Here is a 113,943-nt window from a genome sequence, read left to right as displayed (position 1 = left end):
CGCGTCGATGCCTTCGCGGGTGGCCGAGACGGTGCCGTTGATACCTTCGTTGGCCAGCAGCAGGGTGCCTTTGACGCCGTTGTCGAGCATGGCCTTGAGCAGCGGCTCGCGCAGTTCGACGTAGTCTTCGAGGGTGACGAACTTGTACAGCGCCGCCACGACGATCGGTTGGGTCATTGCGTTGAATCTCCAGGTGGTTGCCCTCGTAAGGGGCGGACCGGGTTTGGCAAAAGCATGGGGCCGCTGCGCAGCCCATCGTCGGCAAGCCGGCTCCCACACGCTCAGCGCAAGACTCGAAATTTGCGCAGGACCTGTGGGAGCCGGCTTGCCGGCGATGGGCCGCAAAGCGGCCCCGAGGGAATAACGCGAATTGTACCAGAACGACGGAAAGGATTCAGTGCTTGCCGCCGCCGGCGCACACCGGCGAGGCCGGCGCCACACCGACCACAGCCCATTCCTCGGGCGTGTAGGTGTGAATCGCCAGGGCGTGGATCTGGCCCATCAGCTCACCCATGGTGGCGTAGACCCTCTGGTGGCGCTTAACGCTGTTCAGCCCGGCGAACTGCTCGCTGACCAACACCGCCTTGTAGTGCGTTTCCTGGCCACGGCTGTGCATGTGGCTTTCGTTGTGCACTTCGAGGTGTTGCGTGCCCAGCGGCGCCAGCTGCTGTTCGATGCGTTGCTGCATGCTCATCGCGTCACGCTCACTTCTTCGCCGGGGCCTTGCCGGCGCTTGGGTCGAGTTCCTTGGTCATGTCGTCGAGCAGCTTGTTGACCACCGGTACCGCCGGCTCCAGGCTCTGCTGGGTCAGCTGGGCGGACTGCTGGGTGACCTTGGGCATTTCACGCAGGACTTTCTTGCCCAGGGGCGATTCGTAGAACTTGACCAGGTCGTTCAGCTCGGCCTCGGTGAAGGTCGCGGTGTAGAGGTCGACCATCTTCGGCTTGAGCTTCTTCCAGCCGATGGCGTTGTCCAGGGCGGCGTTGGCCTTGGCCTGGTAGCTGTCGAGCACGGTTTTCTTGGAGGCCGGCGCCTTGGTTTGCTCGAAGCGCTGGGCGAACATCTGCTGGACCTGCATGTACACCGGGGTGCCCAGCTTGTCGGCATTGGCCAGGGTCAGGAATTTCTCGGCGGCAGCGTTGTGCGCTGGAGTGGCAGCGAGTACCTGGCCGCTGGCGCAAACCAGGGCAACGGCGGCACAGAGGACACGGAGACGGGTCATTGCATTTCCTTCAAGAAAGGGAGGCGGGTACCTCAGAGTAGAGCATTCTGCGCTGTGATGGCGAAGTGCTCAAGTGGCACGACGAGCGACGGAACCGCTCTATCGAATCAGGGCCTAAACTGCGATTTCGAACTACAAAGGAGTGAGCGCAGCATGAGCCGTATCGAGACAGACAGCCTGGGCCCGGTCGAAGTTCCGGAGGACGCCTACTGGGGTGCGCAGACCCAGCGTTCGCTGATCAACTTCGCCATCGGCAAGGAGCGCATGCCGCTCGCGGTACTGCATGCCCTGGCGCTGGTCAAGAAAGCCGCTGCCCGGGTCAACGACCGCAACGGCGACCTGCCCGCCGATATCGCCCGCCTGATCGAGCAGGCCGCCGACGAAGTGCTCGACGGCGAGCACGACGACCAATTTCCGCTGGTGGTGTGGCAGACCGGCAGCGGCACCCAGAGCAACATGAACGTCAACGAGGTGATCGCCGGGCGCGCCAACGAACTGGCCGGCAAGGGCCGTGGCGGCAAGGTGCCAGTGCACCCCAACGATCACGTCAACCGCTCGCAGAGCTCCAACGACTGTTTCCCCACCGCCATGCACATCGCCGCGGCTCAGGCGGTGCATGACAAACTGCTGCCGGCGATCGCCGAACTGTCGGCCGGGCTGGCCGAGCTGTCGGCGCGCCACACCCACCTGGTCAAGACCGGGCGCACGCACATGATGGACGCAACGCCCATCACCTTCGGCCAGGAGGTCTCGGCCTTCGTCGCCCAACTCGACTACGCCCAGCGCGCCATTCGCGCGACCTTGCCGGCGGTTTGCGAGCTGGCCCAGGGCGGCACCGCCGTGGGCACCGGGCTCAATGCCCCGCACGGTTTCGCCGAAGCCATCGCCGCTGAGCTGGCGGCCTTGTCCGGCCTGCCGTTCGTCACCGCGCCGAACAAGTTCGCCGCCCTGGCCGGCCATGAGCCGCTGACCAGCCTGGCCGGCGCGCTGAAGACCCTGGCCGTGGCCCTGATGAAGATCGCTAACGACCTGCGCCTGCTGGGTTCCGGCCCGCGCGCGGGGATTGCCGAGGTACGCCTGCCAGCCAACGAGCCAGGGAGCTCGATCATGCCCGGCAAGGTCAACCCGACACAGTGCGAGGCCTTGTCGATGCTGGCCTGCCAGGTGCTGGGCAATGATGCGGCGATCGGTTTTGCCGCCAGCCAAGGGCATCTGCAATTGAACGTGTTCAAGCCAGTGATCATTCACAACCTGCTGCAGTCGATCGAACTGCTGGCCGATGGTTGCAGCAACTTCCAGCAGCACTGCGTGGCCGGCATCGAGCCGGATGCCGAACAGATGGCGGCGCACCTGGAGCGTGGGTTGATGCTGGTAACCGCGCTGAACCCGCACATTGGCTACGACAAGGCGGCGGAAATCGCCAAGAAAGCCTACGCCGAGGGCAAGACCCTGCGCGAGGCGGCGCTGGAGCTCAAGTACCTGACCAACGAGCAGTTCGACCAGTGGGTGCGGCCAGAGAACATGCTGGCGCCCGGCGGCAAGGGCTGATCCGGCGGCCTCATCGCAATGCGACTTGCACCGCGATGAGGCCATCAATCAACCTGCACCCGACGCGCTTTCCAGCCAGCCATCAGCGATGGCCCCAGCGCCACCAGCGCCGAGCCCAGTACCACGGTCACCGCCCCGACATACCCCAGGCCATTGATCTGCTCGGCATGCACGTAGTCCGGCCAAAGCCAGGCAGCCAGCGCTACCGCGACGAACGTCACCAGCGGCGTCAGCGCCAGGGTCGCGCTCACCCGCGAGGCCTCCCAATGCGCCAATGCCTCGGCGAACGCGCCATAGGCCACCAGTGTGTTCAGGCAGCAGGCCAGCAACAGCCAGCCCTGCAACGGGCTGAGCTGCAACGCCTCCAGCGGATGCACCCAAGGCGTCAGCAGCAGCGCGCAGCAGACGTAGATCACCATCATCACCTGCTGCGAGTTCCACACCGTCAGCAATTGCTTCTGGCTCAGGGCATAGAACACCCAGATACTGGTCGCCAGGATGATGGTCAGCACACCGGTGGTGTAGGTGCCGAGTGACGTGAGCAGTTCTTCCAGGCGCTGGTTGAAGAACAACGCGAAGCCCAACAGCAGCACCAACAGGCCCAGGCCCTGCCCCAGGCTGAAGCGCTCCTTGAAGACGAAGACACTGGCCACCAGCAACAGCACCGGCCCCAGCTGTACGACCAGTTGCGCGGTGCCAGGGCTGAGCAGGTTGAGCCCGACCAGGTACAGCACGTAGTTGCCGACCAGCCCCGCCACCGCGACGGCTACCAGGCCCTTGCCCTTGACACCGAGACCGCTGAAAGACGGCAGCCGCCGATTGGCCGCCAGCCAGGCGAACAGCAGGCCGCCGGAAACGCTCAGGCGGTACCAGGTGACGGTCACCGGATCCATCACCTGCAGCACCTGCTTGAGCTTGATCGGCAGGATGCCCCAGAGAAACGCGGTCAGCAGCGCCAGCAGCAGGCCCTGGACCCAGCGTCCGGAAGAAATGTGCATGGTGTCCTCGAATCAGGCCTTGGCGGGGGAAGCTGCAGTCTAAAGGCTTGCCGGGAAGGATGTGGTGGGAAAAGATTTCATCAGGTCATTCCCTGGATGCATGCTCAATGCATGGGCGGGCTTTCGTGGGAACGGCGGTGCGCCGATGCGACTTGCCCCGGCATAGGGCCAAGCCAACACCCATGCACGATCCGCCTACTTCTTGTCCTTGGCGAACGCCGCCTCCAGCGCCTGGTTGATTGTGCGCAGTACCTTCACCCGCGCCCAGCGCTTGTCGTTGGCCTCCACCAGGGTCCACGGCGCGATCTCGGTGCTGGTGCGGTCGACCATGTCGCCCACCGCTTCGGAATAGACATCCCACTTGTCGCGGTTGCGCCAGTCTTCCTCGGTGATCTTGTAGCGCTTGAACGGGATCTGCTCACGCTCCTCGAAACGCTCCAGCTGGGTCTGTTGGTCGATTGCCAGCCAGAACTTGACCACCACCACCCCGGCGTTGCTCAGTTGCTCCTCGAAGTCGTTGATCTCGCCGTAGGCGCGCATCCAGTCCGCCGGGCTGCAGAAGCCCTCGACCCGCTCCACCAGCACGCGGCCATACCAGGAGCGGTCGAAAATGGTGAACTTGCCACGGGCCGGGATATGGCGCCAGAAGCGCCACAGGTACGGCTGGGCACGTTCTTCCTCGGTGGGTGCGGCAATCGGTACGATGCGGTACTGGCGCGGGTCCAGCGCCGCCGCCACCCGACGGATGGCCCCGCCCTTGCCGGCCGCGTCATTGCCTTCGAACACCGCCACCAGGGCGTGCCGGCGCATGCGCTTGTCGCGCAAAAGGCCGGCCAGGCGTGCCTGTTCGGTGACCAGTTGTTCCTGGTAGTCGTGCTTGTCCAGGCGCAGGGTCATGTCCAGGGCGCCGAGCAGGCTCTTCTGGTCGATGCTGCGCCCCAGGGGCGCGACATTGCCCTGGTGCTTGCCCTTGGGATTATTGGCCAGCGCGGCCTGCAGGCTTTCGAGCAGGATGCGCCCGACCGCCAGGCTGCGGTAGTGCGGATCGACGCCTTCGACTACATGCCAGGGCGCATAGTCGCGACTGGTACGGCGCAGCACCCGCTCGCCGAAGCGCACGAAGCGGTCGTAGGTTTGCGACTGCTGCCAGTCCAGCGGGCTGATGCGCCAGTTGTGCAACGGGTCGTCCTTCAGCGCCTTGAGCCGCGCCTTCATCTGCTTCTTGGACAGGTGGAACCAGAACTTGATGATCAGCGCGCCCTCGTCGCACAGCATCTGCTCCAGGCGCTCGGCCCCGGCGATGGCCTGGTCGAGCACGGCGTCCTTGAACTGGCCGTGCACCCGCCCTTCGAGCATCTGGCTGTACCAATTGCCGAAGAACACGCCCATGCGTCCCTTCGGTGGCAGCGCCCGCCAGTAGCGCCAGGCCGGCGGGCGGGCCAGCTCTTCGTCGGTCTGCTGGTCGAAGGTGCGGACCTCGATCAGCCGTGGGTCCATCCACTCGTTGAGCAGCTTGACCGTCTCGCCTTTACCGGCGCCCTCGATGCCGTTGATCAGCACGATCACCGGAAAACGCGCCTGCTGCTTGAGTTCGTACTGGGCTTCGAGCAAGGCCTCGCGCAGGGCGGGCACTTCGGCTTCGTAGGTGTCCTTGTCGATGCTGTGACCGATTTCGGCGGATTCGAACATGGCGGGCTCCTTCAATGGATAAGCAAGATTAGCGGATCGAGCAGGATTTTTGCGCCCTCTGCGCTCACCATCGCGACACCAGGCCGCTGCCACGAACGACGCAAGCGTCTGCAGATAGCTTAAGATCCCCCCTTTGCTGCAACCGAGCCGACCATGTCCGACACCCTCCTCCCCACACAGGCCCAGATCGACTGGGATGACCAGGGCCGCCCCCACTCCCGGCAATACGACGATGTCTACTTCGCCATCAACGAAGGCATCGACGAGACCCTGCATGTGTTCATCGAGCAGAATCACCTGCGCCAGCGCCTCGCCGAGCTGCAGCCGCATGCCTGCCTGGTGATCGGTGAGACGGGCTTTGGCACCGGCATGAACTTCTTCTGTGCCTGGCAACTGTTCGCGGAGCTTGCGCCCGCCGACGCGCGCCTGCATTTCGTCAGCGTCGAGAAGTACCCGCTGGCCCGCGAAGACCTGGCCCGCGCCATGCAACTGTGGCCGGAACTGGCCGCCTTCACCCAGCCGTTGCTGGAGCAGTACGTGGCGGTCCATCCGGGCTTCCAGCAATTCAGCCTCGACGGTGGCCGCGTCACCCTGACCCTGATGATCGGCGACGCGCTGGAACAGTTGCCTCAGCTCGACGCCCGCATCGACGCCTGGTTCCTCGATGGCTTCGCCCCGGCGAAGAACCCCGACATGTGGACGCCGGAACTGTTCGCCCAGCTGGCGCGGCTGTCTCACCCCGGCACCACCCTGGGTACCTTCACCACCACCGGCTGGGTGCGTCGCTCGCTGATCGAGGCCGGCTTCGCCATGAAGAAAGTGCCGGGCATCGGCAAGAAGTGGGAAGTGATGCACGGGGTCTACAGCGGTGCGCCCGTCGCTCGCGCAGCGCCCTGGTACGCCCACCCGGCACCCGCATCGGGGCCACGCGAAGCGCTGGTGATCGGCGCCGGCCTGGCCGGCAGCGCCACGGCCCAGAGCCTGGCAGCACGGGGCTGGCAGGTCAGCGTGCTGGAACGCCACGACGGCCCGGCCCGGGAGGCCTCGGGCAATCCACAAGGCGTGCTGTACCTCAAGCTTTCCGCCCACGGCACCGCCCTTTCGCAGATGATCCTGGCCGGCTTCGGCTACACCCGCCGCTGGCTCGAGCACCTGCAGCGTGGCCAGGACTGGGATGCCTGCGGCGTGTTGCAACTGGCTTTTGATGATCAGGAAAATGCACGCCAGGCCAAGCTGGCAGCAGCCTTCGACAACAGCCTGCTGCAGCGCCTGGAACGCGCCCAGGCCGAAGCCATCGCCGGGGTCGCGTTGCCCAGCGGCGGCCTGTACTACCCCGAAGGTGGCTGGGTGCACCCGCCTGCGCTGTGCCGGGCCCAACTGGACCACCCACGCATCCGCCTGCTTACCCACGCCGATGTGCTCGAGCTGCGCCGTACCGATGGCTTGTGGCAGGCCTGGGAGGGTGAGCGGCTGCTGGCCAGCGCACCGCTGGTAGTGCTGGCCGGCGCCGCCGATATCCGCCGTTTCCCGGCGTGCGCCGGGCTGCCGCTCAAGCGCATTCGTGGGCAGATCACCCGCCTGCCCGTGACCGAAAGCAGCCGTGCGCTGCGCACCGTGGTCTGTGCCGACGGCTACGTGGCGCCCCCGCGCGGGGACGAGCACACCCTTGGCGCCAGCTTCGACTTCAACAGCGAAGACCTGACGCCAACCGTGGCCGAGCATCAGGGTAACCTGGCACTGCTCGATGACATCTCCACAGACCTCGCCGCCCGCCTGCGCACCGCCGAGCTGGACCCGGCGCAGTTGCAGGGCCGGGCGGCGTTTCGCTGCACCAGCCCGGATTACCTGCCCATCGTCGGGCCGATGGCCGATGTCGAAGCGTTCAACGAGGCCTACGCCATGTTGGGCAAGGATGCGCGGCAGGTACCGGATGTGGCCTGCCCGTGGCTGGAGGGGCTGTATGTGAACAGTGGGCACGGCTCACGAGGCCTGATCACAGCGCCGCTGTCTGGCGAACTGATTGCGGCGTGGGTCAGTGGTGAGCCGCTGCCGGTGCCCAGGGCGGTGGCCGAGGCGTGCCATCCCAACCGCTTCGCGCTGCGTCGGCTTATCCGCGGCAAGTAGCACCGGGATTGGGCGCTGCGCTCCCGAAAGCGCGCCCTTTTGCCTTGTGGTCAGCGCCGACGCGGCTGGCGCTTGCGCTGTTCTTCGTCGGTCGGGATCGGCACCGGCTGCAACGGTGGCGGGAGCAGGCCCAGGGCGACGGCGAGGTCATGGAGCCAGTTGTACATGCGTTCGTTCATATTGCCCCCTTGACGGGTCAGCCTCACGGTCAATCAATCTTGCGATGCGTCATACAGATCATAGTCCGATGTCTTGTATTGCGCATGCCTCTGTTCTTACAGATATGGGCGATTCTGACCCGGATCAAGCGCAGATGGCAGCTTCCGACGGTCGGTCAATCGTTTCGCTTTGTTGCAAATCGATCCAGGCCTGCAGATTGGCCCCGCGTTTGCCCTGGCGCCACATCAACCAGGTCATCGCATGATCGAACGGTGACTGCAAGCGGTGGGCACGCACCTGGTCGCGCCCCGGCAGGCTGTCGAGCATCGACTGCGCCATGAGTGCCACACCTGCCCCGGCGATCACGCAGGCCAGCATGCTCTGGTAGGACTCGATCTCCATCACCCGGCCCATGGGCGTGTGGGCATGGGCATACCAAGCTTCCAGGCGCATGCGGTACGAGCAGCCCTGGCGGAAGGTGAACACCGCCTTGCCGGCAACGTCACTGGCGCTGTGCACCACCGGGTGTTCAGGGCTCGTGATCAGTACCAGCGTTTCCTCGCACAGTGGCACGCCATCCAGCCCGGCCAGGTTGAGCGGGCCGTCGACCAACGCCGCATCCAGCCGATGGCTGAGCACGCCTTCGAGCAGTTCCGCACTAGGCGCCGCCTGGACCTGCAGGTTCACGGCTGGATAAGCCTGGTGATAACGCGCCAGTAGCGCTGGCAAATGAATGGCCGCAGTGCTGTACATGGTGCCCAGCACGAAATCCCCCGCTGGCTGGCCGCCCTGCACCGCCGCGAGCGCTTCGTCGCGCAGGCTGGCAAGGCGGTTGGCGTAATCGAGCAGCACCTTGCCGGCCGGCGACAGCTGCAAGCGCTGGCGCTCGCGCAGGAACAGCTCCACCCCCAGTTGCTCCTCGAGCTGACGCAGGCGCGTCGACAGGTTCGACGGCACCCGGTGCAAGCGCTCGGCGGCGCGGGTAACCGAGCCCTCCTCGGCCACGGCCTGGAAGATGCGCAGTTGGCTGAACTCCATGAGATTCTCCAAAACAGAACAACTTCATCATCATTATTCAATTTTATTGAAAGTCAATGCGCCCTACCCTGCCATCCATCGCATCCCTTCGTGCAGGAGACTTACCATGTCGCCCTTCGTGCAACTGCTGGCCAGCGCCGTGGCGCTAATGATGGCCATGGGTATCGGCCGCTTCGCCCTGACCCCGCAACTGCCCCGGCTGATCGCCGAGGGCCAGTTCGACCTGACTGCTGGCGGCCTGGTCGCCGCCGCCAACTACCTGGGCTACTTCCTTGGAGCGGTGGACGCCATGTTCGCCCGCCAGCCACGCCAGGTACGCCTGCGCCTGCATGGCGGGCTGTGGCTGTGCGTATTGCTGACCCTGGCGTCGTGGGCGGCCGACGGGTTCTGGAGCCATCTGCTGCTGCGCTTCGGCACCGGCGTGGCCAGCGCCTGGGTACTGGTGATGATCGCCAGCCTCAGCCAGCAACTGGCCAGTGCCCATGGCCGCCAGCGTCTCGGCGCACTGGTGTTCGCCGGACCCGGTGTCGGGATCGCGGTGACAGGCTTGCTGGCCTTGGCTGCGCACCTGCTGGGGCTGGATTCGGCGGCCCTGTGGCTGGTTTATGGGGTCGCCGCACTGATCATGCTGCTTGCGGTGCTGCCGTGGCTACCGCGAGCGCTCGAACCCGTCACCTTGCCCCTGGGCAACGACCGCGGCCCCAACAATGGCATCGGCCGCCTGGGCCTGGTCTACGCGCTCTACGGGATCGGCTACATTCTGCCGGCCACCTTCCTGTCGCAGATGGCCAGCCAGCAGTTCCATGGGCAATGGCTGGCCGACCTGTTCTGGCCGGCGTTCGGCCTGGCCTCGGCGCTGGGTGTGATGATCGTCAGCCTGCGCCGCCCGGGCCGCACCTCGACCTGGCTGAGCATCACCCTGTGGTTGCAAGGGCTGGGTGTACTGGCCTGCCTGCTGGGCGGCGGGGTTGGCCTGGCATTGGGCGTGCTGCTGTGCGGCGGGCCGTTCCTGGCCTGCATGCAACTGGTGATGCAGCGCTCGCGGGAACTGGCGCCCCATGCCACGCAGCGTAATGCCGGATTGTTGACCGCTTGTTTCGCCCTTGGGCAATTGAGTGGGCCGCTGCTGGCGGCGTTGAGCAGCCATTTCAGTGGGGGACTACAGCCCGCACTGGTACTGGCTGCGATAGGGATGGGATTGGCCGGGATGTTGGCCGGGGGCTTCTCGGGTCCACCAACCTGTGCCAGCCTGAGACAGGCAGGCTGACCCTGTGATGAGGCAAGCCCTTATGGGAGCTGACTTGCCTCGCGATAGGGCCGCAACTGCAGACCGCTTACCCCACCAGTTTGCGCAACTGCTGCCGCACCCACGCCTCGGCGCTGACCATGATCACCCCGAGCAGCACCATCACCGCGCCGATCACGAAGTTCAGGCTCAGCGGCTCGTCCAGCAGCAGCACGCCAAAGGTCACCCCGAACAGCGGCGTGATGAAGGAAAACACCGCCAGGTTCGACGCCAGGTACTTACGCAGCAACCAGAACCAGGTCAGGTAACTCACGAACGACACCACGATCCCCTGAAACAGCACGCTGCCCACCGCCAGCGGGGTCAGCGAAAAGTCGGCGATCTGTCCGCTCACCAAGGCGATCAGCACCAGCCCGACAAACCCCACGGCCAGCTGGTAGAACAGGGTCAGGGTCGCCGGCGCCTCGGACAACCGCGAGCCGCGCACCACTACCGTGGTAGCGCCCCAGGCCAGGCCCGCCAGGATCGCCATGGCGTCGCCCAGCAACATGCGCCCATCGAGGTGCTCCAGGGAAACACCGCCCGCGAAGGCCAGGGCAATCCCTGCAAATGCCAGCAGTATGCCCAGCCACTGCAACAGCCGCAGCCGCTCGCTGGGCATCATGAAATGCAGCCCCAGGGCGGTGAAGATCGGCGCGGTGTAGAGGAACACCGACATGTGTGCCGCCGAGGTCAGCTTCAGACCCTCGGCGATGAACAGGAACTCCAGCCCGAACAACGCGCCGGCCAGCAGCCCGGCACGCCAAGTGCTGCCCACCAGGCTCCAGCCCCCGCGGAAGCAGACCAGCAGCCCCACCAGCACCGCGGCGATACCATTGCGAAACGCCGCCTGCATCACTGGCGCGATATCCACCGCGGCGGATTTGATCAGCACCTGCTGGCAGCCCCAGATCAGGCACAGCCCCAGCATGACCTGGAAAGCAAAAGCGTCGGGGTTCTTGCGGACCGCGGTCATGGGCGGCCCCTCTGCGGGTTGAACGACATGGCAAGGCTCGGCGGTGAGAATGGATCCCGATTATCGGGGGACCGGCCTTGCCGATGCCAGTCTAAATTGACCCGCCAGCGATCTGCGCCTTGGCCGAGACGTTCTCGAAGGTGGCTTCGTCCAGGGCATCGGCCTGTTCATCGAGCACCTGGCGCGGATGTTCGAAGCCCGGAATGCTGCTGTCGATCAGGCTGAGCAGGCGCGAGCCGCGCGGGCTGAGGACGAAATTCTCGCCGTTGCCGCCTTCCGCTTCAGGCCGGCTCTCGATGAACCCCCGTTCGAAGAGGATCTTTTCGTACTTGCAAGCCTGGGCCTTGAGCCGGTTCAGATCGCCCGCCGCCTCGCCATCGGCGGCCAACGCGGCGGCATGCTGCTCGGCATACGGACGCGGCGTAAAACTGTGACCGGCGCCGTTCTGCACTTCGTGCAGCAAGCGTTCGATCAGGTCCCAGTCGTATGTGCTCATGGGTAAGCCTCCTGCTGTGGACAAGTAGGTACACAGCGTGGGACTGACAGAGGTTGCCAGGTGTTCAATCAGAAGCCGAAGGGCCACCCCATTGCTCCTCGACGGCTACAAGTCGTTCAGCATTTCACGTATGTACTCGGAAAAACTGTCCGCCACTTGATGCGCCTCACGGCTTACCGGGTCGATATCGACAACCACCCAGCCATTGTTCGTATCGAACCCCGAGCAGTACCCCTGCATGTCATCTCCGAACAGGAGGATGCCGTCCAGGGGGCGTTCATCATCTTCGTCGTAGACCTGGTCTGGGGTCAGCAGGCCCTCATACAACATGTAGGCAGCCTCACCCACTTCACCCCAGCCAAGCTCCTTCATAAAGGCAACATAATCGGCTGGCACTTGCGAATGATCGGCAATCAGTGCCGCGAGCACCTGCGCATTGACTGCCTCCAGCTTTGCAAGCAGGCCGGATGCCTTGTCCGGCTGCAGATCGTCATACCTGTCCACGACTGCTCCTTCCCTGTCACGAATCAGCCGAAACTCGATCACGACAACGCCGGGGTGGCGAACATACTTTTTGCCCCAAGCTTAGCGCCTATACAAATCGCAAAAATACTCGTTGATACATTTCCCACTCAACACTTGTTTCGAATTGAAATCCAAGGTTTGAGAGACGACAACTCCTGGTCTCAGGCTCTCTGGAAAATCTTCAATCGATGCATACTCCCCTGGCACCAGAAACCTGAAGTAGTCGCCCATACTCGTAGGCCCATCAAACCCAACGGGGAAATCCTCTCCCTCTCGAGAACCTTCGACAGCGTGATAGACAAAGAATCCTTTGTTGAAGGCAAGGCTGGCTTCACTGTAGATTCCTCGCACTTCGAGATCGCGCAACAGCTCATCCACCACGAAAGCCTTGTCTCTTCCTTGCCAGCGCCATGCCGAATACAAGTCCACCGTAAAGCCACATTTCTTCAAAGGTGGGTACGACCGAAAGACCTGAGACTCCTCCCACATAAATTCACTGAGGGTGTCCAGCATTTCCTCCGCTCCGTTCAGTGCCAGGAGCACTTTCGGAATATCACCAAAACAATTGTTCACCATGACCGCAATTCGACCAACTCTATCCATGGCTAACCATGTGTATATGGTACCGAAGCCAGGTTCCCATTGTTCATCAAGGCTCATTACCGGCTCCCCTTAGGCCATGTCACCGCGCAATTTTCGCAAGTTTTTATGATGGCGCCGGGAGGAACATCGTCTCGCCGCCAGACATCACGGGGCCTGACAGCTTCAGTAAACTTGATGTTCCCAGGCACAGCACCCTGCCTTACCAGTTGATCCGCCGCCGAAATTTCGGCGCAGGCACCCACCTTATTCTTGCAGAAGTCCGTAAACTCACCAACCTTCACTCCCAACTGCGTTTCTATATAAGCAACCGTGGCAGGATGCAGTGAATCGGCAGTAATCGACGCGTTACTGCTTCCCACCGCAACTTTTCCTGTCAGCGGATCGAAAGCACCTACCATCGTGGCACTTTTCGTCGCCTGGGTCTTGGATGGAATACTATTGATTGCCGTCAGGAGATCATGGGCGGCCTGGTTTTCAAGAGGGTTCTCGGAAAATACAAGCCCGATATCCTGCTGGTGGCTCGGGGTCACATAGACATCTCGCCCGTGCTGCCCATCAAGCTGACTTCCGCCGGTATGCGGCGTCGTGACGACCTGCCCGCCCTCGCCATACCCACCACTGCTAGGGTTCTGCGTCCCGCTCTCAACCAGCAATCCTTCGTACTTCTTCAGCCTCGGATCAAGTATGTGAATAGGCAGCCCTTCATTCTGCAGGGACACCTCGACGATCAGCTTGATCATCTGCGCGCGCTTGTTGAGATCGCTGACATTAGCCTCGATCTCGTCAATCGCCCTCGACACCGCAGCCTGCATTTCCGCCTGACGCTCTGGTGGAAGCTGGCTGGCAGCCAAAGTGGCTGCGAGCGCGCTGATCACTGCATACCCAGCATACGCGACCGGGACAAAATTCATCTGGCCAGGCGCTCGATCATCTAGCGCCGCCATACTGGTCAGTACATCACGCGCCTTGACAGGATCCTGGCCTGCCAGATCAGTCAAGTACCGAGCAACAACATCAAAGTCCTTGGTAACTTTCCCCCCAAAAATCTGGACAAGGACTGTACTGACGAGCGCCGCACGGGTCTCTTCATTGCGGCTTCCCAGTTGCCGCATAAACTGACGCATCGCTTCACGCTTATACTGAACGAAGCCTACTGCCTTGCTGACTTCATCCCAATTTTCCCCTTTGCCCACTGCCCGTGCGGTCAGGAAGAGATCACCCAGTTTCTGCAAGGCCTCTTCACTGTTCTCGCCATATTCAGCTGCACTTTGCTGCCACTGCTCCAACGTCTTCTTCGGGCTCAGAACCGCCTTGACAGAGGTATCCGACACATACAAATCAGTCCGCGATTCTCGGTCCCGAGTGATCTCGTAAGCCTTGTCCAGATCCCGATTCAGCCCGGCTACCGAGTCCTTGCCAGTCTCTGCATCCTGGCGCACGGTAACCTCACCAGCACCCACCGTGGCACGGACGATCTGCTCGCGGTCCTTTTCATACTCCCAGCCACTGAGGTTGCCGTGGGTTTCGGACTTGCCGCCGCTTGGCTGCGACCAACTGCCGCCGACGTTGAGGTAATAACCGTGCTCCTTGTCCTTGCCGGCGATATCGCTGTAACCCAGCGTACCCGTGTCGAGCTTGAGGTTGCCGTTGTCGGCGGCGATCAACGCGCCATCGAGCTGGGTGTGGTGTTCGGTGCGAATGTCGACCTTGTTCCCCCCGGTGATGCGTGTCTGCTCCTGGACCCAGTTGGTCTTGCCAGTCGTCTGTCCGTAGCCCACCGAACCGCTGACACTGGCGCCGACACCTACGGAGACCGTTGCACTCAGGTCGAACTCCTTGCCCTCGACCTTGCCGGTATCCGCTACGGAAGCAACCTTGAGATCGCCTCCCACACGGCCGATCACCTCATCGCCACGCAATTGCGCTCCGGCGATGGTGGTGTCCTTGCCACTGCTGAACTTCAGCTGGTCCCCGGCATACAGGAACGCCTGTTGCTGCTGCTCGGCTTCACGCTTCAGGTCGCCCTTGCCGATATCGACACTGGCGTAGAAACCGACCTTGCCTTCGCCAAACGCCAACCCTGCCTCGCCACCACCGTTATGACGAGTGTTTTGGCTGTTGCTGTCGTTCTGCGCCGAGCGGATGTTGACGTCGTTGGCAGCAGCGACGTCAATGTCGCGTCCGGCACGGACCTGCCCGCCGATGATGTTCACGTCATGGCTGGCATCGAGCTTGACGTCACGACCAGCGTTGAGTTGGCTCGCTGACGAAGTACCCTGCATGCTGTCCTGATCAGCGACGCCATAACTGCCACCCGCTCCCAGCTTGATCCCGCCAGTGGTCCCGCCATGGATCCCACCCCAGCTCTTGGTCTGCTGGTTTTCCTGGCTGAAGCTGCCCTTGGCTACATCAAGGTTGATGTCTCGACCGCTGATGCTGATGTCCCGCCCCGCCTGCAACTGCCCGCCCTTGATGGTGACATCGTTGCCGGCCTTGACGTTGACGTCGTGCCCGGCATCCAGGGTGGAACCACGCTGACTTTCCTCGACCACCCGCTCGCGGCTGCCTTGCTTGGTGGTACCCAGTTTCACATCGGCGGTAGGCCCGGCGAAGAACTGACTGACAGCGTCGACCGCGCGCAAGGTGCTGGAAGTCTGGCTGACACCGTTCTCACCTTTACCCGCGCCCTCGATCGCGTCCTTGGTGTTGCCCAGGTTATGGTTGATCGTGACCCCGATGCCCTGGCTCTTCTGCTCGCGCTCGTGCTCCACCAGCAGACGCTCGCGGGCGGCATCGATGTTGATGTCGCGACCGGCTTCGAGATTGATGTCGTGCTTGGCCTTGAAGTCGGAACCGGTCTGGTTGATGTCACGCCCGGCGCGAACATCCAGGTCCTGGCCTGCCTGGATCTGACTGGCGGCGGCCAGTTGCTGCTCCAGGCGATCCTTGGCCTTCTGCTGCTCGCTGCCGAGGAACAGGCTGACGCCATTGTCATCGCCGGAGACGCCGAAACCTGTGCGTTTCTCGCTCGACCACTGGTGCTCGCTGTGCTCGTTCTGCGCAGCTGCCACGTTCACGTCGCGCCCGGCATTAAGGCTGACATTGCGCCCTGCCGCAATGCCACTGCCGGTCACATTGATATCGCGTTCGGCGGTCAGGCTGGCATCCTGCACGGCGGTCAACTGGCTGCCCACACTGGTACTGCTCTGCGCCTCTTGGCCGGCCTTCTTCGCCGAGCCCACGGAGATGAAGCCACCTGACACCGAGAGCCCGGTCTTTTTCTTGTACTGTTCCGAGTGGCTGTAGGCGGTATCGTTGGCCGACACCAGGTTGATGTCACCCTCCTTGTCCACCAACCCCGCACGCAGCTCGACGTCCTTGCCGGCATTCGCTTCGCTGGCGCGCAGGCGCACATCGCTGCCTGCGGCGATAACGATGTCGTTTCCGGCATCGAGCTCGCTGCCCACCTGCGTGGCGCGGGTCTGCAGCTGGCTCTTGCCGCTCTTCGACAGGCCCAGGAAGCCGGACTTGGTCTTCTTGCTGTACTCGCCGTGCTCCTCGACGCCGGACAGCACCGCCACATCGCCAGTGGCACCGAGCATGACATCACCGCCGGCCTTGAGTTGGCTGCCGATCACCGAGACATCGCGGCCACCGTCGATGGCGATGCCACCATCGGCCTGCTTGCTGACGTTGACCGTGAGATCGCCACCGGCCTCGATCACCGAGGCGACGTTGGTGCTGTGGTAGCTCTCTTTCTGCGTCGAGCTGCTGCGACCGAACGAACCCTTGCTCTTCTTCAGGTAGTAGGACGCGCTTTCGTTCTGGTCGGAGGCGATGGTCAGGTCGCGCTCGGCGTCAATGTCGACATCGCCCTTGCCCTTGACCTGGCTGGCAATGATGGCCATGTCCTGGCCGGCAGACAGCGATACGTCGCCGCCAGCCTTGAGCGTGGTCGAGACCTGGGTGACCTGGTCCTTGGACTGGGTGACCTTCTTGCTGCGGCTGAAACTGTGCGCTTCGTTGGCGGCGGAGCTCAAGTTCAAGTCTTCGCCCGCAGCCAGGGTGAGGTTGCGGCCCGCGTCGATCTGGCTGGCCACGGCAGTGAGGTCGCGGCCGGCGCCGATGCTCAGGTCGCGACCAGCGGTGACCGTGGCGCCGTGCTGCTGCACCGTGTTGTTGCGGTGCCGGTCGCTGTAGAAGCCTTCGCGCTCCTCGACCGACAGCATGCTGACATCGCGCCCGGCGTTAAGGGACAGGTCGCCGCCGCTCTGGATCACGCTGGCGACGTTCTGGATGTCCTGACCCGCATTGAGGCTGAGGCTGTTACCGGCTTCGATGCGTGCGGCGCTGTCCAGATAGTCCTGGTGCTGGCTGGTGCCGCCGAAATTGGTGACGGCGCGCACCTGGTCGCGCTGGTTGAGGATATCGCCATTGACCGCCGTCAGGCTCACATCGCGCCCGCTGATGATGCCGCCAGCACTGTTGCTCAGGTTGTTGCCGGCCAGCAGCTCCAGCCGCTCTCCGGCCTGGACCAGGCCGGTGTTGACCAGGTTGTTGCCAGCGGTGGCGGACAGGTTGCGGCTGGCCTGCAGGGTCCCGACGTTGGTCAGGTTCTCGCCAGCGATCAGTTGTACGTCCTGGCCGGCAATCAACGCACCGTTGGGGGCCAGGCGGTTGTTGGCCTGGGCCAGGTAAAGCACCGGGACCAGGACCTCCTCGCCGTTGACCTGGTGTTTTTCCATCCACACGATGTCATGGGTCAGCGCCGCCACCTGGGAGGCCGTCAGGCCCACACCCAGGCTCAGCTGGAGCTGGTCCTTGCTGCGGATGGCGTTGTCCATCAGGTACTTGAACAGCTGATCGCCAGAGGTCTGGCCATCGATGAACTGCTGGCCGGTACGCGCCACCACCGCTTGCTGGATCAGGCGCTGCTCGTAGAGTCCATCACCCAGGCGCTTCCAACTCTGGTCCGGGTCGTAGCCAAGGTTGCCGAGCAGATAGTCCGAGCTCATGAACTGCTTGAGGTCGGTGAGGACCGGGTTGGTCTCGATCAGGTACTTGTGGGGCTTGCTGTTGTACTGGCTGTCCGGCATCCGAGTGACCCCAGGGATGTCAGGACGAGCACTGATTCCCAAGTTGCCACCGGCAGCCAGCTCGCGAACATCGGCACCGGGATGTCGCTGCGGGAGGGCTACATCAACCGGCGCGCCATTCGGCGCGTTGACACCGATGGCACTGGCATTGCCACCGACGGCGCCACTCTGATGGGCGATTCGGTCGATTTGTTGATGATTCTGTTCTAATGCTCTGGCATCCATGGCCTGCAGCGCCCCAGGCTGGGTGCCGGACACCATCGCCTGACGCTCCTGGATCGTGACGTCTGCGCCGCCTAGCTTCCAGCTTTGGGCCGGGCTACCCGAAGCGCTCCCACCCTGTCCACTCAGACGGAACAGGCCATTCTGGCCGGTGGGTAACGTGAAGCCGCCCAAGGCAAGCGGATTGACCTGCTGTTGTGCAAGGTCAGGGGGAAGTTGGGCATGGATATTGATAAGCGTACTGCCCGACGCCCCTGGCAATTTCGGATCGAACGCCTTGCCTGCTGGGGCATTAATCGTCACCCCCTCCTGGATGACGCTGTTGCTCAGATCCTTGGTCGCGTTGATGCTGACCCGACCGCCAGCCTGGACCACGGCATTCGCCGAACCAACCTGGGTGTCATGCACGATAGTGCGCTTGTCGAAGAATGTGACACCTTGGATCTGCGAGGGCAGCGGCGCCCTCACATCAGGGTTGTATGCCGGCGCAATATTAAGCGCACTGATCGCGAAATCGTCGGACCAACTCTTCCAACCGATGGTGACGACTGTGTTGTAGTTTGCGGTACCGCCGAGACGAGTCGTAGGCCTGCTCCGGGACTCGTTCCAGTTGGCATCCCACAGACGGATCGTACCTACCAGATTTCTAGGATTGTTACTGGCGACCCTTGTATACCCTGGGTCGTTGGCTGCGTTGTAGCGCATCACTGCTGCAAAGTACGGAATAGCGTATTTGACCCTGTCGACACCCGAAAGCGCGAACGACTTCAACTCCGTATAGGTACCAAGAGCCTCGCCTTTGTTGAGGAAGTCCTGGACATTGACCGCGATGTCACGTTGAGCGGTGATTACCGAAGCCGAGTTTTCCAACCGGCCACCAAGCACGAACATATCGCGACCAGCTCGGATGGCCCCGGCAGGCGAATCAATCTCTACCTTTCTCTCGAAATACTCCTCAAGCACCATGTGGCCAGCGCCAGAACCCGTCTGGCGCATGCCAATCGAGCTCCACGTCGGTGTCCCCGTGGTCTTGAAAATTTCTTTTCGGTTCTCGATGGCCTGCGCATTCAGGCGCATGTCCCCGGCACTCTCGAGGCTGCCGGAAATGTTCTCCACCTTGTTCGCCAGCCCGCCCGCGGCATTGCCGGCCACCGTCAAGCCACCCAGGCTGTAGACGTCGCCATAGAAGTTGGTCAAGGCGCCGGTATACAGCTGCATGTCCCCGCCGCTAAACAGCAGCCCACGGTCATTGCGCAGGCTGCCGCTGGTCACCCGCACCAACTGGTTGCCACCCAAAGTCCCCAGGTTGTTCACGCTACCGGCGTTGACCAGCAGATCCCCCGCCGAACTCAGCCGCCCCTGGTTGGTCAGCAGGCCCACCACATTGACCGTGGTGTTGCCTACGCCCGTGATGCTGCCATTAGCGCCAAGGGTCATCTGCGCCGCGCTCAACCCCAGTGTGCCCTGGCTGCTGGCCCGGCCATTGCCGTCGTAGCTGCCGCCCAGGTTCAGGCTAAGATCGCCGTCACTGGCGATCAGGCCATCGTTGCTCCAGTTGCCACCATTGCCCACCAGGCTGTCGAATGCCAGCAACTGGCCGCCGGCGGTCTGGGTGAGGTTGTTGACATTGACCGTCAGGCGCCCGGCCTGGATGGCGCTGCCGTTGGTCCAGCTGTCTGCGGTCAGGGTCAGGCCGCCGCGGGTGCTGAGGCTGCCGCCGGCACGGGTAAGGTTGGCGGTGTCGATGTCGAACACGCCCTTGCCGGCGTGCAGCACCTTGCCACCGACGTTCTGCAGCAGGCCGGCGCCGAGGGTCAGGTCACTGTTGCCGATCTCCACCTGGCCATTGCGGTTGTCGAACAACCCGCCAATGGCGAACTGGCTCTTGCCGCTGGTACCCACGGCACGCAGTTGCCCGCCCTGGTTGTCCAGAGTGGCGGCCGTGATGGCGAGGGTACTGGCGCTTTCGATGATGCCGGAGTGGTTGTCCAGGGCGCCGCTCAGCCCAAGTTCGATACGCTGGCCGACCATCTCGCCGCGCGCGTCGCCGCCGTTGAGCAGGCTGGCGCCGGTGACCTTGAGCAGGCCGCCGGCGGAGATGCCGCCATCGCGGTTGTCCAGCTGCCCGGTGCGGATCACGGTATCACCGCCGAGCGCGGCGATGCGCCCGCCGTGGTTGTCGAGGCTGGCGCTCTGCACGTCCAGGCTCAGCGCCTGGAGGATGCCGCGCTGGCCAGTGGCGTCGCTGCCGTTGCGCAGCACGCCGGTGGTGTGCACGCCCAGCGCCTGCTTGAGGCTGGCGAGGATGCCGCCGCGGTTGTCGAGGGTGTCGGCGGTCACGGTCAACGCGCCATCCTGGGCGTTCAGCTTGCCACCCTGGTTGTCGAGCACGCCGGTGGTCTGCGCGGTGATCGCGCCCTTGGCCTGCACGGTGCCCTTGGCGTTGTTCAGGCTGGCCGCCTGCAGGCCTACGTCGCCCTGCTGGCTGTAGATCAGGCCATCGCCCGAGTTGTTGAGCGCCCCGCGGCTGTCGAGCGTGAGCGGGCCATTGGCGGCCAGCGTGCCGCGCTGGCTGTTGTCGACGCTGGCGGCCAGCACCTTGAGCAGGCCCTGGCTGGCGATCTGGCCAGCCTGGTTGTCGACCAGGCCGGCGCGCTGGATCAGCAGGTCCTTGCCGGCGAACAGCGTGCCCTGGCGGTTGAGCAGCTCGCCGAGCAGGTCGAGGGTCAGCGCGCCCTGGGCGGCGAGGTTGCCGTCGTTGTTGTTCAGGCTTGCGGCGGTCAGGCCCAGGTCCTGGCGGGTGGCCACGCGGCCGCCGTGGTTGTCGAGGGCACCGGCGCTGATGACCAGTTTTTCCCCGGCATCGATCAGGCCGCCGTCATGGTTGTCCAGTGCCGCCGTGATGGTCAGTTGCTGGCCGCTGCCGCTGGAGAGGATGCCCTTGGCGCTGTTGTCCAGGCTGGCGGCCTTGACGTCCAGGCGTTGCTGGGCAACCAGCGCGCCGCCGTCGCTGTTGCGCAGCGCGCCGGTCACGGTCGCCTTCACGGCGCCGGAGCGGCTCGACAGGGTGCCCTGCTGGCGGTTGTCCAGGCCCTGGCCGGTCACGCTCAGGCCCTGCCAGCCCGAGACCAGGCCGTTGCGGTTGTCGATGGCGCCGCTGGTGATGGCCAGCGTCTGTTCGCTGATCAGCTTGCCGTCACGGTTGTCCAGCTCGCTGACGTCCAGTTGCAGGGCCTGGGCGGTGGAAATCTCGCCACCCTGGTTGTGCAGTTTGGCCAGGTTGACCAGGGTCAGCGGCCCGGCGGTGGTGATCAGGCCCGCGCCGTTGTCCAGGTCGGCGCCGCCCAGGTCCAGCGCGAGGCTGCTGCCGAGCAGCTTGCCGGCGTGGTTGTCCAGGCCTTTGCTGGTGAGGGCGAGCGCGTCCTTGGCTTCGATGCGGCCGCCGTCGCGGTTGCTCAGCGCGCCGGCATGAATCTCCAGCGACTGGGCGCCGATCAGGCCCTTGAGGTTGTCCAGGCGCTGGCTGACCCGCAGCAGCAGGCGCTGGTCGCTGAGCAGGCGGCCGTTGCCGTTGTCCAGTTGCTCGGCAGCGACGGTGAGGGCCTGGGCACTGGAAATCTCGCCGCCCTGGTTGGCCACGGTCTTGAGGTTGTCCAGCTGCAGCGACGGCGCATTGATCAGGCCGCCACGGTTGTCCAGGTGGCCGTGGCCCAGGTCGAGGTGGACCGAGGTGTCGCTGAACAGCTTGCCGCCCTGCTGGTCGAGGCCGGTGACCGTGGCGGTGAGTGCTTCGCGGCTGCCCACGCGGCCGCCGTCGCGGTTATCGAGCTGGCCCGCGTGCAGGTCGAGGGTGCGGTTGCTGCTGATGCTGCCCTGGCGGCTGTTGTCCAGGTGGCCGGTGCTGAGGGTCAGCGCGCCCTTGCTGGAAATAACGCCCTTGTCGGTGTTGTCCAGGCTGGCGCTGGCCAGGGTGATGTCGCTGTCGCTGAGCAGCTCGCCGCCCTGGTTGAGCAGCGCGCCGCCCGTGGTCAGTTTCAGGCTGCCGGCGCTGTCCAGTTTGCCGGTGCTGTTGTCCAGGCTGTGCGCGGCCAGTACCAGTTGGCCCTCGGCGCTGAGCAGACCGAGGCGGTTGAGGGCCGCGCCGGTCAAGGTCAGGGTCATGTCCCGCTGGCTGGTCAGGCGGCCGCCGTCGTTGTCCAGGCTCAGGCCGGTCAGGGTCAGGCCGGTCTGGGCCTCGAGGCGCGCCTTGTTGCGGTTGAGCAGCGATTGCAACGCCAGGGTCATGCCGGTGCCAGCGACCAGCAGGCCGCCGTCGCTGTTGTCCAGCGAGGTGCCGGTGACCGCGACAGCGGCCTTGCCGGTGATCTCGCCGCCACGGTTGTCGATGCGGTCGACCTCCAGGGTCAGCGCGCCATTGCTGCCGAGCAGCCCCGCCTCACGGTTGTCCAGCTCACCACCCTGTATCCGCAGTTGCTCGAGGCTGACCAGCGAACCGGCGTGGTTGAGCAAGGTGCCGGCCTGGACCTCGCCCCGGCCTTTGCCGGAGACCTTGCCCTTGCTGTTGTCCAGCGTCGCGGCCACAAGGTTGAGGGCGGTGTCGCCCACCAGGGTGCCCTGGCGGTTGTCCAGGCGACCGTCGACGGTGAGCACCAGGCCGGCGCGGCTGCTGACGGTGCCCTCGCGGTTGTCGAGGCTGGCGGCGTGCAGGTCCAGGCCCTTGGCCGAGACCAGGCCTTTGGTGTTGTCCAGCGCCTGGGCGATACGCACCGTCAGCGCCTGCTCGCTGAGCAGCTTGCCCTGGCGGTTGTCCAGGGAGTCGGCCACAAAGGTGAAGCCTTGCGGGCTGGTGATTTCGCCGTTGTGGTTGTCGACGCGGCCGAGGTTGTTCAGTACCAGCACCGGGGCCTTGATCAGGCCGTGGTTGACCAGCGCGCCCTGGCCCAGGTCGAGGGTGATCGAGGCCTTGCTCAGCATCCGTCCGGCCTGCTGGTCGAAACCGCTGGCGGTCAGGTGCATGGCGCCATCGCTGTCGATGCGGCTGTCGCTGCCCGCGTTGTTGACCTGGCCGGCCTTGAGCGTCATCCGGTCGTTGCCGACCACATGGCCGCTGTCACGGTTGTCGAGGGTGCCGGTGACGATGTCGATGGCCCCCTGGGCGCCGACCTCGCCGGCGCGGTTGTCGAGGCTGGCACTGCGCAGGTCGAGGGCGCCGTCGGCGGTGATCGAGCCGCGCTGGTTGTCGACCTTGCCGGTGGTGGCCAGGGTCAGCTTGCCGGCGCTGCTCAGCTCGGCGTCGCTGTTGTCGAGGCTGGCGGCGCCGATGTCGAGGTCACCCTCGCTGGTCAGCAGCCCCTTGCTGTTGTCGAGCGCCTGGCTCAGGCGCAGGCGTGCGCCCTGCTCGGCGGAAACACGCCCGTCGCGGTTGTCCAGGGTCTGGCCGTCGAGGGTCAGTTGGCCCTTGCCGCGCAACAGGCCCTGGGCCTGGTTGATGACCTCGGCCACCGTCAGCGCCAGGTCGGTATCGGCCAGGACCTGGCCGCCGGTGTTGTCCAGGCGCTGCCCGGTGAGGCTGAGCGCCTTGGCCGCGGACAGTTCGCCGCCGCGGTTGTCGACGCTGTCCACGGTCAGGTGCATGCCCTGCCCGGCGCCGATCACGGCGCCCTGGCGGTTGACCAATGTACTGCCCTTGAGGGTCAGCTTGCCGTCGGCGGACAGCTTGCCGCCCAGCTGCTCCAGGCGCGTGACCTGGCCATCGAGATCGCCGCCGCTGGTCAGGCTGCCGCCACTGTTGTCCAGGTGCGCGGCGACCAGGTCGAGGTTGCCCTTGGCGCCAAGGATGCCGAGCTGGTTGAGCAGCTCGCTGCCGCTGTAGCGGGCCCCGGCCTGGCCGCTGACCAGGCCCTGGTCGCGGTTGTCGAGGTGGTCGATGGTCAGTGTCAGTGCGCCGTCGGCCTCGATCTTGCCGCCGCGGTTGTCCCAGCGCTGGCCCTGCAGGGTCAGCAGGTCCTTGCCCACCAGGCGGCCACCGCGGTTGTCGAACTGCCCCGCGTCGATATGGGTGGCGCGCACGCCGTTCACCAGGCCCTTGGCCTGGTTGTCCAGGAGCCCGCTGACCGTGGCGGTGAGCGTGCCGTCGCTGAGCAGCTTGCCTTGCTCGCGGTTGTCGAGGCTGGCGGCGTTCAACGTCAGCGCCTTGTCGGCAGCCAGCACGCCTTGGCGATTGTCCACCGCCTGGGCGATGGCCAACGCCAGCGCCCCGCCAGTGACCGTACCCTCACGGTTGTCGAGGCTGTCTGCCGTTACCTGGCCGAGGCCGGTGCTGGAAATCTCGCCGTGGCGGTTGTCGATGGCTGCGCCCGTGACCAATGCCAGGCCCGACTTGCTGGTGACCACGCCGCCCTGGTTGTTCAGGGTCAGGGCGCGGATATCCAGGCCGTCGGCCGACACCAGGCCATCGAGGTTGTCGAGCAACTGGTCGAGGCGCACGGTCAGGGCCTGTTCGCTGTAGAACTTGCCGCCCGTGTTGTCGAGGCTGCGGCCCGCCAGGGTGAAGGCGCCCTTGCCGAAGATCTCGCCACGCTGGTTGTCGATATCGGCGATCTGGCGCAGGTGCAGCTGGTTGGCGGCGATCTTGCCGTCGCGGTTGTCCAGCTGGCCATGGTTCAGGTCCAGGGTCAGCGCAGTGACGCTGCTCAGGTGACCGCCCTGCTGGTCGAGCCGGCCGACATTGACGTTGACTGCCTGGTTGCCGCTGATATGGCCGCCCTGGCCGTTGTTGAGGGCCTGGGCGGTCAGGTCGAGGGTGGCCTGGCTGGCGATCCGGCCGCTGCGGTTGTCGACCAGCCCCTGGCTGGTGACGGTGATGCCGCGGTTGGCCAGGACCTTGCCAGTGCGGTTGTCCAGGCTGCCGAGGTTCAGGGCCAGGGTGTCGAGGCTGGACAGTTCGCCGGCCTGGTTATCCAGATGGGCCCAGGTGGCGTTCAGCGCGCCCTGGCTGGTGATCTGGCCACGGTCGCCGTTGAGCAGCTGGCCCCCGGTGAGGGTCATGCGCCCGTCGGCGAAGACCTTGCCCTGCTGGCGGTTGTCCAGGGTCGCGGCATTGACGCTGAGGTCGCGCCCGGCGCTGAGGCTACCGCCCTGGTTGTCCAGGTGGGTGCCGGTGGAGAGGGTCAGGTCGCCGCTGGCGATCAGGCGCTGGTTGCGGTTGTCCACCGCACCGGCGCTGATCTTCAGGTCGGCGCCGGCCACGCGCTGACCATCGATGTTGATACCCGCCTGGATACCGCCAAGGTTGCTCAGTTGGCCGCCAGCGTTCAACTGTACCTGGCCCCCGGCGGTCAGCCCCTGGCGGTTGACCAGCTCGCCGCGGCTGTCCAGCTGCAGTTGCTGGCCGGCATGCACCGGGCCCTGCGCATCGATAGCCGCCGCCTGCAGGCGTACGTCGCCGCTGGCGCTGGCCTGGGCCATGTGCAACTGGCCGTTGGCCTCGAGCTGGATATCGCCGCCGCTGGCGATCATCCGCCCGTCCAGGCGCACGCCCACCCCGGCCTCGGTGCCCACCAGCCTGACCGCGCCGGCATACATGCCGCCCAAGGCGCTGGAGTCGATGGCCAGGCTCGGCTTGGCACTGCCGTCATCCTGGCGTGCCGTGGCCGCCAGGGTGCTGGCATCGACATCGTTGCGCCCGGCGACGATGGCCAGGTTGCGCGCCTGGATCTCGGCGTTGATTTTCGTGCTGCGGGCAATCAGCTCGAAGCTGTCGACATTGCTGGCGTTGAGCCCCGCCCCTTCGATGGCGATATGGCCCTGGTCGACCTGATAACGGCTCAGCTGGCCGTTCTCGAGCACCGGCTTGCCGGTGCTGAGCGTGGCCTGTGGCGTGTTGATGAAGCCGCAGCCATCGCAGGTGATGCCGTGGGGGTTGGCGACGATGACATGCGCCCCGCGTCCGGCCACTTCGGTGTAGCCGCGCAGCTGGCTGGCGTTGGCGCCGTTGACCTCGTTGAGGATGACGCTGGCCGCCGTCCCCCGCAGGTTCGGGTTGCCGAGGATGATGCCGCCCAGCTGGGTGGCCTGGGTCCGCTCGGTGGCGTTGTTGAGGATCAGCCCTTGCTGGCCGACGTTGTAGTCGCTGAACTGGTTGTGCGACAGGCCGCTGCCGTTGGGCGCGGCGATATTGACGATGGGCACGCCGTTGCCCGTCTGCCCCAGGCTGGTGCCCGGCCCGCTGACCATCACGCCTTCGGCGGCCTGTGCCCAAAGCGGCTGCCAGAACATGGCGTTGGCCAGCAGCAGCGCCAGACCGCGCTTGGGCAATCCGCAGAACTGCTCGCGCGGCTGAATTTTGGCCGAGCGTTGGCGGGCCAGGAAGGCAAACAGGCGGACGTCCATGTCAGGTCTCGTGAATCAGGCGGTCAGGTACTCATGCTTGCCAGCGCTACGGCAAGCATGGGCGAAAAAGAGCGTGAGATACTATTTAGCCATCACTGAAGCGTCAAATTAATATCGTCAAAAAATAGTATCTGGATGACGGCACCTGTCCCGCCAGTCGCCCGCGCTGAACTTCCGGCCAGCCAGCGACCTCCACCGCAGGAATCGACTGACAAGGGAACCAAAGGATGAAACCTCTACCCTGCATCCTCTGCGCGACAGCCCTGCTCTGCGCGCAGCCCATCTGGGCCTGCACACCGGAAGAGGCCACGCAGAAAAGAGAGCAATTGGCAGGCTTGGTGAGCCAGCTGACCGAGCAGAACGCTCAAAAGGCCAAGGAGATCAACGACGAGCTCCAACACATGGATCTCGGCACCGCCAGCAAGGACCTGCCGGACAAGTGCCAGTTGATCGACAAGCGCATCCAGGAGCTGAAGGAGGCGGAAAGGAAAACCTGACCGCGCCCGGATCAACGCCGCTGCTGGGCCTGCATGTACTGACGAAGCAACTGGTTGATGCGGGTCTGGTAGCCGGCGCCCTGCTCCTTGAACCAGGTCAGTACATCGGCATCCAGGCGGATGGTCACTGTCTGCTTGGCCGGCACCCGCAGTTCGGCGCGGCGGAAGAAGTCATCGTCGAGTTCGGGGATGTCCGAGGTATCGACCGGGGCTTGGTCTTGCTCACAGCTTCTGGACGGTTTCGACATAGCGCGTTACCTCACGTCGAGTGGCTCTTCTGGCGGAAATGATGCGGATCACATCACCCTGCCGTTCGGTGTAGGCGACCACGCTGACCCAGGCATTGATCCAGCCCATGCCGATCCAGCGTGCCTCCGGGTACTCGAATCGCTCATCCCGCAGCGCCAGCATCGGCTGACGGAGCATCTCGGGCACATCGTTGAAGTCGATACCGTGCTTGCGGATGTTGAGCTGGTTCTTTTCCTCGTCCCATTCAAATCGCACGGGACAATCGTATTTACAGCTGTACATACGCTACTCCTCCTTGACTGCACATGCCAGAGGAGTGTGGCGCTCGGGCGACAAAATGCCCGGGCTGGAAGAGGGTTTGGGAAATGGGCTACGCGCCCTGGGGAAGGAGGTGAAGCAACCCGCCACCGTTGCAGTGGCGGGCTCATTGCAGGAAGTGCTTACTCAGCTGCCGGCTTGCGCTTTTTCAGCGGTGCCAGGCCATCGGCGCTGGCCAGCGGCGCATTGGCCTTCGGCTTGGCGGACGGCTTGCGCTTGGCGGCGCCCTTCTTGTCGGCGCCCGCCTTCTTCTCAGTCTTTTTCTTCTTGGTGCCGGCAGCCTTGCCCGACGCCTTGACCTTTTTCGGACCGTTGTAGGTACCCTTGACCTCCTTGATGACGCGGCGCTCGAACTGCTGCTTGAGGTAGCGTTCGATGCTCGACATCAGGTTCCAGTCGTTGTGGGTGATCAGCGAGATCGCCAGACCTTCGCCGCCGGCACGGCCGGTGCGACCGATACGGTGCACGTACTCGTCGCCGCTGCGTGGCATGTCGAAGTTGATCACCAGGTCGAGGCCGTCGATATCCAGGCCGCGGGCCGCGACGTCAGTGGCCACCAGCACCTTGGAGCCGCCGTCCTTGAAGCGGTCGATGGCCAGCTTGCGGTCTTTCTGGTCCTTCTCGCCGTGCAGGACGAACGCCTTGACCTCCTTGGCCACCAGGTGGCCGTAGATGCGGTCGGCCAGGGCGCGGGTGTTGGTGAAGATGATTGCCTTCTTGTAGGTCTCGTTGGCCAGCAGCCACTGCACGATCTGCTCTTTGTGCTGGTCGTGGTCAGCGGTGATGATCTGCTGGCGGGTGCCTTCGGCGAGCTGCGAGACGCTGTTGAGCATCAGGTGCTCAGGGTCTTTGAGTACCTTGCCGATGATGTCGCGCAATGCCGCGCCACCGGTGGTGGCCGAGAACAGCAGGGTCTGCTTGCGGTTTTCGCACTCTTTGCACAAGCGTTCCATGTCTTCGGCGAAGCCCATGTCGAGCATGCGGTCGGCTTCGTCGAGGATCAGCACGTCAACGTGGGACAGGTCGAGGTTGCCGGCATTGAGCTGCTCGAGCAGTCGGCCTGGGGTGCCGATCAGCACGTCCGGCACCTTGCGCAGCATTGCCGCCTGTTCCTTGAAGTCTTCACCGCCGGTGACCAGCCCCGACTTGATGTAGGTGAACTGCGAGAACAGCTGCACCTGCTTGAGGGTCTGCTGGGCCAGCTCGCGGGTCGGTAGCAGGATCAGCGCACGGATTTCCACGCTCGGGCCGCTGCGGTCGACCAGGCGGTTGAGCAGTGGCAGCACGAAGGCGGCAGTCTTGCCGCTGCCGGTCTGCGCCGTCACCCGCAGGTCACGCCCTTGCAGGGCCAGGGGAATGGCCGCCGCCTGCACCGGGGTCGGCTCGACAAATTTCAGCTCGGCCACGGCTTTGAGCAGGCGTTCGTGCAGGGCGAATTGGGAAAACACGGGGTAACCTCGGGCAAGTGCGAAAAATTCAGTTGCATAGGGTAACGTTTTCCGTGGCCAGAACCGAATTTCTTTTGGCAACTTTGCGCCGATCCACGCTCTAATAACGCTTCGTACCGCAACACAGACCGTTTCCAAGCCCATGGATATCCAACGCTTCTGGCGTGACGCCCTCGACCTCTGGGGCACGCTCGACCAACACCCGCTGCTGCACGCCGCCCTCGGCCTGGCCGTGCTGCTGCTCGTCTCGCTGCTGATCGGCCGCCTGGCCCGCTTCCTGGTGCTGCACTCCAGCCGCCTGCTGGGGCGCCAACAGGCGCTCAGGTGGCTCGACGACCTGCGTCACAACAAGGTGCTCCATCGTCTGGCCCAGACCACTCCATCGCTGGTGGTGCAGTTCGGCCTGAAGCTGGTGCCGGAGCTGTCGGCCGCCGCCCAGCATTTCCTCGGCAATGTCGCCCTGGCCGTGACGCTGCTGTTCATGACCCGCGCCCTGTCCTGCCTGCTCGACGCGCTGCTGGACATCTACGCCCGCACCGAACACGCCCGCACCCGCTCGATCAAGGGCTACATGCAGCTGGCCAAGATGATGCTGTGGATCTTTGCCGCCATTGTCATCGTCGCTACCCTGATCGACCGCTCGCCATTGCTGCTGCTGTCCGGTCTGGGCGCCATGTCGGCGGTGCTGCTGTTGGTGTACAAGGACACCCTGCTGTCGTTCGTCGCCAGCGTGCAACTGACCAGCAACGACATGCTGCATGTCGGCGACTGGATCGAGATGCCCCAGGCCGGCGCCGACGGCGACGTGGTCGACATCACCCTGCACACGGTCAAGGTGCAGAACTTCGACAAGACCATTGTCTCCATCCCTACCTGGCGCCTGATGAGCGAGTCTTTCCGCAATTACCGTGGCATGCAGCAGTCCGGCGGGCGGCGGATCAAGCGCAGCTTGTTCATCGATGCCGCGGGCGTACGTTTCCTGACCCAGGAAGAAGAGCAGCGCCTGGGCCAGGTGCGTCTGCTCGGCGACTACCTGGCCGGCAAGCGCCAGGAGCTGCGTGAATGGAACGAAGCCCAGGGCCACAACGCCGGGCTGTCGGCCAACCGCCGACAGTTGACCAATATCGGTACCTTCCGCGCCTTCGCCCTGGCGTACCTGAAGAGCCACCCCAACGTGCACCCGAACATGACCTGCATGGTCCGCCAGATGCAGACCACCGCCGAAGGCGTGCCGCTGGAGATCTACTGCTTCACCACCACCACGGTGTGGGCCGAATACGAGCGCATCCAGGGCGATATCTTCGACTACCTGTTGGCCGTGCTACCGGAGTTCGGGCTGAGCCTTTATCAGCAGCCCAGTGGTAATGACATGCGTGCGGGGCTAGCGGCCAGGCCGCCTTTGGTGACCTCGATGCGGGCATTCGACGAGGCCTGATCTTGGGCGGGCGTAGGATCGGGCTTGTCCCGCGAAAAGGCTGATACGGCCATCGCGGGGGCAAGCCCGCCCCACGAATCGCTGACGAACGGAAAGTTTTTCAGCTGTGCACAATGAACTTGTGTTATCACAAATCATAAAGAAACAATTAGTTACAAGTATTTCAGAATTATTAAACGCCAACCTTCGAGAAATACGAATACCCGCCTCTCCCCGCTTCTCCTAACCTGCAGCGAACAGGTCGCCCCAATGACAGGCGGCACGGTATCGGACAAAGGACTGCGAGCAAGCGATGCGTCAGGACATCTCCCTGGAAAAACCACTCGACGAACCGGACCGCAGCGACCCGGCCGACCGCCGCAAGGCATTGGCCGCTGGCAGCCTGGCCCATGGCGTGCACGATGGCCTGACCGACGTAATCTATGTGCTGCTGCCTATCTGGCAGGCGGCCTTCGGCCTGAGCTATGCCCAGGTCGGCCTGCTGCGCGGCGCCTACGCCGGGATGATGGCCGGCTTCCAGTTGCTGGCCAGCCGCGGCGCGCGCAAATGGGGCCGCGAAACCCTGCTTGTCAGGGGCACTGCCCTAGCGGGCTTCGCCTACCTGCTGGCGGCCCAGGCCACGGACATCAATCTACTGCTGCTGGCGCTCATGATCGGTGGCCTTGGCGCCAGCACCCAGCACCCGCTGGCTTCGGCGCTGGTCTCCGACGCCTACGAGGGCAGCGGGCGGGTCAAGCAGGCACTGGCCCAGTACAACTTCGCCGGGGATATCGGCAAGGCGGTCATCCCCGGCCTGACCGGGGTGGTGCTGGTCTACATCTCCTGGCAGACCAATGCCACCCTGCTCGGCATGCTCGGCATCGCCGCCGCCTTCGCCTTGTGGTGGCTGATGCCGAAGAGCCAGGCGCACGAAGCCGCCAGCAAGAAGACCAAGGTCGCCGACGCGACCGGCACCCCAGCCGGCCTGATGGCGCTGATCGCCACCGGCAGCATCGACAGCGGCGTACGCATGGGCTTTCTGACTTTCCTGCCGTTCCTGCTGCAGAGCAAGGGCGCCAGCACCGAGCACATTGGTCTGGCCCTGGCCCTGCTGTTCATCGGCGGCGCCTTCGGCAAGCTGTTTTGCGGCTACCTGGGCGCGCGCCTGGGGCCGGTGCGCACGGTGATCTGCACGGAAGTGCTGACCGCGCTGCTGATCCTGCTGGCATTGGTATTGCCCTATGGCCCCCTGATGCTGGTGATGCCGCTGATCGGCGTGGCGCTCAACGGCACCTCATCGGTGCTTGGCGGCCTGGTTCCGGATTTCGCCCCACGGGAGCGGCGCGACCGGGTATTCGCCTGGTTCTACACCGGCACCGTTGGGGGTGGCGCCCTCGCCCCGGTGCTGATCGGCGCGATATCCGACCAGGCCGGCGTCACCGAAGGCCTGGTGGTGCTGGCCTGCGTGCTGCTGCTGACCTTGCCGCTGTGCCTGGTGATCTACAACGGCATGAAGGGACTGCCGCGCCGCTGATCCGCAACATCGGTCCAGATCGAGAACAACAAGGACGTGAACCATGAGCAACGGACTGTCGCAACGATCCGCGCGTATCAGCGCGCCCGGCACCTCGAGCATGCGCAGCAAGGCCAACGCCCTGCGTGACGCCGGCATCAAGGTGATCAACTTCGCCGCCGGCGAGCTGTCCAGCGACGCCGCCCCGGACATGCGCCAAGGCGCCATCGCGGCGGTCCACGAACAGTGGAACCGCTACACCCCGCCACTGGGCAATCCGCGGCTGCGTCAGGCCCTGGCCAGCAGCGTCAGCCAGCGCCTGGGCGTCGACTACGACGCCGATGAGATCGCGGTGTCCAGTGGTGCCAAGCAAGCCCTGTTCAACAGCGCCATGGTACTGCTCGATCCGGGTGATGAAGTGATCATCCCGCGGCCCTACTGGGAGACCTTCCCCACCCAGGTCGAACTGACCGGCGCCCGTCCGGTGTTCGTCAACACCAAAGGCGACAACCACAGCCTGCGCGGCGCGGCGGTCAAGGCCGCCGTGTCGCCGCGCAGCAAAGCGATCATCATCAACACCCCCAACAACCCCACCGGGGTGGTCTATGACCCGCGGGAACTGGTCGCCATCGGTGAGCTGGCCCTGAAACACAAGCTCTGGGTGATCTTCGACGAGTGCTACCGCAGCCTGCTGCGCGATGGCCAGCAACATCACAACCTGGTCGCACTGCTGCCCGAGCTCAAGGCCTCGACCATCATCATCGACTCGTTCTCCAAGAGCCAGGCGGTCACCGGCTGGCGCCTGGGCTATGCCTGTGCGCCGAAGGCGGTGATCACGGCCATGCACAACCTGCAGGCCCACACCACCTCCAATCCCAGCAGCCTGGCCCAGTACGCGGCGCTCAACGCACTGCATGGCGACGGTGCGCGGCAGTTCGGTGCGGAGGTCAATGCCCAGCTTGATCGGCAGCTGGCTATCGCCACGGCGCTGCTTGGGAAGCTCGAGTCCATCCGCTTTTCGCCACCGCAGGGCGCGTTCTACCTCTACCTGGATATCACCCGCCTGCTCGGCAAACGCTACCAGGGCGAGGCGATCCGCGACGCCAGCCACCTCTGCGAGCTGTTGCTGACCGAGGCGCGCATCGCCCTGGTGCCTGGCTGCAGCAATGGCGACCCGTGCGCCGTGCGACTGTCCTACTCGGTAAGCCCGCAGGACCTCGAGGAGGGCCTAAGCCGCTTCACCGACTTTATAGCAACGCTTGCCTGACCCCGGACTTTCCACCACCCGCGAGAACATGACATGAAGAAAACGGATTTCATGCTGTCATTCGTCGACCAGGCCCTGACCGATGTGCAGGACAAACGGCTGGCCAGCGCCCTGAAAAAAGGCTTCGAGGTGCACGCCGACCTGCTGGAGGGTTACCTCGACACCTACCAGCGCATCACCGCCAGGCCTTGGTCACGGGAAAGCCTGTGCACCTTCTTCTGTGGCTGGCGCAGCCCGGACGGTGCCGCCCATGCAGTTTCAAGCATCATCGTGCGCTTGCTGCAGGAGTCCGAGGCCATCGACGATCCCCAGGCCCGGCTGCTGTTGCTGGACGCCGCCCGTCACTGCGGCGAGATCATCGTCGAGGACATCGGCCTGGGCGAGATGCACGGCCACCCGCACCACTCCAAGCTGTATGCGCGCATGGCCACCGCCATCTGCGGTTCGGAGGACTGGCGTCTGCAGGACCGCTACCTGAACCCGGTGACCAAGGAATTCTCCACCTGGGTAGGCAGCAAGCGGCCGCTCGCCCCGCAACTGGTCGAGGCCATCGAGATGATGGCGATGACCGAGTTGTTCAATACCGGGGAGTACAACGTGATGACGCCCCTGTGGAAGGACTGGCTCAAGGAGGCGCAAGGCAAGACGGCGGGCGAAGCGCATCGCATCGCCTCGTTCCTCAGCGTGCATTGCGGCGCGGTCGAGGCGCAGCATTTCTTCCATGCCACCAGCGCCCTCGAACTCTATTGCCGCGCCACCCACCAGGCACTGGACCACACCCGCATCGAGGCACTGTCCTGCGAATACGTGAAAAGAGCCTGCGAACACCTGAACAAGATGGAGTCGGTGCTCGCCGCCTGAAGAACACCTCACAACAGGGATGAGGCATATGAACGTGATCAAGCGTGACGCACGCATCGACCTGCGGCAGTTGCTCAGTGAAAAAGCCTGCCTGCGGGTACTCGAGGCACACAGCCCGATCTCGGCCATGCTGGCCAAGAGCGTGCGCCTCGGCGCCGGCGACACCAGCCTGGGCTACGATGCCATCTGGTCCAGCTCGCTGACCGACTCGACCCAGCGCTGCCTGCCGGACATCGAGATTCTCTCGCCCAGCGACCGCCTGGAACGGCTGAACGAAATCCTCGCGGTCTGCGACCTGCCGCTGATCTACGACGCCGACACCGGCGGCAAGATCGAGCATTTCGCCATCCATGTGCAATGGCTGGCCCGCGCCGGGGTGTCGGCGATAGTCATCGAAGACAAATGCGGGCTGAAAAAGAACTCGCTGTTGGGCCTGAGCGTGCATCAGGAGCAGGAAACCGTCGAACACTTCTGCGACAAGATCAGGGTCGGCACCCATCATCGCCAGGGAGGCTCGATGATGATCTTCGCCCGCTGCGAGAGCCTGATCCTGGAAAAAGGCCTGGACGACGCCCTCGCGCGCTGTCGGGCCTACACCCAGGCCGGCGCCGACGGCATCATGATCCACAGCCGCAAGAGCACAGGCGAGGAGATCCTCGAATTCGCCCGCCGCTTCAAGCAGACCCACCCGCACACACCCCTGGTCTGCGTGCCGACCAGCTATCCGCAACTGACCTTCTCGTGCCTGGCCGATGCCGGTTTCAATGCGGTGATCTACGCCAACCACATGCTGCGCGGCGCCTACTCGGCCATGCGCCAGGTCGCCACCAGCATCCTCGAGCACGACCGGGCCTATGAAATCGAGCCGGCCTGCATGCCCATCGATGAAATCCTCAGCCTGGTGCCCGGTACACGATGACCACGCCATCGGGGCCGCTGCACGGCCCCTTTGCCGGTTTTGTTCAGGCGGCGCTCAGGTAGGAAACCAGGTCGGTGACATGCCGAGGCATGCGTTCGAAATGCCTGACCAGCATCATGTGCTGCTGGCGCGCCCAGGTTTCATCGAGGCGTCGGGCCACCAGGCCACAGACATCGAGATAGGGCTGCACCGCCGCATCCGATGCGATACCGATACCGACTCCTTCGGCGATCATCCGGCATAGCGACTCGGCCCCGGACACCTTGATCCTGAACTGGGCCACGATGCCATCGATATCGGCCTGCTGCTCGATCAGACGGCACAATGTGCTGTCGGTCGCCAACCCGACCTGCGGGTGGCGCAGCACGTCGCCCAGGCGCAATGAAGCGCTGGCAACCAATGCGTGATGCCTGGGCAGCACCGCGACATAGTTGAGCACCGGCAGGGTGATCGAGGCGCACCCCTCGACAGGGTCGCTGCCGACCACCACGCCCATGTCAACGGCGCCCTCGCGAATGCCGCGCACGATATCCCCGGCCGTGCGTTGCTGCAGGTCGATGGCGACATTGGCGTGATCGGCGAGATAGCGCACCAACCGGCGCTGGGTCGACTCGAATGCGCTGAAGCCTGCGACATACATGCGCATGCTTGCCCCGTCAGCCTCGTCGCGGTGGTCGAATTCGGCCTTGAGCACTTCGAGCTGGCGCAGGATCTTGCGGGCATGGATCAACAACCGCTGACCTGCCAGGGTCAGCACCAGCCCTTTGTGCTGGCGATGAAAAAGCCCCTCCCCAAGCTCGTTTTCCATCGACTTGATGCGCATGCTGGCGGCCCCTGGCGAGAGGCATGCACGCTTGGCGCCCTGGGTCAGGCTGGGGGACTCGGCGATCTTGATGAACAGTTTCAGGTCGGTCAGGTCAAGGTTCACGGTCTCTTCCTTGTAGTGTCAGGCAAATCCATTGTCGGTACGGGCGATCTTGAGCCGCCTGCGTCCATCTTGCCTGTCGCCGCCGGCCGGGCAAAGCCTGCCTTGGTATTGCCCGCGTGAATGACCAAGGCGCCCATGCGGGCGCCTCTTGCGCAGATATCTCAGCGCGACGAGGCGGTCCCCGGCAGCCCTGCACGCGGACCGCCCAAGCGGCTCAACCAGACCGACGCCAGGATCACCGTACCGCCAATGGCCAGGCGCCCCAGCGGCTCGTCCTGGTTCCAGATGAGCAGATTGAGCAGCAAGCCCACCGGCACATGCAGGTTGTTCATTACCGCAAGAGTGCCGCCGGAAACCAGGCAGGCACCCTTGTTCCACCAGTACAACCCCAATGCAGTCGGACACAGGCCGAGAAACAGCAGCACCAGCCACTGTGTGTCGGTGCTCGGCAGGTGCTGGGCATTGCCAAACAGCAGGAAGGCCGGCAATACCACCAGCAACGCGCCCAGGTAGAAATAGCCGAACCGGCGGTAGTGCGGCAGGTCGCTGGGGTGGCGGGCCACCAGATGGCGGTACAGCACCTGCCCGGCGGCATAGGTGAAGTTGGCCAGCTGCAGCAGCAGGAAACCGATGAAGAACTCGCCGGTAACCGTGTCGAAACGGATCACCGCCGCGCCGGCCACTGCCACCAGGGCGGCAAGCAGCGCCCAGGGATTGAACCGGCGGTTCAGGGCATCCTCGATCAAGGTCACATGCAACGGGGTCAGGATGGTGAACAGCAGTACCTCCGGCACCGTCAGCACGCGGAAGCTGAGGTACAGGCAGACATAGGTGATGCCGTACTGCAGCGCGCCGATCAGCAGCATCGAGCGCATGAAGCGTGGTTCGACCTGGCGCCAGCGGGTCAGTGGCAGGAACACCAACCCGGCCAGCAACACCCGCACCAGCACGGCGAAGTAGCTGTCGACATGGCCGGCCAGGTATTCGCCGATCAGGTTGAAAGAGTACGCCTGGATCAGCGCGACGATTATCAGGTAGCCCATGGTTGGCCCTCGTGGATCAAGGCGGGGACCTTAGCGGGTTGGGCCTGGGCAGTTCAACCATGGGGATTGTGGGGCTGCTGCGCAGCCCATCGCCGGCAAGCCTGCTCCCACACCGACCGCACAATTTTCAAGGACTGCGCTGTATCCATGAGCTGGCTTGTCGGCGATCAGGCCAGCACAGGATGCGCACTTTCTGCGAGCAAAAAAAGCCCGGCCATCTCTATGGCCGGGCAGGCACACCCAAAGGAGCAACAAGGTGTCAGGGTTGGGAATTCGTCGCGGCTCAGGCCACCGCGGCCAGTCTGGCCTTGGCCTGGTTCAGGCCCTTCTCGTGGAACTCGCCGCTCATGTTCAGGCCTTCGGCATGGATGAAGTCCACATCGTGGATACCGATGAAGGCCATCACCTGGCGCAGGTAGGGTTCCTGATGATCGCTGCTGGCACCGGCATGGATACCGCCGCGGGCGGTCAGCACGATGGCGCGCTTGCCATTGAGCAAGCCCTGTGGGCCGGTCGGGGTGTACTTGAAGGTGATGCCAGCGCGCAGCACGTGGTCCAGCCAGGCCTTCAGGGTGCTGGGGATGGTGAAGTTGTACATCGGCGCGGCCATCACCAGCACGTCGGCGGCCAGCAACTCGTCGGTCAGCGCGTTGGAGCGCTCCAGTGCCTCACGCTCTGTGGCGCTGCGCTGCTCCTCGGGTTTCATCCAGCCGCCGAGCAAGTTGGCGTCCAGGTGCGGCACGGGGTTCACCGCCAGGTCGCGCACCGTGATCTCGTCGGCCGGATGCGCCGCTTGCCATTGCTGGATGAAATCCAGGGTCAGTTGGCGAGAAACGGAATCCTGCTGGCGGGCGCTGCTTTCGATGATCAGTACGCGGGACATGTGTGCCTCCATCGGCGGTAAGGGTGGCGATTCGATGGAGGTGAGATTAGAGGTTGACCTATCGATAAAAAAGCGTAAAAAGTGGGATCAACCTATCGATTAACCTGTTTTATTCCGCTTTGCAGTCGAGCACGATGCGCAATTTGATGATCTGCCGGTTGAACTTCGCGGTGACATCCACGCTTCTGCCCGCAGGCACGTTGACCCGGCGCACCCTCGGTGCCTCAGGGCCGTTGCGGAAGGTGACCTTGCACGCCGCCGGCACCTGCCCATAGTTGTTGAGGCTGATCGAGCCGATGTCATAGGCCGTGTCGTAGGCGGTGTAGTCGACCTTGACCCCGGTCAGCTCCTTCTCCACGTCGATCGGGTAAGCCATTGCCCCGAGGGGCAGGCACAACAGCAAAGCCGCACAACATTTCTTCATACGGGCGCTCTCCTTGGGAAGAGCGCAGCTTAGGACAACAGGAGCCCTGGATGAAAGCACCGCGCGTTACCCTGGATCAGTGGCGGACCCTGCAGGCGGTGGTCGACCACGGCGGGTTCGCCCAGGCCGCAGAGGCCCTGCACCGCTCGCAATCGTCGGTGAGCTACACCGTGGCGCGCATGCAGGAGCAACTGGGCGTGCCGCTGCTGCGCATCGATGGGCGCAAGGCGGTGCTGACCGAGGCCGGCAGCGTGCTGCTGCGCCGTTCGCGGCAACTGGTCAAGCAGGCCAGCCAGCTGGAAGACCTGGCCCATCACATGGAGCAGGGTTGGGAAGCCGAAGTGCGCCTGGTGGTCGACGCCGCCTACCCCAGCGCCCGCCTGGTGCGCGCCCTGGCAGCGTTCATGCCGCAGAGTCGCGGGTGCCGGGTGCGCCTGCGCGAAGAGGTGCTGTCCGGCGTCGAGGAAGTGCTGCACGAAGGCATCGCCGACCTTGCCATCAGCAGCTTCAACATCGGTGGCTACCTGGGTACCGAGCTCAGCCCGGTGGAGTTCATCGCCGTCGCCCACCCTGAACACGCCCTGCACCGCATGGGCCGCGAAATCACCTTCCAGGACCTGGAAAGCCAGTTGCAGGTGGTGATCCGCGACTCCGGTCGGGCCCAGCCACGTGATGTCGGCTGGCTAGGCGCCGAGCAGCGCTGGACGGTAGGCAGCCTGGGCACCGCGGCGACCTTCGTCGGCAGCGGCCTGGGCTTTGCCTGGCTGCCCCGGCACATGATCGAGCGCGAGCTGCGCGAAGGCGTGCTCAAGCCCCTGCCGCTGGATCAGGGGGGCAGCCGCCATCCACTGTTCTACCTTTACTCCAGCAAGGAAAAGACCTTGGGCCCGGCCACGCAGATCCTTATCGAACTGCTGCGCAACTTCGACACCGCGCCGCTGGACGTGCCCTTCGCAGCCCCCCCGCAAGCCTGAGAGGACCGCGCCCATGGCCGTTTTCGAACACCAAGGATGCCAGTTGCATTACGAGGAACACGGTCAGGGCGAGCCCCTGGTGCTACTGCACGGGCTGGGTTCGAGCAGCCAGGACTGGGAACTGCAGGTGCCCGAGCTCGCCCGCCAGTACCGGGTGATCCTCATGGACATCCGCGGCCACGGGCAATCGTCCAAGCCTCGCTCGGGCTACCAGATAAAGACCTTCAGCGAGGATCTCCTGGCTCTGCTCCGTCACCTGGACACCGGCCCGGTGCACTTCGTCGGTCTGTCCATGGGCGGCATGCTCGGCTTCCAGTTCGCCGTCGACCACCCCGAGTGGCTGCGCAGCCTGTGCATCGTCAACAGCGCCCCGGAGGTCAAGCGCCGCACCCGCAGCGACTGGATCTGGTGGCTCAAGCGCTGGAGCCTGGCGCGCCTGCTCAGCGTCGAGACCGTCGGCAAGGGCCTGGCCGAACGGCTGTTTCCCAAGCCGGAGCAGGCCGAACTGCGGCGCAAGATGGCCGAACGCTGGGCGCGCAACGACAAGCGTGCGTACCTGAAAAGCTTCGACGCCATCGTCGACTGGGGCGTACAGGAACGCATCGGCCAGATCCGCTGTCCCACCCTGGTGATCGCCGCCGACCACGATTACACACCGATACAACTCAAGGAGCGTTACGTCGCCCTGATGCCCAACGCCAGACTGGCGGTCATCGACGATTCGCGGCACGCTACGCCCCTGGACCAACCTGAGGTCTTCAACCAGACCCTGCTGCAGTTCCTCGCAGCCGCTTCCACCCCTCAAGGATCATTGAGCCCATGCTGAAAAAACTTCTGCTCACCGCCTGCTCGGTCGCCTTCGCCACCAGCGTCATGGCCTCGGACAAAACCCCGCATGTGCTGCTGGACACCAGCTTCGGCCAGGTCGAAATCGAGCTGAACGCAGAAAAAGCGCCGATCAGTACCAAGAACTTCCTCCAGTACGTCGACAGCGGCTTCTACAACAACACCATCTTCCACCGTGTGATCCCGGGCTTCATGGTCCAGGGCGGTGGCTTCACCGACCAGATGGTGCAGAAGAGCACCCAGGACCCAATCCGCAACGAGGCCAGCAACGGCCTGCAGAACACCCGTGGCACCCTGTCCATGGCGCGTACCTCCGACCCGAACTCGGCCACCAGCCAGTTCTTCATCAACGTCGCCGACAACGACTTCCTCAATCCGGGCCGCGACCGTGGCTACGCGGTGTTCGGCAAGGTCACCAAGGGCATGGAGGTGGTCGACCAGATCGTCAACTCGCCGACCACCGTCAAGAAAGGCATGCGCGATGTGCCGGCGGATCCGGTCTACATCAAGTCGGCCAAACGCATCGATTGATCCCGCGCCGCACAGGGACGTGAGTCGGGTCGAACAGGAGTGTCGTCACCCATGCTGTACCGTCGTTTCGAGCAGTTGATCGACATCTTCCGCGAGGCGCCGAGCGAGGCGCCTCCCGGCAAGGTCTGGCCCTTCTATCTCTATTATTTGCGCCAGGTCTGGCCGAGCTTCGTTGCCTTGCTGATCGTCGGGCTGATCGCCTCACTGATCGAGGTGGCGCTGTTCAGCTACCTGAGCCGGATCATCGACCTGGCCCAGGGCACGCCCAACGCCAACTTCTTCAGCGAGCACAGTGGCGAGCTGATCTGGATGCTGGTGGTGGTGCTGGTGCTACGGCCGGTGTTCTTTGGCCTGCACGACCTGCTGGTGCACCAGACCATCAGCCCGGGCATGACCAGCCTGATCCGCTGGCAGAACCACACCTATGTGCTCAAGCAGAGCCTGAACTTCTTCCAGAGCGACTTCGCCGGGCGCATCGCCCAGCGCATCATGCAGACCGGCAACTCCCTGCGCGATTCGGCGGTGCAGGCGGTGGACGCGCTGTGGCATGTGCTGATCTATGCCATCAGCGCACTGGTGCTGTTCGCCGAGGCCGACTGGCGGCTGATGCTGCCGCTGCTGGTGTGGATCGCCTGCTATATCGGCGCGCTGTACTACTTCGTGCCGCGGGTGAAGGAACGCTCGGTGATCTCCTCCGACGCCCGTTCCAAGCTGATGGGGCGCATCGTCGATGGCTACACCAACATCGCCACGCTCAAGCTGTTCGCCCACACCGACTACGAGCAGCAGTACGCCCGCGAGGCGATCAGCGAACAGACCGAGAAGACCCAGCTGGCCTCGCGGGTGATCACCAGCATGGACGTGGTCATCACCTCGCTGAACGGCCTGCTGGTGGTCGCAACCACAGGCCTTGCCCTGTGGCTATGGAGCCAGTCGCTGATCAGCGTCGGTGCCATCGCCCTGGCCACCGGCCTGGTGATCCGCATCGTCAACATGTCCGGCTGGATCATGTGGGTGGTCAACGGCATCTTCGAGAACATCGGCATGGTCCAGGACGGCCTGCAGACCATCGCCCAGCCGGTCACCGTCAGCGACAAGCCCCACGCGCCGGCACTCAAGGTCAGTCGCGGCGCAGTGCGCTTCGACCATGTCGACTTCCACTACGGCAAGGGCGGCAAGGTGATCGATGCCTTGAACCTGGATATCCGCCCCGGCGAGAAGATCGGCCTGATCGGCCCGTCCGGCGCCGGCAAATCGACCCTGGTCAACCTGCTGCTGCGCCTGTACGACATCGACAGCGGGCGCATCCTCATCGACGGCCAGGATATCGCCGAGGTCAACCAGGCCAGCCTGCGCGCGCAAATCGGCATGATCACCCAGGACACTTCGCTGCTGCACCGCTCGATTCGCGACAACCTGCTGTACGGCCGACCGGATGCCAGTGACGAGGAAGTCTGGGAGGCTGTACGCCGGGCGCGGGCCGACGAATTCATCCCGCAGTTGTCCGACGCCCAGGGCCGTACAGGCTTCGACGCCCATGTCGGCGAGCGCGGCGTGAAGCTCTCCGGCGGCCAGCGCCAGCGCATCGCCATCGCCCGGGTGCTGCTGAAGAACGCGCCGATCCTGATCATGGACGAGGCCACCTCGGCGCTGGACTCAGAGGTGGAGGCGGCGATCCAGGAGAGCCTGGAGACGCTGATGCAGGGCAAGACGGTCATAGCCATCGCACACCGCCTGTCGACCATCGCCCGCATGGACCGGCTGATCGTGCTGGACAAGGGACATATCGTCGAGAGTGGCAGCCACACCGAGCTATTGGCGCAGCGTGGCCTGTATGCGCGACTGTGGCATCACCAGACGGGTGGGTTCGTCGGGGTGGATTGAAGCCGGCCTGATTGGGGGACGTGGGGCTTGCCCCGCGATGGCGGTGGCCAGGGTGGACGCCATCGCGGGGCAAGCCCGCTCCCACGCCCCGATTTCTTGTGGAAGGGGAATCAGTCCTGGCGGTACGGCAACATCTGCCGCGCCTCTTCGGCATACGCCCTCACCCCCGCCCGCTCCTGCAGCAGAAAATCCTCCACCGCCCGGCGCAATCCCGGATGCAGCAGGTAATGCCACGACCGCGTGATCACCGGCTCGAAGCCACGAATCAACTTGTGCTCACCCTGGGCCCCGGCATCGAACCGCTGCAGCCCTTCGCCGATGGCGAAATCCATGCCCTGATAGAAACAGGTCTCGAAATGCAGACGGTCGAATTCATCAAGGCACCCCCAATACCGTCCATACAAGCTGTCACCCCCGATCAGGCTGAGCGCCATGGCCACCTCGCGCCCCTGCTGGCGGGCGATGACCACCCGGATTGCCTCGGGCATGCGCTCGGCGATCAGGCTGAAGAATTCACGGGTAAGGTAGGGCGCGCGTCGGCGCACGGCGTAGGTGTTGGCGTAACACAGGTAGACAAAATCCCACTGTGCCTCGCTCAGCTCGTCGCCCCGATACCAGGCGAAGTCGATCCCCTGCCCCGCCACCTGTTCGCGCTCCTTGCGCATCTGCTTGCGCTTGCGTGAGCTGAGGGTGTCGAGAAAGTCCTGGTAGTCGCGATAACCCCGATTGCGCCAATGGAACTGGCAACCCAAGCGTTCCATCCAGCCTGGCAGACCAGCGAGGGCCTCATCCAGCGCAGTGTCGGTGAAGTTGATATGCGCACCCGACAGCCCACCCTTGCCCAGGTACTCGGGGATGGCCTGCAACAGCAACAGGCCATCGCTCGGGTCGGCGGCCAACAGGCGTGGGCCGCTCACCGGGCTGAACGGCACGGCACCCAGCAGCTTGGGGTAGTAGGCAATACCTGCGCGCTCGCAGGCATCGGCCCAGCCGTGGTCGAACACGTACTCGCCGAACGAATGCCATTTGCGGTACGCAGGCAGCACCGCTCGCACCTCACCGTCGCGTTCCAGCACCAGGTGTTCGGCGGCCCAGCCAGTGTCAGTCGCCACGCTGCCACTGTCCTCCATGGCCGTGAGGAAGGCATGGCGCAGGAACGGCTGGGCGTCAGGCACCAGCGCGTCCCAGGTGGTCGCCGGCAGGTCGCGCAGATGGGCAAGGCTGTGGAGGCTGATCACGTTTGCAACTCGCTGAAAAGAGAGTGCCAGTATTGCCAAGTCGACCGTGACACTCAAATGACGGCCGCTTTACTTAACAACAGTGCCACTGTTTAGACATTATTCTGTCATTCGCCCCCGCAATACTTGCGCCTGTTTTCCGGAACCCCAGAACCTGTCTAGTCAGGCCCTTTCCGAAGACATGCCAACTTGGGGGCGGGCGCTTGAGCCTCCCCACTTTTTCCAACAGGGAGAACCTTATGCGTCTTGTTTCTACACTTACCGGAGTGAGCCTCACCGGCATGATGCTGGCTCTGAGTGCTCCGGCCAGTGCTGCTGTCGACGCCAAGCTGCTCGAAATGCTCCGCGCCAATGGCTCGATCAACCAGGCGCAGTACAACGAACTGCAGGGCGACCTGGCAAAGGAAACCAAGGAAAAGGCCGACCAGAAAGCCCAGTCCGAGCGCATGAGTTCGTTCGAACAGAAAGTGGCGTGGGCCGCCAAGACCCAGATCAAGGGTGATGTGCGCCTGCGTTACGAAGACGTCAACGTCGACAACCCGATCTCGCGCAGTGGCAATCAGGACCGTGAGCGCGTCCGCGCCCGTGTCGGCTTCTACAGCGAGATCAACCCGCAAGTGGATGCCGGCGTGCGCGTGGCCACCGGCAGCAGTGCCGATGCCCGCTCGACCAACCAGAGCCTGGACAACTACTTCGAGAAGAAATCGCTGTGGGTCGACCTGGCCTACCTCGACTGGCACCCGACCGCCATCCCCAACCTGCACCTGATCGGCGGCAAGATGGCCCAGCCATGGGTGAGCATGGGCGACATCATCTGGGACAGCGACATCAACCCCGAAGGCGTGGCGGTCACCTACAAGACCAACCTGGGCGCCACCGAACTGTTCGGCAGTGCCGGCCACTACACCCTCAAGGACAACGTCGACGGCGACGGCGTGCAGTTCAAGCACGACGCACAACTGTACCACGGCCAGCTGGGTGCCAAGTTCAACGCGGCCGACACCCTCAAGTTCACCGTGGGCGGCAGCATCTACGGCTACGACAACGACAAGGAGTCGACCGTCCTGCGTGCCTTGGGCAACACCACCAACGAGTTCAACCTGGTGGAAGGCTTCGGCCAGGTGGACTTCACCGGCTTTGCCATCCCGCTCTCGGCCTATGGCCAGTTCGTCAAGAACACCGAAAGCACCGACGGCAAGGACAAGGCCTGGCTGGCGGGCCTGAAAACCAAGGTCGGCGCCTGGAGCCTGGACTACAACTACCGCGACGTGCAGCGTAACGCGGTGGTCAGCGCCTTCACCGATTCCGACTTCGGCAACGGCTTCACCGGTTCGCGTGGCCACAAGTTCAAGGTCGGCTACGAGATCGACAAGAACTTCTCCCTGGGCGCGGCCTACCTGATGGCCAAGACCGACTTCTCCAACCTGCCGAACAGCGATGCTGACGTAGATACCCTGCAGGTGGACCTGGAAGCGAAGTTCTAAGCGCCAGGCTCCTTTGCTCCACCCTGAAGCGGGAAATGCTGACCCCATCCAGCATTTCCTGCTTTTTTTTGCCTGCAATGAACGTGGGAGCGGGCTTGCCCCGCGATGGCGTCATCAACCCTACCGCTGTGCAAGGGCTGATGACGCCATCGCGGGGCAAGCCCGCTCCCACGAGTCAGACAAGCATCAATGCTTGCGCAGGATCACGCTGCCAATCGAATAACCCGCGCCGAACGAGCTCAGCACACCCAGCGCCCCCTTGGCCAGGTCATCCTGGTACAGGTGGAAGGCAATCACCGACCCTGCCGAACTGGTGTTGGCATAACGGTCGAGGATCACCGGCGCCTCTTGCTCGTCCACTTCCCGGCCCAGGAGTTTCTTGACGATCAGGTGGTTCATGCTCAGGTTGGCCTGGTGCAGCCAGAAACGCTGGACGTCGCTCGGCTGCTGGCCGTTCTCTTCCAGATGCTGGCCGATCAGCTCGGCGACCTTGGGGCAGACTTCCTTGAACACCTTGCGGCCTTCCTGCACGAACAGCTTGTCGCGCGTGCCGATGCCCTCTTCCGCGGCGCGGTTGAGGAAGCCGAAGTTGTTGCGGATGTTGTTGGAGAACGCGGTCCACAGCTTGGTGCTGACGATATCGAACTGGTGCGCCGAGGTGGCCAGGTCGGCACGTTCGATCAGTACCGCGGTGGCGGCGTCACCGAAAATGAAGTGGCTGTCGCGGTCACGGAAGTTCAAGTGGCCGGTGCAGATTTCCGGGCTGACCACCAGCACCGCGCGGGCCTGGCCCAACTGCACGCTGTTGGCGGCCGTCTGGATGCCGAAGGTGGCCGACGAACAGGCGACGTTCATGTCGAAGGCAAAACCCTCGATACCGAGCGCCTGCTGCACTTCGATGGCGATGGCCGGGTACGGGCGCTGCAGGTTGGAGCAGGCGACGATCACCCCGTCGACATCGGCGGCAGTGCGCCCGGCGCGCTCCAGCGCCTGACGCGCAGCGGCAACGCCCATTTCGCAGAGGATCGACTGTTCGTCGTTGGAACGCTCCGGCAGGCGCGGTTTCATGCGCTGCGGATCGAGGATGCCGGCCTTGTCCATGACGAAGCGGCTCTTGATGCCCGAGGCCTTTTCGATGAAGGCGGCATCGGACAGCGGCGCCGCCTCGACTTCGCCACGCTCGATGGCGGCGGCATTGTCACGGTTGAAACGCTGTGCCCAGGTGTTGAAGGACTCCACCAGTTCTTCGTTGGAAATGCTCTGGGCCGGGGTATACAGGCCGGTGCCGCTGATGACGACGTTGTGCACGGTCGTTCCTCTGGTCAAAGGCCATCGCCATGCGGCGCAGGCCGGGAAAAGGGCAACATAATGGCACCTTGGTACCAATTCAAAGACGAGGGTTGGGCCCTCGATCACTGGCAAGCCAGCTCCCTCAGTTCAATGCGTACCCTGTGGGAGCTGGCTTGCCAGCGATGGGCCGCAAAGCAGCCCCAAATTCCGTCAAGTTTGCCACAAGTTGCAACGGTTAGGCTTCCACCTGACTCCACTGCTTGCTCAGTCGCTTGTCGGAAACCGGCACCTTGGTCCCCAACTGCTGGGCGAACAACGAAACCCGGTATTCCTCCAGCAGCCAGCGGTACAGGGTCAGTTGCTCATCGCGCTTGCCTTCCTGGGCATGCTTGTCGGCACGGGCCTGGTATTGCGCCCAGCAATTGGCCAGCTCGCCACTCCACACCCGGTCCTTCTGTACCTGCGAGCCCAGCTTCTCCAGGCGCAGTTCCACTGCCTTAAGATACCGCGGCAATTCCTTGAACCAGGCCCCCGGCGTCTCGCGCACGAAGCCCGGATACACCAGGTTGGCCAGTTGCTGCTTGATATCGTTGAGTGCCACCGCCTGGCTCAGGTCGATCTTGCCCTTGAAGCGCTTCTGCAAGCCATGCCATAGCTTGAGCACCTCCAAGGTCAGGCGCGCCAGGCGTTCGGCATGCTCGCTCCAATTGCCGCGCTTACGTTCGGCCAGCGAGGCCAGGGCGGCGCCATCACGGGGCAACGGGTCTTCGCCTTCGAGCACGCAACTGTCGAGACTGGCCAACAAGATATCCTCCACCAGTGCCTCGACCCGGCCCAGTTCGCGATACAGCAAGCCCAGCTCGGTCAAGCCCGGGAGCTTGCCGCGCAGGAACTTGGCCGGCTCGGCCAACTGTTGCAACAACAGCCGCTGCAGGGCACGTCGGTGCTGGAACTCGGCCTCGGCCTGGGTCGAGAACCGCCCCTCGCGCACCGTGCCATTGTCCTCGACCAGTGCCGGATACACGGTCATCGACAGCCCGGCGATCTTCTGCTGGGCGGTCTGCGCCACTTGCTCGAATACCTTGGCCTGCACCGGCTGCTCGGCCTTGTTGTTGCGCGGCAAGGCCAGGGCGGCCTGGCTGGCGGCAGCAAAACGGGCAGTCAGTTCGACCAGGTCGCGGCCCTCGCCGAGGAACTTGCCCTGGGCATCGACCACTTCGATGTTCATGCGCAGATGGCCCTCCACCAGCGCGGTCGCTTCCGCCCAGGCCTCGTCGGACACCCGCGCCCCGGTCATGCGCAGCAGCTCATGGCCCAGTGCCTGGGGCAACGCGCCCTGGCCGAAGACCATGCGCGACAGTGCCGCCTTGACGAAGTCCGGCACCGGCACGAAGTTCTTGCGCAGGGCCTTGGGCAGGTTGCGCACCAGGGCGATGCACTTGGCCTCGAGCAGGCCCGGCACCAGCCATTCCAGGCGTTCGCCCGGCAGGTTGGGCAGCAACGGCGCCGGCACCCGCACGGTCACGCCGTCACGTGGATGGTTCGGTTCGAAGTGGTAGCTCAGCGACAGGCGCAGTTCGCCCACCTGCAAGTGATCCGGGTACTGCGCTGCGGTGACCTCGCTGGCCTCGCGGGCCAGTACGTCCTCCTCGCGCATGATCAGCAGGTTGGCGTCCTTCTGGCTGGTCATCCGGTACCAGGCATCGAAGGTCGCGGTCTGGTGGATCTCCGCGGGCAGGCGCGCTTCATAGAAGGCGTACAGGGTTTCTTCGTCAGCCAGAATGTCGCGCCGACGGGCCTTGGCCTCCAGTTCGTCGAGCTGCTCCAGCAGGCGCTTGTTGGCCGTCAGGCACTTGGCCCGGGATTGTATCTCGCCGCCGACCAGGCCATCGCGGATGAAAAGCTCACGAGAGGTGACCGGGTCGATGGGACCGAAATGCACCGGGCGGCGTCCGACCAGGATCAGCCCGTACAAGGTGATCTGTTCGTAGGCCACCACCTGGCCGCGCTTCTTCTCCCAGTGCGGTTCGAAGTGGTTCTTCTTGATCAGGTGGGTGGCCAGCGGCTCGATCCAGTCCGGCTCGATCTTGGCCACCATGCGCGCATACAGCTTGGTGGTTTCCACCAGTTCGGCGGCCATCACCCATTGCGGCCGCTTGCGACCAATGCCCGACGACGGGTGAATCCAGAACCGCCGCTGGCGTGCGCCCTGGTAATCGCCCTCCTCGGTCTTCTGGCCGATCTGGCTGAGCAGGCCGCTGAGAATCGCCTTGTGCATGCGCTGGTAGTCGCAGGCATCCTTGTTCACCGTCAGTTGCAGGTCGCGGCAGATCAGCGCCAGCTGGCGGTGGGCGTCGCGCCACTCGCGCAGGCGCAAATAGTTGAGGAAGTTCTTCCGGCACCAGTTGCGCAGCGGGTTTGCGGTCAACGCCTGGCGCTGCTCCTCGAAACCGCGCCACAGGTTGACCAGCGCGGCGAAGTCGGAGTCGACATCCTTCCACTGGGCATGGGCCTGGTCGGCGGCCTGCTGGCGCTCCGGTGGGCGTTCGCGCGGGTCCTGCACCGACAGTGCGCTGGCGACGATCAGCACTTCCTGCAGGCTGCCCTGGCGGGCACCTTCGAGCAGCATGCGACCCATACGAGGGTCGATCGGCAGACGCGCCAGCTGGCGGCCCAGCGGTGTCAGCTGGTTCTCGCGGTTGACCGCCGACAGTTCCTGCAGCAGGTTGAAGCCGTCGCTGATGGCCTTGCCATCCGGCGGCTCGATGAACGGGAAGGCGTCGATGGCGCCCAGGCGCAGGTGCAGCATCTGCAGGATCACCGCCGCCAGGTTGGTGCGCAGGATCTCGGGATCGGTGAATGCCGGCCGGCCGTTGAAGTCATCCTCGCTGTACAGGCGGATGCAGATGCCCGGCTCGACCCGGCCGCAGCGGCCTTTACGCTGGTTGGCGCTGGCCTGCGAAACGGCTTCGATCGGCAGGCGCTGGACCTTGGCGCGGTAGCTGTAGCGGCTGATGCGGGCGGTGCCGCTGTCGATCACATAGCGGATGCCCGGTACGGTCAGCGAAGTCTCGGCGACGTTGGTCGCCAGCACCACGCGCCGGCCGCTGTGGGACTGGAAGATCCGCTGCTGCTCGGCCGGCGACAGCCGCGCATACAGCGGCAGTATCTCGGTGTGGCGCAACTGCGCCTTGCGCAGGATCTCGGCGGCGTCGCGGATCTCGCGCTCGCCGGGCAGGAACACCAGCACATCGCCTGGGCCCTTGCCCTGGCTGCGCTCGTACTGGGCAATCTCGTCGAGGCTGGCGAGGATCGCCTGGTCGACCGAGAGGTCTTCCTCGACCTGGTTGCCCTCCTCGTCCTGCTCGCTGGTCAGCGGGCGGTACCAGGTTTCCACCGGGTAGGTACGGCCGGACACTTCGATGATCGGCGCGCCGTCGAAGTGCTTGGAGAAACGCTCCAGATCGATGGTCGCCGAGGTGATGATCAGCTTCAGTTCCGGACGGCGATGCAGCAGGGTCTTGAGGTAGCCGAGCAGGAAGTCGATGTTCAGGCTGCGCTCGTGAGCCTCGTCGACGATGATCGTGTCGTAGCGTTCGAGGAAACGGTCGTGCTGGGTCTCGGCCAGCAGGATACCGTCGGTCATCAGCTTGACCAGGGTGTTCGAATCGCTCTGGTCCTCGAAGCGCACCTGGTAGCCCACCAGCGCCCCCAACGGCGTGCCCAGCTCCTCGGCGACCCGCGCCGCCACGCTGCGCGCGGCAATCCGCCGAGGCTGGGTGTGGGCGATCAGGCCATGGCTGCCGCGACCCAGCTCCAGGCAGATCTTCGGCAACTGGGTGGTCTTGCCCGAGCCGGTCTCGCCAGCGATCACCAGCACCTGGTGCTCGGCCAAGGCCTTTTTGATCTCGTCGCGCTTGGCGGCGATGGGCAGATTGTCGTCGTAGCGAATGCTCGGCACGCTCTGCTGGCGCGCGGTGACCTGGGCGCAAGAGGCCTGGACCTTTTCCACCCACTGCGCGAGCTTGCCCTCATCGGGACGCTTGCGCAGCTCGTGCAATTGCCGGCGCAACCGATGGCGGTCGGCGATCATGGCGTGGTCGAGGTTCTTCAGCAGTTGGTCGATGGCGTGGTCTGTCATGGGACTTTTTTAATGATGCAGGCGAGTGCTGCTCTTTCATGATCGGCAGGCGTAAGGGGCACGATTGTCGCAGATTTGCCAGCGGGATGCTGCCTGTTGCGGCTGTGACACAGGCCAGGTCCGCCCTGGGCACTGCAACTCGAATGTTTAACAATCAATGGAATGAACGTCGCCATTCACTGATTTAATCAACCTTACCGGCCATGTGAGTATCGAGCGATGCTTCCCGACCCGACGATCGCCCGCCCGCTGCCCCAACCTTCGCTGCCGAAGGCCAGGGTCCGTGCCGGCGAAAATCCGCTGGTGCACATCATCCTCGCCTTCTGGGCCCTGTGGCACTGCCGCCACGCGCGCCCACCGGACACTTCGCTCACGCATCCCTGACCCTACCCGGCCACCACTGGCCGATTGACTCAGCCTGACCGCCCACCTGCGCGGCGGTCCTGCGTGCCTCAGAGCGAATCCACCATGCACTTTGCCCCTGCCGAGCAAGCCAGGCGTTTCCTGGCCGACAACCCCGATATCGACCTGATCGAACTGTTCATCCTCGACGCCAACGGCGTACCCCGTGGCAAGCTGCTGCATCGCGAGGAACTGCTGGCGGTGTTCGACAGCGGCCGCCCGCTGCCCAGCACCATCCTCGGCCTGACCCTCAATGGCGACGACGTGGAAAACTCCGGTCTGGTCTGGGACGTCGGCGACATCGACTGCCGCGCCTACCCGCTGGAGGGCAGCCTGGTGCGCCTGCCCTGGCGCCGGGTGCCGACCGCCGCCGTGCAGGTCAGCATGCACCCCAGCGAAGGCCTGCCGGCCAGCGTGGCGGATCCGCGTCATGTGCTGCTGCGGGTGATCGACGCCCTCAAGGCCGAGGGTTATCACCCGGTGATGGCCTGCGAGCTGGAGTTCTACCTGCTCGACCAGCAGCGCGACGCCCAGGGCCGCCCGCAGCCGGCGCTGGACAGCGACGGCGGCCGTCCGCGCGAGACCCAGGTCTACGGCCTGCGCGAACTCGAGCAGATCGAACCGTTTCTTGCCGACCTCTATGCCGCCTGCAAGGCACAGGGTATCCCGGCCCGCACGGCGATCTCCGAGTACGCCCCCGGCCAGGTCGAAATCACACTGGAGCACGGCGATGCGCTCCAGGCGATGGATCAGGCCGTGCGCTATAAACGCCTGGTCAAAGGCATCGCCAACGCCCACGGCATGCAGGCCTGCTTCATGGCCAAGCCGTTCACCCAACTGGCCGGCACCGGCATGCACATGCACCTGAGCCTGGCGGACGCCGCTGGCAACAACCTGTTCGCCAGCGAAGACAAGGCTGGCACCCCACTGTTGCGCCAAGCGGTGGCTGGCATGCTGCGTCACCTGCATGAGTCGTTGCTGCTGTTCTGCCCCAACGCCAACTCATTCCGCCGCTTCCAGGCCAACAGCTATGCCCCGCTGGCACCGACCTGGGGTGTGGACAACCGCACCGTCAGCCTGCGCGTGCCCGGCGGCCCGGCCAACAGCCGACATGTGGAACACCGCATCTGCGGCGCTGACGCCAACCCCTACCTGGCCGCCGCCGCGATACTTGCTGCCGCGCACCAGGGCATCCGCGAACAGCTCGATCCCGGCGCGCCGGTCGAAGGCAACGGCTATGCCCAGGCCAGCGAGTACCTGCCCACCGACTGGCTGACTGCCCTGGAAGCTCTGGAACAGTCGGCCTGGGCCAGGGAGGCGCTGGGCGAGGCCTTCCTCGGCGTGTACCTGAAGGTCAAGCGTGCCGAGTACCGCCAGTTCATGGCCGAAGTCGGCGAACAGGACTGGCGCTGGTACCTGCATCAGGCCTGACAGACGAACTACAACAAGGAACACCCATGAACGCAGCACTGAACAACAGGCCGGCCCAGCGCGCGCCGTCCTACTACAGCGCCACCCTCAATGATGCAACCGAATACCCCACGCTCAAAGGCACGGTGCAGGTCGACGTGGCGATCATCGGCGGCGGCTTCACCGGCGTGGCCACTGCGGTGGAGCTGGCCGAGCGTGGCCTGAAGGTAGCCATCGTCGAGACCAACCGCATCGGCTGGGGCGCCAGCGGGCGCAACGGTGGCCAGGTCACCGGCAGCCTGTCGGGCGACGAGGCCATGCGCACGCAGATGCGCGACCGCCTGGGCGCCGAGGTGGACGACTTCATCTGGCACCTGCGCTGGCGCGGCCACCAGATCATCGAACAGCGGGTCGAGCGCTACGGCATCCAGTGCGACCTCAAGCACGGCCACCTGCACGCGGCGATGAAACCGTCGCACATGACCGAACTGCGCGCCTTCGACGCCGAAGCCCAACGCCGCGGCATGGGCGACCTGGTGCAATTGCTCGACCGCGAGGCCATGCAGCAGCACCTGCAAAGCCCGCTGTACCTCGGCGCGTTGAAGAACCGCCGCAACCTGCACCTGCATCCGCTCAACCTGTGCCTGGGCGAGGCCCGCGCCGCCCATGGCCTCGGCGCGCTGGTGTTCGAGAATTCCGAAGTTCTGGAGATCATCCACGGCCCCCGCCCGGCCGTGGTTACCGCCAGCGGGCGCATCGAGGCACGACAGGTGATGCTGGCCGGCGACGTCTACCACAAACTGGAAAAACGCCAGCTGAAGGGCAAGATCTTCCCGGCCATGGGCGGCATCGTCACCACCGCGTCACTGGGTGACCTGGCCGACCAGATCAACCCGCAGGATCTGGCCGTGTACGACTGCCGCTTCGTCCTCGACTACTACCGTCTGACCGCCGACAAACGCCTGCTGTTCGGCGGCGGCGCCAACTACTCCGGGCGCGATTCGCGAGACATCGAGGGCGAGCTGCGCCCGTGCATCGAGCGCACCTTCCCGGCGCTCAAGGGCGTGCCGATCGAGTTCCAGTGGAGCTGCGCCATGGGCATCGTGGTCAACCGTATCCCGCAACTGGGCAAGCTGTCGGACAACGTCTGGTACTGCCAGGGGTACTCCGGGCACGGCATCGCCACCAGCCACATCATGGGCGAGATCATGGCCGAGGCCTTGACCGGGACGCTGGAGAAGTTCGATACCTTCGCGGCATGCAGGCACATCAAGGTGCCGATGGGTGACTTGCTGGGCAATCCGCTGCTGGCGGCAGGAATGTGGTACTACCAGATGCTGGAAAAACTGCGCTGAGCTTCATAACGCAAAACGGGAGCGGCGGTGCGCCGCTCCCACATTCCAATCCCAAAGCAGGCTGCAGATCAGGCGATCTTTTTCAGGCCCTGCTTTTTCAGCTCTTCGTCACGCAGCTCGCGGCGCAGGATCTTGCCGACGTTGGTGGTCGGCAGCGCATCGCGGAACTCGATGGCCTTGGGCACCTTGTAGCCGGTGACGTTGGCGCGCATATGCTCCATGACCTGTTCCTTGGTCAGCATCATGCCAGGTTTGACCACGATGAATACCTTGATCACCTCGCCGGACTTCTCGTCCGGCACACCGATGGCCGCGCACTGCAACACACCCGGCAGCATGGCGAGCACGTCTTCGAGTTCGTTGGGATACACGTTGAAGCCGGATACCAGGATCATGTCCTTCTTGCGATCGACGATGCGCATGTAGCCATCTGGCTGGATCAAGGCAATGTCACCGGTTTTAAGCCAACCATTGCCGTCGATGATCTCGGCGGTGGCATCTTCACGCTGCCAGTACCCCTTCATCACCTGTGGCCCCTTGATGCACAGCTCGCCCACCTCACCCAAGGGCAGTTCCTGGCCGTTGTCGTCGATGATCTTGCATAGGGTCGACGGCACCGGGATACCGATGGTGCCCACCTGGTTGGCCGAGATCGGATTGACCGCCGCCACCGGGCTTGTCTCGGTCATACCGTAACCTTCGCAGATGGCACAACCCGTCACCGCCTTCCAGCGTTCGGCCACGCTCATCTGCAGCGCCATGCCACCGGACAGTGTGATCTTCAGCGCCGAGAAATCGAGGTTGCGGAAAGCCTCGTTGTTACACAGGGCGACAAACAGCGTGTTAAGGCCGATAAAGCCGCTGAACTTCCACTTGCCCAGCTCCTTGACCATTGCCGGCAGGTCACGCGGGTTGCTGATCAGCACGTTGTGGTTGCCGATCAGCATCATGGCCATGCAATGGAAGGTGAAGGCATAGATGTGGTAAAGCGGCAGCGGAGTGATGAGGATCTCGCAACCTTCGTGCAGGTTCGAGCCCATCAGCGCACGGCACTGCAGCATGTTGGCCACCAGATTGCGATGGGTGAGCATCGCGCCTTTGGCCACGCCAGTGGTACCGCCGGTGTACTGCAGCACAGCAACGTCGCCGGGCTGCGGGTTGGCCTCGGTGACAGCGCCGCCCTTGCCTAGCGCCAGCGCGTCATTGAAGCGCACCGCGCCCGGCAGGTGGTAGGCCGGCACCATTTTCTTCACGTACTTGATCGCGCTGTTGATCAACAGGCGCTTGAGCGGTGGCAACAGGTCGGCCACTTCGGTGACAATGACGTGTTTGACTTGGGTCTTGGGCACCACCTTTTCAGCCAGATGCGCCATGTTGGCCAGACACACCAGTGCCTTGGCGCCGGAGTCGTTGAATTGGTGCTCCAGCTCACGCGCGGTGTACAGCGGGTTGGTATTGACCACGATCAGCCCGGCACGCATGGCGCCGAAGACAGCGACAGGGTACTGCAGGACGTTGGGCAACTGGACCGCGATGCGGTCACCCGGCTTCAGGTCGGTGTGCTGCTGCAGCCAGGCGGCAAAGGCGCCGGACAAGGTATACAGCTCGCCGTAGGTGATGGTCTTGCCCAAGTTGCTAAAGGCAGGTTTGTCGGCAAAGCGTTGGCAGGATTGCTTGAGTACCGCCTGGATATTGGGGAACTCGTCAGGATTGATGTCCGCCGTGACCCCGGCTGGGTACTTATCCTTCCAAAAATGTTCGATCATGGAAGCCCGCTCCTTCAGCAACAGCGAATTCGGTACGCGACGATGCGCTTATTATTGATATGAGAGGCCGGCTCATTGCAAACCGGATCCTCTGAAAGCGCGCCGAGAGTAACAGCTTTGAAAGGGGTCGCCTAGAGGCCGAAATGGGCCGACAGGTCACAAAAATGACTCAATGAAAACTTCAGGTCATTTTTAGAGTAATTATACGAAATGTCGCAAATCCGCCTGAAAGCCCTGGCCTAGAGGGTCTGTGAAAGTGAACCTGACCTGCGATGGCGTCGACTCTGGGGAAACTGTCGTCCAGGCTGACACAATCGCGGGACAAGTCACACGGCACACCGCCGCTCTTACTTTCAGGCGATGTCCCGCAATTCCCGACGCAGGATCTTGCCCACCGGGGTCATCGGCAGCGACTCGCGCAATACAATGTGCTTGGGCACCTTGTAGCCGGTGAAGTTGGCTTTGCAGAATGCCTTCAGCTCGTCCACGCTCACCCCGCCCGCGCGCGATACCACAAACAACTTCACCGCTTCGCCAGTACGCTCATCCGGCACGCCGATCACCGCGCAGCTGGCCACTTGCGGATGCCCCATCACCACATCCTCGATCTCGTTGGGATACACGTTGAAGCCCGAGACGATGATCATGTCCTTCTTGCGGTCGACGATCCGGGTATAACCATCTGGGTCAATGACCGCGATGTCGCCGGTCTTCAGCCAGCCCTCCTCATCCAGCACCTCATCGGTGGCCCCAGGCTGCCGCCAATAGCCCTTCATCACTTGCGGGCCTTTGATACACAGTTCGCCGCGCTCACCCAAAGGCTGCTCAAGGCCGTCGTCGTCGATCACCTTGAACGCGGTGCCAGGCACCGGAATCCCCACCGTTCCAAGGCGCGCCAGTTGGCCATAGGGGTTGGTGCTGGCTGCCGGCGAGGTCTCGGTCAGCCCATAGCCTTCAACGATGCGGCACCCCGTGAGCGCCTCCCAGCGCTCGGCGGTGGCCTTGACCAGGGCGGTGCCGCCAGAATTGGTGATTTTCAGTGCAGAGAAATCCAGCGTTTTGAACCCCGGGTTATCCATAAGGGCGACGAACAGCGTATTCAGGCCTACCAACGCCGAGAACCGCCACTTGCCCAGTTCCTTGATGAACCCCGGAATGTCGCGGGGGTTGGTGATCAGCACATTGTGGTTGCCGGTCACCATCATGCACATGCAGTTCGCGGTAAACGCGTAGATGTGGTAAAGCGGCAGCGGCGCGATCATCACCTCCTGCCCTTGCTTGATCAGCGGCTGGCCATCTGGCCCGTGCTGGCCGAAACAGGCCAGTACCTGAAGCATGTTGGCCACCAGATTGCCATGAGTGAGCATGGCCCCCTTGGCCAGGCCCGTGGTCCCGCCGGTGTACTGCAGCACCGCGACATCGTCGAGTGTCTGCGCCACCGCCTGGTGACCGAGACGTTGCCCCTGGCGCAGGACGTGCTTGAACGACACCGCCTGGGGCAAATGGTAGGCCGGCACCATTTTCTTCAGCTTGTCGACCACGGTGTTGATCAGCCAGCCCTTGGCCGTCGGCAGCAAGTCGCCCATCTTCGCTTCGATCAGGTACTCGATGCCGGTGTCGGGCAGCACCTCCTGCACGCGCTTGCCGAACATGTTCAGGTACACCAGCGCGCGGGCGCCGGAGTCCTTGAACTGATGGCGCATCTCGCGCTCGGTGTACAGCGGGTTGGTGTTGACCACGATCAAGCCTGCACGCATGGCGCCGAACACCGCGATGGGGTATTGCAGGACATTGGGCATCTGCACCGCGATGCGATCGCCCGGCACCAGGTCGGTGTGCTGCTGCAACCAGCCGGCGAAGGCCGCCGAGTAACGGTCGAGGTCCGCGTAGCTCAGGGTGACGCCGAGGTTGCTGTATGCCGGCCGGTCGGCGAAGCGCTTGCAGGAGCGCTCGAAAACGTCGACGACTGACGTATAGGCATTCATGTCAATGGTGGAAGGCACGCCCGCCGGGCGCTTGTCGTTCCAGAAATCGGCTTGCATTTATTGTTGTTCCTCTACCGGGACGTCCCTGACCTGATCGCCTGATGGCAAAAAGGTGTTCAGCCGACGTTAGCAGCTCTGTCGAGGGTGGCAAATACGCCAAGTGCCGCCATTAACATTGTGAATCTCTTTTCTGCCCTTCCTGCAATCGGGCGCTTTGCGCATACACTGTTGGCGAACCTCCGCGCGCAAGGATCCGCCATGCCCCATGACGCCTTCTGGCTCCCCGCCAGCGAGCATTGCAGCCTCCATGTTCATCAATGGCTGCCCTCCACACCGCTCAAGGCCGTGGTGTTGCTGGCCCACGGCATGGCAGAACATGCCGGGCGCTACCAGCGCCTGGGGCATGCGCTCAACGCTGCCGGCTACGGACTCCTCGCCCCCGACCTGCGCGGACATGGACGTACCGCCGAGCTGGGGAGCCTGGGCCTGTTCGCCCGCCATAATGGCTGGAATGCCGTGGTCAACGATCTGGGCCTGCTGGCCCAGCACGTCGGCCAGCAGTTCCCGGGCACCCCGCTGTTCCTGCTCGGCCACAGCATGGGCAGCTACATCGCCCAGGCCTACCTGCTGCACCACAGCGCCAGCCTGCAAGGCGCGATCCTCAGCGGCTCGAACTTCCAGCCGGTGGCACTGTACCGGGCCGCGCGCCTGATCGCCCGCTTCGAAGCCTGGCGCCAAGGCCCCCTGGGCAAGAGCGCGCTGATCGACTGGCTGTCGTTCGGCTCGTTCAACAAGGCTTTCAAACCCAACCGCACGGCATTTGACTGGCTCAGCCGCGATGCCGAGGAAGTGGACAAGTACATCGCCGACCCCTTGTGCGGCTTTCGTTGCAGCAACCAGCTGTGGCTCGACCTGCTGCAGGGGCTGGCGCAGATCAGCCAGCCCAGGCATCTCGGGCAGATCGACCCGAACCTGCCCATCCTGGTGATCGGCGGCGAATGTGATCCGGTGAGTGCCGGCAAGCGTCTCACCCATCTGGCCGACGCCCTGCGCGCGACCGGCAACCGTCATGTACAGTTGCGCATCTACCCCGGCGCACGCCACGAAGTGCTCAACGAAACCCATCGCGACGAGGTCACCGCCGAGATCATCGGCTGGCTGGAGCAGGCGCTGGCCCTTGGCCGCCCTGCCCGCAGTGAATGATCGGCCACCTCGCCCGCCCCACAAGGAAGCCTCGATGACCCAGGTCACCAACACCCCTTACGAAGCCCTCGAAGTCGGCCAGAAAGCTGAGTACAAGAAGTCTGTCGAAGAGCGCGACATCCAGCTGTTCGCCGCCATGTCCGGTGACCACAACCCGGTGCACCTGGACGCCGAATTCGCCGCCAAGAGCATGTTCCGCGAGCGCATCGCCCATGGCATGTTCAGTGGCGCGTTGATCAGCGCAGCTGTCGCCTGCACCCTGCCTGGCCCGGGCACCATCTACCTGGGCCAGCAGATGAGCTTCCAGAAGCCGGTGAAGATCGGCGATGAGCTGACCGTGCGCCTGGAAATTCTCGAGAAGCTGCCCAAGTTCAAGGTGCGCATCGCCACCAATGTGTACAACCAGAACGATGAGCTTGTCGTCAGTGGCGAGGCCGAGATCCTCGCGCCGCGCAAGCAGCAGACGGTCGAGCTGGTCAGCCCGCCGAACTTTGTCGCCAGCTGATTCACCTAGCTGGCCATCGCGGGCACGCTGGCGATAGCTCAGCCCAGTTCGCGTAACCGCCGTTCGATATGCCGCCGTTCCGGCCCCTGGCGGGTGAGCGTCAGCGCTTGCTGCCAGGCATCCCGGGCCTGATCGAGGTTGCCCAGCTGCCGGTGCAGTTCGGCGCGCGCGGCATGGGCCAGGTGATAATCACCCAGCTCGCCGCGCTGCAGGATTGCCTCCACCGCCTGCAACCCCACCTGCGCACCGTCCCGCCTGGCCAGCGCCGCCGCCCGATTCAGCTCCACCACCGCTGATGGCCAGTGGCGCTGCAGCACATCGTACAGGCCGATGATCTCGTCCCAATCCGTGGCCTCGGCGCAAGGCGCTTCGGCATGCACCGCGGCTATGGCCGCCTGCACGGTATACGGCCCGAAGTCGCGACTGCGCAATGCCTGCTGGACCAGCTGGCTGCCCTCATCGATCTGCCCGCGATCCCACAGGCTGCGATCCTGCTCATCCAGCAGCACCAGCTCGCCATCGGCGGTGCTGCGCGCCCTCTGCCGCGATGCCTGCAGCAGCATCAGCGCCAGCAGGCCATGCACTTCGGCATCGGGCAGCAACTGGGCCACAAGGCGCCCCAGGCGGATCGCCTCATCGGTCAGCTCGCGGGTGGTGACATCTTCGCCCGCCGAGGCCGAATAGCCTTCGTTGAACACCAGGTAGATGACCCGCAGCACGCTTTCCAGGCGCTCGGGCAGCTCGCTCAGCTCCGGCACCTGATAGGGAATCTTCGCATCGCGGATCTTGGCCTTGGCACGCACGATGCGCTGGGCGATGGTGGCCGGGCTTTGCAGGAAGGCACGGGCGATCTGCTCGGTGGTCAGGTCACACACCTCGCGCAGGGTCAGCGGTACCTGGGCGTCAGAGGCCAGTGCCGGGTGGCAGCAGGTAAAGATCAGCCGCAGACGGTCATCGGCCAGCAACGTCTGCTCGCCCGGATCGTCGGCTTCGCGTTCGAGCAACATGATCAGGTCGGCCTGGGAGCGGTCGAAACGGGCACTTCGGCGCAGCGCATCGATGGCCTTGAAGCGGCCGACAGACACCAGCCAGGCCCGCGGATTGTCGGGGATACCATCGCGCTGCCAGCGCTGCACGGCAATGAAGAAGGCATCGTGCATGGCCTCCTCGGCCAGGTCGAAGTCCCCCAGCAGGCGGATGAGGGTCGCCAGGATCCGCCGCGAATCACGGCGGTAGACAGCCTCCACCTCCTGGCGGACTTGCGCTTCCCCCACCATCAATCGGGCTTTCCCTGGTGACTCATGCGGCTTTTCTCCCGTTGCGTCAGGGCTGCAGTTCACGCACCGGCCGAACCTCGACGCTGCCCACCCGGGCTGCCGGGATGCCCTTGGCGATGTTCAGCGCCTCGTTGAGGTCACGGGCGTCGACCAGGTAGAAACCGGCCAGTTGCTCCTTGGTCTCGGCGAACGGCCCATCGGTCAGGCTCATGCGACCGGCGCGTACACGTACCGTGGTGGCCGTTTGCACAGGCTTGAGCGCCTCGGCGGCGAGCATGCGCCCGCTGCCCTGGATGGATTCGGCGTAGGCCATGCATTCGGCGTCTTCGGGGCTGTCGGGCAGGCTGTGCAACAGCGCTTCATCACAATAGACCAGGCACAGGTATTTCATGATCGTCTCCAGCAGGTCGGCTCGGTGCGGTGGGCGATGAGCGGTATCAGGGCTTGAGGTCGAACAAGGCTTTTTGCGTTTCCATGTCGAACGGCGCCGACCAATGCTCGTGGATCACTTGCCATTGACCGCCGCTGCGCCGATAGCCGACCGTGGCGCGCATGAAACCGCACTGGCTTTCGTCGTCGCCCGGGCCACAGCGGTTGAGCCAATGGGCCAGGGCCAGGTCGCCGTCGGCGTATACCTTCAGCTCTGCCAGTTCGAAGACCATCGGCCCCGTGCACATGCCCATGCACATTTCCCAGTGTGCACGGTAGGCGGCCTTGCCCTTGAATTGCAGGGCCTGGATGGCATCGAAGGCGAGAATGTCGTCGGCATAGGGTGCCACGATACGGTCCACGTCGCGCTCGCGCACGGCCTGCATCCACTGTTCGATCAATTGACGAAGTTCAGTTTCGGCTGCGCTGTTCATCGGTGCTTCCTCCCAGCGTTCAACAATGATTGGCGCCGGTGCATTCCGGCGCCTTCACCCATGGTCGAACGGGAAAATGGAGAATCGACAACCCGATGAGAAAAAAGTCAGCAGCACAGAATCTCCAGAATAATCAGACCGGTACTGCCAGGATGAATTCGCGGTAACCGGAAAGCACCACGTAACCGGCGAAATAGCAGAAGATCGCCGCCGACAACAGGTACGACCAAGTCAGCAGGCGATCGCCAAGCAGTCGCCCGCCATGACTGGCGATACCGCACAACGAGACACACCAGAGCAGCCCGGCGGCAAAGAAGCCACCGAGGAACAGGCCCGCATCCAGCGCGCTGCCGGCGCCGGAGCGGGAGATCAGCACGCCGCCGACTGCGGCAAACCAGAGAATCGCGCTGGGCGATGACATGGCCAGGAAGATCCCGCGCAGGAACTCACGCCAGCCTGATTCGACCACTACCTGGCCACGCGACTCCAGGTGCCCGCCGCGCCACGCCGCCAGCAGCATCTTCACCGCGAACCACGCCAATAACGCGGAGCCCCCCAGCCACAACGTCCAACGCACGCTTTCGAACTGCAGCAAAACGGTCATGCCGGCCAGGGCCGCAATGGCGTAGATGAGATCGCCGACGCAGGTCCCCAGCCCAAGCCAGAAGCCCTGAAGAAACCCCCGCTGCATGGCCAGGGTAATCATGGCGATGTTGGCCACGCCGATGTCCAGGCACAGGGACAGGCTGAGGAGGAAACCATTGGAAAAGGGCATGGCAGGCTCGACTGCGGACGAAAGTCAGCGATTGAACCTGAATGCCCCCTGGCGGTACAGGAGGAATTTGCAGGTCAGGCCATCGCCGCCTGCTCGAAGACCTCGTCGGCCCATTGGTTCAGGCTCTTGCCGGCTACCCTGGCGGCAAGGCTGGCGGCAGCGTGCACTTCTGGGCGGATGCGCAACATGACCTTGCCCGAGGCCGGTTTTTCGGGACTGACGCCCTGTTCGGCGCAATCGGCCAGGTAGTCGTCGAGTGCCTCACGGAACGCCTCGTGCAACGCAGGCACGGCGCTGGCGTGGAAGCTGATGATGTCCCGCAGGCCGAGCACGCGGCCGACGAAAATATCGTCACGCGCGTCGTACTCGATGCGGGCGGCATACCCTTTGTATCGCATGCAGCTCATGGTCGGACTCCCGCCCGCAGCAGGAACTCGCGGGCCTCTTCTATCTGATATCGCCTGGCGTCCTTGCCAGGATGGGGGCGGTGGCAGCGCCAGCACTGCTCGCCCAACAGCATCTTGACCCTGGAACCCTGCCGTTCCAGCACCTGGCCGCCAAGATGCAGCACCAGAGCCTCGATTTCGGCGAACGGCAATGTGGGTGTGGTCGGGGCTCTGAAGATGCTGTCCAGAATCTTGCGATATCGAGTGTTCATCGGAAAATGCTATCAAATCAAGATAGCACTTCCTTTCGACACTTTCATACAGGATCTTTCGTCCCCATCAACACCTGCGCATAGCGCCCGCGATCCACGTTCGCGCCACTGAGAACCACCGCCACCCGCTTGCCCGCCTGACGCCCACGCTCCTGCATCAGTGCAGCCAGGGCGGCGGCGCCGGCACCTTCGGCGGTGTTGTGGGTGGTTTCGTGGTAGAGGCGCATGGCTTCGGCGATCGCCTCGTCGCTCACCCGCACGATGCGTGCAGCATGCTCGCGTACCAGAGCAAAGGCGTCGGGATGCGGCACGCGGCAGGCCATGCCGTCGGCGAAGGTATCGGCGCTGGCGGTGGTGACGATGCGCCCCAGCTCGAAGCTCTGGGCATAAGCGTCTGCCGCAGTGGATACCACGCCGACGATTTCAGTGGACAACCCAAGCAGGTTGCGCGCCTGGATCAGCCCACAGATGCCCGACCCCATGCCGATCGGCACGTACACGCAATCCAGGTCGGTCACCGCCTCGAACAGCTCCAGGGCGTAGGTGGCCACGCCACGCACGAGCTCCGGATGGAACGAGGGAACCATGGCAAAGCCCCGCGCATCGGCCAGGCGCGCCGCCTCTTCCCGGGCCACGTCGAAGTCCACGCCATGCTCCACCAGCTCCGCGCCCAGGGCGCGCATGGCTGCGTTCTTCTCCCGTGAATTGCCCTCCGGCACCACGATCACCAGCGGCAAACCAGCCTGGCGCGCCGCCAGGGCCATGCTCTGGCCGTGATTGCCGCGCGTGGCGGTAACCAGGCCACGGGGGACTGCGCCACTGGCCAACAGCGAGCGGACATAGACCAGCCCGCCGCGCACCTTGAAGGCCCCCGTGGGCGCATGGTTCTCGTGCTTGACCCACAGCTGGCAACCCAGCCGCTCGGCCAGCAGCGGCCAGGCGTGCTGTGGGGTCGGCGGCACGTGCTGGTGAACGAAAGCGGCGGCTTCGCGCAGGGCGGGCAAGTCGAACATGGCGAACGTCCTTCATCGGTATGGGGTTGAACCGATCCTAAGCGCCGGGCATTGTATGGGTCCAAATAAATATTGCATGGGTAGCAATTTCGTGTGGATTCCGAGCCTCCCGGCCAACGACCAGCCGCGCTACCAGGCACTGGTCGAGGCCATCGCCAACGCCATCGAACAGGGTGAACTGAAGGTCGGTGAACGCCTGCCCCCGCAACGCCGCCTCGCCTGGGCGCTGGGCCTGAACCCGAGCACCACGCAGCAGGCCTACCGAGAAGCAGCCGCGCGGCACCTGGTGTCCGGGGAGGTGGGACGCGGTACCTATGTGCTGGCCAGCAGCAAGGAAGCGACGCTGTTTCGCCTCAAGCAACCCAGCCGCCAGCACCCAGTGATCGATCTGTCGACCAATGTGCCGGTGGCCGATCCCTGCAATCTCGACCTCGAGCACAGCCTGCGCAGGCTGCTCGAACAGGGCGATACCGCCTTGCTCGACCATTACCTGGGGCCCGAGCAGTTGCTGCTGGGGCGGATCGAGGGGGCGCGCTGGCTGGGCAACCGCGGTCTGGACCTGGCGCCAGAGGACGTGCTGCTTTGCGGGGGCGCCCAGCAGGCGCTGACCCTGGTGTTGCAGTCGTTGTGCCAGGCGGGCGAGCCAGTGATGGTCGAGGCGTTGACCGCCCCGGGCATCAAGGCGGCCTGTCGCCAGTTGCGCCTGCCCGTGCACGGCGTGGCCCTGGATGAGCAAGGCCTGCTTCCGGAAGAACTGGACCGTGTGGTCCGCGCGAGCGGCGCGCGGGTATTGGTCACCACCCCTACCCTGCACAACCCGACCGCCGCGTGCATGGGCGAGGCCCGGCGCCTGGCGCTGGCGCAAGTCGCCAGGCGCCACCAACTGCTGGTCATCGAGGATGACGTGTATGGCGCCTTGACCGACCGGCCACCCCTCTACCCCTTGTTCGAAGGCCGTGGCGTGCTGATCAGCAGCCTGTCCAAGACCGTCGCCGCCGGCTTGCGCCTGGGCTGGATCGTGGCCCGGCCAGCATTGCTGGAGCAGATCGACCCCTATGCCCAGGCCACCCACTGGTCGGTGTCGCCGCTGAACCTGCGCATCGCCTGCCAATGGATCGCGGATGGCACCGCCGCACGGCGGCTGGCCTGGCAACGGGAGGAACTGGGCGAACGCTGGCGCCTGGCGCGGGCGGTGCTGGGCGAGGCGCTGCCCGCCGAGGGCGTGCCGTCGCCGCACATCTGGCTGGCCACGCCTGGAGACGCCCAGGCGCTGGTTGCGCGGTGTCGGGAACACGGGGTGGAGATCGTGCCGGCCAGCGTCTTCGCGGTAGGCACCGACAGCGTCAGGGCCGTGCGGATCAGCCTGTCGGCGGCGCACAGCCGGGCACAGTTGAAGCAAGGACTGGAACTGGTGGGAGCGGGCTTGAGCCGCGATTGCACGTGATACTCAGCTGAACGCCATCGCGGGGCAAGCCCGTTCCCACGAACCTTGTCTCGGCCACGCGGCTCAATTCAGCCGGCAACCCTCACCCAATGCACGGTACTGGAGGGTATGGACCTGCCCTTGATGATCCTCGTAGGTCATGGTGGCGGGCACCACTTCGCAGACGTTGGGGATCGTCGACAGGCTGATCACGCGCTTGATGTCGAGGTTGGTGGAATAGTCGTACTGCTCGACCACGGGCTGGGTGTCTGCGGTCTTGGCCTGGTCCGCAAAGGCGAACGGGGACATACCGACCAATGCAAGAATCAGTAAGGCTTTCATGGGTGTCGACCTTGATGGCTATCAAGCTGATCGCGTGACTTCTGACGCCGTCAATGGCCCGGAGAAGTTGTCATCGACTGCGAAGATGACACGAAGTACCGATCCCGCTTTATCGTACTGCCGGGGGGGATGAGTGAAAGTCTACTCCCCGCCTGAAATAGTTGAACCCCGGAGTCGGACATTCACCCTTGCCGCATTTGCAACAATCTGCGACAAAGCACCGATGAATTCCTGCCTGAGATTGCCACACCGCGTGAACCAAGCATGCTCCCTCTGACCTGCACTCGCCTTCCCCCAACCCAGCGCCGCCTGCTGGACCATTTCTACCGCCAGCACGGCTCGCGCATGCGCGCCGCCGGTGAAGGCGAGCAATGGGTGGCGCGTACCGCAGAAATAATCGGTGGGATGAACCTGACGCCCATCGGTGGCGATCACTGGCTGACCGGCCTGTTCGTTGCCCCGCAGTGGCGCGGCCAGCAGATCGCATCCCGGCTGATTGACGCGGCGCTGGCCGAAAGCAACGCTGCGACCTGGCTGTTCTGCCACCCGGATTTGGCGCCCTTCTACCAACGCTTGGCCTTCACACCGACAACCACCCTGCCCCAGGCCCTGGCCTCACGCCTGGCCCGCTACCAGCGCAGCAAGGCGCTGCTGGCGATGAGGCGGGGTTAGTCGTCGGCCACGTCGAGCCCGGGGAACAGCACCTCGGTATAGCCGAACTTGCTGAAGTCCTGGATGCGCGAAGGATACAAACGGCCAATCAGGTGGTCGCACTCATGCTGCACCACCCGGGCATGGAAGCCGTCGGCAAAGCGGTTGATCGGGTTGCCCTGCGGATCGATGCCCGAATAGCTGATGTGCTTGTAGCGCGGCACCACGCCACGTAGGCCGGGCACCGACAGGCAACCCTCCCAGCCGTCCTCGACCTCCGTGGCCAGCGGCGTGATCACTGGGTTGAGCAGAATGGTCCGTGGCACCGGCTCGGCGTCCGGGTAACGCTCGCTGCGCTCGAAGCCGAAGATCACCAGTTGCAGGTCGATGCCGATCTGCGGCGCGGCCAGGCCGACACCGCCGACATGGGCCATGGTCTCGAACATGTCGTCGATCAATTGCGCAAGCTCCGGGCTGCCGATCATGTGCTCGGGAACCGGCGGGGCGATGCGCAGCAGGCGTTCATCGCCCATCTTGAGAATGTCGCGGATCATCAGGTATTCGGCTCGCGGGTCTGGGGTTCGGATGTCACCGGGTGCTCATGGCCGAGCACGGTGATGCTCTGTTGCGGGTTGTCCTCCTCGAATTCCTTTTCGCCGGGGTTCTTGCCCTCGGCCGACATGTGCTCGATCACCGCGTTCATCTCGGCGCCCAGCAGCAGCACTGCAGCGGAGATGTAGAAGTACAGCAACAGCACGATGATCGCCCCGATACTGCCATACATGGCGTTGTAGTCGGCAAAGGTCTTCACGTAGTAGGCAAAGCCCAGCGAGGCGACGATCCACACCACCACCGCCAGCACCGAACCTGGGGTGATGAAACGGAATTTCTGCTTCACGTCGGGCATCACGTAGTAGATCAGCGCCACCGCCACCATCATCAGAATGATGATCGCCGGCCAGCGCAGGATGGTCCAGACGATGACGACCGCCTCCTCCAGCCCGACCTGGGAAGCGATCCACTCCATTACCTGCGGCCCCAGCACCATCAGCGCCGCCGCGGCCAGAAGCATGCCGGCGATGCCGACGGTATAGATGACCGACAGCGGAATGCGCTTCCACACCGGCCGCCCCTCGGGCACGTCGTAGGCCGCGTTCATCGCGCTCATCATCAGGCGCACGCCCGCCGAGGCAGTCCACAAGGCAATCACGATACCCACCGACAGCAGCCCGCCCTTGGACTGCTGCAACTGGTCGATCACCGGGTTGACCTGCTCCAGGGCCTGGGGCGGCAGCACCAGTTCCGACTGCAGGCGCAGCCAGGAGAAGAAGTCCGGGAGATGCAGGAAACCGATCAGGGCGATCAGGAACAGCAGGAAGGGGAACAGCGAAAACAGCATCTGGTAGGCCAGCGCGGAGGCATAGGTAGACATCTCGTCATCGAGGAACTCCTTGACGGTGCGCACCAACACGCGGTGCAGGGGCAGGCCGCGCAGGTCGGGGAAAATCATAGCGTCTCCTTTCGCCGCTTGATCGGAATGGCAATGCTGCAAGTCTAATAGACCAGGCGGCGGGCGTGCTGTTCGCTTGTACCTTGCGCACAGTCCAAAGCAAGCGCGGGGCAAGCCCGCCCCCAACTTGCGGGAGCGGGCTTGCCCCGCGGCCAGGCTGCGGCGATCAAGGTTTCTTCACGGCATCCTTGACCTTGCCCACGGCCTGTTGCGCCTCGCCTTTCAGTTCCTGGGCCTTGCCCTCGGCGCGCAGCTTGTCATTGTCGGTCACCTTGCCGACGCCCTGCTTGATATTGCCCACGGCCTCGTTGGCCAGGCCCTTCGCTTTGTCCTTGGTGCCACTCATGGGATGTCTCCTCGGGGGAAAGACACGGGAAATCGTGTCGACATCTGATCGACCCAAGGCCATTGGCCAGAGTTTCAATTCATTTGCACCCTGTCAGCCAAACGGCAATTGGCTGTGCTCGATACGCTTGCACGGTCCGGGTTCGGTGATTTCGGGGAAGCGGGCTTGCCCCGCGATAAGCCCCACCCCACAATGGCAGGCCTTACTCGCGTCAACCCGCAGGAACCTGCATGAAACTCGACAAACCCACCGCCATCGCTCGCCGTAACGAGGCGCTGGCCAAACCGGTACTCACCAGTGCCAACACCCTGTTCGCCATTCTCGACACCAAGCGCAACCTGTGGTGGTTCGAAGTGCCGGTTGCACTGCTGCGCAAGGGCCAGCCCGACTGGGTCAACCTGCTGCTGCACACCCCCGAGAACGACGGGCTGCAGCACCTCAAGGTGCCCACCAACTTCCTCAAGGCTCATCAGGAGCAGATGGAAGTGCGCAATCCCGGCAAACGCCGTTCGACCATCAGCCTGGCCCTGAGCGCCGACCGCGACTCACTGCTGCGCGACACCCGCCCGGGTGGCGAGCAGCTGGACTTCAACACCTTCGTGCAGGGCTGATCAAGCCCGCTCGATGCGATCGTCATGGATGACGATGCGGCCCTGCTTGAACAACGCGCCGATGGCTTTCTTGAAGTTGCCCTTGCTCACATTGAACATCTGGCTGATCAGCGCCGGGTCGCTCTTGTCGCACACCGGCAGCACACCACCGTTGGCCTCGAGGCGCTGCATGATCTGTTCGTGCAGGCTGTCGGCCAAGGCCTGGCCTACCGGCTGCAGGCTCAGGGCGATCTTGCCGTCGGCGCGCACTTCCTTGATGAAGCCCTTCTCGTGCATGCCCGAACGCAGGAACTTGAACACCTCGTTCTTGTGGATCAGGCCCCAATGGCGGTTGTTGATGATCGCCTTGAAGCCCATCGGCGTCTCGCCGGCCACCAGCAGCTCGACCGGCTGGCCGACGCTGTAGTCCACCGGGGTGCGGTCCAGGTAACGGTCCAGCTTGGCGGTGGCGGTAATACGCCGGGTGCGCTTGTCCAGGTAGGCATGGACCACGCAGTAGTCGCCGATCTTCAGTTGCCGCGACTCTTCCGAGTAGGGCATCAGCAGGTCCTTGGACAGGCCCCAGTCGAGGAAGATGCCAGCGCCGTTGATGTCCTTGACCTTGAGGCTGGCAAACTCGCCCACCTGCATTTTCGGCTTTTCGGTGGTGGCGATCAGCTGGTCTTCGCTGTCCAGGTAGATGAACACGTTGAGCCAATCGTCCAGCTCCAGCTCGGCATCCTTGGGGAAGTAGCGCCGCGGCAGGAGGATTTCGCCATCGGCGCCGCCGTCAAGGTACAGGCCGAACTCCACGTGTTTCACGATTTGCAAACTGTTGTAACGCCCAAGCAGAGCCATTTCCGAAGATCCTCAAGACAAGGCGACTATTCTAACACCTGACCCGCCCGGCCGCCCGAGCGCACATTCGCCGGAACCGTCGAGCTAACCGTGCGTCTACCGCCTGGCCAGCCCAGCAAGGATTCGCTCATGCCCCTTCGCCTGCCCAAAGCCCTGCTCATGCTAATCGGCTTCGCCCTGGCACTGACGGCCTGCAGCCGCATCGACCTGGCCTACCGCAACCTTGATCGCCTGGTGCCGTGGTCGCTGGGCGACTACCTGGACATGAACCGCGAGCAGAAGCAGTTGCTCGACGAACGGCTCAAGGCGCACCTGGCCTGGCACTGCAAGACCCAACTGCCCGGCTACCTCGACTGGCTCGACCGGGTGCAACTGATGGTCGCCAACGACGCGGTCACCGATGAAAACCTGCGCCAACGCACGGTCGAGGCACGCCAGGCCATCGGCCGGGTCACCGAAGCGATAACCCCCTCTGCCGCGGAACTGCTCAAGGGCATGAATGACAGCCAAGTAGCGGAAATGCGCGAGGCTTTTCGCAAGGACATCGACAAACGCCAGAAGGAGTACGTCGACACACCATTGGCCAAGCAGGTCGAAAACCGTGCCGCACGCATGCGCAAGCGCCTCGAGCCCTGGCTGGGCGAGCTAGATGCCGAGCAACGGCTGCGGGTGATGAGCTGGTCACAGGCCTTGGGTGACCAGAATCGCCAGTGGATCGCCAACCGCGCCCAATGGCAGCAGCAACTGGTGCTGGCGATGGACCAGCGCGCCAGCCCAAGCTTCGAGCCCAGGTTGGCGCAGTTGCTGCAGCGCAAGGAAAGCCTGTGGACACCGGAGTACCGCCAGGCATTCCAGAACACCGAGCGCCAGGCACGCAGCCTGCTGGTGGATCTGCTGAAACAGAGCAGCCCGGCCCAGCGGCAATTCCTGCAGCAGCGGCTGAGCAAGGTGCGTTCGGACTTCAGCGAACTCAAGTGCCTCAGAGGCTGAAAACCTGAGGCCTAACGCCCTTTGCGCCGATAAGGGAACACATCGATCACCTTCCCCGCCCGGATCGCCTCCTGCAGGCCTTTCCAGTAATCGGCGTCGTACAGCTCGCCATGCAGGCGGCTGAACAAGCGGCGCTGGCCGATATCGGCGAAAAGGAATGGCGGAAACTCCTCGGGGAACACGTCATGCGGCCCGATCGAGTACCACGGCTCGCCGGACATCTCATCCTCCGGATAACGCGGCGGCGGGATATGGCGGAAGTTGACCTCGGTGAGGTAGCTGATCTCGTCGTAGTCGTAGAACACCACCCGGCCATGGCGGGTGACGCCGAAGTTCTTCAGCAGCATGTCGCCGGGGAATATGTTCGCCGCCGCCAATTGCTTGATCGCCAGCCCATAGTCTTCCAGCGCCTCCAGCACCTGGGCTTCGCTGGCCTGTTCGAGGTACAGGTTGAGCGGGGTCATGCGCCGTTCGGTCCAGCAGTGGCGGATCAGCACCGTGTCGCCCTCAAGCGCCACGGTGGAGGGCGCCACCTCAAGCAGTTCCGCCAGGCAATCGGGGTCGAACTTGCCCTGGGGAAAGCGAAAATCGGCGAACTCCTGGGTATCGGCCATGCGCCCGACTCGGTCGACGCTTTTTACCAGGCGGTATTTCTCGATCACCGTGGCCCGGTCGACAGTCTTCGACGGCGAGAAGCGGTCCTTGATGATCTTGAACACAGTGTTGAAGCCCGGCAGGGTGAACACGCTCATGACCATGCCGCGCACGCCCGGGGCCATGACAAAGCGGTCGTCGCTGTTGGCCAGGTGGTTGATCAGCGCCCGATAGAATTCCGACTTGCCATGCTTGTAGAACCCGATCGAGGTGTACAGCTCGGCGATGTGCTTGCCCGGCAGGATGCGCTTGAGGAAGTTGACGAACTCCGCCGGCACCGGCACATCGACCATGAAATACGAACGGGTGAAGGAGAAGATGATCGACACCTCCGCCTCGTCGGTGATCAGCGCATCGGCCTCGATGCCATGTCCCTCGCGGTGCAGCAGCGGGATCACCAGTGGCCACTGCTCGTCGGGGGTGTACAGGCGGCCGACCAGATAGGCGCCCTTGTTGCGGTAAAGCACGGGGGTGAACAGCTCCACGGCCAAGGCCGGATCCTTGCAGACCCAATCGGGCAGGCATTCGCGCAACTGATCCTCAAGCCGCGCGATATCGCCCTCCCGGTCGCCATAAGGCACGTCGAACGCATAATCGGCGAAAATCGCTCGCAACAAGCCTTTGAGCCCATCCTGCAGCGCATAGGTACGCGTCTGCGCCGCCCGTTCATGGCCTCGCATCGATGGCCGCGTGGTATGGATGAACATGCAGCCGTCGCTGATCAGGTCGTGGCTGAACAGGCTGCAGAACAACGAGTTGTACCAGGTCTCGGCCAGCTCGTCGTCCAACCGGGGGTCGATCAGGCGGATGTAGGCGTTCTTGACCAGCGGCCATTGCTCGACGTCCAGCAGCACCTTGGTATCGAAGCGCTGGCGCAACCAGCCGTTGACCTCGGCGACCTTCTCTTCATACAGGTTGATGCGCGCCGCGGCGGCGTGCTGGATGTCCTGCCAGCGCGCCTGTTCGAAGCGCTCGCGGGCGCCGAGGGTGATACGGCGAAAGTGCTCGCGGTAGTCGTCGAAGCCATCGAGGATCATCCGGGCGATATCGACGGCGGGCCAGGCTGGGGTCATGCGCGTGCCTCTATGCAATGGTCACCGAGAGAGCTTAGTCGGATACGAGCCCTGTGGGAGCCGGCTTGCCGGCGATGAAGCCCGTGAGGCGACCCCGGATTCACACAGCAAGAAAGCACAAGAATCCCCAACTCGCCCTGACGTACACTCGCGCCCTGCCCTACCGCCGGAGACCCCCGTGAGCCCCATCGCCCTCGCCCGCCTGCTGACCCTTGCCGCTGTCTGGGGCGCCAGCTTCCTGTTCATGCGCATCATTGCCCCCGAGCTGGGCACCGTGCCGACCGCCTTCTTCCGCGTGTCGATTGCCTGCCTGGGACTGATCGCCATCCTCGCCGCCGCCCGCGTGCGCTGGAACTTCGAGGGCAAGCTGGGCGCCTGCCTGGTGCTGGGCATGATCAACTCGGGCATTCCGGCCACGTTCTATTCCGTGGCGGCGCAGGTGCTGCCGGCCGGCTATTCGGCGATCTTCAACGCCACCACGCCGCTGATGGGCGTGCTGATCGGCGCCTTGTTCTTCCGCGAAGCCATGACCCTGCCCAAGCTCTGCGGGATCTTCCTCGGGCTGTTCGGTGTCGGCATCCTCAGCGGTGCCGGCCCAGTGGCGCTGGACATGGCCCTGGTGCAAGGCGCACTGGCCTGCCTGGCCGCCACCACCTGCTACGGCTTCGCGGGCTTCCTGGCAAGGCGCTGGGTCGGCACGCTGGACAGCCGTCTGTCGGCGCTGGGCAGCATGCTCGGCGCCACCTTGCTGCTCAGCCCGCTGTTCGCCTGGAGCGCGCTGACCCAGCCACCGGCCAGCTGGGGCGACTGGCAGGTATGGCTGTCGCTCCTGGGCCTGGGGCTACTGTGCACGGCGTTCGCCTACATCCTGTACTTCCGCCTGCTGAACGAAATCGGGCCGGTCAAGGCCAGTACCGTGACCTTCCTGATCCCGGTATTCGGCGTGCTATGGGGCGCATGGCTGCTGGATGAGCCGCTGTCGATGGCGCACTTGTATGGCGGTCTGCTGATCGGTGCGGCGCTGTGGTTGGTGCTGCGCCCGGCACGGCACTGAAAAAGGGGAGCGGGATTGCCCCGCTCCCACCGCTCGTTGACTCAGGCCTCGGCTGTGCGCAACGCAGGCTTACGGAACACGAACAGCAAGCCGATCACGATCAGTCCCATCCCCAGCAGGCTGAGGGGCGCCAGGCGGTTGCCGAAGATGATGAAATCCATCACCGCCGTGACCGCCGGCACCAGGTAGAACAGGCTGGTGACATTGACCAGGTTGCCCCTTGCGATCAGCCGGTACAGCAGCAGCGTGGCCAGCAACGAGACCACCAGCCCCATCCATAGCAGCGCACCGAGGAAACTGGCGTTCCACTGGACATGCAGCGGCTGCAACGGCGCGAACACTGCGCACATTGCGAAGCCCGCCAAGTATTGCAAGGGCAAAGTGCCCATGGGGTTGTCAGTAATGCGTTTCTGCAGGATCGAGCCCAAGGTCATGCTGCCAAGCGCCAGCAGGGCAAACAGCATCCCGGCGAGGGACACCCCACCCAGGTTGATGCCCTGGTAGACCACCATCACCAGACCGCCAAGACCAAGCCCCAGGCCGAACAATCGGCTCCAGGACCGCTGACGCTCCATCAGCACCACGGTCAGGATCGGTTGCACGCCCATGACCGTGGCCATGACGCCAGGCGTGACATGGGTGTTCAGCGCCAGCAGGTAGAAGATCTGGTAGGCGCCGAGCAACACGCAGCCGGTCCCCAGGGCGCGAACAATGCCGCCCCGGGTACGTGGCCAACGCAATCCGAGCAACGGACCGATCAACAGCAGACCGAACAGCGCCAAGGCCGAACGCAGCAGCAGGAAGGCGAAGGGGCTGGCCTCGGCCAGGCCAAGCTTGGAGACGATCGCCCCGCTGCTCCACAGCAGGACGAACAGGCTGGTCGTGGCCGCCGAGGCCACGGAAGCTTTGTTGAGAACAAACATGTATTGCCACCTGTATACGGGCAAATGAGCCGTACGGAGGGCCTATCGCGACTTGCGGGGATAGCCGACCGTGTTCAGTAGGTTGCGAGTGCGGTGGGGAGCGGCCAGCGGCCGGTCAGCCCAGCACCACGACTGCGCAAGGAGGCGGAGCTACGCCGCCTACCACGCCACTGACAGGTGGTGGAGAGAGACTGATCATGGCCGGCTGCTGGCTGCCACGCACGACCACGCCCGCGACAGGCGCGAGAACGTCAGTTGTGGTGGAAGGGATGGCTGGCATGATCGGGTCTTCAGAGAAGAATGTGTTTCGGAATATAGCGGGGGAATCATCGCGGGGCAAGCCCGCTCCCACGAGGAGCGAGCCCGGCCCACGCGAATCAGAACAGCCAGCGATACAGGGCGTAGGCGACGACAACCGCCAGCACCGGTCGCAGCACGCGGTAGGCCTTGGGGTTGGCACGCTTGAACTGCTTGACCCGGGTGCTGATGACATTGCTGAAGCGCTTGCTCCAGGCATAGGCCTGGTTGATCCCGCCGACACGCTCGTCATCGGTGTTCTGCGGCGCGGTGGCACGGCCGAGGAAGGCACTGACCTTGCGGTTGATGCGGGTCATCAGCGGGCTGTTGAGCGGACGCTCGACGTCGCAGAACAGGATCACGCGGGTGACCTCGGTCTCGTTCTTGACCCAGTGCACGAAGGTCTCGTCAAACATTACGTCCTCGCCGTCGCGCCAGGCGTAGGGCTGGCCATCAACGTAGATGCGGCAGTTGTCGGAGTTCGGCGTGGACAGCCCGAGGTGATAGCGCAGGGAGCCGGCGAACGGGTCGCGGTGCGGGTTCAGGTGGCTGCCACCGGGCAACAGGGCGAACATCGCGCCCTTGACGTTGGGGATGCCGCTGACCAGCTCGACGGTCTTCGGGCACAGCGCTTCGGCCGAAGGCAGCGGTTTGTCGTACCACTTCAGGTAAAAGCGCTTCCAGCCCTTCTTGAAGAACGAACCGAAGCCGGCGTCATTGTCTTTTTCCGCCGCGCGGATGTAACCCTCGTCGAACAGGCGCATGGCCTCTTCGCGGATTACCTCCCAGTTGTCCTTGAGCACATCCAGCTCGGGGAAGCGCTGGCGGTCCAGGTACGGCTTGGAAGGTACGCCGGAAAACAGGTACATCAGGCTGTTGTAGGGGGCGAACAGCGCCGAATGGTTGACGAACTGGCGCAGCACCGGCAGGCGTGCCTTGCCGCGCAGGTGCACAAACAGCACACTGCCGAAGAACACCAGCAGGACACCGGCCTTGGCGACGAAGGAAAAGGTCATGCAACACTCCTTGGAGGGGAAATCAGGCCATCCCCAGATAGCCGGACATCATAAACCCATCAGGAGCAGCTGCAAGCCAGAAGCTGCAAGCGGCAAGCTCAAGCTGATCCGCGTCAATGCGGCCATGCCTTCGACTTGCGGCTTGCAGCGTGTCGCTTACTGCTGGTTCTCCTGCTCGGTGAACAGATCGCTGAACAGCATGCTCGACAGGTAACGCTCGCCCGAGTCCGGCAGGATCACCACGATGGTCTTGCCCTGCATCTCCGGCTTTTCGGCCAGACGCACCGCCGCTGCCATCGCCGCGCCGCACGAGATGCCGCAGAGGATGCCCTCCTCCTGCATCAGGCGGATGGCCATGGCCTTGGACTCTTCCTCGGTCACCGTCTCGACCTGGTCGACGATCGACAGGTCGAGGTTCTTCGGCACGAAGCCGGCACCGATGCCCTGGATCTTGTGCGGGGTGGGCTTGAGCTCCTCACCGGCCAGGGTCTGGCTGATCAGCGGCGAGTTCACCGGTTCCACCGCCACTGACAGGATCGGCTTGCCCTGAGTGTGCTTGATGTAGCGCGATACCCCGGTGATGGTGCCACCGGTGCCGACGCCGGCAACCAGCACGTCGACCGCGCCATCGGTGTCGTTCCAGATTTCCGGGCCGGTGGTCTTCTCGTGAATGGCCGGGTTGGCCGGGTTGTCGAACTGGCCCGGCAGGTAGTGCTGGGCAGGGTCGGAAGCGACGATCTCATTGGCCTTCTCAATGGCACCCTTCATGCCTTTGGCCTTGTCCGTCAGCACCAGCTCGGCGCCCAGCGCTTTGAGTACTTTGCGCCGCTCCAGGCTCATCGAGTCGGGCATGGTCAGCACCAGCTTATAGCCACGGGCGGCCGCCACGAAGGCCAGGCCGATGCCGGTATTGCCCGAGGTGGGCTCGACGATGGTCATGCCCGGCTTGAGCTTGCCGCTGTCCTCGGCGTCCCAGATCATGCTCGCGCCGATCCGGCACTTCACCGAGTAGCCTGGGTTGCGTCCTTCGGTCTTGGCCAGGATGGTCACGCCGCGCGGGGCAATACGGTTGATCTGCACCAGCGGCGTGTTGCCGATGGAATGGGCGTTGTCGGCGTAGATACGGCTCATGGCGGCGGTCCTTGAACAGGAAAAAAGTGCAGGGAAAACCCTGAGGGTAAGCCTGCAATCGGTGAGCGTAAAGCCCGTTCGAACTCGACGAAACGGCCTGCGGTCAACCGCACATGCTCCCGTGGAGAAACCTGATGAAAGCGCGCTACCGCTGGCCACTGGTCGGCTTCGTCAGCCTGGTCGCACTGCTGGCGGCCCTGCACCTGGCCTTGCCTTACCTGGTGCGTGACTACCTCAACGACAAGCTGGCAGACATGGGCGACTACCGCGGTCAGGTCCGCGACGTCGACCTGGCGTGGTGGCGTGGCGCCTACCAGATCAATGGCCTGAAGATCGTCAAGGTCAGCGGCAAGGTGCCGGTGCCGCTGCTCGAAGCGCCGCTGATCGACCTGTCGGTGAGCTGGCACTCGCTGTGGTACGACCGCGCAGTGGTCGCCGAAGTGACCTTCGTACGCCCCGAACTCAATTTCGTCGACGGCGGCAACGAACAGAACTCTCAGACCGGCCAAGGCACCGACTGGCGCCAGCAACTGGAAAAACTGCTGCCGATCACCCTGAACGACGTGCGCATCGAACAAGGCACCCTCACCTTCCGCAACTTCAATTCCAGCCCGCCAGTGGACCTCAAGGCCACCCGGCTGGACGCAAGCATCCGCAACCTGACCAACGTGCGCGACGAAAAGGGCCGACGCGACGCCAGCTTCGAAGGAACGGCGCTGCTGCTGGGCGATGCCAAGGTGGAAAGCCGCGCCACGTTCGACCCTTTCAGCGACTTCGACGACTTCCGGTTCCGCCTGCGCGCCACCGGCATGGAACTGCGTCGGCTGAACGACTTCGCCAGTGCCTACGGCAAGTTCGACTTCAACGCCGGGCATGGCGATGTGGTAATCGAGGCCGAAGCCGAGAACGGCCGGCTCAAGGGCTACATCAAGCCGCTGTTGCGCGATGTCGATGTGTTCAATTGGCAGCAGGACGTGGAAGACAAGGACAAGGGCTTCTTGCGCTCGATATGGGAAGCCGTCGTGGGCGCCACCGAGACCGTGCTCAAGAACCAGCCGAAAAACCAGTTCGCCACCCGCGTGGAACTCAGCGGCAGCGTGCACCAGCAGGACATCAGCGCCTTCGAGGCGTTCCTGCAGATCCTGCGCAACGGTTTCATCCAGGCGTTCAACGCACGCTACGAGCAGCCCGCGCCCAAATCCGACTGAGCCCTGGGTGACGGACCATTCAGGGACTGAATACCCGGTCTGCGTTTTCACGCGTCGGGCGTGGCGTTATAGTCGCTGGCACATCAATAAACATGTATTGCCTGGGCCGGCCCTATCGCCGGCAAGCCGGCTCCCACAGGGAGCGGGTCTGCCCGCAATGACGCCAGCCAGCCACCCAGAGGATCGGTTAATGAAGTTCGAAGGCACCCGCGACTACGTCGCCACAGATGACCTCAAGCTGGCGGTCAACGCGGCCATCACCCTGGAGCGCCCGTTGCTGGTCAAGGGCGAGCCGGGCACCGGCAAGACCATGCTCGCCGAACAGCTGGCCGCCTCCTTCGGCGCACGCCTGATCACCTGGCACATCAAGTCGACCACCAAGGCCCACCAGGGCCTGTACGAATACGACGCGGTCAGCCGCCTGCGCGACTCGCAGCTGGGCGTGGACAAGGTCCACGATGTGCGCAACTACCTGAAAAAAGGCAAGCTGTGGGAGGCCTTCGAAGCCGACGAGCGGGTGATCCTGCTGATTGACGAAATCGACAAGGCCGATATCGAGTTCCCCAACGACCTGTTGCAGGAACTCGACAAGATGGAGTTCTACGTCTACGAAATCGACGAGACCATCAAGGCCAAGCAGCGCCCGATCATCATCATCACCTCCAACAACGAAAAGGAGCTGCCTGACGCCTTCCTGCGCCGCTGCTTCTTCCACTACATCGCCTTCCCCGACCGCGCCACCCTGCAGCAGATCGTCGACGTGCACTACCCCAACATCAGCCAGTCGCTGGTCAGCGAGGCGCTGGACGTGTTCTTCGACGTGCGCAAGGTGCCGGGCCTGAAGAAAAAGCCCTCCACCTCCGAGCTGGTCGACTGGCTCAAGCTGCTGATGGCCGACAACATCGGCGAGGCGGTACTGCGCGAGCGCGACCCGACCAAGGCCATCCCGCCGTTGGCCGGGGCCCTGGTTAAGAACGAACAGGACGTGACGCTGCTCGAGCGCCTGGCCTTCATGAGCCGGCGCGGCAACCGCTGACGGGAGCCGGGCCATGTTGCTCAACCTGTTCAATGAAATGCGCGCGGCCAAGGTGCCGGTGTCGGTGCGTGAGTTGCTCGACCTGCACCATGCCTTGCAAAAAGGGGTGGTGTTCGCCGACATGGACGCCTTCTACTATCTGGCCCGCGCCATCCTGGTGAAGGACGAACGGCACTTCGACAAGTTCGACCGCGCCTTCGCCGCCTACTTCAAGGGCCTGGAAAACCTCGACCGGCATATCGAGGCGTTGATCCCCGACGAGTGGCTGCGCAAGGAGTTCGAGCGCTCGCTCACCGACGAGGAACGGGCGCAGATCCAATCCCTGGGCGGGCTGGACAAGCTGATCGAAGAATTCAAGAAGCGCCTCGAGGAGCAGAAGGAACGCCATGCCGGCGGCAACAAATGGATCGGCACCGGTGGTACCAGCCCGTTCGGCTCGGGCGGTTTCAACCCCGAGGGCATCCGCGTCGGCGAGGCCGGCAAGCGCCAGGGCAAGGCGGTGAAGGTCTGGGACCAGCGCGAATACAAGAACCTCGACGATCAGGTCGAGCTGGGCACGCGCAACATCAAGCTGGCCCTGCGCCGGCTGCGCAAGTTCGCCCGCGAAGGTGCCGCCGAGGAGCTGGACATCGACGGTACCATCGATCACACCGCCCGTGACGCCGGCCTGCTGAACATCCAGATGCGCCCCGAACGGCGCAACACGGTGAAGCTGCTGTTGCTGTTCGACATCGGCGGCTCGATGGACGCCCACATCAAGGTGTGCGAGGAGCTGTTCTCGGCCTGCAAGACCGAGTTCAAGCACCTTGAGTACTACTACTTCCACAACTTCGTCTACGAGTCGGTGTGGAAGAACAACCTGCGCCGCACCTCGGAGCGCTTCTCCACCTTCGACCTGCTGCACAAGTACGGCGACGACTACAAAGTGATCTTCGTCGGCGACGCGGCCATGGCACCCTACGAGATCACCCAGCCAGGCGGCAGCGTCGAGCACTGGAACGAAGAGGCCGGGTACGTGTGGATGCAGCGCTTCATGGAGAAATTCAGGAAGATCATCTGGATCAACCCGTATCCAAAACAGGCCTGGGACTATACCGCCTCGACCCACCTGGTGCGGGACTTGATCGAGGACAAGATGTATCCGTTGACGTTGCAGGGGTTGGAAGACGGGATGCGTTACCTGTCCAAGTAATCTATTGACCGAACTGGCCTCATCGCGGGGCAAGCCCGCTCCCACGCCAGCCCTGCAAATGCGCGAGTGGCGCGGGCTTGCCCCGCGATGAGGCCGGCAGACTCAACCCCAGCAGCGCAAGCATGCCTGCTGCTCGCGCCACGCCTCGTCCTGCACCACCGCCCTGAAGCGTATCGTCGCCCCCGGCATGCACTGCGCCAATTGCGCCAGCGCCAACGGCGTCAACGCACCCAGCCGTGGATACCCACCGATGGTCTGCCGGTCATTGAGCAGCACGATCGGCTGCCCGTCCGGCGGCACCTGCACGGCGCCAAGTGGGATCCCTTCGGAAATCATCGGCGCGCCCTGGTACATCAACTGCGGCCCAAGCAGTCGGATGCCCATGCGGTCGGCACGGCTGTCCAGCGTCCAGTCACGGTTGAACGCCTCGAACAGGCTGGTGCCGCTGAAATCGCCTATCTGCGCCCCCATCACCAGGTCCAGTACAGGCTTGTCCGCATATACCGGCCGCAACGTTTCGGGAACGTGGGAGCGGCGGTTCGGCGCCCCGACTTGCCCCGCGATGGCGCCGGCAGCATGCAGTACCTCCCCTTTCACCAACGCCCGGCCCTGGCCGTCAACCCCGCCCAGCTCTTCCCGAACCACCGTGGAGCAACTGCCCAGCACCGCCTCGCCCTGAAACCCACCAGGCGCAGCCAGATAAGCACGTACCCCTTGGCGAGGCTGACGCAGCGTCAGCTGCTGGCCCTTGCTGAGGTTGAAGCTGGTCCAGGGCGCTACAGCCTGCCCGTCGACCTGCGCATCCAGGTCGGCCCCGGCCAATGCCAACATGCAATCTTCCTCGGCAACCACACTGAACCCGCCGAGGGCGACTTCCACCACTGCGCTGTCCAAGGCATTGCCCAACAACCAGTTGGCCCAGCGCATCGCCACCCAATCCAGCGCGCCGCCCTGGGTCACCCCCAGATGCCGGACGCCAAAGCGCCCACCATCCTGCAATTGGCACAGCGCGGTGCTGGCCTCGATCCTCAACTGGCTCATGCCTGGGCCTCCAGCGGGCTGTCATCACCGCCCAGGTTGATGAAGTCGGCGTGCCCGACAGCCACGAAACGGACCTGGTCGCCCGGTTGCAGCAAGCTATAGCCCTCGCGCTCGCGGTCGAACAGGTGCACCGGCGTCCGACCGATCAGGTTCCAGCCGCCCGGCGACACCGCCGGATACGCGGCGGTCTGGCGTTCGGCAATTCCGACGCTGCCCGCTGCCACACGCTTGCGCGGAGTACTCAGGCGCGGTGTGGCCAGGCGCTCGTCGACCAGCCCCATGAAGCCGAAGCCCGGGGCGAACCCCAGCGCGAACACCGGGTAATCTCGGCCACAGTGCACGTCGATCACTTCGGCTTCGCTCAGCCCGCTTCGCGCAGCCAGCACCGGCAACTCGGGACCGACGCTGGCGTGGTACCAAACCGGGATCTCGTGCCTGCGCCCGGCCTTTCCATCATCCGGCCGCAGGCCCTCCAGTGCGTGCAGGATGCGTCGGCGCGCTTCGCCCGGCGCCAGGTCGAACTGCACCATCAGCGTGGTGTAGGACGGCACCAGGTCGATCAACTGTTGGCCAAAGACGTCCCGCAAGCGCTGGTTGGCGGCGAGGATCCACGGCATGTTGCCTTCATCGATGGCATCGAACAGCCGCACCATCAAGCTGTCGACGGCCACCACTTCGATACGTGGGGTCATGCCTGCTCCAGCGCGTCAAGTGCCTGGCGGATCTGGCGTAACGCGGCCACGGAACCATCGTTGTCGCCATGCACGCACAAGGTGCTGGCGTTCAACCGCACCTCGCTGCCATCGTCGGCCACCAGGGCCTCGCCCTTGGCCAGGCGCAAGGCCTGCGCGACCACCAGCGCCGGGTCATGGTGCACCGCGTCCGGCAGGCGCCGCGACATCAGGTGCCCGCTGGCGGTGTAGCCACGGTCGGCGAAGGCTTCGAACCACAACTGCACGCCGATCTCGTCGCCCAGGGCCTGGGCGGCGCTGTCGTCGGCGGTGGCCATGAGCATCAGCGGCAAGCCGCTGTCGAATGCCGCCACGGCCTCGAGCACGGTGCGCAGGATGGCCGGGTTGGCCATCATGTCGTTGTACAGCGCGCCATGGGGCTTGACGTAGGCCACCCGGCCACCGAGCACCTTGCAGATTCCGTCCAGGGCGCCGACCTGGTAGTGCAGCAGGTCGCGGATCTCGTCGCTGCTGCAGGCCATGGAGCGGCGGCCGAAGCCTGCCAGGTCCGGGTAGGCCGGGTGCGCGCCGATGGCCACCCGGTGCTCCAGGGCCAGGGCCACGGTGCGGCGCATGGTGCCAGGGTCGCCGGCATGGTAGCCGCAGGCGATGTTGGCGCAGTCGATGAAAGGCATGACCTTGGCATCCTGGCCCATGCGCCAGTTGCCGAAGCTCTCGCCCATGTCGCAATTGAGTAGCAGGCGTTTCACCTGGCGGACCTCCGTATCAATGTTCATGGTGCCTACCTTAGCGCGCCTGGAGCGCTTTGCCGCGGGTTTCCGGCAGGCTCAGCGCAGCCAGGATCACCACACCGTAGGACACCGCGGCGAAGGCGCCAATCCCCAGGCCCAACGGCACTTTCTCGCCGAGCAGGCCGATCAGCAGCGGGAACATGGCGGCGATGACCTTGCCGATGTTGTAGCAGAAGCCCTGTCCCGAGCCACGGATACGGGTGGGGAACAGCTCGGTGAGGAACGAACCCATGCCGCTGAAGATACCCGAGGCGAAGAAGCCCAGCGGGAAGCCCAACCACAGCATCACGTTGTCGCTGACCGGCAGCTGTGTGTAGAGCAGGACGATGACGAACGAGCCCACGGCGAACAGGATGAAGTTCTTCCGGCGCCCCAGCAGGTCGCAGAGGTAGGCACTGACCACATAGCCGATATAGGAGCCGACGATGACCATCGCCAGGTAACCGCCGGTACCGAGCACGCTCAGGCCGCGCTCGTTCTTGAGGAAGGTCGGCAGCCACGAGGTGATGGCGTAGTAGCCGCCCAGGGCACCAGTGGTGAGCAGCGAGGCGCGGATCGTGGTCCACAACATGCCGGGGGCGAAGATCTCGTAGAAATGCGAAGGCGCCGCGACCGTCTCGGCGGCCTTGGCCTCGCGGTAGACCTCCGGGTCCTTGACCAGGCGCCGTACGAAGATCACGAAGATCGCCGGCAGCAACCCGAGCAGGAACAGCGCGCGCCAGGCCTGCTCGGCCGGCAGCCAGGAGAACAGCAGCGCGTAGAGGATGGCGGTCAGGCCCCAGCCGATGGCCCAGCCCGACTGCACCATGCCCACCGCCTTGCCGCGGTCCTGGGCACGGATCACCTCGCCGATCAGCACCGCGCCGGCGGTCCATTCGCCACCGAATCCGAAGCCCATCAGGGTACGGGCGATCAACAGCTGCTCATAGCTCTGGGCGAAACCGCAGAGGAAGGTGAAAAATGCGAACCACAGCACCGTCAGTTGCAGGGTGCGCACCCGCCCGATGCGATCAGAGAGGATGCCGGCGATCCAGCCGCCCAGGGCCGAGGCGATCAGCGTGCTGGTATGGATCAACCCGGCCTCGGCGGTGCTGATGCCCCACAGCATGATCAGCGTGGGGATGACGAAGCTCAGCATCTGGGTGTCCATGCCGTCCAGGCCGTAGCCGATCTTGCAGCTCCAGAAGGTGCGTCGTTGCTGGGAATCGATGTCGCGGTACCAGGCGAAAGGGCCGCTCGAGGTTCGGGCGGGGGCCTGCTGCTGCACGCCGGTCGGGTTCATGGTTGCCTCGGCTTGTTGGTATTGTTCTATGGGCGACGTCGGGCGTCGCGGCCTGGGCACCATGTTCAGAGGCCGCGCCCGGCACGTCCAACGAGAAAATCCGCCGGTCTGGAACAAGAAAAACTGATCATGAACCTTCGTTTCCTCGAAACCTTCGTCTGGGTCGCCCGGCTCAAGAGCTTCCGCCTCACCGCCGAGAAGCTGTTCACCACCCAGGCCTCGGTGTCCAGCCGCATCGCCGCGCTGGAGGCCGACCTGGGCGTGAAATTGCTGCTGCGCGATTCGCGCGGGGTCAGCCTGACACCCGAGGGCGCCAAAGTTCTGGAATATGCCGAACGCATGCTCGACACCGCCAAGGCCATGAAGCAGTCGCTGGACAGCGACCGGGCCAAGACCGGGCGCATTCGCCTGGGGGTCATGGACACGGTCATCCATACCTGGATGAGCGCGCTGGTGGCGGAGCTGGGCGAGCGCTACCCGCAGGTGGAGATCGAGCTGGTGGCCGATACCGCGCTGAACCTGCGCGAGCAGTTGCAGAAGGGTTTTCTCGACGTGATCCTGCAGACCGACCTGTTGCGTGAACAGTCGATCCGCAGCCAGGACCTGGCGCGCTACCCGATGGGCTGGATCGTCGCCGCCGGCTCCCCGCACCACCGCACCTACGCCTCGTTGGCGGAGCTGGCCCGCGAACGCATCGTCACCTTCTCGAAAAACTCACGACCGCACCAGGAAGTGCTCAGCCTGTTGCAGGCAGCCGGGGCCGAGGCGCCACGCCTGAACTGCGTGAACTCGGTGGCGGCAATCACCCGCCTGCTGCGCGACGGTTTCGGCATCGGCGCGCTGCCACCGGCACTGGTGGATGGCGAACTGAGCCGGGGCGAGCTGGTGTTGCTGGACGGATTGCAGCCACCACCAAGCCTGGAGCTGGTGGTGGCCTGGCAGACCGGCGTGGCGTTGGTGGACGAGATCGTCGACGTGTGCCGGCAAGTGCTGGGGCGCTATGCGCGGGATGTGGGCGGGCAGCGGATCGTGCTGGTCTGAAGGTCGCCTTTACCGACGATCAGGGCAGCAAAAGCATCACCGCCAGCTTTCCTTCACCACCTTGCGCTGCCCACCGAGGATCACCCAGCCAATCACCAGCAACAGGCTCTCGACCACGAACGCCAGCACGAACCCGCTGCCGATCCCCCAGCCGATCGCCTCGGGCACCAGCAGGATCTGGTAGCTGTAGCCCTTGAGCGTCTCTTCGCGCAGCGTCGGCTCCGGCTGCACCAGCACATGCCAGGTGCGGCTCACCCACGAGCCTTGCAGGGCCTGCCACTCATGCTCCAGCGCCTGGTTGCGGATCAGCAGGCTTTCGATGCTGTTGGCATCGCTGTTGAACACCGGATCGTCGCTGCTGCGGTAATGCCGCACCAGCGCCTGCAGGTCGCCGTTGAAGAAGCGCTGCGCGGTCTGGCGGAAGCCGTCCAGGGCCTGGCGCGACTCGAGCAGGTGCGCCTCGACGCGCTGGCTGTAGTCCTTGACCAGCCCCGGCACCTGGAGACCGGCCAGCAGGCCGAAGGTGAACAACAGCAAACGCAGGTAACTTCTGAACATGCAGCTTCCTTAGCTCTGGCCGTGGGCGACGCACTCGCCGTGGCGCCACAGCCCCCACTGACCCGGCTCGTAGCGGTTCCAGGTCTCGTTCTCGGTCAAGGCCTCGGTGGCGATCACCGTAACCACGTCGTTGGGGGTGGTTTGCGTGTGGAAGTCGACGATCAGGTCGACATCCTTCAGCCGCGCCGCACCGAACGGTGCGCGGCGGGTGATGTGCACCAGTTTGGTCGAGCAGAAGCAGAACAGCCAGTCGCCGTCGCTGAGCAAGCAGTTAAATACGCCCTTGCCGCGGTACTCGGCGCAAGCCTCGACCAGCACCGGCAGCAACTGCTCGGCTTCCACCGGCTCGGGGAAGGCCTCGCGGATACGATTGAGCAGGTCGCAGAAGGCGGCCTCGCTGTCGGTGTCGCCAATTGGTCGGTAGAACGTGCGCTGTGCGGCGAAATCACCCAACTGGCCGTTGTGCGCGAAGCACCAGTTGCGGCCCCACAGCTCGCGCACGAACGGGTGGGTGTTGGACAGGCAGACCTTGCCGACGTTGGCCTGGCGGATATGGCCGATGACCACTTCGCTCTTGATCGGGTAGCGCTGCACCAGGTTGGCCACTTCCGACTCGCTGCTCGCCGCCGGGTCCTGGAACAGGCGCAGGCCGCGCCCCTCGTAGAAACCGATGCCCCAGCCATCGCGGTGCGGGCCGGTGCGCCCGCCGCGCTGCATCAGGCCGGTGAAGCTGAAGACGATATCGGTGGGGACGTTGGCGCTCATGCCCAGCAGTTCGCACATGTTCGCGGCTCCTGCTTACAGACGGGGTTCGACGCGGCCCTGCCCGGGGCCGGAGCGGCGCACGGAGGCCGGTGGCGGATCGTCGCGGTAGCGGTCGTGACGATTGGCGGCCAGGGACGCATCGGCCACGACCTCCTCCTCTTCCTTGGCCTGGCGCTGGGCGGCGGCCTCACGCTGGGCGCGGCGTTCGCGGGCACGCTTTTCCAGCGGCCAGCGGATCAGCACGAAGACAAAGTACAGGGCAAAGGCGATCATCCCGTACATGGCAAGGTCCGAGGCTGCACGCCAGGCGTTGTTGCCGACCTTGAAGGCGAGGTCCAGCGCGGTGATGGCTATGGCCGGGGCGAAGCTTTCCTTGACCGGGTCGACGATGGTCGGGGCGAACAGCAGCACGGCGATGATCACCCGCAGCGGCTCGCGCAGCCAGCGCCACATCCAGCCGGTCAGCTTGAAACCCACCAGCAGGCAGCCCAGGGCGGCAACGGCGTACAGGCCCCAGGCCAGCGTATAGTCGTGTTCGGTCATGGTGTTGGTGCAAGCCAGGCAAAGAGACGCCTATGATAAACACTTTTACCGGCGCAGGCTGCCCCCGCACCGCATGCGACCCGCAGTGGCCCCTCGCGAGGGGCCCATCATCGATGAGATCACCCATGCCCCTGACCCTTCCCGCCCCTATCGCCCATCAAGCCGACGGCAACGACCCCTACGCCTGGCTGCAGGACCGCGACACGCCCGAGGTGCTGGCCTACCTGGCCGAGGAAAACGCCTACCAGGAAGCCTGCCTGGCCGGCCAGGCGCCGCTGCGTGAGCAACTGTTCGAAGAGATCAAGAGCCGCATTCTCGAGACCGACCTGTCGCTGCCCTCGCCCTGGGGTCCGTACCTCTACTACACCCGCACCACCGCCGGCGACGAGTACCCGCGCCACTACCGCTGTCCGCGCCCGGCCGACGACAGCAATACGGTCGATGAAAGCCGCGAGGAACTGCTGCTCGACCCAAATGCGCTGGCGAACGGCGGTTTCCTCTCCCTCGGCGCCTTCAGCATCAGCCCCGACCATCGCCTGCTGGCCTACAGCCTGGATACCAGCGGCGACGAGGTCTACACCCTGTACGTCAAGGACCTGGCCAGCGGCGCGCTGAGCGCCCTGCCCTTCGACGACTGCGACGGCAGCATGACCTGGGCCAACGACAGCCAGACGCTGTTCTTCGCCGAGCTGGACGACACCCACCGCCCCTGGCGCCTGCGCCGCCACACCCTGGGCGAGGCCGCGGCCACCACCGTATTCGAAGAACCCGACGGGCGTTTCTTCCTGCACTGCTACCGCGCCAGCTCCGAACGCCAACTGGTGCTGCTGCTCAACAGCAAGACCACCAGCGAAGCCTGGGTGCTCGATGCGGCCACGCCGCACGCCGACTTCACCTGCCTGGCGCCACGGGTCGAAGGCCATGAGTACTTCCCCGACCATGGCCAGCTCGACGGTCAATGGCGCTGGTTCATCCGCAGCAACCAGGACGGTATCAACTTCGCCCTGTTCCATGCGCCGGCAGACAGCGTGCCGGCCCGCGCGCAATGGCAGGTGCTGGTGCCGCACCGCGACGACATCATGCTAGAAGGCGTCAGCCTCAATGCCTCGGCGCTGTCCCTGAGCCTGCGCGAAGGCGGCCTGCCGATCATCGAAGTGCGCCCGCAAGGCCTGCCGGCCTACCGCGTCGAACTGCCGGACGCCGCCTACAGCCTCTACGTGCAGGACAGCCTGGAATTCGCCAGCTCGCGCATCCGCCTGCGCTACGAAGCCCTCAACCGCCCGGCCCAGGTGCGCCAGCTGGAGCTGGCCACAGGCGCCCAGCAGGTGCTCAAGCAGACCCCGGTGCTCGGCGCGTTCGACGCCGACGACTACATCAGCCAGCGCCTGTGGGCGGTGGCCAAGGACGGCACCCGGGTACCGATCAGCCTGGTGCGCCGTCGCGCCGACGAAGGCAAGACGGTGCCGCTCTACCTTTACGGCTATGGTGCCTACGGCGAGAGCCTCGACCCGTGGTTCTCCCATGCCCGCCTGAGCCTGCTGGAGCGTGGCGTGGCCTTCGCCATCGCCCATGTGCGCGGTGGCGGCGAGCTGGGTGAAGCCTGGTACCGGGCCGGCAAGCAGGAACACAAGCACAACAGCTTCGATGACTTCATCGCCTGCGCCGAACACCTGGTCGCCGAAGGCGTGACCAGCCGCGAACGCCTGGCGATCAGTGGCGGCAGTGCCGGCGGCCTGTTGATGGGCGCGGTGCTCAACCTGCGCCCCGAGCTGTTCCGCTGCGCCATCGCCGAAGTGCCGTTCGTCGATGTGCTCAACACCATGCTCGACCCCGAGCTGCCGTTGACCGTCACCGAGTACGACGAATGGGGCAACCCGCAAGACCCCGAGGTGTATGCGCGGATCAAGGCCTACGCGCCGTACGAGAACGTCAGGGCCCAGGCCTACCCGGCCATGCTGGTGATCGCCGGCTACAACGACAGCCGAGTGCAGTACTGGGAGGCGGCCAAGTGGGTGGCGCGCCTGCGCACGCGCAAGACCGACGCCAACCTGCTGCTGCTCAAGACCGAGATGGGCGCCGGCCACGGCGGCATGAGCGGCCGCTACCAGGGGCTGCGCGACGTGGCGTTGGAGTATGCGTTCGTCTTCAATGAGCTGGGCGTGGCGTAAAACGCGAATTTCGTTGTCTCACAAGCGCCACGGCCACAGATTGTGCGCACGCGGCGCTTTCCAGACATGCGAAGAAGAACAACACATGCCCGACACCCAGCACCTGAACGCCGAAATCCGCGACATGCTCATGGACTGCGGTCTGTTCGACACCCTGCAGCCCAGCGATTTCGTCACCGCCGCCGGCTATTTCAGCCTCACCGCCGTGAACGAAGGCCAGATCCTGTTCAGCGAAGGCGACGCCGGTACCTTCATGTGCATCCTCCACCGTGGCGTGGTCTCGGTGCGCAAGACCGACGGCAACGGCACCGAGGTGGAAATCGCCACCCTGCGCAAGGGCCGAGCCTTCGGCGAGATGGCCGTGCTCGACGGCGAGCGCCGCTCGGCCACCTGTGTGGCCGCCAGCGACTGCCAGTTGCTGACCCTGGGCAAGGATTCGCTGGAGAAGATGCTCGCCGACGCGCCGCGCATTGCCGCCCGCATCATTCGCGCCCTGGCCGTGGCGCTTTCACGGCGCCTGCGGATGCAGGATGGCCAGCGCCTGGCACAGCAGATCTAGGCTCTGTACGAAAAGTCTTGAGACGCAGGTCAGGCAAGGCGAAAACAGCCGAGGAACGCCCGGGGTCGCGCCCGACTGTACTGGAGTACATGAGCATTCCGAGGCTGTTTTCAACGCAGCATGAACAAGTATCAAGGCTTTTCGTACAGAGCCTAATCGCGCTTGGGCGGCGGTTTTGGCGAATCCTGGTTCAAACCCGGCAACGGTTGGTCCTTCGGCGGCCCCGGCACCGGCATGGGCGGCAGCAACGGCGCGCCGGGCCGGTTGGCGCCGGCCTTGGGCGGCGTGCTCGGGGTGATCTGCGGGTAGGGTGTCGGCGTCGGCGTCCCCGGGGCCCCCGGGACGGTCGTGAGCGGCCGCTGCTGACCTGCAGCGTCGGCCAACGGCACTGTGCCAAGCAACAATGCAGCGAGGATCGCATGCAACATCTGCAGCCTCCTGTCAGAAACCTTCCTACAGGCTATGCCCAATGGCGCATTTTTGCCTGTCCGCCCGCCCGACTGGCGCGCTAGACTCAAGGACATAACCGTCATTGCCCTGATTAGAAAAAAGGTAACACCATGAGTTCCACCTCCGACGCCACCGCCCGCCTCGACCGTATCCTCGCCGACGCCAAGCGCGACAAGGAAATGGGCTATCGCGACAAGGCGCTGAAAATGTACCCCCACGTCTGCGGCCGCTGCACCCGCGAGTTCTCCGGCAAACGCCTGTCGGAACTGACCGTGCATCACCGCGACCACAACCACGACAACAACCCCCAGGACGGCTCCAACTGGGAACTGCTGTGCCTGTACTGCCACGACAACGAGCATGCCCGCTACACCGACCAGCAGTATTTCAGCGAAGGTTCGCTGAGCACACCGAAAGTCGCCGTGGCCACCCACAACCCGTTCGCCGGCCTGGCCGCGCTGATGAAGAAGGACTGACCGTCGATTCCCGCCCCCGCCGTGTCGGCAAGCCCGTATAATCGCGCTCTTTTTTTGCGAAGGGCCCCGACACGTGGCGAACAAACGGTACAGCTGCATCGGCCTGTTCAACCCCAAATCGGCCGAGAACGTCGGCTCGGTGATGCGCGCGGCAGGCTGTTATGGCGTCAACTCGGTGTTCTACACCGGCAAGCGCTATGAGCGCGCCCGCGATTTCGTCACCGATACCAAGCGGGTGCACTACGACATCCCGCTGATCGGCATCGACGACCTGCAACGCATCATTCCGTTGGGCTGCACGCCGGTGGCGGTGGAGCTGGTGGACGGTGCGCGCGCCCTGCCCGAATACACCCACCCGGACCGGGCGATCTATATCTTCGGGCCTGAGGATGGCTCGTTGAGCGAGGACGTACGTGGTTGGTGCGAAGAGACTATCTATATTCCGACCCAGGGTTGCATGAACCTCGCGGCGACGGTCAACGTGGTGCTGTATGACCGCATGGCCAAGGGGCTCAATACCCGCTCGGGGCCGAAATTCAAGTAGGCCGGTCCGGCCCCTTCGCCGGCAAGGCCGGCTCCTACAGGCGCCATGCGCGCTCCTGCACCACCTGGAACTGCTCGGTTGCCGTTGCCGTTGCCGATCAGAAGTCTACCCCCGAAGCCCGCGAGCGACAGCTGCGCCAGCCCAGGCGCCGCCCGTAACTTCGCGACTTCAGGAGGCCGAACGCAGGTCTTGCGGAGGGAGGTGACGGGCATGGATGCCCGTCAAGCGCTGCGCCCCAGGATGGGGCGTTCAGCGCGGTCCTCCCGGGAGCAAGGCCGGAGTGAGGGGACCCGGAGCGAAGCGGAGGGCCGGATGAATGGAGCGCAGCGTTTTTTGGTTACTTTTGTCCGGCCGGCGCTCCGGGCGTTTGACAAAAAGTGACTCGCCGGGTGGCGAAAGGGTGAATATGCGTCATTATAGCAAATGAATGCGCTTACAACTGTAAAAACCCACGCCAATCGCATTTGACTTTGACTTTGACTTTGACTTACACAGCGTATGTTTTAAAATTTATATACGCATTCATTTACGATGGTGACGCATAATCACCTTTCCGCCCTTACGGCGGGTCCCTTTTTGAAGGATCAAAAAGGAACCAAAAAATCCTCGCTCCATTCATCCGGCCCCTACGCTTCGCTCCGGGGTCCCCTCACTCCGGCCTTGCTCCCGGGAGGACCGCGCTGAACGCCCCATCCTGGGGCGCAGCGCTTGACGGGCATCCATGCCCGTCACCTCCCTCCGCAAGACCTGCGTTCGGCCTCCTGAAGTCGCAATTTGTGTCGCCTGAACTATCGCGCACTTAGAGTGCAAAAGCAAAAAACAACAGCAACAGCAACAGCAACAGCAACAGCAACAGCAACAGCGTGACTTAGAGATTCTCCATAGTCGTTCAGCCACGGCGGCGCTTTCATGTCACGGCTGATTAAATACGCTGAGCAAAAGTTTCATTAAAACCAACACCCTCGCCAATGACACCTGCAACCAATCGCTATACCCCCCCTGCTCAGGACAGTCTCGAAGTTTTCCGGGGCAGCCACGCGGCAAATTACACTGAACGCTTGCACGCTGAGCAAAGTCTGCTGGATATCACCAACCTGAGGAGACCCGGCAATGCACGATATCCATTGGACAACGGACACACCGGAACACAATGTCCACGGCCTGGAGCGCGTCAGCTCCCTGGCTGGGGGCGCGTTGATGATCAGTAAGGGGCTACGCCACGGTGGCCTGCTGGGGATGTTGCAGGTTGCCGTCGGCGGCCTGGCGCTGGCCCGTGGTGTGAGCGGGCATTGCTCGACCAAGGCGTGGTGGTTGCGGCATCGCGCCGAATATTTGCGCCTGCATCGCGACATAGAACGGGGGACTGCCGAGCTCAAGGCGCTGAAGGCCAGTGCCGAGGCAGCAACCCGTACCGCAACGGTGACCGGCGGTTGAAAGCTTCGCGGGGCAAGCCCGCTCCCACGAGCCCGCGTTCAAAATGATTGTCCGGGGTCGTGGGAACGGGCTTGCCCCCGCGATAGATCTTGGGTCTAGCGCAATACCTTGCTTTGCAATACTTCGGACTGCCGCCCCAGGACGTTCTCGCTGATCTGCACGAACTCCTCGGTGCTGACGCTCGACAGGCGCATCAGAGCCCGGGCGACATCGTCCAGCGAGCGCTTGTCGTGGTTGTGCAGGCGAATCTCGCGATCCAGCGCCTGCAACAGCAGCACGCCGCGAGCCACCTGCGCCGAGCTGGCCTTGGCACCCTTGAGGTGATCCACTCTGTCGCCAAGTTTATGCAAGCGCGCCTGCAACGCCTCGTAACGGTCGTCGCTCATGCCTCCAGCACGCCGCAGCAGCTCGCTGGCGTAATAGTCGGCCAGGCTCTCGCCGAGCCAGTCGCTGCCATCGCGGTCGTTGATCTGGGCGAACAATTGCACCAGTTCGCGCAACAGCGGGCTATTGCCGTTCTCGCTGATCAGCGGCCGGCCACTGTGCAAGTACAGGGAATTGTTGCCTGGCAGCACGCCACGCCACATCTCGTCGCGGGCACCGACCAGCAGCAACTTGGGCGGGTTGCGTGGAAACACCGACTGCAACTGCGGCCAGATGAAGGTCAACAGGGTCAAGGTGTCCATGCGGCGCATACCCTGCCCCTGCGGCGCGGCGACGGTCACCTCGGTGTCGCCAAGGCGCGCACGGCGGCTGCCCAGGTTGCCGGCGAGCATCCAGCCAGTGGGGCGATCGAACAGGCGCGATACGTCATCGATGCGGAATTTCTGCCGGCCGATGCGCGGCCAGGCGGTTTCGACACTCTTCCAGCCGGCCGGCAGGTCGAAGGCCAGGCGCGACACCAGCTCGGTGCCGTCCTGCTGGTCGAGGCGCGCCGGCGGCACCAGCTGATCGCCACGGAACAGCGCCCAATGCGCGGTCATGCGGGTTTCATGGACACCGCCCTTCGGTTGCTGGTCGAGCAGCACGCGGTAGCTGAGGCTGGTCTTGCCTGATGCCGGGTGCCAGACGCCGCGCCCGTTCTGCACCTGCCACTGGCCATCAGCAAGGAAGTCGCTGTAGACGCCGGCTTTGCCCAGGTCGAAGTCGAGGCTGCGCACCACGCTGCCGTCGGCCAGGGTCAGGCGCACCTCGGCCTGGCCGCTTTGCGGCAAAAGGCGAACCTGATAGTCCAGATCGACTTTCCTGGCCAGCGCCTGAGTGCTGAGCAGCAGGCCAAGCACCATCAACAGCGGGCGACGCATAGCGAAACTCCTTGTAGCCGCGCGGCTCAACCCGCGCGAAAAATCAGGTGGTCTTCCCAGTCGTCTTCATCCACATCGTTCTCGCTGAGCATCCGCCCGGACCGGGAAATGCGTTGCTCATGCACTTGCCCGCGATCGCCGCAGACCAGGTGGTGCCACGACGGCAAGTCCTGGCCTTCGCTGACCAGCCGATAAGCGCAGGTGGGCGGCAGCCACTTGAACTGGTCGGCCTTGCCTGGGGTCAGCTGGATGCAATCTGGCACGAAGCGGAAGCGATTGGGATAGTCGCTGCACTGGCAGGTCTGCAGGTCAAGCAGCTTGCAGGCGATGCTCGTGTAGTAGACGCTGTTGTCCTCTTCGTCCTCGAGTTTCTGCAGGCAGCACAGGCCGCAGCCGTCGCACAGCGACTCCCACTCTTGCGCATCGAGCTGGTCGAGGGTCTTGCGCCGCCAGAAGGGCGCGGTATCGGCGATCATCACACGTGTTCCTGCAGTCAACATCAATCCGCGGCGCGCGGCGGCGCCAGTCTAGAGGCAGTCCGGCGGCAACGCCAGACCGCTTGTCAGTGCTCGCCGGACGCAGTAGCGTGCGGTCTTTGTCCCAGTCCTTGCAGGAGCAACCATGAGCGCCACCCCACGCATCGCCGACTATGCCATCAACGAGCAGTTCATCAATCGCTGGTCGCCCCGCGCCTTCACCAACGAGCCGATCAGCCAGGAAACCTTGCTGAGCTTCCTCGAAGCCGCGCGCTGGGCGCCGTCGGCCTACAACTCGCAGCCGTGGCGTTTCCTCTATGCCCGCCGCGACACACCCAGCTGGGCGCGCTACCTGGACATCCTCAACGAGTTCAACCGCAGCTGGGCGCAGCATGCCTCGGCGCTGGTGCTGATCATCTCCAAGACCACCTTCGCCGCACCCGGCTCCGATGAAGAGAAGCCGGCCCTGTGGCACACCTTCGACACCGGCTCGGCCTGGGGCCATCTGGCGTTGCAGGCCAGCATCAGCGGCTGGCACACCCACGGCATGGCCGGCTTCGATCAGGACCTGGCCCGGCGCGAGCTGAAGATCCCCGAGGGCTACGCACTGCACGCAATGGTGGCAATCGGCAAGCTGGGCGACAAGGCGACCCTGGCCGAAGGTTTGCAGGCCCGTGAAATGCCGAGCCCGCGCCGACCGTTGAGCGAGCTGGCGGCCGAAGGCGATTTCAGCTTGTAAGGTTGCATCTGATTCATCGCGGGACAAGCCCGCTCCCACGGGTGACGGTACACCCCGTGAGAGCGGGCCGTAGAGCAAACGTCTGTCAGTAGCCCCGCGCGAAATCCACTTCCCCACGTAACCCCTGCCCCGCCGCATACGCCCGCGCATTCCCGACGAACAACCGCACCATCGCCGTCGGCGAAGTCGGCGCTGAGCTGTGCCCGGTCAGCAGCAGCCCCCAGGCAGTCCAGAACGGGTGGCGCTGGGGCAACGGCTCCTGGCGGCAGACATCGATCACCGCGCCGGCCAGGTGCCCTTGCTTGAGCGCCTCGACCAGGTCGGCATCGACTACCGCCACGCCGCGCCCGGCATTGATGAACAAGGCACTGGAGCGGAAGCACTTGAACAGTGCCGCATCGTACAGGTCATGGGTGGCCGGCGTGTCGGGCAACAGGTTGAGCACGTAGTCGGCCTCGCCGACCAGGCGGGGCAACTGGTCGAGCCCGGCAACCTCGACGAAAGGCGCCTGCTCACGGGCACTGCTGGCTACCCCGGACAAGGTGACGCCAAAGGGCACGAGGAACTCGGCGACTTGCTGGCCGATATCGCCGGTGCCGACGATCAGCACCCGCCGTCCTTCCAGGGTCCGCCCGGGCCGATCATCCCAACGCCGCTCGACCTGGCTGACCAGGCGCGACAGCACATCGCGCTCATGGCCAAGCATGTAGGTGAGCATGTACTCGGCCATCACCTGACCAAAGATCCCCACCGCCCGGGTCAGGCGGTAGTCGCGCGGCAGGCCGTCGGCCAGCAACGGGGTGATGCCGGCCCAGGTCGATTGCATCCACCGGGGTTTGTGGCCCTGGCGCAACAGGCTGGCCAGCAGGTCGGGCTGGCCCAGCCATACCGGGCAGTCGGGGGCCAGGCGGGCCAGTTCGGCGGAATCGCCACTGGTCAGGACCTCCAGGTCCGGCGCCGCCTCGCCCAGCAGGCGGGCATAGTTGGCATGATCCTGTTCAGCGATCAGAACGCGCATGTGACACACAACCTTGGCAAACAACGGAAGCGGCCCGTCAGGCGGGCCGCAGACAGAGAAGAGACCGCGCGCCCGGATCAGGCCGGGTCGTTGCGGCGCAGCAGTTCTTCGGGCAGGTGCTCGATGTAGTCGTCGTCCGGCGGCGGCATCTGCAGGTGGTAGCCCTGGTTGTCGAGGTTTTCCAGCACCTTGGCGATGTCTTCGCGGGCCAGCTTGCGCTCGGGGCTGAGCACCAGGTCGAAGGCGTGCACGGGCGTGCCGAAGAAAGGCAGCAGCCCCTCGGGGACACGCTCCAGGCCATCGGCCTTGAGCACATACAGGTACATTTCGTTCTTGCGGGGGCTCTTGTAGATCGAGCAGATACGTTTCATCGTGAATCTCCGGCACCGGCCAGATCGTCCAGCAGGGCCTGGCCCATGCGCTCGCGACGCCAGCCGCGCAGTGCATCGGGCAGTTGATAGGGACCGTCGGGGTAGCCGCTCTTGAGCAGCGCTTCGAGGGCTTTCTTGCGCAGCATCAGTTCCGGGGCGATGCCCAGGCGCTCACCTTCAGCCTGTCCGATGGCGCGCAGGCGCTTGAGAATGCCGGCGGCTTCGATCGGCAGCGGCTCGGGCAGTGGCGCGGGCCATTGCTCCTGCGGCAGGCTGGCGGCGCGCTTGATCAGCTGGATCAACGCCTCGCCGTCCTGGCGGATGGTACGCGGGTGCATTTCGTCGATTTTCGCCAGCGCCGACGGGCTGTCCGGCTGGCTCTTGGCCATGGGCCACAACGAATGTTCCTTGAGGATGCGATTGCGTGGCACATCGCGGCTGCGGGCCTCACGCTCGCGCCAGGCGCACAGCTCGCGCAGCACGGCCAGCTGCTGGCGGCCGAGCTTCCAAGCCAGCTTGACGTCGCGGTAGAGGGTCTCGGGCTCGACTTCACGGCGCAGCGCGGCAACCAGCTCGGCACCGTCCTCGAGCACCCAGGCGTACTTGTCATCCGACAGCCGCGGGCGCAGGGCGGTGAACAGCTCGGCCAGGTGAACGGCGTCTTCGGCAGCGTAGCTCACCTGGGTGTCCGACAGCGGGCGCTGCAGCCAGTCGGAGCGAGTCTCGCCTTTGGGCAGCTCGAGCCCCAGCACGTCCTGCACCAGACGCGAATAGCCCATGGAGAAACCGATGTTCAGGTAGCCGGCGGCCAGTTGGGTGTCGAACAAGGGTTGTGGCAGCTTGCCGGTCAGGCGCAGCAAGACCTCCAGGTCTTCGCTGCAGGCGTGCAGCACCTTGACCACGCTATTGTCTTCGAGCAGCTCGGCCAGCGGCTGCCAGTCGCGAATCAGCAAAGGGTCGATGAGGAAGGCACGTTTGCCGTCACCGATCTGGATCAACCCGGCTTTCGGGTAGAAGGTGTCGACCCGCATGAATTCGGTGTCGAGGGCCACAAAGGGCAGCTCACGCCAGCTTCGGCAGTGCTGGGCCAGGGTCTGGTCGTCACGGATCCAGTGAATTTCGATGGCCACGAGGCTCTCCCACTAACATTGGCGCGCAGTATATACGGCGCGGGCGCAATGGGTGAAACCTCGCAAGCCACGCCATCCTTGGTGCTGATCGTCGGTACGCTCAGCGATCGGCCGCCAGCCAGGGGCGGCAGCCGGCAAACAGGTCCAGCGAGCGCTGGTAGACCTCGGTGCGCACCTGCAACAGGCCGAGCATCGAGTGGAACAGGTTGTCCTGCGACAACGGCGCATCGCGCAGCTTGCCAAGGCATTCGGTGTCCACGCCGAAGTCCTCGCGGTAGCTGTCGGAGAACCAGGCCAGCAGCGGCACATGCTTCTGCTGCTCTGGTGCGATCATGTAGGGCGTGCCGTGCAGGAACAGGTTGTACTCCCCCAGCGACTCGCCATGATCTGAAAGATAGATCATCGCGGTGTCGACCTTGTCCTGCTTGCTGCGCAAGGTATCGATCAAGGTCGCCAGCACCTTGTCGGTGTAGGCCAGGGTGTTGTCATAGCCGTTGACGATCTCCTGCTGGCTGCACTGGTTCAGAGCGTTGCTGCGGCACACCGGGGTGAAGGGTTCGCTGCCAGCCGGGTAGCGCTTGAAGTATTCCGGGCCATGGCTGCCCATCTGGTGCAGCACCAGCACGGTGTCCTGGTCGAGGTTGTCGAGCAGCTCCGCTAGCCCCTGCAACAGGATGGCGTCGTGGCATTCGCCACCGCCGCACAAGCTCGGATCCTTGAGGTTGCTCACATCGATGAACTGCACCCGGTCACAGGTGCCCTTGCAACCGGACTGGTTGTCACGCCACTGTACCGCCAACCCCGCGCGCTGGAGGATGTCGAGCAGACCTTCGCGGTTCTTCGCCACGCGGGCGTCGTAGTCTTTGCGCGGCATGCCGGAGAACATGCAGGGCACCGAAACAGCGGTCTCGGTCCCGCAGGAGTGGACGTCGGTAAAGCTCAACAGGCCCTGCTCCTTGCTCAATTGTGGGGTAGTGTCGCGGGCATAGCCGAGCAGGCCGAAGTTTTCCGCCCGGGCACTCTCACCGACCACCAGCACTGTCAACGACTTGCGCTGGTGCCGCTGCCAGGCCGCATCACGGCGGGCGTCCTCGCCATAGCGCTGGAAAGGTCGGGTAGCCGTGCCCACTTGCTCGCTGGCATAGCCGATGGAAGCCCCAACGATGTTGCTCGGTGTAAGCATCAAGCGCAGTTCATGGTGATTACGAAACAACGAGGCCAGGCCCTGGTAATTGACCAGCGCCACTGAGCCCAAGGCCGCGACACAGGCACCACTGACCACCAGCTTGCCCAACAGCTCGCGGTGCCAGGGGCGATAGGCGATCCTGGCTTTCCACACCAACAGCGATGGCAGCACCCCCAGCAAAAATAAATAAACGGCAAACTTCAGTGAAAGCAGGTCGCGCACTTCCGCGACATTGGTTTCGGCCACGTTGCGGAACATGCCGGCATCAATAAGCACACCGTATTGATTCATAAAGTAAGCGACACTTGCGCCACTGATGAACAGCACAATCAATACCGGTTTCAATACATAACGAAACGCGAGCAATGTGAGTATGAGATTGAAGGCGAACAGCATCAGCACGGCAAACGCCAGGCTCAACCAGAGCCCCACCATACCCGGCGGCACGATGGACTCAAGGTGTTCCCACAGCATGGTATTGAAGCCGATCAACAGGTACAGGCTGGCCAGCAACGTGACCCATTCGGTGCGCAGGGATCTGAGTTTGAGCATGAGCGTTCGCAACAAGAGTTGATCAGCGGCCAACCCGCCCGGACGGGCAGGTTGGAAAGTTGGCCGAACTCTAGAAAGCCTAGCATCAATTTTTTGTGAAAAAGACGCCAACAATTGGTGGGCCAGCGTCTTTCATTAATTAAATGAATGTCATTCAGCTGCCATTCAGCCAGGCAGGCGAAGTTTGGCGTACGGCTCGCGGTCGATGTCCAGGACTTCGACGCACAACTGAATGTCCAGCCCAGGCTGGGCCGGGATCGCCTCGCGCAGCACCTCGAGCAGGCTGTTCGACAACTGCTGTTTCACCTGCTGCGTACGCCCACTGAGGATCGCCAGGCGCACGTGGGCGAAGGCCCGTTCGGCCGGGGCGGTACCGACCCGGTATTGGGCAAAGGCCTGGGCGCGGCTCTTGATGTCCAGCTCTTCGGCGAACTGGCCACTGCCGACCAGGGCGTGGTTCAGCCGCAGCAGCAGCACATCGACATTGAGGTCGCGCAGATTGTCGCTGTATTCCAGGTTCAGGTGAGGCATGGCGCAGGTTCCGTTCACGCAGGGGGAGGCGACAGCCTAACCCAGTCCCGCACTACGGCAAAGGCGACTATCCTCTTGGTTCAGGCTCGTTTACCAACCCTGAGAGAGGTGAAGAAATGCCAGTTCCGCATGATTTGCTCGCAGACCTGCACGTGACGGCCGACCAGTTCCAGGCCCTGATCGACAAGAACCAGGACCTGCACAAGCTGCACAAGGAATACAACGCCAAGGACAAGGAAGTGCTCGCCGCCGAAGGCAATGCCACCGGCGACGACACCGTAAACCGCCTGCGCAAGGAGCGGGTGCTGATCAAGGACAAGATCGAACGCATCGTCCACCCACCAAAATCCTGATTCCCCAACCGACGCTATCGCGGGGCACGCCCGCTCCCAGGTACCGCGCAGACGCCAAGGCATACGCGGCCATCGCGGGAACGGGCTTGTTCCGCGATGACGTCGACAGCCCTTACGCGCAAGCCATCAGCGCACCCTCCAGATCCTCGATCAGATCGCGGTAATCCTCGATCCCGATCGACAGCCGCAGCAGGTTCTCACTGATCCCCATAACGCCCTTCTGCTCCGGGCTCAGGGAGTTGTGCGACATGCTCCAGGAGTGGTTGATCATGCTCTCCACACCGCCCAGCGAGTCGGCCAGGACGAAGATCGACAGCGCCTCGACCAGGCGGTTGACCGCGGCCCGGTCGCCCTTGATGCGCAACGCCACCACCGCGCCGCCCGTGCGCATCTGGCGTTTGCACAGTTCATGCTGCGGGTGGCTTTCCAGGCCAGGGTAGTAGACCTGCTCGACCTGCGGATGCTGTTCGAGGAACTGCGCCACACGCAGGGCGTTGGCGCTCTGGCGCTCCATGCGCACATCGAGGGTCTTCAGCCCGCGCAATGCCAGGTAGCAGTCGAACGGCCCCTGGATCGCGCCGACCGCCATGCTGATCTTGCGCAGGCGCCCCAGCAACTCGCGGTTGGCCGCCACCACAACGCCACCGGTGAGGTCTGAGTGGCCACCGATGTACTTGCTGGCCGAGTGCATCACCAGGTCCACACCCAGGGTGATCGGTTGCTGGTTCCACGGCGAACAGAAGGTGTTGTCAATGCAGGTCATCACCCCCCGCTCACGGGCCAGTTCGCAGACCGCCTTGATGTCCACCAGGTGCAGCAGCGGGTTGGTCGGCGACTCGATCCAGATCAGCTGGGTCTCGGGGCGGATCGCCGCAGCCACCGCCTCGATGTCGTTGAGGTCGACGTAGGTGGTGGTCAGGCCCGAGGTGCGTCCACGGTAGTCTTCCAGCAGGCGGAAGGTGCCGCCGTAGACGCCATTCATCACCACCACGTGGGCATCCTTGGACAGCAACTCGAGCACCGTGGCGGTGGCGCTGACGCCCGAGGCGCAGGCGACCGCGCCGACGCCCTCCTCCAGTGCGGCCACGCAGGTCTCGTAGGCGTGCCGGGTAGGATTGCTGACCCGGCTGTAGGCATATTCGGGGTTGTCGTCCAGGCCGCGTTTGATGAACGAGCTGGAGGTGACGATGGCCGGGAAGATGGCATTGTCGGCAACACTGGATTGCTCACCGGCATGGATGGTGCGGGTGGCGAAATTGCGCGGTTTGTCGGACATGGTCGGGTCCATTGCCTGAGGGTTGAAAACCGCCACTATCTCATATCCACCACCCCCAGGCGCCAGTGGAACATTGCCGTCGACCCAGCGGCCAAAACGGTTCCATCGTTCCCGGCAAGCGGCTACTCTCGGAAAACTTTTCCCGCAACCGGCGACATGACGTCATGGACAGTTTCGACCAGCACATCCTCACCCTGCTCCAACGCGACGCCTCGCTGTCCCTCAAGGACCTGGCCGAAGCGGTCAACCTGTCCACCACACCGTGCTGGAAACGGGTCAAGCGCCTGGAAGAGGAAGGCTACATCCGCAGCCGCGTCGCCCTGCTCGATCCCGAGCGCCTGGGCCTGGGCCTTACGGTGTTCGTCCAGCTCAAGACCCAGCGCCACGACAGCGCCTGGCTGGCGCAGTTTGCCGCCACGGTGACGGCATTCGAGGAAGTGATGGAGGTGTATCGCATGTCCGGCGACTGGGACTACATGCTGCGGGTGGTGGTGGGCGACATCGCTGCCTACGACCGCTTCTACAAGAAGCTGATCACCAGCACCGACGGGCTGTCGAACATCACCTCGAGTTTTGCCATGGAGCAGATGAAGTACACCACGGCGTATCCGGTGGGGCGCTGAAATGGTCGCTGGCAGGACCGGTCTCCCCCCCGGCAAGCCGGCTCCCCCCCGACCGCGTCCACCTCAAGCCAAACGATATCCTTGTGGGAGCTGGCTTGCCAGCGATGAGGCCGACCCTGTCAGTCAGCCAGGGTAGCCTCGATCCGATTCCCCGCCCTCGCCTTCTCCAACTTGATCGCCACGAACTTCGAGGTTGGTGTGTAGGTCCCCTCACCGTAGCTTTCCAGCGGCACCAACGGATTGGTCTCCGGGTAATACGCCGCCGCCTGACCTTCAGGTACGTCATATGCCACCAGGCGGAAGCCCGACACCCGCCGCTCACGGCCATCCTCCCATAGCGACACCAGGTCCACGTGCTCACCCGGCTCGAAGCCCAGGCGGCGTATGTCGGCCTCGTTGACAAACACCACCTCGCGCAGGCCGAACACCCCACGGTAGCGGTCATCCAGCCCGTATAGGGTGGTGTTGTACTGATCGTGGGAGCGCAGGGTCTGCAGGATCAGATCTGGCTTGTCACCACGGGCCAGCACGGTCGCGTTGACCAGATGCTCCGGCAACTGACTCGGTATGAAACGCGCCTTGCCGGTGGCGGTGCGGAAGTTGCGTTCGGCGGCCTGGTTGCCCAGGTGGAACCCACCGGGATGCTGTAGGCGGGCGTTGAAATCGGCGAAGCCGGGAATCACGTCGGCGATCATGCTGCGGATGCGGCCATAGTCGGCAATCGCGTAGTCCCAATCGATGGGCCGGTTGCCAAGGGTGGCCTTGGCCATGCCAGCAACGATCGCCGGCTCCGAACGCAACTGCGCTGATCGTGGCTTCAGCTGCCCATGGGAAATATGCACCATGCTGAAAGTGTCCTCCACGGTGACGCCCTGCGGCCCCTCGGCCTGGATGTCGATCTCGGTGCGGCCCAGACACGGCAAGATCAGCGCATCGCGCCCGGTAACCAGGTGCGAGCGATTGAGCTTGGTGGAGACCTGCACGGTCAGCTCGCAGTTGCGCAGTGCGGCGTGGGTCCGCGGGGTGTCGGGCGTCGCCTGGGCGAAGTTGCCGCCCAAGCCGATGAACACCTTGGCCCGACCTTCTTCCATAGCCTGGATCGCCAGCACGGCGTTGTGACCGTGGGCACGTGGCACTTTGAAGTGGAAGCGCTTCTCGAGGGTGTCGAGCCAGGCAGCGCTGGGCTTCTCGTCGATGCCCATGGTGCGGTCGCCCTGCACGTTGCTGTGGCCACGCACTGGCGACAGGCCAGCGCCGGGCTTGCCGACGTTGCCGCGCAGCAGCTGCAGGTTGACGATTTCCTGCACGGTGGGCACCGAGTGGCGGTGCTGGGTGACGCCCATGGCCCAGCACATGATGACCCGCTCGGCCTTGCGGTACATGCGCGCGGCCAGCTCGATCTCAGCCTTGTTCAGGCCCGACTGCTCGACGATATGTTCCCAGGGTGTGGCGTCCACCACAGCCAGGTAGGCCTCGACGCCACTGGTGTGCTCAGCGATGAAAGCGTGATCGAACACCGGCGGCTCGTCGTTCAGCTGCGCTTCGCGTTCCCACTGCAGGAGGAACTTGGCGATGCCGCGCATGGCCGCCATGTCGCCACCCAGCGCCGGGCGGAAGTAGGCGGTATTGGTTGGTTCGGAGCCATTGCTGAGCATCTCGAACGGGTGCTGCGGATGCTGGAAGCGCTCGAGCCCGCGCTCTTTGAGCGGGTTGAAGCAGACCACCTGGGCACCACGCTTGACCGCCTCGCGCAGCGGTTCGAGCATGCGCGGGTGGTTGGTGCCGGGGTTCTGGCCAATCACGAAGATCGCATCGGCCAGCTCCAGGTCATGGAACACCACCGTGCCCTTACCCACGCCAAGGGTTTCGGCCATGCCCACGCCGCTGGCCTCGTGACACATGTTCGAGCAGTCGGGGAAATTGTTGGTGCCGTAGGCACGCACGAACAACTGGTAGAGGAACGCCGCCTCGTTGCTGGCCCGGCCCGAGGTGTAGAACTCGGCCTGGTCGGGCGAAGCGAGGCCGTTCAGATGCCGGGCGACCAGGGCGAACGCCTCGTCCCAGCTGATCTCGACGTAATGGTCGGTGGCCGCGTCGTAGCGCATCGGGTGGGTGATGCGGCCTTGGTACTCGAGCCAGTAGTCGGTCTGTTCGAGCAAGGCGCTGACGCTATAGCGGGCGAAGAACGCCGGATCCACCGAGCGACCGGTGGCTTCCCAGTTGACCGCCTTGGCGCCGTTCTCGCAGAACTTGACCATATCGCTTTCCGGCGATTCGCCCCAGGCGCAACCCGGGCAGTCGAAACCACCGTTCTGGTTGGTCTTGAGCATGGCCCGCAGGTTCTTGAAGGCGTTCTCGCTGCCCAGCCAGCTCTTGGTCACGCTCTTGAGCGCGCCCCAGCCGGCGGCCGGCCCCTTGTAGTCCCTGATGTGTTCGTCCTGGCTCATGCTGCGCTTCTCCGCACGGTGTTTTTTCCAGCCTAAGAAGCGCCCCCTGCTGCGTCCAATCGAAATAAATGACGGCGTGATAAACCGTTTCGATCACCGGGCCCAGACCTTGGCCAGCGCGGCCTGCAGCCGTGATAGAGGAGACTGATCGAATGGTCGGGCAAAGCAATTTGACGCCAATGGGCGCAGGTTATAGCTTGAACCTTATCCGCGGCCTTTCGCCGCCCCCAGCCACTTCAATGTCGAGCGCGAACGTGGAAAAGAACCCCCAGGCCCTGATCGACGGTTTCAACCGCAAAGTCGATTACCTGCGGATGTCGGTTACCGACCGCTGCGACTTTCGCTGCGTCTATTGCATGGCTGAAGACATGCAGTTCCTGCCGCGCCAGCAGATTCTCAGCCTCGAAGAGCTGTACCAGGTCGCCGAGCGCTTCGTCGCCCTGGGCACGCGCAAGATCCGCCTGACCGGCGGCGAGCCGCTGGTACGCCAAGGCATCGTCGAGCTCTGCGGGCGCATCGCCGCCCTGCCCGGCCTGCGCGAACTGTGCCTGACCAGCAACGGCTCGCAGCTCGGCCGCCTGGCCCAGCCGCTGTTCGATGCCGGCGTGTCGCGCCTGAACATCAGCCTCGACAGCCTAGACCCCGAGCGTTTCCGCGCCCTGACCCGCACCGGCGACCTTGCGCAGGTGATCGCCGGCATCGACGCCGCCCGCGCCGCGGGCTTTCGCCGCACCAAGCTCAACGCGGTGGTGCTCAAGGGCCGCAACGACCACGAGATCGTCGACCTGGTGCGTTTCGCCATCGACCGCGAACTGGACATCTCCTTCATCGAAGAGATGCCCCTGGGCGTAATCAGCGAGCACGAGCGCGGCGAATCGTTCTGCTCCAGCGACGACGTACGCGCACGCCTGGCCGAGCACTTCACCCTGGTCGAGTCGGCCGAGTCGTCCCAGGGCCCGGCGCGCTACTGGCGCCTGGCCGAGGCGCCCAACACACGGGTCGGTTTCATCTCGCCCCACAGCCACAACTTCTGCGCCACCTGCAACCGCGTGCGCCTGACCGTCGAGGGCCGCCTGTTGCTGTGCCTGGGCAACGAACACTCGGTGGACCTCAAACAGGTCATGCGCCAGCACCCCGGCGACAGCGCCCGCCTGGAAAAAGCCATTCGCGACGCCATGCAGCTCAAGCCCTACCGTCACCACTTCGAAGTGGGCGGCGAGGTGCAGATCCTGCGCTTCATGAACATGACCGGCGGCTGATCGGCCGCCTCTGGAACCGCCTTGATCGTCCACTCACGCCCCGACATGCTGCGCGTGCTGTTCACCCTCAAAGGCTCGATCGTCCAGCGCATCGCCCTGCGCTGCCTGGCGGTGACCTTGCTCGCGGCGCTGATCGTGCTGGTCGAGCGGCACTACCCGGCGCTGTTCTACCCGGTCAGCGCCACGCCCTTCACCCTGTTGGGGCTGTCGCTGTCGATCTTCATGAGCTTTCGCAACAACGCCTGCTACGACCGCTGGTGGGAAGGCCGCAAGGCCTGGGGGCGGATGATCATCGAGGTGCGCTCGTTCGTGCGCGAAAGCGTGGCGATCAAGGACGCGGCGCTGCGCGAGGAACTGCTGCGCAGCCTCTGTGCCTTCGCCCATGCCCTCAATGCCCGGCTGCGCAACGAAGACGAGCTCGGCGCCGCCCGCCCCTGGCTGGGCGAGAGGGCGCAGATAGTGACGCACAATGTCTGCGACGGCATCCTGCGCGAGGTGGGCGAACATTGTTCACGGCTGGCGGAGCGTGGAGCGATCAGCGAGTTCCGCTACACCTTGCTGGAGCAGCGCCTGGCCGGCCTGTCGGACGTGCAGGCCACCTGCGAGCGGATCAAGGGTACGCCACTGCCGTTCCCCTACACCCTGCTGCTGCACCGCACCATCTACATCTTCTGCCTGCTGCTGCCGTTCGCCCTGGCCGAACCGCTGGGCTGGCTGGCACCGCTGTTCACCACCATCGTCAGCTACACCTTCTTCGGCCTGGATGCGATCGGCAACGAGCTGGAGGACCCCTTCGGGCGGGATGAGAACGACCTGCCGACCGATGCGCTGGTGCGCACCATAGAGCGTGATGTGCTGTCGGCGCTGGGGCATGAGCCACTGCCACCGGCGTTGGTGCCGGTGGATCATGTGTTGAGTTGAAGTCTCATCGCGGGGCAAGCCCGCTCCCACGCCAGCGTGTGTGCTGAAATAAGATCGGCGTGGGAGCGGGCTTGCCCCGCGATGGAGCCCTGAGGTCAACCGCGGCTTTCGCAGGCCCCGATCGGCTTCAGGTGCGGGACGAAGTTGCACGGCCGGTGCCGCGCATCCAGCTGCTCGGCCAGGATCCCCTCCCATGCCGTGCGGCAGGCGCCGGTCGAGCCCGGCAGGCAACACACCAGGGTACCGTTGGCCATGCCGGCCAGGGCCCGGCTCTGCACGGTCGAGGTACCGATATCGAGAATCGACAAGGCGCGGAACAACTCACCGAACCCGTCGATGCGCTTGTCCAGCAGGCAGTCCACCGCTTCCGGCGTGCTATCGCGGCCAGTGAAACCGGTACCGCCGGTAATCAGCACCACTTGCACCTGTTCGTCTGCGATCCAGGTGGCGACCTGGGCGCGGATCTTGTACAGGTCGTCCTTGAGCAGCTCGCGCGCCACCAGGCGGTGGCCCACGCCGACGGCGCGGCTGGCCAGCAGCTCGCCGGAGGTATCGTTCTCGAAGGTGCGGGTGTCGCTGACGGTCAGCACCGCGATGTTCAGCGGTACGAACACCGCGTCCGGTTTCACGCTCATGGCCTTTGCTCCAGGATTGGCTTGGCGGCCACGTTAGAGAGAAGCCCCGGTAGCGTCCAATCGATAGAGCGTACCGGGTGATCGACGGTTTCTATCGCCTGCCCGCCACGGGCCGACGAATTTGTCAGCAATGATTAGCCAGGTGCTTCACTCTTGGTTAAGGTCTACCCACCCCGCAACTCAGGCCGCACCATGGACATCAAACAGCTCAAGTTCCTCATCGCCCTCGACCAGACCCGCCACTTCGGCCAGGCCGCGGCGCTGTGCCACATCACCCAGCCGACCCTGTCCATGCGCCTGCGCAACCTCGAAGACGAACTCGACCTGGTGCTGGTCAAGCGCGGCCAGCGCTTCGAAGGCTTCACCGAAGCCGGCGAACGTATTCTGGCCTGGGCCCGCACCCTGCTTGCCGCCCACGACGGCCTGCAGGCCGAGGCTGCCAGCTGCCGGGGCCAGGTGGTCGGCAGCCTGCGCCTGGGTACCGTGCCGCTGGCCAGCTTCAACCCCATGCAACTGCTAATGCCGTTGCGCGCAAAGTACCCCGAGCTGCATTTCCAGCTGTCATCGCTGAGCTCCGAGCAGGTGATCGACGGCCTGAGCCGCAACCAGCTCGACCTGGGCATCTGCTACCTCGACCAGGTCAACACCAGCTTCTTCGAAGTGATCGAACTGAGCATCACCACCATGGGCCTGCTGCACGACACCCGGCACTTCCAGTTCGAGGCCGACAGCCTGCACTGGGAAGACCTCGGCGACCTGCCGCTGGGCCTGCTGAGCAAAGGCATGCACTACCGCCAATCCCTCGACCTGAGCTTCCGCAGCCGCGGCCTTACGCCCAACGCCGTGCTCGAGAGCGACTCGACCTTCCAGCTGATCCAGGCGATCAACACCGGCGTGTGCTGCGCGATCATGCCACTGGACTGCGGCCTGGAAGAGCTCAGCCAGCACATGCGCATCATTCCCGTGCAAGAGGCGAGCATCCACAGCCCGGTCGGCCTGCTGCTGCGCCGCAGCGAGCCACGCTCGGCCATCGCCGAGCAGTGTTTCGACGAAGCCCGCGCCCTGTTTCAAGCTTCCTGAGCCGTCGCTTGACGGTACTGGCGCGGGGTAAACCCGGTCAGTTGCCTGAACTGCCGGCTGAACGCGCTGTGGTCGGTGTAGCCACAGCGCAGCGCCACCTCGATGATCGGCAGGTCGCTGTGCAGCAGGTGGTGCGCATGTTCCAGGCGGGCCTTGTGGATCATCTGCCGGGGGGTGAGGTGGAACACCCGCTTGCAGTAGCGCTCCAGTTGCGCAACCGAGATGCCGGCGATGCGCGTCAGCTCGCCCATGCTGATCGGCTGGTGGAAATGCGCGCGGATATGCGCGTCCACAGCGGCCAGGCGCTGGTAGGCGGGGTGGGTGTCGGCGGCTGACTGCAGGTCGACCGAAATACCCACCAGGCCGATGATCGCCCCCGCCGCGTCATACAGCGGGCGTTTGTGGGTCAGGCACCAGCCCGGTTCGCGGCTGCCGTACAGGTGCAGCTCGAGCTGGTCCTCCAGCACCTGGTCCTGCTCCAGCACCCGGCGATCCTGCTCGGTGTAGCCAGGGCCCAGGCGCGCCGGGAACACCTCGGCGCTGGTCTTGCCCAGCAGCGGTTGCAGGCGTTTCAAACCGCAGCGCTGGACCAGCGTGCGGTTTGCCAGCACATAGCGGGCGTGGTCGTCCTTGATGAAGATCGCCGCATTGGCGATGACGTCCAGCATCGGCAGCAGCCAGACCACGCCGGTCAGCAAGGCTTCGAGGGATTCGGGGCGGTGCTGGTCGAGGTGCTGGTACAGGGCAGTCAACGGTTGCTCGGACATGCGGTTATCTCTAGTGGTTCTGGCGCCCTGCAAGCCTAGTCAGCAGCCCCCTCCGAGCGCCAGCACTTGCTCCCGACTATGCCGATTTCGTCACCCACCTTGCAGAAAACCATCAAGAACCGAGCCCCCGATCGGTCCACTCTATGCCCCACGCAAGCCGCCCCACGACCTACAAGAACGCGGCGCATGCCGCCGCATCGTGACATCAGACCTGCCTATCCAAAACCTACAAGAAGGCGCCCCCATGTCAGGCAAATTCAAAAAACAGCTGTCACTGCTGGACCTCACCTTCATCGGCCTAGGTGCCATCTTCGGCTCGGGCTGGCTGTTCGCCGCCAGCCACGTCTCGGCCATCGCCGGGCCGGCCGGCATCCTCTCCTGGTTCCTCGGCGGTTTCGCCGTGCTGCTGCTGGGCATCGTCTACTGCGAGCTCGGCGCCGCCCTGCCACGGGCCGGCGGCGTGGTGCGCTACCCGGTGTACTCCCACGGCCCACTGCTCGGCTACCTGATGGGTTTCATCACCCTGATCGCCTTCTCCAGCCTGATCGCCATCGAGGTGGTCGCCTCGCGCCAGTACGCCGCGGCCTGGTTCCCGGCCTTGACCAAGGCCGGCTCCAGCGACCCGACGGTGCTTGGCTGGCTGGTGCAGTTCGCGCTGCTCGGGCTGTTCTTCCTTCTCAACTACCGCAGCGTGAAGACCTTCGCCAAGGCCAACAACCTGGTCAGCGTGTTCAAGTTCATCGTGCCGCTGCTGGTGATCGGCGTACTGTTCACCTTCTTCAAGCCGGAGAACTTCGAGGTCCAGGGCTTCGCCCCGTTCGGCCTGTCCGGGGTGGAGATGGCGGTGTCGGCCGGCGGCATCATCTTCGCCTACCTGGGCCTGACCCCGATCATCTCGGTGGCCAGCGAGGTGAAGAACCCGCAGCGCACCATCCCCATCGCGCTGATTCTCTCGGTGCTGCTGTCCACCGCGATCTATGCCCTGCTGCAACTGGCGTTCCTCGGCAGCGTGCCGACCGAGATGATCGCCAACGGCTGGGCCGGGGTGACCAAGGAACTGGCCCTGCCCTACCGTGACATCGCCCTGGCCCTGGGCGTCGGCTGGCTGGCCTACCTGGTGGTGGCCGACGCGGTGATCTCGCCCAGCGGCTGCGGCAACATCTACATGAACGCCACCCCGCGAGTGATCTACGGCTGGGCGCAGACCGGCACCTTCTTCAAGTACTTCACCCGCATCGACGAGCAATCCGGCATCCCGCGCCCGGCGCTGTGGCTGACCTTCGCCCTGGCGGTGTTCTGGACCCTGCCGTTCCCGTCGTGGGAGGCGCTGATCAACGTGGTCTCCGCCGCGCTGGTGCTGAGCTACGCCGTAGCCCCGGTGTCCGTGGCCGCCCTGCGTCGCAGCGCCCCGGACATGGCCCGGCCGTTCCGGGTCAAGGGCATGGGCGTGCTCGGCCCGCTGTCGTTCATCATCGCCGCGCTGATCGTCTACTGGTCGGGCTGGAACACCGTGTCCTGGCTGCTGGCGCTGCAGATCGTGATGTTCGTGCTGTACCTGCTGTGCCGCCGTTTCGTGCCTACCGAACACCTGTCGCTGGGCCAGCAGGTGCGCTCGTCGGCCTGGCTGATCGGCTTCTACGCCGTGACCATTTTCCTCTCCTGGCTGGGCAGCTTCGGTGGCCTGGGCGTGATCGGCCACCCGCTGGATACCGTGGTCGTGGCTGCCAGTGCCCTGGGCATCTACTACTGGGGCGCCGCCACCGGCGTGCCGGCGCGGCTGGTGCGCCTCGATGGCGACGATGAAAGCGAAGCCAGCAGCGAAACCCATGCCGGCCGACAGCCCGCCGCTGTCGCCTCCTGACCCACTACACAATGGACACGCTGATGAAACAGGTTCATGTCATCGACTCCCACACCGGCGGCGAACCGACCCGCCTGGTGATGAAGGGCTTCCCGCCACTGCACGGCCACAGCATGGCCGAGCAGCGCGACGAACTGCGCGAGCTGCACGACCACTGGCGCCGCGCCTGCCTGCTGGAGCCGCGCGGCAACGACGTGCTGGTGGGCGCGCTGTACTGCCCCCCGGTGTCCGCGGATGCGACCTGCGGGGTGATCTTCTTCAACAACGCCGGCTACCTGAACATGTGCGGTCACGGCACCATCGGCCTGGTCGCTTCGCTGCGCCACCTCGGCCTGATCGAACCTGGCGTGCACAAGATCGATACACCGGTCGGCCAGGTCAGTGCCACCTTGCATGACGACGGCTCCGTCACTGTCGGCAACGTGCCGTCCTACCGCTACCGCCGGCAGGTCGCGGTGCAAGTGCCTGGGCATGGCCAGGTGCATGGCGACATCGCCTGGGGCGGCAACTGGTTCTTCCTGGTCTCCGACCACGGCCAGCGTATCGAGCTGGACAACCGTGAAGCCCTCACCGACTACACCTGGGCCCTGCTCAAGGCCCTCGAGGCCCAGGGCATCACCGGCGAACACGATGCCCCGATCGACCATGTCGAACTGTTCGCCGACGACGCCAACGCCGACAGCCGCAACTTCGTCATGTGCCCCGGCAAGGCCTACGACCGCTCGCCCTGTGGTACCGGCACCAGCGCCAAGCTGGCGTGCCTGGCCGCCGACGGCAAGCTCGCCGAAGGCCAGACCTGGGTCCAGGCCAGCATCACCGGCAGCCGCTTCCAGGGCCGCTACGAACGCGACGGCGAACGCATTCGCCCGTTCATCACCGGCCGCGCCCACATGACCGCCGACAGCACCCTGCTGATCGACGAACAGGATCCGTTCGCCTGGGGCATCTGACCCCATTCATTTCCCACTGAATACCGCCAGGAGTGACAACAATGACCGACAACATCTTCACCGGCACCATGCCCGCCCTGATGACCCCCTGCACCGCCGAGCGCAAGCCGGACTTCGACGCCCTGGTGCGCAAGGGCCGCGAACTGATCGACGCCGGCATGAGCGCGGTGGTGTACTGCGGCTCGATGGGCGACTGGCCGCTGCTGACCGAGGCCGAGCGCCAGGAAGGCGTGGCGCGCCTGGTGGCCGCCGGCATCCCGACCATCGTCGGCACCGGCGCGGTGAACACCCGCGAAGCCGTATCCCATGCCGCCCACGCCGCCAAGGTTGGTGCCGCCGGCCTGATGGTCATCCCTCGCGTGCTGTCCCGTGGTGCCTCGCTGATCGCCCAGAAGCACCACTTCTCGGCGATCCTCGCTGCCGCGCCGAAGCTGCCGGCGGTGATCTACAACAGCCCCTACTACGGCTTCGCCACCCGCGCCGACTTGTTCTTTGAGCTGCGCCGCGAGTACCCGAACCTGATCGGTTTCAAGGAGTTCGGCGGTGGCGCCGACCTGCGCTACGCCGCCGAGCACATCACCTCCCAGGACGAGGCTGTGACCCTGATGGTGGGCGTCGACACGCAAGTGGTGCATGGCTTCGTCAACTGCAACGCCACCGGCGCCATCACCGGCATCGGCAACGCGCTGCCCCGCGAAGTGCTGCAGCTGGTCAGCCTGAGCAAGCGCGCCGCCAAGGGCGATGCCAAGGCCCGACGCCAGGCCCGGGAGCTGGAAGCAGCGCTGGCGGTACTGTCGTCGTTCGATGAAGGCTGCGACCTGGTGCTGTACTACAAGCACCTGATGGTGCTCAACGGCGACACCGAGTACCGCCTGCACTTCAACGAAACCGACGCCCTCAGCGACGCCCAGCGCAACTATGCCGAGCAGCAGTACGCGCTGTTCCGCAGCTGGTACGCCAGCTGGTCGGCCGAGCAGAACATCGCCTGATAACGAGGACACTGGTGGGAGCGGGCTTGCCCCGCGAAGCAGGCGACGCAGTACCTGGCACCGGATTGGTCGGTGTTCGCGGGGCAAGCCAGCTCCCACGCCCTCCGCTCCCATACTTGATTCCAAAGGACGCCCCATGACCCTGACAGGCAACCTGCTGATCGGCCAGCGTGCCGTGCCCGGCAACCGCGAAACAATCCGCGCCATCGATCCGAGCAGCAACCAGGCCCTGGAACCCGCCTATGCCGGCGCCAGCAGCGAACAGATGGCTCAGGCCTGCACCCTGGCCTGGGCGGCATTCGATACCTACCGCGAAACACCTCTCGAACAACGCGCCGGTTTTCTCGAAACCATCGCCGAACAGATCGAAGCCCTGGGCGATGCGTTGATCGACCGCGCCCACGCCGAGACCGGCCTGCCCAAGGCCCGCCTGCTGGGTGAACGTGGCCGCACCTGTGCCCAGCTGCGCACCTTCGCCCGGGTGGTACGCGCCGGTGAGTGGCTGGATGTGCGCGTGGACAATGCCCTGCCCGAGCGCCAGCCGCTGCCCCGCCCGGACCTGCGCCAACGCCAGGTGGCCCTGGGCCCGGTGGCGGTGTTTGGCGCCAGTAACTTCCCGCTGGCCTTCTCGGTAGCCGGCGGCGACACCGCCTCGGCACTGGCCGCGGGCTGCCCGGTGGTGGTCAAGGCCCACGGCGCCCACCCCGGCACCAGCGAACTGGTTGGCCTGGCCGTGGCCCGGGCAGTCGCGCAGTGCGAACTGCCCGAAGGCGTGTTTTCCCTGTTGTACGGCGCGGGCCGTGAACTAGGCATCGGCCTGGTCACTGATCCACGTATCAAGGCGGTCGGCTTCACCGGTTCGCGCAGCGGTGGCCTCGCCCTTTGCCAGGCGGCCCAGGCGCGCCCGGAGCCGATCCCGGTCTATGCCGAAATGAGCGCTATCAACCCGGTGTTCCTGTTCGATGGCGCCTTGCGCTCGCGCAGTGAAACCCTGGCGCAAGGCTTTGTCACTTCGCTGACCCAAGGCGCCGGCCAGTTCTGCACCAATCCCGGGCTGGTGGTCGCCCGGCAGGGCCCGGCCCTCGAGCACTTCCTGGTTG

At 64.4% G+C, this 113,943-nt stretch carries 101 protein-coding genes (2 of these 101 only partly in view); 42 read left to right on the top strand and 59 right to left on the bottom strand.

All coding sequences use genetic code 11. From position 1 onward, the window contains the following. The 3 genes from trhO to LU688_RS08155 all read right to left on the bottom strand — a co-directional run. Positions 1 to 177: the 5' portion of an oxygen-dependent tRNA uridine(34) hydroxylase TrhO gene (trhO, locus tag LU688_RS08165; protein WP_023631440.1), read on the bottom strand. Its footprint begins 756 nt before the window's first position; 177 of the gene's 933 nt are visible here — the first part of the coding sequence; the start codon lies at positions 175 to 177; the stop codon falls past the left edge of the window. A gap of 217 nt (positions 178 to 394) precedes the next feature. Continuing rightward, positions 395 to 694, bottom strand: coding sequence for a BolA family protein (locus LU688_RS08160; protein WP_023631439.1), 300 nt, complete (start codon positions 692 to 694; stop codon positions 395 to 397). A gap of 10 nt (positions 695 to 704) precedes the next feature. Then, a complete protein-coding gene (locus LU688_RS08155) occupies positions 705 to 1,223 on the bottom strand; it encodes a DUF2059 domain-containing protein (RefSeq protein ID WP_023631438.1) in 519 nt (172 codons plus the stop codon). A 153-nt stretch (positions 1,224 to 1,376) separates the two neighbouring features. Between LU688_RS08155 and LU688_RS08150 the strand changes: the two genes are divergently transcribed. Next, on the top strand, positions 1,377 to 2,771 hold the full coding sequence (locus LU688_RS08150) for a class II fumarate hydratase (protein ID WP_038705627.1): 1,395 nt from the start codon (positions 1,377 to 1,379) through the stop codon (positions 2,769 to 2,771). A gap of 44 nt (positions 2,772 to 2,815) precedes the next feature. On the opposite strand, the gene LU688_RS08145 is transcribed toward LU688_RS08150, so the two are convergent. Both LU688_RS08145 and pap read right to left on the bottom strand, forming a co-directional pair. Continuing rightward, positions 2,816 to 3,769, bottom strand: a complete 954-nt coding sequence (locus LU688_RS08145; RefSeq protein ID WP_023631942.1) for a DMT family transporter — start codon at positions 3,767 to 3,769, stop codon at positions 2,816 to 2,818. Between the two features lie 195 nt (positions 3,770 to 3,964). Continuing rightward, positions 3,965 to 5,458 carry a polyphosphate:AMP phosphotransferase gene (pap, locus tag LU688_RS08140; RefSeq protein ID WP_038705626.1) on the bottom strand — a complete coding sequence of 498 codons (1,494 nt, stop codon included), beginning with the start codon at positions 5,456 to 5,458 and terminating at the stop codon, positions 3,965 to 3,967. A 153-nt stretch (positions 5,459 to 5,611) separates the two neighbouring features. On the opposite strand from pap, the gene mnmC reads away from it, so the two are divergent. Further along, entirely contained in the window at positions 5,612 to 7,582 is a 1,971-nt protein-coding gene (gene mnmC, locus LU688_RS08135) for a bifunctional tRNA (5-methylaminomethyl-2-thiouridine)(34)-methyltransferase MnmC2/FAD-dependent 5-carboxymethylaminomethyl-2-thiouridine(34) oxidoreductase MnmC1 (RefSeq protein ID WP_160291257.1), read from the top strand. 50 nt (positions 7,583 to 7,632) lie between these two features. On the opposite strand, the gene LU688_RS08130 is transcribed toward mnmC, so the two are convergent. Both LU688_RS08130 and ptrR read right to left on the bottom strand, forming a co-directional pair. Beyond that, entirely contained in the window at positions 7,633 to 7,761 is a 129-nt protein-coding gene (locus LU688_RS08130; RefSeq protein ID WP_256206021.1) for a PA1414 family protein, read from the bottom strand. A 124-nt stretch (positions 7,762 to 7,885) separates the two neighbouring features. Further along, on the bottom strand, positions 7,886 to 8,779 hold the full coding sequence (gene ptrR / locus LU688_RS08125) for a putrescine utilization regulator PtrR (protein WP_160291256.1): 894 nt from the start codon (positions 8,777 to 8,779) through the stop codon (positions 7,886 to 7,888). Between the two features lie 106 nt (positions 8,780 to 8,885). On the opposite strand from ptrR, the gene LU688_RS08120 reads away from it, so the two are divergent. Further along, positions 8,886 to 10,046 (top strand): MFS transporter, encoded by a 1,161-nt coding sequence (locus LU688_RS08120; RefSeq protein ID WP_160291255.1) that lies wholly within the window; start codon positions 8,886 to 8,888, stop codon positions 10,044 to 10,046. Positions 10,047 to 10,113: 67 nt separating this feature from the next. On the opposite strand, the gene LU688_RS08115 is transcribed toward LU688_RS08120, so the two are convergent. From LU688_RS08115 to LU688_RS08095, 5 genes are all read right to left on the bottom strand, one after another. After that, positions 10,114 to 11,040 (bottom strand): DMT family transporter, encoded by a 927-nt coding sequence (locus tag LU688_RS08115; RefSeq protein ID WP_104444288.1) that lies wholly within the window; start codon positions 11,038 to 11,040, stop codon positions 10,114 to 10,116. Positions 11,041 to 11,131: 91 nt separating this feature from the next. Next, on the bottom strand, positions 11,132 to 11,536 hold the full coding sequence (locus LU688_RS08110) for a transcriptional regulator (RefSeq protein ID WP_160291254.1): 405 nt from the start codon (positions 11,534 to 11,536) through the stop codon (positions 11,132 to 11,134). A gap of 105 nt (positions 11,537 to 11,641) precedes the next feature. Continuing rightward, a complete protein-coding gene (locus tag LU688_RS08105) occupies positions 11,642 to 12,040 on the bottom strand; it encodes an SMI1/KNR4 family protein (RefSeq protein WP_094010742.1) in 399 nt (132 codons plus the stop codon). Positions 12,041 to 12,121: 81 nt separating this feature from the next. Continuing rightward, positions 12,122 to 12,721, bottom strand: a complete 600-nt coding sequence (locus LU688_RS08100) for a hypothetical protein (RefSeq protein WP_094010743.1) — start codon at positions 12,719 to 12,721, stop codon at positions 12,122 to 12,124. Beyond that, positions 12,721 to 26,373 (bottom strand): hemagglutinin repeat-containing protein, encoded by a 13,653-nt coding sequence (locus LU688_RS08095; protein WP_289678346.1) that lies wholly within the window; start codon positions 26,371 to 26,373, stop codon positions 12,721 to 12,723. The genes LU688_RS08100 and LU688_RS08095 overlap by 1 nt, the downstream gene beginning before the upstream one ends. A 227-nt stretch (positions 26,374 to 26,600) precedes the next feature. Between LU688_RS08095 and LU688_RS08090 the strand changes: the two genes are divergently transcribed. Continuing rightward, entirely contained in the window at positions 26,601 to 26,870 is a 270-nt protein-coding gene (locus tag LU688_RS08090) for a hypothetical protein (protein WP_094010017.1), read from the top strand. Between the two features lie 11 nt (positions 26,871 to 26,881). Here the strand turns inward: LU688_RS08090 and LU688_RS08085 are convergent, their stop codons facing one another. The 3 genes from LU688_RS08085 to LU688_RS08075 all read right to left on the bottom strand — a co-directional run bounded on the left by LU688_RS08085 (position 26,882) and on the right by LU688_RS08075 (position 28,885). Next, complete coding sequence (locus tag LU688_RS08085; RefSeq protein ID WP_094010018.1) at positions 26,882 to 27,118, bottom strand: BrnA antitoxin family protein; 237 nt, start codon at positions 27,116 to 27,118, stop codon at positions 26,882 to 26,884. Further along, positions 27,093 to 27,374, bottom strand: coding sequence for a BrnT family toxin (locus LU688_RS08080; protein ID WP_094010352.1), 282 nt, complete (start codon positions 27,372 to 27,374; stop codon positions 27,093 to 27,095). Before LU688_RS08080 ends, LU688_RS08085 begins: the two co-directional genes overlap by 26 nt. A 185-nt stretch (positions 27,375 to 27,559) precedes the next feature. Further along, positions 27,560 to 28,885: a DEAD/DEAH box helicase gene (locus LU688_RS08075; RefSeq protein WP_023631179.1), complete on the bottom strand. Its 1,326-nt coding sequence runs from the start codon at positions 28,883 to 28,885 to the stop codon at positions 27,560 to 27,562. A gap of 142 nt (positions 28,886 to 29,027) precedes the next feature. Between LU688_RS08075 and LU688_RS08070 the strand changes: the two genes are divergently transcribed. The 5 genes from LU688_RS08070 to aepX all read left to right on the top strand — a co-directional run bounded on the left by LU688_RS08070 (position 29,028) and on the right by aepX (position 34,859). After that, entirely contained in the window at positions 29,028 to 30,320 is a 1,293-nt protein-coding gene (locus LU688_RS08070; protein ID WP_094010019.1) for a mechanosensitive ion channel family protein, read from the top strand. Positions 30,321 to 30,612: 292 nt separating this feature from the next. Beyond that, a complete protein-coding gene (locus LU688_RS08065) occupies positions 30,613 to 31,833 on the top strand; it encodes an MFS transporter (RefSeq protein ID WP_094010020.1) in 1,221 nt (406 codons plus the stop codon). Positions 31,834 to 31,876: 43 nt separating this feature from the next. Next, positions 31,877 to 33,079 (top strand): pyridoxal phosphate-dependent aminotransferase, encoded by a 1,203-nt coding sequence (locus LU688_RS08060; RefSeq protein ID WP_094010021.1) that lies wholly within the window; start codon positions 31,877 to 31,879, stop codon positions 33,077 to 33,079. 33 nt (positions 33,080 to 33,112) lie between these two features. Beyond that, positions 33,113 to 33,940: a hypothetical protein gene (locus tag LU688_RS08055; RefSeq protein WP_094010022.1), complete on the top strand. Its 828-nt coding sequence runs from the start codon at positions 33,113 to 33,115 to the stop codon at positions 33,938 to 33,940. Positions 33,941 to 33,968: 28 nt separating this feature from the next. After that, the gene (gene aepX / locus LU688_RS08050) at positions 33,969 to 34,859 is read left to right on the top strand and encodes a phosphoenolpyruvate mutase (protein ID WP_094010023.1); all 891 of its coding nucleotides are present in this window, start codon (positions 33,969 to 33,971) and stop codon (positions 34,857 to 34,859) included. A gap of 43 nt (positions 34,860 to 34,902) precedes the next feature. Here aepX and LU688_RS08045 read toward each other — a convergent pair whose 3' ends face one another. From LU688_RS08045 to LU688_RS08030, 4 genes are all read right to left on the bottom strand, one after another. Continuing rightward, positions 34,903 to 35,787 (bottom strand): LysR family transcriptional regulator, encoded by an 885-nt coding sequence (locus LU688_RS08045; RefSeq protein ID WP_094010024.1) that lies wholly within the window; start codon positions 35,785 to 35,787, stop codon positions 34,903 to 34,905. 161 nt (positions 35,788 to 35,948) lie between these two features. Beyond that, positions 35,949 to 36,830: a carboxylate/amino acid/amine transporter gene (locus LU688_RS08040; protein ID WP_094010025.1), complete on the bottom strand. Its 882-nt coding sequence runs from the start codon at positions 36,828 to 36,830 to the stop codon at positions 35,949 to 35,951. Between the two features lie 283 nt (positions 36,831 to 37,113). Beyond that, on the bottom strand, positions 37,114 to 37,713 hold the full coding sequence (locus LU688_RS08035) for an FMN-dependent NADH-azoreductase (protein ID WP_023629502.1): 600 nt from the start codon (positions 37,711 to 37,713) through the stop codon (positions 37,114 to 37,116). Between the two features lie 109 nt (positions 37,714 to 37,822). Beyond that, a complete protein-coding gene (locus LU688_RS08030; RefSeq protein ID WP_023629501.1) occupies positions 37,823 to 38,137 on the bottom strand; it encodes a hypothetical protein in 315 nt (104 codons plus the stop codon). A gap of 50 nt (positions 38,138 to 38,187) precedes the next feature. Here LU688_RS08030 and LU688_RS08025 point away from each other — a divergent pair, with 50 nt between their 5' ends. Genes LU688_RS08025 through LU688_RS08010 form a run of 4 tightly spaced genes read left to right on the top strand, consistent with a single transcriptional unit; the run spans position 38,188 to position 42,372 of the window. Continuing rightward, entirely contained in the window at positions 38,188 to 39,111 is a 924-nt protein-coding gene (locus LU688_RS08025) for a LysR family transcriptional regulator (RefSeq protein WP_028693074.1), read from the top strand. Positions 39,112 to 39,124: 13 nt separating this feature from the next. Beyond that, complete coding sequence (locus LU688_RS08020; protein WP_094010026.1) at positions 39,125 to 39,937, top strand: alpha/beta fold hydrolase; 813 nt, start codon at positions 39,125 to 39,127, stop codon at positions 39,935 to 39,937. Then, positions 39,931 to 40,488: a peptidylprolyl isomerase gene (locus tag LU688_RS08015; protein ID WP_094010027.1), complete on the top strand. Its 558-nt coding sequence runs from the start codon at positions 39,931 to 39,933 to the stop codon at positions 40,486 to 40,488. Before LU688_RS08020 ends, LU688_RS08015 begins: the two co-directional genes overlap by 7 nt. 51 nt (positions 40,489 to 40,539) lie before the next feature. After that, a complete protein-coding gene (locus LU688_RS08010) occupies positions 40,540 to 42,372 on the top strand; it encodes an ABC transporter ATP-binding protein (protein WP_046856649.1) in 1,833 nt (610 codons plus the stop codon). Positions 42,373 to 42,482: 110 nt separating this feature from the next. On the opposite strand, the gene LU688_RS08005 is transcribed toward LU688_RS08010, so the two are convergent. Then, positions 42,483 to 43,610 carry a GNAT family N-acetyltransferase gene (locus LU688_RS08005; protein ID WP_023629840.1) on the bottom strand — a complete coding sequence of 376 codons (1,128 nt, stop codon included), beginning with the start codon at positions 43,608 to 43,610 and terminating at the stop codon, positions 42,483 to 42,485. 239 nt (positions 43,611 to 43,849) lie between these two features. Between LU688_RS08005 and LU688_RS08000 the strand changes: the two genes are divergently transcribed. Next, positions 43,850 to 45,094 (top strand): putative porin, encoded by a 1,245-nt coding sequence (locus LU688_RS08000; RefSeq protein WP_023629839.1) that lies wholly within the window; start codon positions 43,850 to 43,852, stop codon positions 45,092 to 45,094. Between the two features lie 186 nt (positions 45,095 to 45,280). Here the strand turns inward: LU688_RS08000 and LU688_RS07995 are convergent, their stop codons facing one another. Beyond that, complete coding sequence (locus tag LU688_RS07995; protein ID WP_094010028.1) at positions 45,281 to 46,402, bottom strand: beta-ketoacyl-ACP synthase III; 1,122 nt, start codon at positions 46,400 to 46,402, stop codon at positions 45,281 to 45,283. A gap of 217 nt (positions 46,403 to 46,619) precedes the next feature. Continuing rightward, complete coding sequence (gene hrpA / locus LU688_RS07990; protein WP_094010029.1) at positions 46,620 to 50,525, bottom strand: ATP-dependent RNA helicase HrpA; 3,906 nt, start codon at positions 50,523 to 50,525, stop codon at positions 46,620 to 46,622. Positions 50,526 to 50,993: 468 nt separating this feature from the next. Between hrpA and LU688_RS07985 the strand changes: the two genes are divergently transcribed. Together LU688_RS07985 and LU688_RS07980 are read left to right on the top strand one after the other, a co-directional pair. Then, positions 50,994 to 52,358, top strand: coding sequence for a glutamine synthetase family protein (locus LU688_RS07985; protein ID WP_094010030.1), 1,365 nt, complete (start codon positions 50,994 to 50,996; stop codon positions 52,356 to 52,358). A gap of 26 nt (positions 52,359 to 52,384) precedes the next feature. After that, positions 52,385 to 53,692, top strand: coding sequence for an NAD(P)/FAD-dependent oxidoreductase (locus LU688_RS07980; protein ID WP_160291281.1), 1,308 nt, complete (start codon positions 52,385 to 52,387; stop codon positions 53,690 to 53,692). 68 nt (positions 53,693 to 53,760) lie between these two features. On the opposite strand, the gene fadD1 is transcribed toward LU688_RS07980, so the two are convergent. Both fadD1 and fadD2 read right to left on the bottom strand, forming a co-directional pair. Beyond that, complete coding sequence (gene fadD1, locus LU688_RS07975) at positions 53,761 to 55,458, bottom strand: long-chain-fatty-acid--CoA ligase FadD1 (protein WP_160291280.1); 1,698 nt, start codon at positions 55,456 to 55,458, stop codon at positions 53,761 to 53,763. A 353-nt stretch (positions 55,459 to 55,811) separates the two neighbouring features. After that, positions 55,812 to 57,500, bottom strand: a complete 1,689-nt coding sequence (gene fadD2, locus LU688_RS07970) for a long-chain-fatty-acid--CoA ligase FadD2 (protein WP_160291279.1) — start codon at positions 57,498 to 57,500, stop codon at positions 55,812 to 55,814. 201 nt (positions 57,501 to 57,701) lie between these two features. Here fadD2 and LU688_RS07965 point away from each other — a divergent pair, with 201 nt between their 5' ends. Both LU688_RS07965 and LU688_RS07960 read left to right on the top strand, forming a co-directional pair. Further along, the gene (locus LU688_RS07965) at positions 57,702 to 58,646 is read left to right on the top strand and encodes an alpha/beta hydrolase (RefSeq protein ID WP_023631541.1); all 945 of its coding nucleotides are present in this window, start codon (positions 57,702 to 57,704) and stop codon (positions 58,644 to 58,646) included. Positions 58,647 to 58,680: 34 nt separating this feature from the next. Further along, positions 58,681 to 59,151 carry a MaoC family dehydratase gene (locus LU688_RS07960; protein WP_023631542.1) on the top strand — a complete coding sequence of 157 codons (471 nt, stop codon included), beginning with the start codon at positions 58,681 to 58,683 and terminating at the stop codon, positions 59,149 to 59,151. Between the two features lie 38 nt (positions 59,152 to 59,189). Here the strand turns inward: LU688_RS07960 and LU688_RS07955 are convergent, their stop codons facing one another. From LU688_RS07955 to LU688_RS07925, 7 genes are all read right to left on the bottom strand, one after another. Continuing rightward, a complete protein-coding gene (locus LU688_RS07955; protein WP_038705617.1) occupies positions 59,190 to 60,428 on the bottom strand; it encodes an RNA polymerase sigma factor in 1,239 nt (412 codons plus the stop codon). A gap of 46 nt (positions 60,429 to 60,474) precedes the next feature. After that, positions 60,475 to 60,819 carry a YciI family protein gene (locus LU688_RS07950; protein WP_023631072.1) on the bottom strand — a complete coding sequence of 115 codons (345 nt, stop codon included), beginning with the start codon at positions 60,817 to 60,819 and terminating at the stop codon, positions 60,475 to 60,477. Between the two features lie 46 nt (positions 60,820 to 60,865). Further along, the gene (locus LU688_RS07945; RefSeq protein WP_023631071.1) at positions 60,866 to 61,291 is read right to left on the bottom strand and encodes a YybH family protein; all 426 of its coding nucleotides are present in this window, start codon (positions 61,289 to 61,291) and stop codon (positions 60,866 to 60,868) included. 133 nt (positions 61,292 to 61,424) lie between these two features. Beyond that, the gene (locus tag LU688_RS07940; protein ID WP_104444335.1) at positions 61,425 to 62,066 is read right to left on the bottom strand and encodes a LysE family translocator; all 642 of its coding nucleotides are present in this window, start codon (positions 62,064 to 62,066) and stop codon (positions 61,425 to 61,427) included. Between the two features lie 74 nt (positions 62,067 to 62,140). Next, positions 62,141 to 62,473 (bottom strand): type II toxin-antitoxin system HicB family antitoxin, encoded by a 333-nt coding sequence (locus tag LU688_RS07935; protein WP_160291278.1) that lies wholly within the window; start codon positions 62,471 to 62,473, stop codon positions 62,141 to 62,143. Then, complete coding sequence (locus LU688_RS07930) at positions 62,470 to 62,724, bottom strand: type II toxin-antitoxin system HicA family toxin (RefSeq protein WP_023631068.1); 255 nt, start codon at positions 62,722 to 62,724, stop codon at positions 62,470 to 62,472. Before LU688_RS07930 ends, LU688_RS07935 begins: the two co-directional genes overlap by 4 nt. 44 nt (positions 62,725 to 62,768) lie before the next feature. After that, the gene (locus LU688_RS07925) at positions 62,769 to 63,737 is read right to left on the bottom strand and encodes a threonine dehydratase (RefSeq protein ID WP_038705616.1); all 969 of its coding nucleotides are present in this window, start codon (positions 63,735 to 63,737) and stop codon (positions 62,769 to 62,771) included. 76 nt (positions 63,738 to 63,813) lie between these two features. Here LU688_RS07925 and LU688_RS07920 point away from each other — a divergent pair, with 76 nt between their 5' ends. Continuing rightward, positions 63,814 to 65,181, top strand: coding sequence for an aminotransferase-like domain-containing protein (locus tag LU688_RS07920; protein ID WP_201755122.1), 1,368 nt, complete (start codon positions 63,814 to 63,816; stop codon positions 65,179 to 65,181). A 63-nt stretch (positions 65,182 to 65,244) separates the two neighbouring features. Here LU688_RS07920 and LU688_RS07915 read toward each other — a convergent pair whose 3' ends face one another. Next, positions 65,245 to 65,502, bottom strand: coding sequence for a DUF2790 domain-containing protein (locus LU688_RS07915; RefSeq protein WP_023629531.1), 258 nt, complete (start codon positions 65,500 to 65,502; stop codon positions 65,245 to 65,247). Between the two features lie 264 nt (positions 65,503 to 65,766). Between LU688_RS07915 and LU688_RS07910 the strand changes: the two genes are divergently transcribed. After that, positions 65,767 to 66,174, top strand: coding sequence for a GNAT family N-acetyltransferase (locus tag LU688_RS07910; protein ID WP_201755121.1), 408 nt, complete (start codon positions 65,767 to 65,769; stop codon positions 66,172 to 66,174). Here the strand turns inward: LU688_RS07910 and def are convergent. From def to LU688_RS07895, 3 genes are all read right to left on the bottom strand, one after another. Next, a complete protein-coding gene (gene def, locus LU688_RS07905) occupies positions 66,171 to 66,707 on the bottom strand; it encodes a peptide deformylase (protein WP_031314713.1) in 537 nt (178 codons plus the stop codon). The two genes, LU688_RS07910 and def, sit on opposite strands and share 4 nt — an antisense overlap. Continuing rightward, on the bottom strand, positions 66,707 to 67,663 hold the full coding sequence (locus LU688_RS07900; RefSeq protein WP_023629532.1) for a YihY/virulence factor BrkB family protein: 957 nt from the start codon (positions 67,661 to 67,663) through the stop codon (positions 66,707 to 66,709). The genes def and LU688_RS07900 overlap by 1 nt, the downstream gene beginning before the upstream one ends. A gap of 166 nt (positions 67,664 to 67,829) precedes the next feature. After that, positions 67,830 to 68,009: a CsbD family protein gene (locus LU688_RS07895; protein WP_023629533.1), complete on the bottom strand. Its 180-nt coding sequence runs from the start codon at positions 68,007 to 68,009 to the stop codon at positions 67,830 to 67,832. 230 nt (positions 68,010 to 68,239) lie between these two features. Between LU688_RS07895 and LU688_RS07890 the strand changes: the two genes are divergently transcribed. Then, entirely contained in the window at positions 68,240 to 68,620 is a 381-nt protein-coding gene (locus LU688_RS07890) for a hypothetical protein (protein ID WP_160291277.1), read from the top strand. Here LU688_RS07890 and LU688_RS07885 read toward each other — a convergent pair whose 3' ends face one another. After that, on the bottom strand, positions 68,621 to 69,457 hold the full coding sequence (locus tag LU688_RS07885; RefSeq protein ID WP_023629535.1) for a CvfB family protein: 837 nt from the start codon (positions 69,455 to 69,457) through the stop codon (positions 68,621 to 68,623). It lies immediately after the preceding gene. A 129-nt stretch (positions 69,458 to 69,586) separates the two neighbouring features. Here LU688_RS07885 and LU688_RS07880 point away from each other — a divergent pair, with 129 nt between their 5' ends. Beyond that, positions 69,587 to 70,447 carry a DUF6279 family lipoprotein gene (locus LU688_RS07880; protein WP_160291276.1) on the top strand — a complete coding sequence of 287 codons (861 nt, stop codon included), beginning with the start codon at positions 69,587 to 69,589 and terminating at the stop codon, positions 70,445 to 70,447. A gap of 11 nt (positions 70,448 to 70,458) precedes the next feature. Here LU688_RS07880 and aceK read toward each other — a convergent pair whose 3' ends face one another. After that, positions 70,459 to 72,174, bottom strand: coding sequence for a bifunctional isocitrate dehydrogenase kinase/phosphatase (gene aceK, locus LU688_RS07875; RefSeq protein ID WP_104444338.1), 1,716 nt, complete (start codon positions 72,172 to 72,174; stop codon positions 70,459 to 70,461). A gap of 178 nt (positions 72,175 to 72,352) precedes the next feature. Between aceK and LU688_RS07870 the strand changes: the two genes are divergently transcribed. After that, entirely contained in the window at positions 72,353 to 73,228 is an 876-nt protein-coding gene (locus LU688_RS07870; RefSeq protein WP_110604994.1) for a DMT family transporter, read from the top strand. A gap of 41 nt (positions 73,229 to 73,269) precedes the next feature. On the opposite strand, the gene LU688_RS07865 is transcribed toward LU688_RS07870, so the two are convergent. From LU688_RS07865 to cysK, 3 genes are all read right to left on the bottom strand, one after another. Beyond that, positions 73,270 to 74,151: a DMT family transporter gene (locus LU688_RS07865; protein WP_023629928.1), complete on the bottom strand. Its 882-nt coding sequence runs from the start codon at positions 74,149 to 74,151 to the stop codon at positions 73,270 to 73,272. Positions 74,152 to 74,528: 377 nt separating this feature from the next. After that, positions 74,529 to 75,464, bottom strand: a complete 936-nt coding sequence (locus tag LU688_RS07860; RefSeq protein WP_011535083.1) for an aspartyl/asparaginyl beta-hydroxylase domain-containing protein — start codon at positions 75,462 to 75,464, stop codon at positions 74,529 to 74,531. A 156-nt stretch (positions 75,465 to 75,620) separates the two neighbouring features. Further along, positions 75,621 to 76,595: a cysteine synthase A gene (gene cysK / locus LU688_RS07855; protein ID WP_023629929.1), complete on the bottom strand. Its 975-nt coding sequence runs from the start codon at positions 76,593 to 76,595 to the stop codon at positions 75,621 to 75,623. Positions 76,596 to 76,729: 134 nt separating this feature from the next. Between cysK and LU688_RS07850 the strand changes: the two genes are divergently transcribed. From LU688_RS07850 to LU688_RS07840, 3 genes are all read left to right on the top strand, one after another. Further along, entirely contained in the window at positions 76,730 to 77,803 is a 1,074-nt protein-coding gene (locus LU688_RS07850; RefSeq protein WP_160291275.1) for a DUF748 domain-containing protein, read from the top strand. A gap of 190 nt (positions 77,804 to 77,993) precedes the next feature. After that, complete coding sequence (locus LU688_RS07845) at positions 77,994 to 78,839, top strand: AAA family ATPase (protein ID WP_023629931.1); 846 nt, start codon at positions 77,994 to 77,996, stop codon at positions 78,837 to 78,839. 13 nt (positions 78,840 to 78,852) lie between these two features. After that, complete coding sequence (locus LU688_RS07840; protein ID WP_023629932.1) at positions 78,853 to 80,031, top strand: vWA domain-containing protein; 1,179 nt, start codon at positions 78,853 to 78,855, stop codon at positions 80,029 to 80,031. Positions 80,032 to 80,133: 102 nt separating this feature from the next. Here the strand turns inward: LU688_RS07840 and LU688_RS07835 are convergent, their stop codons facing one another. From LU688_RS07835 to LU688_RS07820, 4 genes are read right to left on the bottom strand one after another with little or no spacing between them, the layout of a single operon-like run. Beyond that, on the bottom strand, positions 80,134 to 81,072 hold the full coding sequence (locus LU688_RS07835; RefSeq protein ID WP_160291274.1) for a 5-oxoprolinase subunit C family protein: 939 nt from the start codon (positions 81,070 to 81,072) through the stop codon (positions 80,134 to 80,136). After that, positions 81,069 to 81,764 carry a 5-oxoprolinase subunit PxpB gene (pxpB, locus tag LU688_RS07830; protein WP_160291273.1) on the bottom strand — a complete coding sequence of 232 codons (696 nt, stop codon included), beginning with the start codon at positions 81,762 to 81,764 and terminating at the stop codon, positions 81,069 to 81,071. Before pxpB ends, LU688_RS07835 begins: the two co-directional genes overlap by 4 nt. Further along, positions 81,761 to 82,540: a 5-oxoprolinase subunit PxpA gene (locus tag LU688_RS07825; protein ID WP_160291272.1), complete on the bottom strand. Its 780-nt coding sequence runs from the start codon at positions 82,538 to 82,540 to the stop codon at positions 81,761 to 81,763. Before LU688_RS07825 ends, pxpB begins: the two co-directional genes overlap by 4 nt. Positions 82,541 to 82,550: 10 nt before the next feature. Next, on the bottom strand, positions 82,551 to 83,837 hold the full coding sequence (locus LU688_RS07820; protein ID WP_038705611.1) for an MFS transporter: 1,287 nt from the start codon (positions 83,835 to 83,837) through the stop codon (positions 82,551 to 82,553). A 129-nt stretch (positions 83,838 to 83,966) separates the two neighbouring features. On the opposite strand from LU688_RS07820, the gene LU688_RS07815 reads away from it, so the two are divergent. Further along, the gene (locus LU688_RS07815) at positions 83,967 to 84,878 is read left to right on the top strand and encodes a LysR family transcriptional regulator (RefSeq protein WP_038705610.1); all 912 of its coding nucleotides are present in this window, start codon (positions 83,967 to 83,969) and stop codon (positions 84,876 to 84,878) included. 36 nt (positions 84,879 to 84,914) lie between these two features. Here the strand turns inward: LU688_RS07815 and LU688_RS07810 are convergent, their stop codons facing one another. From LU688_RS07810 to LU688_RS07800, 3 genes are read right to left on the bottom strand one after another with little or no spacing between them, the layout of a single operon-like run. Then, the gene (locus tag LU688_RS07810; protein ID WP_160291271.1) at positions 84,915 to 85,436 is read right to left on the bottom strand and encodes a DUF2937 family protein; all 522 of its coding nucleotides are present in this window, start codon (positions 85,434 to 85,436) and stop codon (positions 84,915 to 84,917) included. Between the two features lie 9 nt (positions 85,437 to 85,445). After that, on the bottom strand, positions 85,446 to 86,219 hold the full coding sequence (locus tag LU688_RS07805; protein WP_094010045.1) for a class II glutamine amidotransferase: 774 nt from the start codon (positions 86,217 to 86,219) through the stop codon (positions 85,446 to 85,448). A 15-nt stretch (positions 86,220 to 86,234) separates the two neighbouring features. After that, the gene (locus tag LU688_RS07800; protein ID WP_094010046.1) at positions 86,235 to 86,744 is read right to left on the bottom strand and encodes an MFS transporter; all 510 of its coding nucleotides are present in this window, start codon (positions 86,742 to 86,744) and stop codon (positions 86,235 to 86,237) included. A gap of 125 nt (positions 86,745 to 86,869) precedes the next feature. On the opposite strand from LU688_RS07800, the gene LU688_RS07795 reads away from it, so the two are divergent. Both LU688_RS07795 and LU688_RS07790 read left to right on the top strand, forming a co-directional pair. Continuing rightward, positions 86,870 to 88,912, top strand: a complete 2,043-nt coding sequence (locus LU688_RS07795; RefSeq protein WP_094010047.1) for a S9 family peptidase — start codon at positions 86,870 to 86,872, stop codon at positions 88,910 to 88,912. Positions 88,913 to 88,997: 85 nt separating this feature from the next. Then, positions 88,998 to 89,471, top strand: a complete 474-nt coding sequence (locus LU688_RS07790) for a cyclic nucleotide-binding domain-containing protein (RefSeq protein ID WP_038705606.1) — start codon at positions 88,998 to 89,000, stop codon at positions 89,469 to 89,471. Positions 89,472 to 89,623: 152 nt separating this feature from the next. Here LU688_RS07790 and LU688_RS07785 read toward each other — a convergent pair whose 3' ends face one another. Then, entirely contained in the window at positions 89,624 to 89,899 is a 276-nt protein-coding gene (locus tag LU688_RS07785; protein ID WP_160291270.1) for a hypothetical protein, read from the bottom strand. A 132-nt stretch (positions 89,900 to 90,031) separates the two neighbouring features. Between LU688_RS07785 and LU688_RS07780 the strand changes: the two genes are divergently transcribed. From LU688_RS07780 to LU688_RS07770, 3 genes are all read left to right on the top strand, one after another. Beyond that, the gene (locus LU688_RS07780) at positions 90,032 to 90,397 is read left to right on the top strand and encodes a YajD family HNH nuclease (protein ID WP_023632486.1); all 366 of its coding nucleotides are present in this window, start codon (positions 90,032 to 90,034) and stop codon (positions 90,395 to 90,397) included. 73 nt (positions 90,398 to 90,470) lie between these two features. Continuing rightward, the gene (locus LU688_RS07775) at positions 90,471 to 90,941 is read left to right on the top strand and encodes an RNA methyltransferase (protein ID WP_023632487.1); all 471 of its coding nucleotides are present in this window, start codon (positions 90,471 to 90,473) and stop codon (positions 90,939 to 90,941) included. A gap of 1,110 nt (positions 90,942 to 92,051) precedes the next feature. After that, positions 92,052 to 92,375, top strand: coding sequence for a YgaP-like transmembrane domain (locus LU688_RS07770; protein ID WP_094010048.1), 324 nt, complete (start codon positions 92,052 to 92,054; stop codon positions 92,373 to 92,375). A gap of 95 nt (positions 92,376 to 92,470) precedes the next feature. Here LU688_RS07770 and LU688_RS07765 read toward each other — a convergent pair whose 3' ends face one another. Both LU688_RS07765 and LU688_RS07760 read right to left on the bottom strand, forming a co-directional pair. Further along, a complete protein-coding gene (locus LU688_RS07765) occupies positions 92,471 to 93,679 on the bottom strand; it encodes a hypothetical protein (protein ID WP_160291292.1) in 1,209 nt (402 codons plus the stop codon). A gap of 26 nt (positions 93,680 to 93,705) precedes the next feature. Continuing rightward, complete coding sequence (locus LU688_RS07760) at positions 93,706 to 94,155, bottom strand: YcgN family cysteine cluster protein (RefSeq protein ID WP_023631623.1); 450 nt, start codon at positions 94,153 to 94,155, stop codon at positions 93,706 to 93,708. A 145-nt stretch (positions 94,156 to 94,300) separates the two neighbouring features. Here LU688_RS07760 and LU688_RS07755 point away from each other — a divergent pair, with 145 nt between their 5' ends. Beyond that, positions 94,301 to 94,894, top strand: a complete 594-nt coding sequence (locus LU688_RS07755; RefSeq protein WP_023631624.1) for a nitroreductase family protein — start codon at positions 94,301 to 94,303, stop codon at positions 94,892 to 94,894. An 85-nt stretch (positions 94,895 to 94,979) separates the two neighbouring features. On the opposite strand, the gene LU688_RS07750 is transcribed toward LU688_RS07755, so the two are convergent. From LU688_RS07750 to LU688_RS07730, 5 genes are all read right to left on the bottom strand, one after another. Further along, positions 94,980 to 95,912, bottom strand: coding sequence for a D-2-hydroxyacid dehydrogenase (locus LU688_RS07750; protein WP_094010050.1), 933 nt, complete (start codon positions 95,910 to 95,912; stop codon positions 94,980 to 94,982). 77 nt (positions 95,913 to 95,989) lie between these two features. Continuing rightward, a complete protein-coding gene (locus tag LU688_RS07745; RefSeq protein ID WP_023630461.1) occupies positions 95,990 to 96,283 on the bottom strand; it encodes a YcgL domain-containing protein in 294 nt (97 codons plus the stop codon). Further along, positions 96,280 to 97,413 carry a ribonuclease D gene (gene rnd / locus LU688_RS07740; RefSeq protein ID WP_023630460.1) on the bottom strand — a complete coding sequence of 378 codons (1,134 nt, stop codon included), beginning with the start codon at positions 97,411 to 97,413 and terminating at the stop codon, positions 96,280 to 96,282. Before rnd ends, LU688_RS07745 begins: the two co-directional genes overlap by 4 nt. A 100-nt stretch (positions 97,414 to 97,513) precedes the next feature. Beyond that, positions 97,514 to 99,151: a phosphoethanolamine transferase gene (locus LU688_RS07735; protein ID WP_038705602.1), complete on the bottom strand. Its 1,638-nt coding sequence runs from the start codon at positions 99,149 to 99,151 to the stop codon at positions 97,514 to 97,516. A 165-nt stretch (positions 99,152 to 99,316) separates the two neighbouring features. Continuing rightward, complete coding sequence (locus LU688_RS07730; RefSeq protein WP_023630459.1) at positions 99,317 to 99,682, bottom strand: 5-carboxymethyl-2-hydroxymuconate Delta-isomerase; 366 nt, start codon at positions 99,680 to 99,682, stop codon at positions 99,317 to 99,319. A gap of 116 nt (positions 99,683 to 99,798) precedes the next feature. On the opposite strand from LU688_RS07730, the gene LU688_RS07725 reads away from it, so the two are divergent. Then, a complete protein-coding gene (locus tag LU688_RS07725) occupies positions 99,799 to 100,035 on the top strand; it encodes an HP1242/YdcH family protein (RefSeq protein ID WP_023630458.1) in 237 nt (78 codons plus the stop codon). Positions 100,036 to 100,147: 112 nt separating this feature from the next. On the opposite strand, the gene LU688_RS07720 is transcribed toward LU688_RS07725, so the two are convergent. After that, positions 100,148 to 101,323, bottom strand: a complete 1,176-nt coding sequence (locus tag LU688_RS07720) for a trans-sulfuration enzyme family protein (protein WP_160291293.1) — start codon at positions 101,321 to 101,323, stop codon at positions 100,148 to 100,150. A 152-nt stretch (positions 101,324 to 101,475) separates the two neighbouring features. Between LU688_RS07720 and LU688_RS07715 the strand changes: the two genes are divergently transcribed. Then, complete coding sequence (locus tag LU688_RS07715) at positions 101,476 to 101,934, top strand: Lrp/AsnC family transcriptional regulator (protein ID WP_023630456.1); 459 nt, start codon at positions 101,476 to 101,478, stop codon at positions 101,932 to 101,934. A 119-nt stretch (positions 101,935 to 102,053) separates the two neighbouring features. Here LU688_RS07715 and LU688_RS07710 read toward each other — a convergent pair whose 3' ends face one another. After that, the gene (locus LU688_RS07710; protein ID WP_023630455.1) at positions 102,054 to 104,381 is read right to left on the bottom strand and encodes an FdhF/YdeP family oxidoreductase; all 2,328 of its coding nucleotides are present in this window, start codon (positions 104,379 to 104,381) and stop codon (positions 102,054 to 102,056) included. 254 nt (positions 104,382 to 104,635) lie between these two features. Here LU688_RS07710 and moaA point away from each other — a divergent pair, with 254 nt between their 5' ends. Both moaA and LU688_RS07700 read left to right on the top strand, forming a co-directional pair. Continuing rightward, on the top strand, positions 104,636 to 105,640 hold the full coding sequence (gene moaA, locus LU688_RS07705) for a GTP 3',8-cyclase MoaA (RefSeq protein WP_038705601.1): 1,005 nt from the start codon (positions 104,636 to 104,638) through the stop codon (positions 105,638 to 105,640). A 21-nt stretch (positions 105,641 to 105,661) separates the two neighbouring features. Further along, complete coding sequence (locus LU688_RS07700; protein WP_023632838.1) at positions 105,662 to 106,561, top strand: bestrophin family protein; 900 nt, start codon at positions 105,662 to 105,664, stop codon at positions 106,559 to 106,561. Between the two features lie 95 nt (positions 106,562 to 106,656). Here the strand turns inward: LU688_RS07700 and moaB are convergent, their stop codons facing one another. Continuing rightward, positions 106,657 to 107,196, bottom strand: coding sequence for a molybdenum cofactor biosynthesis protein B (gene moaB / locus LU688_RS07695; protein ID WP_023632839.1), 540 nt, complete (start codon positions 107,194 to 107,196; stop codon positions 106,657 to 106,659). A 192-nt stretch (positions 107,197 to 107,388) separates the two neighbouring features. On the opposite strand from moaB, the gene LU688_RS07690 reads away from it, so the two are divergent. Further along, complete coding sequence (locus LU688_RS07690) at positions 107,389 to 108,276, top strand: LysR family transcriptional regulator (RefSeq protein WP_038705600.1); 888 nt, start codon at positions 107,389 to 107,391, stop codon at positions 108,274 to 108,276. On the opposite strand, the gene LU688_RS07685 is transcribed toward LU688_RS07690, so the two are convergent. Continuing rightward, a complete protein-coding gene (locus LU688_RS07685) occupies positions 108,264 to 109,043 on the bottom strand; it encodes an AraC family transcriptional regulator (protein ID WP_160291291.1) in 780 nt (259 codons plus the stop codon). The two genes, LU688_RS07690 and LU688_RS07685, sit on opposite strands and share 13 nt — an antisense overlap. A gap of 244 nt (positions 109,044 to 109,287) precedes the next feature. Between LU688_RS07685 and LU688_RS07680 the strand changes: the two genes are divergently transcribed. The 4 genes from LU688_RS07680 to LU688_RS07665 form a co-directional block, all read left to right on the top strand. Continuing rightward, positions 109,288 to 110,904 carry an APC family permease gene (locus tag LU688_RS07680; RefSeq protein ID WP_094010057.1) on the top strand — a complete coding sequence of 539 codons (1,617 nt, stop codon included), beginning with the start codon at positions 109,288 to 109,290 and terminating at the stop codon, positions 110,902 to 110,904. A 23-nt stretch (positions 110,905 to 110,927) separates the two neighbouring features. After that, complete coding sequence (locus LU688_RS07675) at positions 110,928 to 111,854, top strand: 4-hydroxyproline epimerase (RefSeq protein WP_038705599.1); 927 nt, start codon at positions 110,928 to 110,930, stop codon at positions 111,852 to 111,854. 41 nt (positions 111,855 to 111,895) lie between these two features. Then, a complete protein-coding gene (locus LU688_RS07670; protein ID WP_038705598.1) occupies positions 111,896 to 112,843 on the top strand; it encodes a dihydrodipicolinate synthase family protein in 948 nt (315 codons plus the stop codon). 136 nt (positions 112,844 to 112,979) lie between these two features. Then, on the top strand, positions 112,980 to 113,943 hold the 5' portion of the coding sequence (locus LU688_RS07665) for an aldehyde dehydrogenase (NADP(+)) (RefSeq protein WP_094010058.1). The gene runs 614 nt beyond the window's last position; only the first 964 of its 1,578 coding nucleotides appear in the window; the start codon lies at positions 112,980 to 112,982; its stop codon lies off the right edge, out of view.

The sequence above is a fragment of the Pseudomonas soli genome (assembly GCF_021283165.2).
Classification (GTDB): Bacteria; Pseudomonadota; Gammaproteobacteria; order Pseudomonadales; family Pseudomonadaceae; genus Aquipseudomonas; species Aquipseudomonas soli.
The sequence above is the reverse complement of the archived record's forward strand: the minus strand, read 5'-3'. Positions and strand labels throughout refer to the sequence as shown.

Excerpts from the sequence above, each read along its gene's own strand:
- LU688_RS08160 (WP_023631439.1), bottom strand. The coding sequence starts at position 694 with ATGAGCATGCAGCAACGCATCGAACAGCAGCTGGCGCCGCTGGGCACG.
- LU688_RS08155 (WP_023631438.1), bottom strand. The coding sequence starts at position 1,223 with ATGACCCGTCTCCGTGTCCTCTGTGCCGCCGTTGCCCTGGTTTGCGCC.
- LU688_RS08150 (WP_038705627.1), top strand. The coding sequence starts at position 1,377 with ATGAGCCGTATCGAGACAGACAGCCTGGGCCCGGTCGAAGTTCCGGAG.
- LU688_RS08145 (WP_023631942.1), bottom strand. The coding sequence starts at position 3,769 with ATGCACATTTCTTCCGGACGCTGGGTCCAGGGCCTGCTGCTGGCGCTG.
- pap (WP_038705626.1), bottom strand. The coding sequence starts at position 5,458 with ATGTTCGAATCCGCCGAAATCGGTCACAGCATCGACAAGGACACCTAC.
- mnmC (WP_160291257.1), top strand. The coding sequence starts at position 5,612 with ATGTCCGACACCCTCCTCCCCACACAGGCCCAGATCGACTGGGATGAC.
- LU688_RS08130 (WP_256206021.1), bottom strand. The coding sequence starts at position 7,761 with ATGAACGAACGCATGTACAACTGGCTCCATGACCTCGCCGTCGCCCTG.
- ptrR (WP_160291256.1), bottom strand. The coding sequence starts at position 8,779 with ATGGAGTTCAGCCAACTGCGCATCTTCCAGGCCGTGGCCGAGGAGGGC.
- LU688_RS08120 (WP_160291255.1), top strand. The coding sequence starts at position 8,886 with ATGTCGCCCTTCGTGCAACTGCTGGCCAGCGCCGTGGCGCTAATGATG.
- LU688_RS08115 (WP_104444288.1), bottom strand. The coding sequence starts at position 11,040 with ATGACCGCGGTCCGCAAGAACCCCGACGCTTTTGCTTTCCAGGTCATG.
- LU688_RS08110 (WP_160291254.1), bottom strand. The coding sequence starts at position 11,536 with ATGAGCACATACGACTGGGACCTGATCGAACGCTTGCTGCACGAAGTG.
- LU688_RS08100 (WP_094010743.1), bottom strand. The coding sequence starts at position 12,721 with ATGAGCCTTGATGAACAATGGGAACCTGGCTTCGGTACCATATACACA.
- LU688_RS08095 (WP_289678346.1), bottom strand. The coding sequence starts at position 26,373 with ATGGACGTCCGCCTGTTTGCCTTCCTGGCCCGCCAACGCTCGGCCAAA.
- LU688_RS08090 (WP_094010017.1), top strand. The coding sequence starts at position 26,601 with ATGAAACCTCTACCCTGCATCCTCTGCGCGACAGCCCTGCTCTGCGCG.
- LU688_RS08085 (WP_094010018.1), bottom strand. The coding sequence starts at position 27,118 with ATGTCGAAACCGTCCAGAAGCTGTGAGCAAGACCAAGCCCCGGTCGAT.
- LU688_RS08070 (WP_094010019.1), top strand. The coding sequence starts at position 29,028 with ATGGATATCCAACGCTTCTGGCGTGACGCCCTCGACCTCTGGGGCACG.
- LU688_RS08065 (WP_094010020.1), top strand. The coding sequence starts at position 30,613 with ATGCGTCAGGACATCTCCCTGGAAAAACCACTCGACGAACCGGACCGC.
- LU688_RS08060 (WP_094010021.1), top strand. The coding sequence starts at position 31,877 with ATGAGCAACGGACTGTCGCAACGATCCGCGCGTATCAGCGCGCCCGGC.
- LU688_RS08055 (WP_094010022.1), top strand. The coding sequence starts at position 33,113 with ATGAAGAAAACGGATTTCATGCTGTCATTCGTCGACCAGGCCCTGACC.
- aepX (WP_094010023.1), top strand. The coding sequence starts at position 33,969 with ATGAACGTGATCAAGCGTGACGCACGCATCGACCTGCGGCAGTTGCTC.
- LU688_RS08040 (WP_094010025.1), bottom strand. The coding sequence starts at position 36,830 with ATGGGCTACCTGATAATCGTCGCGCTGATCCAGGCGTACTCTTTCAAC.
- LU688_RS08035 (WP_023629502.1), bottom strand. The coding sequence starts at position 37,713 with ATGTCCCGCGTACTGATCATCGAAAGCAGCGCCCGCCAGCAGGATTCC.
- LU688_RS08030 (WP_023629501.1), bottom strand. The coding sequence starts at position 38,137 with ATGAAGAAATGTTGTGCGGCTTTGCTGTTGTGCCTGCCCCTCGGGGCA.
- LU688_RS08025 (WP_028693074.1), top strand. The coding sequence starts at position 38,188 with ATGAAAGCACCGCGCGTTACCCTGGATCAGTGGCGGACCCTGCAGGCG.
- LU688_RS08020 (WP_094010026.1), top strand. The coding sequence starts at position 39,125 with ATGGCCGTTTTCGAACACCAAGGATGCCAGTTGCATTACGAGGAACAC.
- LU688_RS08015 (WP_094010027.1), top strand. The coding sequence starts at position 39,931 with ATGCTGAAAAAACTTCTGCTCACCGCCTGCTCGGTCGCCTTCGCCACC.
- LU688_RS08010 (WP_046856649.1), top strand. The coding sequence starts at position 40,540 with ATGCTGTACCGTCGTTTCGAGCAGTTGATCGACATCTTCCGCGAGGCG.
- LU688_RS08000 (WP_023629839.1), top strand. The coding sequence starts at position 43,850 with ATGCGTCTTGTTTCTACACTTACCGGAGTGAGCCTCACCGGCATGATG.
- hrpA (WP_094010029.1), bottom strand. The coding sequence starts at position 50,525 with ATGACAGACCACGCCATCGACCAACTGCTGAAGAACCTCGACCACGCC.
- LU688_RS07985 (WP_094010030.1), top strand. The coding sequence starts at position 50,994 with ATGCACTTTGCCCCTGCCGAGCAAGCCAGGCGTTTCCTGGCCGACAAC.
- LU688_RS07980 (WP_160291281.1), top strand. The coding sequence starts at position 52,385 with ATGAACGCAGCACTGAACAACAGGCCGGCCCAGCGCGCGCCGTCCTAC.
- fadD1 (WP_160291280.1), bottom strand. The coding sequence starts at position 55,458 with ATGATCGAACATTTTTGGAAGGATAAGTACCCAGCCGGGGTCACGGCG.
- fadD2 (WP_160291279.1), bottom strand. The coding sequence starts at position 57,500 with ATGCAAGCCGATTTCTGGAACGACAAGCGCCCGGCGGGCGTGCCTTCC.
- LU688_RS07965 (WP_023631541.1), top strand. The coding sequence starts at position 57,702 with ATGCCCCATGACGCCTTCTGGCTCCCCGCCAGCGAGCATTGCAGCCTC.
- LU688_RS07960 (WP_023631542.1), top strand. The coding sequence starts at position 58,681 with ATGACCCAGGTCACCAACACCCCTTACGAAGCCCTCGAAGTCGGCCAG.
- LU688_RS07955 (WP_038705617.1), bottom strand. The coding sequence starts at position 60,428 with ATGGTGGGGGAAGCGCAAGTCCGCCAGGAGGTGGAGGCTGTCTACCGC.
- LU688_RS07950 (WP_023631072.1), bottom strand. The coding sequence starts at position 60,819 with ATGAAATACCTGTGCCTGGTCTATTGTGATGAAGCGCTGTTGCACAGC.
- LU688_RS07945 (WP_023631071.1), bottom strand. The coding sequence starts at position 61,291 with ATGAACAGCGCAGCCGAAACTGAACTTCGTCAATTGATCGAACAGTGG.
- LU688_RS07940 (WP_104444335.1), bottom strand. The coding sequence starts at position 62,066 with ATGCCCTTTTCCAATGGTTTCCTCCTCAGCCTGTCCCTGTGCCTGGAC.
- LU688_RS07935 (WP_160291278.1), bottom strand. The coding sequence starts at position 62,473 with ATGAGCTGCATGCGATACAAAGGGTATGCCGCCCGCATCGAGTACGAC.
- LU688_RS07930 (WP_023631068.1), bottom strand. The coding sequence starts at position 62,724 with ATGAACACTCGATATCGCAAGATTCTGGACAGCATCTTCAGAGCCCCG.
- LU688_RS07925 (WP_038705616.1), bottom strand. The coding sequence starts at position 63,737 with ATGTTCGACTTGCCCGCCCTGCGCGAAGCCGCCGCTTTCGTTCACCAG.
- LU688_RS07920 (WP_201755122.1), top strand. The coding sequence starts at position 63,814 with ATGGGTAGCAATTTCGTGTGGATTCCGAGCCTCCCGGCCAACGACCAG.
- LU688_RS07915 (WP_023629531.1), bottom strand. The coding sequence starts at position 65,502 with ATGAAAGCCTTACTGATTCTTGCATTGGTCGGTATGTCCCCGTTCGCC.
- LU688_RS07910 (WP_201755121.1), top strand. The coding sequence starts at position 65,767 with ATGCTCCCTCTGACCTGCACTCGCCTTCCCCCAACCCAGCGCCGCCTG.
- def (WP_031314713.1), bottom strand. The coding sequence starts at position 66,707 with ATGATCCGCGACATTCTCAAGATGGGCGATGAACGCCTGCTGCGCATC.
- LU688_RS07900 (WP_023629532.1), bottom strand. The coding sequence starts at position 67,663 with ATGATTTTCCCCGACCTGCGCGGCCTGCCCCTGCACCGCGTGTTGGTG.
- LU688_RS07895 (WP_023629533.1), bottom strand. The coding sequence starts at position 68,009 with ATGAGTGGCACCAAGGACAAAGCGAAGGGCCTGGCCAACGAGGCCGTG.
- LU688_RS07890 (WP_160291277.1), top strand. The coding sequence starts at position 68,240 with ATGAAACTCGACAAACCCACCGCCATCGCTCGCCGTAACGAGGCGCTG.
- LU688_RS07885 (WP_023629535.1), bottom strand. The coding sequence starts at position 69,457 with ATGGCTCTGCTTGGGCGTTACAACAGTTTGCAAATCGTGAAACACGTG.
- LU688_RS07880 (WP_160291276.1), top strand. The coding sequence starts at position 69,587 with ATGCCCCTTCGCCTGCCCAAAGCCCTGCTCATGCTAATCGGCTTCGCC.
- aceK (WP_104444338.1), bottom strand. The coding sequence starts at position 72,174 with ATGACCCCAGCCTGGCCCGCCGTCGATATCGCCCGGATGATCCTCGAT.
- LU688_RS07865 (WP_023629928.1), bottom strand. The coding sequence starts at position 74,151 with ATGTTTGTTCTCAACAAAGCTTCCGTGGCCTCGGCGGCCACGACCAGC.
- LU688_RS07860 (WP_011535083.1), bottom strand. The coding sequence starts at position 75,464 with ATGACCTTTTCCTTCGTCGCCAAGGCCGGTGTCCTGCTGGTGTTCTTC.
- cysK (WP_023629929.1), bottom strand. The coding sequence starts at position 76,595 with ATGAGCCGTATCTACGCCGACAACGCCCATTCCATCGGCAACACGCCG.
- LU688_RS07850 (WP_160291275.1), top strand. The coding sequence starts at position 76,730 with ATGAAAGCGCGCTACCGCTGGCCACTGGTCGGCTTCGTCAGCCTGGTC.
- LU688_RS07845 (WP_023629931.1), top strand. The coding sequence starts at position 77,994 with ATGAAGTTCGAAGGCACCCGCGACTACGTCGCCACAGATGACCTCAAG.
- LU688_RS07840 (WP_023629932.1), top strand. The coding sequence starts at position 78,853 with ATGTTGCTCAACCTGTTCAATGAAATGCGCGCGGCCAAGGTGCCGGTG.
- LU688_RS07835 (WP_160291274.1), bottom strand. The coding sequence starts at position 81,072 with ATGAGCCAGTTGAGGATCGAGGCCAGCACCGCGCTGTGCCAATTGCAG.
- pxpB (WP_160291273.1), bottom strand. The coding sequence starts at position 81,764 with ATGACCCCACGTATCGAAGTGGTGGCCGTCGACAGCTTGATGGTGCGG.
- LU688_RS07825 (WP_160291272.1), bottom strand. The coding sequence starts at position 82,540 with ATGAACATTGATACGGAGGTCCGCCAGGTGAAACGCCTGCTACTCAAT.
- LU688_RS07820 (WP_038705611.1), bottom strand. The coding sequence starts at position 83,837 with ATGAACCCGACCGGCGTGCAGCAGCAGGCCCCCGCCCGAACCTCGAGC.
- LU688_RS07815 (WP_038705610.1), top strand. The coding sequence starts at position 83,967 with ATGAACCTTCGTTTCCTCGAAACCTTCGTCTGGGTCGCCCGGCTCAAG.
- LU688_RS07810 (WP_160291271.1), bottom strand. The coding sequence starts at position 85,436 with ATGTTCAGAAGTTACCTGCGTTTGCTGTTGTTCACCTTCGGCCTGCTG.
- LU688_RS07805 (WP_094010045.1), bottom strand. The coding sequence starts at position 86,219 with ATGTGCGAACTGCTGGGCATGAGCGCCAACGTCCCCACCGATATCGTC.
- LU688_RS07800 (WP_094010046.1), bottom strand. The coding sequence starts at position 86,744 with ATGACCGAACACGACTATACGCTGGCCTGGGGCCTGTACGCCGTTGCC.
- LU688_RS07795 (WP_094010047.1), top strand. The coding sequence starts at position 86,870 with ATGCCCCTGACCCTTCCCGCCCCTATCGCCCATCAAGCCGACGGCAAC.
- LU688_RS07790 (WP_038705606.1), top strand. The coding sequence starts at position 88,998 with ATGCCCGACACCCAGCACCTGAACGCCGAAATCCGCGACATGCTCATG.
- LU688_RS07785 (WP_160291270.1), bottom strand. The coding sequence starts at position 89,899 with ATGTTGCATGCGATCCTCGCTGCATTGTTGCTTGGCACAGTGCCGTTG.
- LU688_RS07780 (WP_023632486.1), top strand. The coding sequence starts at position 90,032 with ATGAGTTCCACCTCCGACGCCACCGCCCGCCTCGACCGTATCCTCGCC.
- LU688_RS07770 (WP_094010048.1), top strand. The coding sequence starts at position 92,052 with ATGCACGATATCCATTGGACAACGGACACACCGGAACACAATGTCCAC.
- LU688_RS07765 (WP_160291292.1), bottom strand. The coding sequence starts at position 93,679 with ATGCGTCGCCCGCTGTTGATGGTGCTTGGCCTGCTGCTCAGCACTCAG.
- LU688_RS07760 (WP_023631623.1), bottom strand. The coding sequence starts at position 94,155 with ATGATCGCCGATACCGCGCCCTTCTGGCGGCGCAAGACCCTCGACCAG.
- LU688_RS07755 (WP_023631624.1), top strand. The coding sequence starts at position 94,301 with ATGAGCGCCACCCCACGCATCGCCGACTATGCCATCAACGAGCAGTTC.
- LU688_RS07750 (WP_094010050.1), bottom strand. The coding sequence starts at position 95,912 with ATGCGCGTTCTGATCGCTGAACAGGATCATGCCAACTATGCCCGCCTG.
- LU688_RS07745 (WP_023630461.1), bottom strand. The coding sequence starts at position 96,283 with ATGAAACGTATCTGCTCGATCTACAAGAGCCCCCGCAAGAACGAAATG.
- LU688_RS07735 (WP_038705602.1), bottom strand. The coding sequence starts at position 99,151 with ATGCTCAAACTCAGATCCCTGCGCACCGAATGGGTCACGTTGCTGGCC.
- LU688_RS07730 (WP_023630459.1), bottom strand. The coding sequence starts at position 99,682 with ATGCCTCACCTGAACCTGGAATACAGCGACAATCTGCGCGACCTCAAT.
- LU688_RS07725 (WP_023630458.1), top strand. The coding sequence starts at position 99,799 with ATGCCAGTTCCGCATGATTTGCTCGCAGACCTGCACGTGACGGCCGAC.
- LU688_RS07720 (WP_160291293.1), bottom strand. The coding sequence starts at position 101,323 with ATGGACCCGACCATGTCCGACAAACCGCGCAATTTCGCCACCCGCACC.
- LU688_RS07715 (WP_023630456.1), top strand. The coding sequence starts at position 101,476 with ATGGACAGTTTCGACCAGCACATCCTCACCCTGCTCCAACGCGACGCC.
- LU688_RS07710 (WP_023630455.1), bottom strand. The coding sequence starts at position 104,381 with ATGAGCCAGGACGAACACATCAGGGACTACAAGGGGCCGGCCGCCGGC.
- moaB (WP_023632839.1), bottom strand. The coding sequence starts at position 107,196 with ATGAGCGTGAAACCGGACGCGGTGTTCGTACCGCTGAACATCGCGGTG.
- LU688_RS07690 (WP_038705600.1), top strand. The coding sequence starts at position 107,389 with ATGGACATCAAACAGCTCAAGTTCCTCATCGCCCTCGACCAGACCCGC.
- LU688_RS07685 (WP_160291291.1), bottom strand. The coding sequence starts at position 109,043 with ATGTCCGAGCAACCGTTGACTGCCCTGTACCAGCACCTCGACCAGCAC.
- LU688_RS07680 (WP_094010057.1), top strand. The coding sequence starts at position 109,288 with ATGTCAGGCAAATTCAAAAAACAGCTGTCACTGCTGGACCTCACCTTC.
- LU688_RS07675 (WP_038705599.1), top strand. The coding sequence starts at position 110,928 with ATGAAACAGGTTCATGTCATCGACTCCCACACCGGCGGCGAACCGACC.
- LU688_RS07670 (WP_038705598.1), top strand. The coding sequence starts at position 111,896 with ATGACCGACAACATCTTCACCGGCACCATGCCCGCCCTGATGACCCCC.